The sequence below is a fragment of the Mycobacterium sp. IDUB_24 genome, assembly GCF_055419385.1.
On record NZ_JBVAXO010000003.1, the window covers coordinates 455,112 to 568,177 of the forward strand.

110 protein-coding genes, 2 tRNA genes and 1 pseudogene (2 of these 113 cut by a window edge) are annotated in these 113,066 nt (G+C 66.7%); 35 read left to right on the plus strand and 78 right to left on the minus strand.

Annotated features, from left to right (window positions below; all coding sequences use genetic code 11):
- Both ACZYZF_RS14620 and hemW read right to left on the minus strand, forming a co-directional pair.
- A protein-coding gene (locus ACZYZF_RS14620; protein ID WP_463836083.1) for a salicylate synthase crosses the window boundary here: on the minus strand, positions 1-597 show its 5' end (the start). It extends 801 nt beyond the left edge of the window; the window shows 597 of its 1,398 coding nt (coding positions 1-597); its start codon is at positions 595-597; its stop codon lies beyond the left edge, outside the window.
- 149 nt (positions 598-746) lie between these two features.
- On the minus strand, positions 747-1,919 hold the full coding sequence (hemW, locus tag ACZYZF_RS14625; RefSeq protein WP_463836084.1) for a radical SAM family heme chaperone HemW: 1,173 nt from the start codon (positions 1,917-1,919) through the stop codon (positions 747-749).
- Between the two features lie 93 nt (positions 1,920-2,012).
- On the opposite strand from hemW, the gene ACZYZF_RS14630 reads away from it, so the two are divergent.
- From ACZYZF_RS14630 to ACZYZF_RS14670, 9 genes are all read left to right on the plus strand, one after another.
- Positions 2,013-2,117: an Ms4527A family Cys-rich leader peptide gene (locus ACZYZF_RS14630; RefSeq protein ID WP_463836085.1), complete on the plus strand. Its 105-nt coding sequence runs from the start codon at positions 2,013-2,015 to the stop codon at positions 2,115-2,117.
- Between the two features lie 124 nt (positions 2,118-2,241).
- Positions 2,242-3,918: a nitrite/sulfite reductase gene (locus ACZYZF_RS14635; protein WP_463836086.1), complete on the plus strand. Its 1,677-nt coding sequence runs from the start codon at positions 2,242-2,244 to the stop codon at positions 3,916-3,918.
- On the plus strand, positions 3,915-4,616 hold the full coding sequence (locus tag ACZYZF_RS14640) for a phosphoadenylyl-sulfate reductase (RefSeq protein WP_463836088.1): 702 nt from the start codon (positions 3,915-3,917) through the stop codon (positions 4,614-4,616). The genes ACZYZF_RS14635 and ACZYZF_RS14640 overlap by 4 nt, the downstream gene beginning before the upstream one ends.
- A gap of 7 nt (positions 4,617-4,623) precedes the next feature.
- Positions 4,624-5,337, plus strand: a complete 714-nt coding sequence (locus ACZYZF_RS14645) for a sirohydrochlorin chelatase (RefSeq protein WP_463747632.1) — start codon at positions 4,624-4,626, stop codon at positions 5,335-5,337.
- A gap of 144 nt (positions 5,338-5,481) precedes the next feature.
- Positions 5,482-6,861, plus strand: a complete 1,380-nt coding sequence (locus ACZYZF_RS14650) for an MBL fold metallo-hydrolase (protein ID WP_463836089.1) — start codon at positions 5,482-5,484, stop codon at positions 6,859-6,861.
- 22 nt (positions 6,862-6,883) lie between these two features.
- On the plus strand, positions 6,884-8,095 hold the full coding sequence (locus ACZYZF_RS14655; protein WP_463836091.1) for an NAD(P)/FAD-dependent oxidoreductase: 1,212 nt from the start codon (positions 6,884-6,886) through the stop codon (positions 8,093-8,095).
- Positions 8,095-8,691, plus strand: a complete 597-nt coding sequence (locus ACZYZF_RS14660; RefSeq protein WP_463836092.1) for a rhodanese-like domain-containing protein — start codon at positions 8,095-8,097, stop codon at positions 8,689-8,691. Before ACZYZF_RS14655 ends, ACZYZF_RS14660 begins: the two co-directional genes overlap by 1 nt.
- Positions 8,688-9,548 carry a sulfite exporter TauE/SafE family protein gene (locus ACZYZF_RS14665; protein ID WP_463747628.1) on the plus strand — a complete coding sequence of 287 codons (861 nt, stop codon included), beginning with the start codon at positions 8,688-8,690 and terminating at the stop codon, positions 9,546-9,548. The genes ACZYZF_RS14660 and ACZYZF_RS14665 overlap by 4 nt, the downstream gene beginning before the upstream one ends.
- A 64-nt stretch (positions 9,549-9,612) precedes the next feature.
- Positions 9,613-9,873: a metal-sensitive transcriptional regulator gene (locus ACZYZF_RS14670; protein ID WP_463747627.1), complete on the plus strand. Its 261-nt coding sequence runs from the start codon at positions 9,613-9,615 to the stop codon at positions 9,871-9,873.
- 19 nt (positions 9,874-9,892) lie between these two features.
- On the opposite strand, the gene ACZYZF_RS14675 is transcribed toward ACZYZF_RS14670, so the two are convergent.
- The 6 genes from ACZYZF_RS14675 to ACZYZF_RS14700 all read right to left on the minus strand — a co-directional run bounded on the left by ACZYZF_RS14675 (position 9,893) and on the right by ACZYZF_RS14700 (position 14,292).
- Entirely contained in the window at positions 9,893-10,981 is a 1,089-nt protein-coding gene (locus tag ACZYZF_RS14675) for a sulfate/molybdate ABC transporter ATP-binding protein (RefSeq protein ID WP_463747626.1), read from the minus strand.
- A 22-nt stretch (positions 10,982-11,003) separates the two neighbouring features.
- Positions 11,004-11,825, minus strand: coding sequence for a sulfate ABC transporter permease subunit CysW (gene cysW, locus ACZYZF_RS14680; protein WP_463747625.1), 822 nt, complete (start codon positions 11,823-11,825; stop codon positions 11,004-11,006).
- Entirely contained in the window at positions 11,822-12,685 is an 864-nt protein-coding gene (gene cysT / locus ACZYZF_RS14685) for a sulfate ABC transporter permease subunit CysT (RefSeq protein ID WP_463747624.1), read from the minus strand. The genes cysW and cysT overlap by 4 nt, the downstream gene beginning before the upstream one ends.
- Positions 12,682-13,725, minus strand: coding sequence for a sulfate ABC transporter substrate-binding protein (locus tag ACZYZF_RS14690; protein WP_463836094.1), 1,044 nt, complete (start codon positions 13,723-13,725; stop codon positions 12,682-12,684). Before ACZYZF_RS14690 ends, cysT begins: the two co-directional genes overlap by 4 nt.
- A gap of 131 nt (positions 13,726-13,856) precedes the next feature.
- Entirely contained in the window at positions 13,857-13,949 is a 93-nt protein-coding gene (locus tag ACZYZF_RS14695) for an Ms4533A family Cys-rich leader peptide (RefSeq protein WP_463747623.1), read from the minus strand.
- Between the two features lie 139 nt (positions 13,950-14,088).
- A complete protein-coding gene (locus ACZYZF_RS14700; RefSeq protein WP_463747622.1) occupies positions 14,089-14,292 on the minus strand; it encodes a hypothetical protein in 204 nt (67 codons plus the stop codon).
- 116 nt (positions 14,293-14,408) lie between these two features.
- Here ACZYZF_RS14700 and ACZYZF_RS14705 point away from each other — a divergent pair, with 116 nt between their 5' ends.
- Both ACZYZF_RS14705 and ACZYZF_RS14710 read left to right on the plus strand, forming a co-directional pair.
- On the plus strand, positions 14,409-16,439 hold the full coding sequence (locus tag ACZYZF_RS14705; protein ID WP_463747621.1) for a glycoside hydrolase family 15 protein: 2,031 nt from the start codon (positions 14,409-14,411) through the stop codon (positions 16,437-16,439).
- A gap of 77 nt (positions 16,440-16,516) precedes the next feature.
- Complete coding sequence (locus ACZYZF_RS14710; RefSeq protein ID WP_463747620.1) at positions 16,517-16,798, plus strand: ANTAR domain-containing protein; 282 nt, start codon at positions 16,517-16,519, stop codon at positions 16,796-16,798.
- A gap of 181 nt (positions 16,799-16,979) precedes the next feature.
- Here the strand turns inward: ACZYZF_RS14710 and ACZYZF_RS14715 are convergent, their stop codons facing one another.
- The gene (locus ACZYZF_RS14715; protein WP_463836095.1) at positions 16,980-17,309 is read right to left on the minus strand and encodes a carboxymuconolactone decarboxylase family protein; all 330 of its coding nucleotides are present in this window, start codon (positions 17,307-17,309) and stop codon (positions 16,980-16,982) included.
- Between the two features lie 132 nt (positions 17,310-17,441).
- Between ACZYZF_RS14715 and ACZYZF_RS14720 the strand changes: the two genes are divergently transcribed.
- The gene (locus ACZYZF_RS14720) at positions 17,442-17,987 is read left to right on the plus strand and encodes a cupin domain-containing protein (RefSeq protein WP_463836097.1); all 546 of its coding nucleotides are present in this window, start codon (positions 17,442-17,444) and stop codon (positions 17,985-17,987) included.
- A gap of 8 nt (positions 17,988-17,995) precedes the next feature.
- On the opposite strand, the gene ACZYZF_RS14725 is transcribed toward ACZYZF_RS14720, so the two are convergent.
- Complete coding sequence (locus ACZYZF_RS14725) at positions 17,996-18,538, minus strand: class I SAM-dependent methyltransferase (protein WP_463747619.1); 543 nt, start codon at positions 18,536-18,538, stop codon at positions 17,996-17,998.
- Between the two features lie 54 nt (positions 18,539-18,592).
- Between ACZYZF_RS14725 and ACZYZF_RS14730 the strand changes: the two genes are divergently transcribed.
- On the plus strand, positions 18,593-19,507 hold the full coding sequence (locus tag ACZYZF_RS14730) for a zinc-binding dehydrogenase (RefSeq protein ID WP_463747618.1): 915 nt from the start codon (positions 18,593-18,595) through the stop codon (positions 19,505-19,507).
- A gap of 7 nt (positions 19,508-19,514) precedes the next feature.
- Here ACZYZF_RS14730 and ACZYZF_RS14735 read toward each other — a convergent pair whose 3' ends face one another.
- The 5 genes from ACZYZF_RS14735 to lepA form a co-directional block, all read right to left on the minus strand.
- A complete protein-coding gene (locus ACZYZF_RS14735; RefSeq protein ID WP_463836099.1) occupies positions 19,515-20,750 on the minus strand; it encodes an acyl-CoA dehydrogenase family protein in 1,236 nt (411 codons plus the stop codon).
- Positions 20,747-21,736 carry a GNAT family N-acetyltransferase gene (locus ACZYZF_RS14740; protein ID WP_463836101.1) on the minus strand — a complete coding sequence of 330 codons (990 nt, stop codon included), beginning with the start codon at positions 21,734-21,736 and terminating at the stop codon, positions 20,747-20,749. Before ACZYZF_RS14740 ends, ACZYZF_RS14735 begins: the two co-directional genes overlap by 4 nt.
- Positions 21,733-23,265, minus strand: a complete 1,533-nt coding sequence (locus ACZYZF_RS14745) for an APC family permease (RefSeq protein ID WP_463836103.1) — start codon at positions 23,263-23,265, stop codon at positions 21,733-21,735. Before ACZYZF_RS14745 ends, ACZYZF_RS14740 begins: the two co-directional genes overlap by 4 nt.
- Before the next feature lie 172 nt (positions 23,266-23,437).
- Entirely contained in the window at positions 23,438-24,742 is a 1,305-nt protein-coding gene (locus tag ACZYZF_RS14750; RefSeq protein WP_463836104.1) for an NtaA/DmoA family FMN-dependent monooxygenase, read from the minus strand.
- 101 nt (positions 24,743-24,843) lie between these two features.
- Entirely contained in the window at positions 24,844-26,718 is a 1,875-nt protein-coding gene (gene lepA, locus ACZYZF_RS14755; RefSeq protein ID WP_463836105.1) for a translation elongation factor 4, read from the minus strand.
- 67 nt (positions 26,719-26,785) lie between these two features.
- Between lepA and ACZYZF_RS14760 the strand changes: the two genes are divergently transcribed.
- The gene (locus ACZYZF_RS14760; RefSeq protein WP_463747612.1) at positions 26,786-27,433 is read left to right on the plus strand and encodes a type II toxin-antitoxin system PemK/MazF family toxin; all 648 of its coding nucleotides are present in this window, start codon (positions 26,786-26,788) and stop codon (positions 27,431-27,433) included.
- Here ACZYZF_RS14760 and ACZYZF_RS14765 read toward each other — a convergent pair.
- The 6 genes from ACZYZF_RS14765 to ACZYZF_RS14790 all read right to left on the minus strand — a co-directional run bounded on the left by ACZYZF_RS14765 (position 27,415) and on the right by ACZYZF_RS14790 (position 33,002).
- The gene (locus ACZYZF_RS14765; protein ID WP_463836106.1) at positions 27,415-28,209 is read right to left on the minus strand and encodes an ABC transporter ATP-binding protein; all 795 of its coding nucleotides are present in this window, start codon (positions 28,207-28,209) and stop codon (positions 27,415-27,417) included. The two genes, ACZYZF_RS14760 and ACZYZF_RS14765, sit on opposite strands and share 19 nt — an antisense overlap.
- Entirely contained in the window at positions 28,206-29,231 is a 1,026-nt protein-coding gene (locus ACZYZF_RS14770) for a FecCD family ABC transporter permease (protein ID WP_463836107.1), read from the minus strand. Before ACZYZF_RS14770 ends, ACZYZF_RS14765 begins: the two co-directional genes overlap by 4 nt.
- Positions 29,228-30,250, minus strand: a complete 1,023-nt coding sequence (locus ACZYZF_RS14775) for an ABC transporter substrate-binding protein (protein ID WP_463836108.1) — start codon at positions 30,248-30,250, stop codon at positions 29,228-29,230. Before ACZYZF_RS14775 ends, ACZYZF_RS14770 begins: the two co-directional genes overlap by 4 nt.
- Positions 30,247-31,290 carry an ABC transporter substrate-binding protein gene (locus ACZYZF_RS14780; protein ID WP_463836109.1) on the minus strand — a complete coding sequence of 348 codons (1,044 nt, stop codon included), beginning with the start codon at positions 31,288-31,290 and terminating at the stop codon, positions 30,247-30,249. The genes ACZYZF_RS14775 and ACZYZF_RS14780 overlap by 4 nt, the downstream gene beginning before the upstream one ends.
- Positions 31,291-31,749: 459 nt before the next feature.
- Positions 31,750-32,358 (minus strand): GNAT family N-acetyltransferase, encoded by a 609-nt coding sequence (locus ACZYZF_RS14785; protein WP_463836110.1) that lies wholly within the window; start codon positions 32,356-32,358, stop codon positions 31,750-31,752.
- Between the two features lie 212 nt (positions 32,359-32,570).
- Positions 32,571-33,002, minus strand: coding sequence for a CBS domain-containing protein (locus ACZYZF_RS14790; RefSeq protein ID WP_064930790.1), 432 nt, complete (start codon positions 33,000-33,002; stop codon positions 32,571-32,573).
- Between the two features lie 104 nt (positions 33,003-33,106).
- Between ACZYZF_RS14790 and ACZYZF_RS14795 the strand changes: the two genes are divergently transcribed.
- Entirely contained in the window at positions 33,107-33,967 is an 861-nt protein-coding gene (locus ACZYZF_RS14795) for a ribonuclease Z (RefSeq protein WP_463836111.1), read from the plus strand.
- On the opposite strand, the gene ACZYZF_RS14800 is transcribed toward ACZYZF_RS14795, so the two are convergent.
- Entirely contained in the window at positions 33,934-34,803 is an 870-nt protein-coding gene (locus ACZYZF_RS14800; RefSeq protein WP_463836112.1) for a TIGR03560 family F420-dependent LLM class oxidoreductase, read from the minus strand. The two genes, ACZYZF_RS14795 and ACZYZF_RS14800, sit on opposite strands and share 34 nt — an antisense overlap.
- Before the next feature lie 8 nt (positions 34,804-34,811).
- Positions 34,812-35,519 carry a hypothetical protein gene (locus ACZYZF_RS14805; protein ID WP_463836113.1) on the minus strand — a complete coding sequence of 236 codons (708 nt, stop codon included), beginning with the start codon at positions 35,517-35,519 and terminating at the stop codon, positions 34,812-34,814.
- A gap of 87 nt (positions 35,520-35,606) precedes the next feature.
- Between ACZYZF_RS14805 and ACZYZF_RS14810 the strand changes: the two genes are divergently transcribed.
- Positions 35,607-36,104 (plus strand): MarR family winged helix-turn-helix transcriptional regulator, encoded by a 498-nt coding sequence (locus ACZYZF_RS14810; protein ID WP_463836114.1) that lies wholly within the window; start codon positions 35,607-35,609, stop codon positions 36,102-36,104.
- Here the strand turns inward: ACZYZF_RS14810 and ACZYZF_RS14815 are convergent.
- From ACZYZF_RS14815 to ACZYZF_RS14825, 3 genes are read right to left on the minus strand one after another with little or no spacing between them, the layout of a single operon-like run.
- The gene (locus tag ACZYZF_RS14815; protein WP_463836115.1) at positions 36,088-36,927 is read right to left on the minus strand and encodes a transglutaminase family protein; all 840 of its coding nucleotides are present in this window, start codon (positions 36,925-36,927) and stop codon (positions 36,088-36,090) included. The genes ACZYZF_RS14810 and ACZYZF_RS14815 overlap by 17 nt on opposite strands.
- Positions 36,928-37,902, minus strand: a complete 975-nt coding sequence (locus ACZYZF_RS14820) for an alpha-E domain-containing protein (protein ID WP_463747601.1) — start codon at positions 37,900-37,902, stop codon at positions 36,928-36,930.
- Positions 37,903-37,922: 20 nt separating this feature from the next.
- The gene (locus ACZYZF_RS14825; RefSeq protein WP_463836116.1) at positions 37,923-39,584 is read right to left on the minus strand and encodes a circularly permuted type 2 ATP-grasp protein; all 1,662 of its coding nucleotides are present in this window, start codon (positions 39,582-39,584) and stop codon (positions 37,923-37,925) included.
- A 237-nt stretch (positions 39,585-39,821) separates the two neighbouring features.
- Between ACZYZF_RS14825 and rpsT the strand changes: the two genes are divergently transcribed.
- Positions 39,822-40,082 carry a 30S ribosomal protein S20 gene (gene rpsT / locus ACZYZF_RS14830; protein WP_463836117.1) on the plus strand — a complete coding sequence of 87 codons (261 nt, stop codon included), beginning with the start codon at positions 39,822-39,824 and terminating at the stop codon, positions 40,080-40,082.
- Positions 40,083-40,115: 33 nt separating this feature from the next.
- Here the strand turns inward: rpsT and holA are convergent, their stop codons facing one another.
- The 4 genes from holA to ACZYZF_RS14850 form a co-directional block, all read right to left on the minus strand.
- Positions 40,116-41,066, minus strand: a complete 951-nt coding sequence (gene holA / locus ACZYZF_RS14835) for a DNA polymerase III subunit delta (RefSeq protein WP_463747706.1) — start codon at positions 41,064-41,066, stop codon at positions 40,116-40,118.
- Positions 41,067-41,091: 25 nt separating this feature from the next.
- Positions 41,092-42,663, minus strand: a complete 1,572-nt coding sequence (locus ACZYZF_RS14840) for a ComEC/Rec2 family competence protein (RefSeq protein WP_463836118.1) — start codon at positions 42,661-42,663, stop codon at positions 41,092-41,094.
- On the minus strand, positions 42,644-43,495 hold the full coding sequence (locus tag ACZYZF_RS14845) for a helix-hairpin-helix domain-containing protein (RefSeq protein WP_463836119.1): 852 nt from the start codon (positions 43,493-43,495) through the stop codon (positions 42,644-42,646). The genes ACZYZF_RS14840 and ACZYZF_RS14845 overlap by 20 nt, the downstream gene beginning before the upstream one ends.
- A 98-nt stretch (positions 43,496-43,593) precedes the next feature.
- Positions 43,594-44,385, minus strand: coding sequence for an SPFH domain-containing protein (locus tag ACZYZF_RS14850; protein ID WP_463747596.1), 792 nt, complete (start codon positions 44,383-44,385; stop codon positions 43,594-43,596).
- A gap of 163 nt (positions 44,386-44,548) precedes the next feature.
- Here ACZYZF_RS14850 and ACZYZF_RS14855 point away from each other — a divergent pair, with 163 nt between their 5' ends.
- Positions 44,549-45,601 carry an NAD(P)H-dependent amine dehydrogenase family protein gene (locus ACZYZF_RS14855; protein WP_463836120.1) on the plus strand — a complete coding sequence of 351 codons (1,053 nt, stop codon included), beginning with the start codon at positions 44,549-44,551 and terminating at the stop codon, positions 45,599-45,601.
- Between the two features lie 110 nt (positions 45,602-45,711).
- Here ACZYZF_RS14855 and ACZYZF_RS14860 read toward each other — a convergent pair whose 3' ends face one another.
- The 8 genes from ACZYZF_RS14860 to ACZYZF_RS14895 form a co-directional block, all read right to left on the minus strand.
- A complete protein-coding gene (locus ACZYZF_RS14860) occupies positions 45,712-46,551 on the minus strand; it encodes a DegV family protein (RefSeq protein ID WP_463747594.1) in 840 nt (279 codons plus the stop codon).
- A gap of 2 nt (positions 46,552-46,553) precedes the next feature.
- Positions 46,554-47,318 (minus strand): diglucosylglycerate octanoyltransferase, encoded by a 765-nt coding sequence (gene octT / locus ACZYZF_RS14865; RefSeq protein WP_463836121.1) that lies wholly within the window; start codon positions 47,316-47,318, stop codon positions 46,554-46,556.
- Positions 47,308-48,000, minus strand: a complete 693-nt coding sequence (gene gpgP, locus ACZYZF_RS14870; protein ID WP_463836122.1) for a glucosyl-3-phosphoglycerate phosphatase — start codon at positions 47,998-48,000, stop codon at positions 47,308-47,310. The genes octT and gpgP overlap by 11 nt, the downstream gene beginning before the upstream one ends.
- Positions 48,001-48,007: 7 nt before the next feature.
- Positions 48,008-48,394, minus strand: a complete 387-nt coding sequence (rsfS, locus tag ACZYZF_RS14875; RefSeq protein WP_463747591.1) for a ribosome silencing factor — start codon at positions 48,392-48,394, stop codon at positions 48,008-48,010.
- Positions 48,391-49,038: a nicotinate-nucleotide adenylyltransferase gene (nadD, locus tag ACZYZF_RS14880; RefSeq protein ID WP_463747590.1), complete on the minus strand. Its 648-nt coding sequence runs from the start codon at positions 49,036-49,038 to the stop codon at positions 48,391-48,393. Before nadD ends, rsfS begins: the two co-directional genes overlap by 4 nt.
- Positions 49,039-49,110: 72 nt before the next feature.
- The gene (locus ACZYZF_RS14885; RefSeq protein WP_463836123.1) at positions 49,111-50,565 is read right to left on the minus strand and encodes a vWA domain-containing protein; all 1,455 of its coding nucleotides are present in this window, start codon (positions 50,563-50,565) and stop codon (positions 49,111-49,113) included.
- 13 nt (positions 50,566-50,578) lie between these two features.
- A complete protein-coding gene (locus ACZYZF_RS14890; protein ID WP_463836124.1) occupies positions 50,579-51,466 on the minus strand; it encodes an AAA family ATPase in 888 nt (295 codons plus the stop codon).
- A gap of 30 nt (positions 51,467-51,496) precedes the next feature.
- On the minus strand, positions 51,497-52,756 hold the full coding sequence (locus ACZYZF_RS14895; RefSeq protein WP_463747587.1) for a glutamate-5-semialdehyde dehydrogenase: 1,260 nt from the start codon (positions 52,754-52,756) through the stop codon (positions 51,497-51,499).
- Between the two features lie 85 nt (positions 52,757-52,841).
- On the opposite strand from ACZYZF_RS14895, the gene ACZYZF_RS14900 reads away from it, so the two are divergent.
- Both ACZYZF_RS14900 and ACZYZF_RS14905 read left to right on the plus strand, forming a co-directional pair.
- Positions 52,842-53,702: a PfkB family carbohydrate kinase gene (locus tag ACZYZF_RS14900; protein WP_463747586.1), complete on the plus strand. Its 861-nt coding sequence runs from the start codon at positions 52,842-52,844 to the stop codon at positions 53,700-53,702.
- Between the two features lie 44 nt (positions 53,703-53,746).
- Positions 53,747-54,571 carry an enoyl-CoA hydratase/isomerase family protein gene (locus ACZYZF_RS14905; protein WP_463836125.1) on the plus strand — a complete coding sequence of 275 codons (825 nt, stop codon included), beginning with the start codon at positions 53,747-53,749 and terminating at the stop codon, positions 54,569-54,571.
- Between the two features lie 29 nt (positions 54,572-54,600).
- Here ACZYZF_RS14905 and ACZYZF_RS14910 read toward each other — a convergent pair whose 3' ends face one another.
- Positions 54,601-57,300, minus strand: a complete 2,700-nt coding sequence (locus ACZYZF_RS14910; RefSeq protein WP_463836126.1) for a S15 peptidase family protein — start codon at positions 57,298-57,300, stop codon at positions 54,601-54,603.
- Between the two features lie 134 nt (positions 57,301-57,434).
- A complete protein-coding gene (locus ACZYZF_RS14915) occupies positions 57,435-59,477 on the minus strand; it encodes an NAD(+) synthase (RefSeq protein WP_463836127.1) in 2,043 nt (680 codons plus the stop codon).
- A gap of 57 nt (positions 59,478-59,534) precedes the next feature.
- Between ACZYZF_RS14915 and ACZYZF_RS14920 the strand changes: the two genes are divergently transcribed.
- Both ACZYZF_RS14920 and ACZYZF_RS14925 read left to right on the plus strand, forming a co-directional pair.
- Entirely contained in the window at positions 59,535-60,074 is a 540-nt protein-coding gene (locus tag ACZYZF_RS14920; protein ID WP_463836128.1) for a cysteine hydrolase family protein, read from the plus strand.
- Positions 60,075-60,096: 22 nt separating this feature from the next.
- On the plus strand, positions 60,097-60,939 hold the full coding sequence (locus ACZYZF_RS14925) for an NAD-dependent protein deacetylase (RefSeq protein WP_463836129.1): 843 nt from the start codon (positions 60,097-60,099) through the stop codon (positions 60,937-60,939).
- Here ACZYZF_RS14925 and ACZYZF_RS14930 read toward each other — a convergent pair.
- The gene (locus tag ACZYZF_RS14930) at positions 60,908-62,179 is read right to left on the minus strand and encodes a cytochrome P450 (protein WP_463747580.1); all 1,272 of its coding nucleotides are present in this window, start codon (positions 62,177-62,179) and stop codon (positions 60,908-60,910) included. The genes ACZYZF_RS14925 and ACZYZF_RS14930 overlap by 32 nt on opposite strands.
- A 66-nt stretch (positions 62,180-62,245) precedes the next feature.
- Here ACZYZF_RS14930 and ACZYZF_RS14935 point away from each other — a divergent pair, with 66 nt between their 5' ends.
- Positions 62,246-62,881, plus strand: a complete 636-nt coding sequence (locus ACZYZF_RS14935) for a TetR/AcrR family transcriptional regulator (RefSeq protein ID WP_463747579.1) — start codon at positions 62,246-62,248, stop codon at positions 62,879-62,881.
- Positions 62,882-63,340: 459 nt separating this feature from the next.
- Entirely contained in the window at positions 63,341-63,892 is a 552-nt protein-coding gene (locus ACZYZF_RS14940; protein ID WP_463747578.1) for a DUF5994 family protein, read from the plus strand.
- Positions 63,893-63,917: 25 nt separating this feature from the next.
- Here the strand turns inward: ACZYZF_RS14940 and proB are convergent, their stop codons facing one another.
- The 13 genes from proB to ACZYZF_RS15005 all read right to left on the minus strand — a co-directional run bounded on the left by proB (position 63,918) and on the right by ACZYZF_RS15005 (position 80,370).
- Positions 63,918-65,051, minus strand: a complete 1,134-nt coding sequence (gene proB, locus ACZYZF_RS14945; RefSeq protein ID WP_463836130.1) for a glutamate 5-kinase — start codon at positions 65,049-65,051, stop codon at positions 63,918-63,920.
- Positions 65,048-66,496, minus strand: a complete 1,449-nt coding sequence (gene obgE / locus ACZYZF_RS14950; RefSeq protein WP_463747576.1) for a GTPase ObgE — start codon at positions 66,494-66,496, stop codon at positions 65,048-65,050. Before obgE ends, proB begins: the two co-directional genes overlap by 4 nt.
- Before the next feature lie 90 nt (positions 66,497-66,586).
- Positions 66,587-66,853: a 50S ribosomal protein L27 gene (rpmA, locus tag ACZYZF_RS14955; RefSeq protein ID WP_463747575.1), complete on the minus strand. Its 267-nt coding sequence runs from the start codon at positions 66,851-66,853 to the stop codon at positions 66,587-66,589.
- A 15-nt stretch (positions 66,854-66,868) separates the two neighbouring features.
- The gene (gene rplU, locus ACZYZF_RS14960; protein WP_044522855.1) at positions 66,869-67,180 is read right to left on the minus strand and encodes a 50S ribosomal protein L21; all 312 of its coding nucleotides are present in this window, start codon (positions 67,178-67,180) and stop codon (positions 66,869-66,871) included.
- Between the two features lie 165 nt (positions 67,181-67,345).
- On the minus strand, positions 67,346-70,333 hold the full coding sequence (gene rne / locus ACZYZF_RS14965) for a ribonuclease E (RefSeq protein ID WP_463836131.1): 2,988 nt from the start codon (positions 70,331-70,333) through the stop codon (positions 67,346-67,348).
- Positions 70,334-70,621: 288 nt separating this feature from the next.
- A complete protein-coding gene (ndk, locus tag ACZYZF_RS14970) occupies positions 70,622-71,044 on the minus strand; it encodes a nucleoside-diphosphate kinase (protein WP_044522837.1) in 423 nt (140 codons plus the stop codon).
- An 85-nt stretch (positions 71,045-71,129) separates the two neighbouring features.
- Positions 71,130-71,468, minus strand: a complete 339-nt coding sequence (locus tag ACZYZF_RS14975) for a DUF4233 domain-containing protein (RefSeq protein ID WP_463747705.1) — start codon at positions 71,466-71,468, stop codon at positions 71,130-71,132.
- 77 nt (positions 71,469-71,545) lie between these two features.
- The gene (folC, locus tag ACZYZF_RS14980) at positions 71,546-73,066 is read right to left on the minus strand and encodes a bifunctional tetrahydrofolate synthase/dihydrofolate synthase (protein WP_463747573.1); all 1,521 of its coding nucleotides are present in this window, start codon (positions 73,064-73,066) and stop codon (positions 71,546-71,548) included.
- Complete coding sequence (locus ACZYZF_RS14985; RefSeq protein WP_463836132.1) at positions 72,981-75,632, minus strand: valine--tRNA ligase; 2,652 nt, start codon at positions 75,630-75,632, stop codon at positions 72,981-72,983. Before ACZYZF_RS14985 ends, folC begins: the two co-directional genes overlap by 86 nt.
- A gap of 99 nt (positions 75,633-75,731) precedes the next feature.
- Positions 75,732-76,349 carry a DUF937 domain-containing protein gene (locus ACZYZF_RS14990; RefSeq protein ID WP_463836133.1) on the minus strand — a complete coding sequence of 206 codons (618 nt, stop codon included), beginning with the start codon at positions 76,347-76,349 and terminating at the stop codon, positions 75,732-75,734.
- Positions 76,350-76,465: 116 nt separating this feature from the next.
- The gene (locus ACZYZF_RS14995; protein ID WP_463836134.1) at positions 76,466-77,716 is read right to left on the minus strand and encodes a saccharopine dehydrogenase family protein; all 1,251 of its coding nucleotides are present in this window, start codon (positions 77,714-77,716) and stop codon (positions 76,466-76,468) included.
- A gap of 10 nt (positions 77,717-77,726) precedes the next feature.
- Positions 77,727-79,694 carry a S9 family peptidase gene (locus tag ACZYZF_RS15000; protein ID WP_463836135.1) on the minus strand — a complete coding sequence of 656 codons (1,968 nt, stop codon included), beginning with the start codon at positions 79,692-79,694 and terminating at the stop codon, positions 77,727-77,729.
- Positions 79,695-79,758: 64 nt separating this feature from the next.
- Positions 79,759-80,370: a hypothetical protein gene (locus tag ACZYZF_RS15005; protein ID WP_463836136.1), complete on the minus strand. Its 612-nt coding sequence runs from the start codon at positions 80,368-80,370 to the stop codon at positions 79,759-79,761.
- A 133-nt stretch (positions 80,371-80,503) separates the two neighbouring features.
- Here ACZYZF_RS15005 and ACZYZF_RS15010 point away from each other — a divergent pair, with 133 nt between their 5' ends.
- Entirely contained in the window at positions 80,504-81,652 is a 1,149-nt protein-coding gene (locus tag ACZYZF_RS15010) for an FAD-dependent oxidoreductase (protein ID WP_463836137.1), read from the plus strand.
- Positions 81,653-81,654: 2 nt separating this feature from the next.
- Here the strand turns inward: ACZYZF_RS15010 and ACZYZF_RS15015 are convergent, their stop codons facing one another.
- The 6 genes and pseudogenes from ACZYZF_RS15015 to ACZYZF_RS15040 all read right to left on the minus strand — a co-directional run bounded on the left by ACZYZF_RS15015 (position 81,655) and on the right by ACZYZF_RS15040 (position 88,538).
- The gene (locus ACZYZF_RS15015; RefSeq protein ID WP_463747566.1) at positions 81,655-82,128 is read right to left on the minus strand and encodes a transglycosylase family protein; all 474 of its coding nucleotides are present in this window, start codon (positions 82,126-82,128) and stop codon (positions 81,655-81,657) included.
- A 246-nt stretch (positions 82,129-82,374) separates the two neighbouring features.
- Positions 82,375-82,608: pseudogene (locus ACZYZF_RS15020) on the minus strand (transglycosylase family protein); the annotation flags it as partial.
- A 1,141-nt stretch (positions 82,609-83,749) separates the two neighbouring features.
- Positions 83,750-84,313, minus strand: a complete 564-nt coding sequence (mobA, locus tag ACZYZF_RS15025) for a molybdenum cofactor guanylyltransferase (protein ID WP_463836138.1) — start codon at positions 84,311-84,313, stop codon at positions 83,750-83,752.
- A gap of 28 nt (positions 84,314-84,341) precedes the next feature.
- A complete protein-coding gene (locus ACZYZF_RS15030; RefSeq protein WP_463836139.1) occupies positions 84,342-85,424 on the minus strand; it encodes a 2-oxoacid:ferredoxin oxidoreductase subunit beta in 1,083 nt (360 codons plus the stop codon).
- Complete coding sequence (locus tag ACZYZF_RS15035) at positions 85,421-87,373, minus strand: 2-oxoacid:acceptor oxidoreductase subunit alpha (RefSeq protein WP_463836140.1); 1,953 nt, start codon at positions 87,371-87,373, stop codon at positions 85,421-85,423. The genes ACZYZF_RS15030 and ACZYZF_RS15035 overlap by 4 nt, the downstream gene beginning before the upstream one ends.
- Before the next feature lie 340 nt (positions 87,374-87,713).
- On the minus strand, positions 87,714-88,538 hold the full coding sequence (locus tag ACZYZF_RS15040; protein ID WP_463747704.1) for a PfkB family carbohydrate kinase: 825 nt from the start codon (positions 88,536-88,538) through the stop codon (positions 87,714-87,716).
- Positions 88,539-88,794: 256 nt separating this feature from the next.
- On the opposite strand from ACZYZF_RS15040, the gene ACZYZF_RS15045 reads away from it, so the two are divergent.
- Positions 88,795-88,980, plus strand: a complete 186-nt coding sequence (locus ACZYZF_RS15045) for a hypothetical protein (protein ID WP_463747562.1) — start codon at positions 88,795-88,797, stop codon at positions 88,978-88,980.
- Positions 88,981-89,031: 51 nt separating this feature from the next.
- Here ACZYZF_RS15045 and ACZYZF_RS15050 read toward each other — a convergent pair whose 3' ends face one another.
- Positions 89,032-89,985 carry a LysR family transcriptional regulator gene (locus ACZYZF_RS15050; protein ID WP_463747561.1) on the minus strand — a complete coding sequence of 318 codons (954 nt, stop codon included), beginning with the start codon at positions 89,983-89,985 and terminating at the stop codon, positions 89,032-89,034.
- A gap of 118 nt (positions 89,986-90,103) precedes the next feature.
- On the opposite strand from ACZYZF_RS15050, the gene ACZYZF_RS15055 reads away from it, so the two are divergent.
- Together ACZYZF_RS15055 and fdhD are read left to right on the plus strand one after the other, a co-directional pair.
- Entirely contained in the window at positions 90,104-92,416 is a 2,313-nt protein-coding gene (locus ACZYZF_RS15055) for an FdhF/YdeP family oxidoreductase (RefSeq protein WP_463836141.1), read from the plus strand.
- Entirely contained in the window at positions 92,416-93,240 is an 825-nt protein-coding gene (fdhD, locus tag ACZYZF_RS15060) for a formate dehydrogenase accessory sulfurtransferase FdhD (protein ID WP_463836142.1), read from the plus strand. The genes ACZYZF_RS15055 and fdhD overlap by 1 nt, the downstream gene beginning before the upstream one ends.
- Before the next feature lie 70 nt (positions 93,241-93,310).
- Here fdhD and clpX read toward each other — a convergent pair whose 3' ends face one another.
- The 5 genes from clpX to ACZYZF_RS15085 all read right to left on the minus strand — a co-directional run bounded on the left by clpX (position 93,311) and on the right by ACZYZF_RS15085 (position 97,906).
- The gene (gene clpX, locus ACZYZF_RS15065; RefSeq protein ID WP_463747558.1) at positions 93,311-94,591 is read right to left on the minus strand and encodes an ATP-dependent Clp protease ATP-binding subunit ClpX; all 1,281 of its coding nucleotides are present in this window, start codon (positions 94,589-94,591) and stop codon (positions 93,311-93,313) included.
- A gap of 407 nt (positions 94,592-94,998) precedes the next feature.
- Positions 94,999-95,643, minus strand: coding sequence for an ATP-dependent CLP protease proteolytic subunit ClpP2 (gene clpP2 / locus ACZYZF_RS15070; protein ID WP_166905455.1), 645 nt, complete (start codon positions 95,641-95,643; stop codon positions 94,999-95,001).
- Positions 95,640-96,242 (minus strand): ATP-dependent Clp protease proteolytic subunit, encoded by a 603-nt coding sequence (locus tag ACZYZF_RS15075; RefSeq protein WP_029109764.1) that lies wholly within the window; start codon positions 96,240-96,242, stop codon positions 95,640-95,642. The genes clpP2 and ACZYZF_RS15075 overlap by 4 nt, the downstream gene beginning before the upstream one ends.
- A 121-nt stretch (positions 96,243-96,363) precedes the next feature.
- On the minus strand, positions 96,364-97,791 hold the full coding sequence (gene tig / locus ACZYZF_RS15080; RefSeq protein WP_463747557.1) for a trigger factor: 1,428 nt from the start codon (positions 97,789-97,791) through the stop codon (positions 96,364-96,366).
- Positions 97,792-97,832: 41 nt separating this feature from the next.
- Positions 97,833-97,906 (minus strand) — tRNA-Pro (locus ACZYZF_RS15085).
- A 123-nt stretch (positions 97,907-98,029) separates the two neighbouring features.
- On the opposite strand from ACZYZF_RS15085, the gene ACZYZF_RS15090 reads away from it, so the two are divergent.
- A tRNA-Gly gene (locus ACZYZF_RS15090) sits at positions 98,030-98,103 on the plus strand.
- A 46-nt stretch (positions 98,104-98,149) separates the two neighbouring features.
- Here the strand turns inward: ACZYZF_RS15090 and ACZYZF_RS15095 are convergent.
- On the minus strand, positions 98,150-98,683 hold the full coding sequence (locus ACZYZF_RS15095; protein WP_463747556.1) for an MBOE_33420 family protein: 534 nt from the start codon (positions 98,681-98,683) through the stop codon (positions 98,150-98,152).
- On the minus strand, positions 98,676-98,822 hold the full coding sequence (locus tag ACZYZF_RS15100; protein WP_088304406.1) for a hypothetical protein: 147 nt from the start codon (positions 98,820-98,822) through the stop codon (positions 98,676-98,678). The genes ACZYZF_RS15095 and ACZYZF_RS15100 overlap by 8 nt, the downstream gene beginning before the upstream one ends.
- A 238-nt stretch (positions 98,823-99,060) precedes the next feature.
- Here ACZYZF_RS15100 and ACZYZF_RS15105 point away from each other — a divergent pair, with 238 nt between their 5' ends.
- The 3 genes from ACZYZF_RS15105 to ACZYZF_RS15115 all read left to right on the plus strand — a co-directional run bounded on the left by ACZYZF_RS15105 (position 99,061) and on the right by ACZYZF_RS15115 (position 101,832).
- Complete coding sequence (locus ACZYZF_RS15105; RefSeq protein WP_039380771.1) at positions 99,061-99,342, plus strand: GlsB/YeaQ/YmgE family stress response membrane protein; 282 nt, start codon at positions 99,061-99,063, stop codon at positions 99,340-99,342.
- A 429-nt stretch (positions 99,343-99,771) separates the two neighbouring features.
- Positions 99,772-100,953 (plus strand): serine hydrolase domain-containing protein, encoded by a 1,182-nt coding sequence (locus ACZYZF_RS15110; RefSeq protein ID WP_463747555.1) that lies wholly within the window; start codon positions 99,772-99,774, stop codon positions 100,951-100,953.
- A 51-nt stretch (positions 100,954-101,004) separates the two neighbouring features.
- Entirely contained in the window at positions 101,005-101,832 is an 828-nt protein-coding gene (locus tag ACZYZF_RS15115; RefSeq protein WP_463836143.1) for a DUF1542 domain-containing protein, read from the plus strand.
- A 25-nt stretch (positions 101,833-101,857) separates the two neighbouring features.
- Here ACZYZF_RS15115 and ACZYZF_RS15120 read toward each other — a convergent pair whose 3' ends face one another.
- The 7 genes from ACZYZF_RS15120 to ACZYZF_RS15150 form a co-directional block, all read right to left on the minus strand.
- Positions 101,858-103,543 carry a cation:proton antiporter gene (locus ACZYZF_RS15120; protein WP_463836144.1) on the minus strand — a complete coding sequence of 562 codons (1,686 nt, stop codon included), beginning with the start codon at positions 103,541-103,543 and terminating at the stop codon, positions 101,858-101,860.
- A 37-nt stretch (positions 103,544-103,580) separates the two neighbouring features.
- On the minus strand, positions 103,581-104,375 hold the full coding sequence (locus tag ACZYZF_RS15125; protein WP_463836145.1) for an Fpg/Nei family DNA glycosylase: 795 nt from the start codon (positions 104,373-104,375) through the stop codon (positions 103,581-103,583).
- A gap of 3 nt (positions 104,376-104,378) precedes the next feature.
- Positions 104,379-104,858 (minus strand): ribose-5-phosphate isomerase, encoded by a 480-nt coding sequence (locus ACZYZF_RS15130; RefSeq protein ID WP_463747551.1) that lies wholly within the window; start codon positions 104,856-104,858, stop codon positions 104,379-104,381.
- A 37-nt stretch (positions 104,859-104,895) separates the two neighbouring features.
- Positions 104,896-105,855 (minus strand): isopenicillin N synthase family dioxygenase, encoded by a 960-nt coding sequence (locus ACZYZF_RS15135; RefSeq protein ID WP_463836146.1) that lies wholly within the window; start codon positions 105,853-105,855, stop codon positions 104,896-104,898.
- Entirely contained in the window at positions 105,852-106,292 is a 441-nt protein-coding gene (locus ACZYZF_RS15140; RefSeq protein ID WP_055115642.1) for a nucleoside deaminase, read from the minus strand. Before ACZYZF_RS15140 ends, ACZYZF_RS15135 begins: the two co-directional genes overlap by 4 nt.
- Entirely contained in the window at positions 106,289-107,686 is a 1,398-nt protein-coding gene (locus ACZYZF_RS15145) for a purine-cytosine permease family protein (protein ID WP_463747549.1), read from the minus strand. The genes ACZYZF_RS15140 and ACZYZF_RS15145 overlap by 4 nt, the downstream gene beginning before the upstream one ends.
- Before the next feature lie 67 nt (positions 107,687-107,753).
- Complete coding sequence (locus ACZYZF_RS15150) at positions 107,754-108,398, minus strand: mycothiol-dependent nitroreductase Rv2466c family protein (protein ID WP_463747548.1); 645 nt, start codon at positions 108,396-108,398, stop codon at positions 107,754-107,756.
- A gap of 281 nt (positions 108,399-108,679) precedes the next feature.
- Between ACZYZF_RS15150 and ACZYZF_RS15155 the strand changes: the two genes are divergently transcribed.
- The 3 genes from ACZYZF_RS15155 to ACZYZF_RS15165 all read left to right on the plus strand — a co-directional run bounded on the left by ACZYZF_RS15155 (position 108,680) and on the right by ACZYZF_RS15165 (position 112,148).
- Positions 108,680-109,084: a DUF732 domain-containing protein gene (locus tag ACZYZF_RS15155; protein ID WP_463747547.1), complete on the plus strand. Its 405-nt coding sequence runs from the start codon at positions 108,680-108,682 to the stop codon at positions 109,082-109,084.
- Positions 109,085-109,122: 38 nt separating this feature from the next.
- The gene (gene pepN, locus ACZYZF_RS15160) at positions 109,123-111,714 is read left to right on the plus strand and encodes an aminopeptidase N (RefSeq protein ID WP_463836147.1); all 2,592 of its coding nucleotides are present in this window, start codon (positions 109,123-109,125) and stop codon (positions 111,712-111,714) included.
- Between the two features lie 92 nt (positions 111,715-111,806).
- Positions 111,807-112,148, plus strand: coding sequence for an HNH endonuclease (locus ACZYZF_RS15165; RefSeq protein WP_463747545.1), 342 nt, complete (start codon positions 111,807-111,809; stop codon positions 112,146-112,148).
- A gap of 77 nt (positions 112,149-112,225) precedes the next feature.
- On the opposite strand, the gene ACZYZF_RS15170 is transcribed toward ACZYZF_RS15165, so the two are convergent.
- The 3 genes in view from ACZYZF_RS15170 to ACZYZF_RS15180 are tightly spaced (at most 59 nt apart) and all read right to left on the minus strand, a layout consistent with a single transcriptional unit that may run on beyond the window.
- Entirely contained in the window at positions 112,226-112,696 is a 471-nt protein-coding gene (locus tag ACZYZF_RS15170) for a DUF5130 domain-containing protein (RefSeq protein WP_463836148.1), read from the minus strand.
- On the minus strand, positions 112,683-112,916 hold the full coding sequence (gene ctaJ / locus ACZYZF_RS15175) for an aa3-type cytochrome oxidase subunit CtaJ (RefSeq protein ID WP_463747543.1): 234 nt from the start codon (positions 112,914-112,916) through the stop codon (positions 112,683-112,685). The genes ACZYZF_RS15170 and ctaJ overlap by 14 nt, the downstream gene beginning before the upstream one ends.
- 59 nt (positions 112,917-112,975) lie before the next feature.
- A protein-coding gene (locus ACZYZF_RS15180) for an HNH endonuclease (RefSeq protein ID WP_463836149.1) crosses the window boundary here: on the minus strand, positions 112,976-113,066 show its 3' portion. It continues 554 nt past the right edge of the window; only the last 91 of its 645 coding nucleotides appear in the window; its start codon lies off the right edge, out of view; it ends in the stop codon at positions 112,976-112,978.

A 113,066-nucleotide genomic window follows, 5' to 3' on the forward strand; every position in this document is an offset into this window, starting at 1 on the left:
CACCCGGTCGCGATAGGCACTGCCGTCCTGCCGAATGTCAACTGCGCGAGGTTCGGCCGTGGACTCGAAGCCGTCGACGATCAATCGGCGCACGACATCGTGATCGCGCTCGCCGCCACCACGCACCGTTACCCGGTCAGCGGTGACCTCGATCTGTGTCCGCGGGGTGAAGACCCGCGCGAGCGGCGTCTTCGGCGCCAACTTGTCCTGGAGCCCGAACTTGAACGCACCGAATTCGAATGCGATCCAGCCGAATGCGGCATCGGCACTGGTTTCGGCATCGGCGAGCATCTGATCCACCGCGTCGCCGAGGACCGCCCCCGGCCTACCGGTCCACGACCGTCTGGCCACTACCGCACCGTCGCGGGTGAGTCTCAGTTCATCGCAGTCCAACTCGACACCGAACTGCGCTCCGGAAGCCAGGATCCATCGGTTTCCTCGCTCGTACACCACGTAATCACTGCCGTCGCCGGACAGCACGCGAGCGATCTCGGCGACCAAATCGGCTGGGCCGGTCGCGTTGTCACCCGTGGGCAGCTCGAACGAGACGAGCGCCGCCGAGGCAGTGCAGTCAGCTTGGTCGTTCCTGGTGAGCATTCGGCAAACAGTAGCCCGATGATTTCCATTGCACAGACCTACGTACCTGCCACGTATTTACCATGGGATCAAAATCTTCCGCACAGATTCCACACATGCGAACACAGCCAGTTCACAGGTATTTCACGAGAGTCCAGCGGTTACGTTTCCTACCCGAGCAGGTCGCGGACGACTCCGTCGGCGAGCAGGCGACCACGGTCGGTGAGCACCAGGGCATCTTGGTTGCGCAGGAGAAGCCCTTCACCACAAAGAGTTTCGGCCCGATCGAGTTCTTCTGCGCCGAGCAGTGCGACCGGCAGGCCGGCGCGCACCCTGACCCGCAACATCACTTCCTCCACATGCCGGTCGCGGTCATCAAGCTCCTCGAAATCCGCGATCGGTAAACGTTCTTCAGCCAGAGCCTGGGCATAAGCATTGGGATGCTTGACGTTCCACCAACGAGTGGCGCCCAAGAAGCCGTGCGCTCCCGGACCGGCGCCCCACCACTCGCCACCGTCCCAGTAGCCGAGGTTGTGCCGGCACTCCCCGCCGCCGGTGCTCCAGTTCGACACCTCATACCAGTGCAGCCCCGCCGCCGACAGCCGGCTGTCGAGCAGTTCGTAGCGCTTCGCGAGCACGTCGTCGTCGGGCCGGCTGATCTCACCGCGGCGCACCCGGCGAGCCAGGGCCGTGCCGTCCTCGACGATCAGCGAGTACGCGGATACGTGGTCGACGCCGGCGCCCAGCGCGACATCGATCGAGCGCCGCAGATCATCATCGGTCTCCCCCGGCGTGCCGTAGATCAGATCAATGCTGACGTGCTCGAACCCCGCAGCCCTGGCCTCCAGCGCCGCAGCAGGCGCGCGTCCTGGGGAGTGTGTGCGGTCCAGGACCGCCAGCACCTGCGGCGCCGCCGACTGCATACCGAGAGAGATTCGGGTGTAGCCGGCCTCACGTAGCGTCGCGAACATCTCGGGTGAGGTGGATTCCGGATTGGCCTCGGTGGTCACCTCGGCGCCGGCGGCCAGTTCGAAGTTGTCGCGAACGGCGCCCAGCACCGCAGCCAGGCCTGGCCCGCCGAGCAGCGAGGGCGTGCCGCCACCGACGAACACCGTCTGCACCGGCACGGAACCGACTGTCGCGGCAGCCAGGGCCAGCTCGACGCGCAGTGCGGCCAGCCAGCCGTCGGGATTGGCACCCCCCAACTCGCCGGGCGTATAGGTGTTGAAGTCGCAATATCCGCACCGGGTCGCACAGAACGGCACGTGGATATAGATGCCGAATGCGCGCCCGGGCACGCGGGCCAGCCGGGGTTGGCCAACGGGCGCGGTGCGGGTGCTCATGGTTCTATTTTCCCAGACTGTCCAGCGACGACTTTTGCTCACCCTGAACGCAAATATGGCCCGGTTAGGGCAGGTGGCGACAATCGTGGCAGAATGGCACGCGTGACTGCCGCCCACAACAGCACCACCCGCATTGCGCTGGTGGCTCGTCGGCATGTCGATTTCAAGCGCGTATGTAGCTGTTGCTGTCTGCCCTAATCATGCGTTGATTTCGGACCCCGCCCGCCCCATAGTTTCAGCTGGCACCGGATCTGCGCCGCCGGACAGCCACCGGTGACGTGCGCGGTCTACATGCCAGCTCCTTTCTCCGAGGAGCACAACAGTGACAACCCCCGAGGCCCCTGCCAAGGCCAAGCGCCCCCGCGACGAAGGCCAGTGGGCGCTGGGCAGCCGCGACCCACTCAACCACAACGAGCAGTTCAAGCAGGAAGACGACGCACTCAACGTGCGCGACCGCATCCTCAATGTGTACTCGCGGGACGGCTTTGCGAGCATCGCCAAGGACGACCTGCGTGGCCGGTTCCGGTGGATGGGCCTGTACACCCAGCGCACCGAGGGCTACGACGGCACCTTCACCGGTGACGACAACGCCGACCTGCTCGAGGCCGAGTACTTCATGATGCGGGTGCGCACCGACGGCAAGGCGATGTCGGCTCAGGCCATCCGCACCCTCGGCCAGATCTCGATCGACTTCGCCCGCGACAGCGCCGACATCACCGACCGGGAGAACCTGCAGTACCACTGGCTGCGCATCGAGGACATCCCCGAGGTCTGGCGCCGCTTGGACGAGGTCGGCCTGCAGACCATGGAGGCGTGCGGCGATTGCCCCCGCGGCATGCTCGGGTCCCCGTTGGCCGGCGATTCGCTGGCCGAGGTGCTGGACCCGACGCCCGCGCTCAAGGAGATCGAACAGCGCTACATCGGCAATCCGGAGTTCTCCAACCTGCCCCGCAAGTTCAAGACCGCCGTCTCCGGCCTGCAGGACGTGGCCCACGAGATCAATGACGTGTCGTTCATCGGGGTCAACCACCCCGAGCACGGTCCCGGCCTGGATCTGTGGGTCGGCGGCGGCCTGTCGACCAACCCGATGCTGGCGCAGCGGGTCGGCGTGTGGGTGCCGCTAGAGGAAGTCGCCGAAGTCTGGGCCGGCGTCGTCGGGATCTTCCGCGACTACGGGTACCGCCGGCTGCGGTCGAAGGCGCGGCTCAAGTTCCTGATCAAGGACTGGGGCACCGAAAAATTCAGGGAGATTCTCGAACAGGAATACCTGAAGCGCCCCCTCATCGACGGACCCGCCCCCGAACAGGTCCCGCACACCGTCGACCACGTCGGCGTGCAGAAGATCCGTAACGGCCTCAACGCCGTCGGCGTCTCCGCCATCGCCGGCCGGGTGTCGGGCACCATCCTGACCAAAGTCGCCGATCTGATGGAAGCGGCCGGTGCAGACCGCGCCCGCCTGACCGCGTATCAGAAGCTGATCATCCTCGATGTGCCCGACGAAAAGCTCGATGCCCTGCGCATCGGACTGGACGCGCTGGGACTGCAGTCGCAGCCGTCGCACTGGCGTCAGAACCTGATGGCCTGCACCGGCATCGAGTACTGCAAGCTGAGCTTCGCCGACACCCGCGGACGGGCGCAGACCCTGGTGCCGGAGCTGGAGGCGCGGCTGGGCGACCTCAACGCCGAGCTCGACGTGCCGGTCACCGTGAACATCAACGGCTGCCCCAACTCCTGCGCCCGCATCCAGGTCGCCGACATCGGTTTCAAGGGACAGATGGTGGACGACGGCAACGGCCCCGAGGAAGGCTTCCAGGTCCACCTGGGCGGCAGCCTCGGCCTGGACAGCGGGTTCGGCCGCAAGCTGCGTCAACACAAGGTGCTGGCCAGCGAGCTCGGCGACTACATCGAGCGGATCGTGCGCAATTTCGTGAAACAACGCGAGGCCGGCGAGCGTTTCGCCCAGTGGGCCGTACGGGCCGACGAGGACGACTTGAGGTGACCACATTGACTGAGGCGGAACTGATCGATCTCGCTGAGCGCGGTGCGGCCGAGCTGGCCGATGCCGGCGCGGAGGAGTTGCTGCGCTGGACCGACAAGCATTTCGGCGGCAAGTATGTCGTGGCGTCGAACATGCAGGACGCCGTTCTGGTCGAGATGGCGGCCAAGGTGCGCCCCGGTGTCGATGTGCTGTTCCTGGACACCGGATACCACTTCGCCGAGACCATCGGCACCCGTGACGCTGTCGAGCAGGTGTACGGCGTCAACGTGGTGAACGTCCACCCGGAGAAGACCGTCGCCCAGCAGAACCAACTGCACGGCAAGGACCTGTTCGCCCGCGACGCCGCGGCATGCTGCCGCATGCGCAAGGTGGAGCCGCTGGGCAAGGCCCTGGCCGGCTACACCGCCTGGGTTACCGGCATCCGCCGCGTGGAGGCACCGACCCGCGCCAACGCCCCGCTGATCAGCTGGGATGCCGCCTTCGGCCTGGTCAAGATCAACCCGATCGCGGCCTGGTCCGACGAGGAGATGCAGGCGTATATCGACGCCAACGACATCCTTGTCAATCCCCTTGTCTACGAAGGCTATCCGTCCATCGGATGCGCGCCGTGCACCGCCAAACCCGAGGCCGGCGCCGATCCGCGCAGCGGCCGGTGGGCCGGCCAGTCCAAGACGGAGTGCGGGCTGCACGCCTCGTGAGGCATTCATGACACTCGTTCTCACCGCACACGGCAGCGCAGATCCGCGTTCGTCGGCGAACGCACACGCCATCGGCGGGCATCTGCGCCGCCTGCTGCCCGACACCGAGGTGCGGGTCGCGTTCTGTGAACAGAACGCACCCAACCTCACCGAGGTGCTGCCCGATGTCGAGCCCGGAGCCGTGGTGGTGCCGCTGCTACTGGGCAGCGCTTATCACGCCCGGATCGACATTCCCGAGCTGATCGCCAACTCCGGCGCCGTGGTGACCCAGGCCGACGTGCTCGGCGACGATCCCCGGCTGCTGCAGGTGGTGCGGGAGCGGCTGACCGCGGTGGGAGTGTCTCGATTCGACGCCGACCTCGGCGTGGTCCTGGTCGGCGTCGGCTCATCGCATCCGGCCGCCAATGCCCGTACGGCCGCCCTGGCCGGCGCATTGGCCGAGGGCACCCGCTGGGCCGGCACCGAGGTGGCGTTCGCCACAGGGCAGACCCCATCCCTGCCGGAGTCCGTCGACCGCTTGCGCCGCCGCGGCGCACGGCGCCTGGTGATCGCCCCCTGGTTCCTGGCACACGGCCGTATCACTGATCGGGTCGCTGAATTTGCCTGCGCCACAGGGATTCCGATGGCCGAACCACTCGGTCCGCACCGCTTGGTGGCGGCCACGGTGCTGGATCGCTACGAAGAGGCGCTGGCTGCGCGCAGCGCCGGCTTCGCCGCCTGACCCGCTCCGCCCCGAATACGATCGCGCCCCCGGATACCCACCGGGGGCGCATTCGTCGGCTTGACTCCTATACCCCAAGGGGTATATTTGGCCTTATTGGTATACCCCCCTAGGTATACAGGCCGCCCACTGAGGAGTCGAACAATGAAGTTCATCCAGTACTACCTGGACTGTCTGTCCCACGCGTCGTACCTGATCGGCGATGAATCCACGGGCCGCGCCGTCGTCGTGGACCCCCAGCGCGACGTCTCTGAATACGTCGCCGATGCCGAGAAGCTGGGCATGCAGATCACCCACGTCATCGAGACCCACTTTCACGCCGACTTCCTGTCCGGCCATCTCGAGCTGGCAAAGGCCACCGGTGCCACGATCGTGTACTCCTCGGTCGCCAAGCCGGAGTTCGATCACATGGGAGTCGAAGACGGCCAACGCATTTCACTCGGAGAGGTGGTGCTGGAGTTCCGTCACACCCCTGGCCACACCCCGGAATCGATGAGCATCGTGGTCTACGAGCGCGCCGATGACACCGTGCCCTACGGTGTTCTGACCGGCGACACCCTGTTCATCGGTGATGTCGGCCGACCGGATCTGCTGGCCTCGATCGGCTTCACCCGCGAGGAACTGGCCGACAAGCTCTACCACTCGCTGCACGAGAAGCTGTTACCGCTGCCCGATGCCACCCGGGTCTTCCCGGCGCACGGCGCGGGTTCGGCCTGCGGCAAGAACCTGTCCACCGAGCTGTCGTCCACCATGGGTGAGCAGAAGCAGACCAACTACGCGCTGCGCGCGGCGGACAAGCAGTCGTTCGTCGAACTGGTCACCGCGGGCCAGCCGCCCGCCCCGGGCTACTTCGTCTACGACGCGATCCTCAACCGCAAGGACCGCGCGTTGCTGGACGAGGAGGCGACGCCGGAGGCGCTCGACTACCGACAGGCCACCGACGCCGTGGCCGGCGGGGCCATGTTGATCGACGGCCGCAGCCCCGAGGACTTCGCGCTGGGCCACGTGCGCAACGCGATCAACATCGGCCTGGCGGGGCGCTACGCCGAATTCGCCGGCTCGGTGGTCAAGCCCGACGCCGACATCGTGCTGGTCACCGACCCGGGCGAGGAGCGCGAAGGCAAGAATCGGCTGGCCCGCATCGGATTCGACCGGGTGCTGGGTTACCTCGACCATCCGGAGCGGACGATGTTCGAGCACTCCGATGACGTGACCATCGCCTCACGGTTGACTGCCACCGCCTTCGATGATCGCGCCGCCACCGTCGAAAACCTGCAGATCGTCGACGTGCGCAATCCCGGCGAGACCGAGGCGGGCACGATCCCCGGCGCGGTCAACATTCCGGTGGGTCAGCTGCCCGACCGGACCGGCGAATTGGATCCCACCCGCCCGACCGTGGTCTACTGCGCCGGCGGCTACCGCTCATCGGTGGCGGCCAGCCTGCTGCGCCAGCGCGGCTTCGCCGATGTCAGCGACATCCTGGGTGGCTACGGCGCCTGGGCGGACAGCACCCAAACCGTCTGAGAGACAGGAGAACACAACAAGTATGTCCACCCCGCTCAAGCACGAGGTCCTGATCATCGGCGGCGGCACGGCCGGGATCACCGTGGCGGCCCGGTTGCTGCGCAAGCACCACACCGACGTCGCGATCATCGAACCGTCCGACAAGCACTACTACCAGCCCTTGTGGACACTGGTGGGCGGTGGGCAGGCGACCGCCGCCGAAACCGAGCGCGCCGAAGCGTCGGTGATGCCGCGCGGCGCGACCTGGATCAAGAGTGCGGTGACGTCGATCGACCCGGACGCCAACGCGGTGACGTGTGCCGATGGCACGACCTACTCCTACGACGTCCTGGTGGTCGCGCCGGGTATCCAGCTCGACTGGGAACGCACCGAGGGCCTGGCCGACACCCTCGGCAAGGACGGCGTCTCGTCGAACTATCTCTTCGATCTCGCCCCGCGCACATGGGAATTCATCCGCAACACCCAGTCCGGCACCGCAGTGTTCACCATGCCGTCCGGGCCGATCAAGTGCGCCGGCGCACCCCAGAAGATCGCCTACCTGGCCTGCGATCACTGGCGGCGCCAGGGTGTGCTCGACAACATCGACGTGCACCTGGTGGTCCCGACGCCACGGATCTTCGGCATCCCCGCGATCGCCGACAACCTGGACAAGGTCATCGCCGACTACGGCATCACGCTGCACACCGGAAGTGAAGTGCGGTCCATCGATTCGGCGGCCCGCAAGGTGACCATGACCAATCTCGCGGCCGGTACCGAGACCACGCTGCCCTACGACGTGCTGCACGTGGTCCCCCATCAGTCGGCACCCGACTGGATCAAGACCAGCCCGCTGTCCACGAGCCATGTCGGCGGGGACGCCAATGGTTATGTCGACATCGACAAGCACACGATGCAGCACGTGCGCTACCCGAACGTGTTCGCACTCGGCGACGCGGGATCGTCCCCCAACTCGAAAACCGGTGCGGCCATTCGCAAGCAGGCGCCCGCAGTCGTCGAGAACATCGGCGCGGTGCTGAGTGGGCGCCCGCTGTCCGGGTCCTACGACGGCTATGCGTCCTGCCCGATCGTCACCTCCTCACGCGAGATGCTGCTGGCCGAGTTCGACTACGACTTCACCCTCAAACCGTCCTTCCCCCTACTCGATCCGGTCGCGCCGCACCGGCCCTACTGGTTCCTCAAGAAGTACGGGCTGCCCGCCATGTACTGGAATCTGATGTTGAAAGGTCTGGCCTGATGTCCACCTCGTCGTTCATCGACGCCGCGGAACTGAACGTGCTCAAACAGGCCGGTGCCGGCCCGCGGCTCATCGACGTCCGTACCCCCGGCGAATTCGAAACCGCCCATATCCCGGGCGCTTACAACGTGCCGCTGGACCTGCTGCAGGAACATCGGGACGAGATCGCCCAACACCTCGACGAGGATGTCGTGTTGATCTGTCGCTCCGGTCAACGGGCGGGCACCGCCGGCCAGACCCTGCGCGACGCCGGCCTGCCGAACGTCTCGATCCTCGACGGCGGCATGACCGCCTGGCAGGAAAAGGGATTCGGCGTGCGTCGTGGCGCACAGCGCTGGGACCTGGAACGCCAAGTTCGGCTGGTCGCCGGGTCGATCGTGCTCAGCAGTGTCCTCGGCAGCATCGCGGCCCCCAAGCTGAAATGGGTCGCCGCGGCGATCGGCGCCGGATTGACGACAGCGGCGCTGACGAACACCTGCGCGATGGGCATGATGCTGGCGAAACTGCCCTACAACCGGGGCACATCCTGTGACACCGACAGCGTTGTCGCGCAGTTGATCGGCTCCAAACAGGCACATTCGGGCGCGTTGGCATGATCGCCCTGGCTGTCGCGCTGGCCGTGCTGGTCGGGGTGTCACTCGGACTCCTCGGCGGGGGTGGCTCGATCCTGACCGTTCCGCTGCTGGCCTACGTTGCCGGCATGGAGACCAAGCAGGCGATCGCCACCTCGCTTGTGGTGGTCGGGGTCACCAGCGCGGTCAGCACACTGTCACATGCCCGGGCGGGCCGGGTGCAATGGCGCAGCGGCCTGCTGTTCGGCGCGGCCGGTATGGCCGGGGCCTACCTGGGTGGGCTGCTGAGTTACGTCATCCCCGGGTCGGTACTGCTGATCGCCTTCACGGTGGTGATGATCGCCACGGGCATCGCAATGATCAGGGGCCGCAAGGCATGCGATCCGACGACGCGGACGATGCCGGTCGCCAAGGTCCTGCCGATGGGACTTGGGGTCGGGGTGGTGACCGGAGCAGTCGGAGCCGGGGGCGGATTCCTGGTGGTGCCCGCCCTGGCCCTGCTGGGCAGTCTGCCCATGCCCGTCGCGGTGGGAACCTCGCTGCTGGTGATCACGATGAACTCGGCCGCAGGTCTGGCCGGACATCTGAGCACCGTGCCGATCGACTGGAAGATCGCAGGCGCAGTCACCGCCGCAGCGGTACTGGGCAGTCTGCTGGGCACCCGCTTGACCGCGCACGTCGACCCCGGCGCGGTGCGCCGGGCCTTCGGCTGGTTCGTGTTGCTCATGGCGTCGCTGATCCTCGGCCAGGAAGTCCACCCGGCCATCGGGCTCACCGCGGCCGGCCTGACGGTACTTGCCGGCCTCGGCAACCTCAGCTGCGCCCGCCTCGGATGGTGTCCGCTGCGATGGCTTTTCGGCCCACCCGCCGCGGCAACATGACCACACGTACATACCCCCGCGGGTATGATCGAAACCAACCAACCCAACCCTCAAGGGGGACAACATGATCTGCGACGAAGAATCGATCGCTGCCATCCTCAACCGGCTGCGGCGCGCACAAGGACAGCTCTCGGGCGTCATCGCCATGATCGAGCAGGGCCGCGACTGCAAAGATGTCGTGACCCAGCTCGCCGCGGTGTCGCGCGCACTGGACCGCGCCGGATTCAAGATCGTCGCCACCAGTCTGCGCGAATGCCTGGCCGGCAACAGTGACGAAACCCTGGACGTCGCCGAGTTGGAGAAACTGTTCCTGACCCTGGCCTGACCGGACCGGCCTGACCGTCTCAGCTGACGGTCAGCGCCTCGTCCTCGTCATTGCTCTTCTCGGACTTCTTCGCGGATGAATCCTTGCCGCTCACCGGAATCTGCACTCCCCCGGCGATCTGAGGAACGCGGGTCGCCCGGACATAGACCGTGTCACCCTCGCGCAGTCCCAGCGCTTCGGCGTCACCGCGGGTGATCTGCGCGGTGAACGGGACATGTGTTGCGGCACCGGTCAGTTCGACCCGAACCTCGAAGCCCAGCATCACGATCCGGTCGATGGTCGCCCGCAGCACCCCGGTGGCCTCGGCCGTGCCATCGCCGGCAGCGACGGCCAGCTCGGGATTGCGTCCGACCCGAATATCATGCGGACGCACCAGAATTCCGTTGAGCTCGGAGACCGCACCCAGGAACGACATCACGAATGCGTTGGCGGGCTCGTCGTACACCTCGGTCGGCGAGCCGACCTGCTCGATGCGCCCCTTGTTCAGCACCGCGATCCGGTCCGCCACATCCAGCGCCTCGGCCTGATCGTGCGTCACCAGCACCGTGGTGACGTGTACCTCGTCGTGCAGGCGGCGCAGCCAGGTGCGCAGATCGTCACGCACTTTGGCATCCAACGCCCCGAACGGTTCGTCGAGCAGCAGCACCTGCGGGTCCACGGCCAGTGCCCGCGCCAGTGCCATCCGCTGGCGCTGACCGCCGGAGAGCTGGTTGGGATAGCGGGTCTGAAAACCGGCCAGCCCCACCACTTCCAGCAGGTTGTCGACCTTCTCCTTGACCTCGGCCTTGGGACGCTTACGGATCTTGAGGCCGAATGCCACGTTGTCGCGGACCGTCAGGTGTTTGAACGCGGCATAGTGCTGGAACACGAATCCGATGTCACGCCGCTGCGGCGGTATTCCGGTGACATCACGGCCGTTGATGGTGATGGTCCCGGTGTCGGGCTGATCCAGGCCCGCGATGGCGCGCAGCAGGGTGGACTTGCCCGAGCCGCTCGGGCCCAGCAGTGCGGTCAACGAACCGGACGGCACTTCGAAGTCGATGTTGTCGAGCGCCGCAAAATCGCCGTAGCGCTTGTTGGCGCCCCGAACCACGATCGCGTCGGTCATAGCTCTTGTCTCCTTCTCGGGCCTACTGCGCGGCCTTGGTTCGGCGTCGGTCGAGGATCACCTGGACGACCAGGACGATCACGGCCACCGCCATGAGCAAAGTCGAGATGGCGTACGCCCCGTACACCGAATCCGCGGTGCCGCGGTTGTAGCGGTCGGCCACCAGCAGGGTCAGTGTCTGGGAGGTGCCCGGCAGATTCGAGGACACCATGATCACCGCACCGAACTCCCCCAGAGTGCGCGCGATGGTCAGCACGATGCCGTAGGTCAGGCCCCACCGGATGGACGGCAGGGTGATGCGCCAGAAGGTCTGCCACCAGGTCGATCCCAGTGTCGCGGCAGCTTCCTCCTGGTCGGTGCCGATCTCGTGCAACACCGGTTCGACCTCCCGGATCACGAACGGGACGGTGACGAAGATGCTGGCCAGCACGATGCCCGGGAGCCCGAAGATGATCTTCAGCCCCAGATCGTTCTCGACGAAGCCCAACAATCCCGCCGAGCCCCACAGCAGGATCAGCGCGACACCCACCACCACCGGCGACACCGCGAACGGAAGGTCGATCACGGCCTGCAGGGCGCTCTTGCCCCGAAACCGATTGCGCGCCAGGACCAGCGCAGTGGGAACGCCGAACAGCACGTTCAGCGGCACCACGATGGCAACAACCAACAGCGACAGATTCAGGGCCGAGATCGCCGCCGGAGTACCCACCGATGCGAAGAACGCCCCGACACCGGGACCGAAGGTACGCCACAAGATCAGCCCGACCGGGACCACCACCAGCACCGCCACATAGGCCAGCGCCAGAAAGCGCAGCAGGTAGCGCACCCGCGGTGAGAGCGTCATGCCGAAAGCTCCTCACGCTTGGCTGCCCGCGAACCAACGGCACGCAGCACGAACAGCACCAGGAACGAGATCACCAGCAGCACAATGGAGATCGCCGCGGCACCGGTTCGGTCGTCGTTCTCGATCAGGGTCCGGATCCACTGTGAGGACACCTCGGTCTCTCCGGGAACCGCACCACCGATCAGCACCACCGAACCGAACTCGCCGATCGCCCGGGAGAACGCCAGCCCGGCGCCGGACAGCAGCGCGGGCAACAACGCCGGCAGGATCACCTTCACGAAGATGACCCGGTTGCTGGCCCCCAGCGAGGCGGCTGCCTCCTCCGTCTCCTGGTCGAGCTCGAGCAGCACCGGCTGCACCGAACGCACCACGAACGGCAGCGTGACGAACAGCAGTGCGATGCCGACACCCCATTTGGTGTGCTGCAGGTGCAGGCCGACCGGACTGGCCGGGCCGTACAGCGCCAGCATCACCAGGCTCGCCACGATCGTCGGCAAGGCAAACGGAAGGTCGATCACGGCGTCGACCAGTCGCTTACCCGGGAAGTCGTCGCGGGTCAGCACCCAGGCCACCACCAGGCCGAAGAAAAGATTCACCACCGTCACGCCGGCCGAGATGGTCAGCGTCACCCGGAACGATTCCAGCGCCGCGTTGGAGGTGATGGCCAGCCAGAAGGCGTCCCACCCGCCGCCCGCCGCCTGCCACAGGATCGCCGCCAACGGCAGCAGCACGATGACGCTCAGCCAGATCGAAGCCGCGCCCACGCGCAGCGAGGTACTCCCGTAGCGGCCGGGCCGCGCGCCGGGCGTGGGATCCCCCGGCGCGGGCACAACCGAATCGGTCTGGACTGCAGAGGTCATCCAGTCGCCTGCTTGTAGATCTTGGTGATGGAGCCGTTGTCTTTGTCGAACAACGCCGGGTCCACCTCTTTCCATCCGCCGAGATCAGCGATCGTCCAGAGCTTCTCCGGCGCCGGGAAATCCTTGGCGAAGTCCGCCGCCACCGCCGGATCGACCGGACGGAATCCGGCCTCGCCCCACAACTTCTGCCCCTCTGCGGTGAACAGGAAGTTCTGCAGTGCCTTCGCCTTGTCAGCGTGGGCGCTTGTCTTGACGACCGCCACCGGGTTCTCGATCTTGAAGGTCTGCGGCGGGTTCACGTGCTCGACGTCCTTGCCCTGCCGCTCGACGTTGATCGCCTCGTTCTCGTAGCTGATCAGGACGTCGCCGGTGCCCTGCAGGAACACATCGGTGGCTTCCCGGCCCGAACCCGGCCGGGTTTTGACGTGCTCGGTCACCAACTTGTTTACGAAGTCGAGACCGGCCGCAGAGTCCTTGCCGCCGTTGCTCTTTGCCGCATACGGGGCCAGCAGGTTCCACTTGGCCGAACCCGAACTCAGCGGGCTCGGGGTGACCACCTCGAGCCCGGGCTGCAGCAGGTCATCCCAGTCTTTGATGCCCTTGGGGTTACCCTTGCGCACCACCAATGACACCACAGAACCGAACGGGATGCCCTTCGTGTTGCCTGCGCTCCAATCGTCGGCCACCTTGTCGGCCTTGACCAACCGGGCCACATCGGGTTCGACCGAGAAGTTGACGATGTCGGCCGGCTTGCCGTCGGCCACGGCCCGGGACTGGTCGCCCGATGCGCCGTACGACGTCCGCACCGCAACGCCCTTGCCTTCCTCGCTGGCGGCGAACGCCGGGATGATCTTGCTCCAGCCCGGTTCGGGCACTGCATAGGCGACGAGCGTCAGCGTGGTGTCGGCATCCGCAGCGCCCTGATCACCGCCGGCGACATCGCTGGTGCCGCCGCCGCAACCGACGGCCAGCACGCCGGTGGTGGCCAGGACGGTGGCAGTACGCCAGAACCTACTGAGATGGGGCTTGTTAACGGACACGGAGGACCTTTCTTGAGGACAGCGGACATTACGAGGTCCGTCGTGCGGAAAGGCTGGGGAGGCGAGGGAGGCAAGAGAAGAGCATCCGGGCACAGAACCGCCACCGACACCAAACCGCGGACGGGTTGGAGTCAGCGACAACAGGCGACGTCAGCAACAGCGCATGAACCCACGGCAATGAGAGCCAGGACATGGCTCTCGATCTTGCCGGACGCTGAATGCATGGCGCGAAGAATAACAGAATTCCGATGTCGCGCCCGTCGAGCGATCAGGCGCGGAGTCAGCGGGTCAGCAGCCACATCACGATGACCAGGACAACCAGCAGAACCAAGATCAAGGTGACACGTGAGCGCGGCATACCGTTCATTCGGATTCCACCTCTGCCGCAGAGTCGTGGCGCAGCCGGTGCAACCCGGTGATTCCCCAGCCCAGCGCGCCGTCGAGCACCAATGCGCTGCCGTAGGCCAATGCCAGCACCACCGGCATCACCACCGCGGTCTGCACGACGAACGGGAGCCCGGTGAGCCACAGTTCGACGCCGTCCCACCAGTTCAGGATTGCCGCCATGGGGCAAGCCTAGGCGATCGCCGAAGGTGTCTGTGAGTTCATCCCGTCGCACCCGTAACGTCCGACACACGTGTCTTGGGTAGACGGCACCTGTATCCGCAGATGATGATGTCCGCATGGTTCTGCAACACACCGAGCCCACGGATGTCGTCGCGGCACTCGACAAGACTCCTGATACGCCGAAGGCACCCGAGTCGCCGCTGACGGCGACAGCCCCGGTTCCGTACTCGTCGGGCGCGTCGCTGCGGAACCCGTTCCCGCCGATCGCCGACTATGGCTTCCTGTCCGACTGCGAGAACACCTGCCTGATCTCCTCGGCCGGGTCGGTGGAGTGGCTGTGCGTCCCCCGGCCCGACTCCCCCAGCGTGTTCGGCGCGATCCTGGACCGCAACGCCGGCCACTTCCGGCTCGGTCCCTACGGCGTCACGGTTCCGTCGGCGCGGCGCTATCTGCCGGGCAGCCTGATCCTGGAGACCACCTGGCAGACCCACACCGGCTGGCTGATCGTGCGCGACGCATTGGTGATGGGTCCCTGGCATGACCTCGACACCCGGTCCCGCACCCACCGGCGCACCCCGATGGACTGGGACGCAGAGCACATCCTGCTGCGCACCGTGCGCTGTGTCAGCGGCACCGTGGAACTGGTGATGAACTGCGAGCCGGCCTTCGACTACCACCGGGTCAGCGCGTCGTGGGAGTACTCCGGCCCCGCCTATGGTGAGGCCATCGCCCGCGCCAGCCGCAACCCCGATTCGCACCCCACCCTGCGGCTCACCACCAACCTCCGGATCGGCATCGAGGGTCGTGAGGCGCGCGCCCGCACCCGCCTGACCGAGGGCGACAACGTGTTCGTCGCGCTCAGCTGGTCCAAGCACCCGGCCCCGCAGACCTACGAAGAGGCCGCCGAGAAGATGTGGAAGACCAGCGAGTCGTGGCGTCAGTGGATCAACATCGGCGACTTCCCGGATCACCCGTGGCGGTCGTACCTGCAACGCAGTGCGCTGACCCTCAAGGGCCTGACCTACTCGCCGACCGGTGCCCTGCTGGCCGCGCCCACCACATCACTGCCGGAAACTCCTCAGGGCGAACGTAACTGGGACTACCGCTACTCGTGGATTCGCGACTCCACGTTTGCACTGTGGGGCCTGTACACACTCGGGCTGGACCGGGAGGCTGACGACTTCTTCTCGTTCATCGCAGACGTCTCGGGTGCCAACAACGGGGAACGCCACCCGCTGCAGGTGATGTACGGCGTCGGCGGTGAACGCAGCCTCGTCGAAGAAGAACTGCACCACCTGTCGGGCTATGACAACGCCCGGCCGGTACGGATCGGCAACGGTGCCTACAACCAGATGCAGCACGACATCTGGGGCACGATGCTCGATTCGGTGTACCTGCACGCGAAGTCGCGCGAGCAGATTCCCGAGGCGCTGTGGCCGGTGCTGAAGAATCAGGTCGAGGAAGCCATCAAGCACTGGAAGGAACCCGACCGCGGGATCTGGGAGGTGCGCGGCGAACCGCAACACTTCACCTCCAGCAAGATCATGTGCTGGGTGGCGCTGGATCGTGGATCGAAACTGGCCGAACTGCAGGGCGAGAAGAGTTATGCGCAGCAGTGGCGCGCGACCGCCGAGGAGATCAAGGCCGATATCCTGGCCCGCGGCGTCGATTCCCGCGGTGTGCTGACCCAGCGCTACGGCGACGACGCGCTGGACGCATCGCTGCTACTGGCGGTGTTGACGCGGTTCCTGCCCTCAGACGACCCGCGGGTGCGGGCCACGGTGCTGGCGATCGCCGACGAGCTCACCGAGAACGGGCTGGTCCTGCGCTACCGGGTCGAGGAGACCGACGACGGCCTGTCCGGTGAAGAGGGCACCTTCACCATCTGTTCGTTCTGGCTGGTTTCCGCGCTCGTCGAGATCGGTGAGGTGAGCCGGGCCAAGCATCTGCTGGAACGGTTGCTCTCGTTCGCCAGCCCCCTGCACCTGTACGCCGAGGAGATCGAGCCGCGCACCGGCCGTCACCTGGGCAACTTCCCGCAGGCCTTCACCCACCTGGCCCTCATCAACGCCGTGGTGCACGTCATCCGCGCCGAGGAGGAGTCCGACAGTTCCGGGGTGTTCCAGCCCGCCAACGCGCCGATGTAGGGGTTGGCCACTGCGCGGACACAATCACCATGCGCCGATCTCTGTGATGGGCGGTGCCGGCGGAGCATCATCTGGTCATGAGCTACAACCGCCTCCGTGCAGATGACACCTCACGCATCAAGATCGACGTGGCGATCGGTGTTCTGGTCGCCCTGCGCGGTTGCGCGCCCGATCAGGCCTTCGCCGAACTGGTGCGGGTGGTCCAGCGCACCGGTATCGGAATCGGCAGCATCGCAAGGGCATTGGTCGACCTCGCCGGCGGCAGTTCCGGGACCTCGGCCGAGTACGCCGAGGCGTTCAACGCCTGGGGTGAGTTGCTCGCACAGGCCCGCCGCATTCCTGCCAACGCCACGCCGTAGCGGGCGTCGAGCACGCTACGCGTGAGTAACGCCGTGGCGATTCTCGGCGCGGATCTCCGCCACAGCGTTACCCACGTGAACACCAAAGAGTAAGTGCCGCATCGAGATTGCACTGAGGTATAGAAACTGCGCCGATGTTGTCGCTGGCATCAGTTTCGATGAGAACAGGGTCCGAGGACGCTCACTCGGCCTCGGCGATGCTCTTCATGGCCTTCCAGCCATACGTAACGGCACCGCCGGCGCGTAGTGCGGCCGCGACCATCACGGCCTCGGCAACGTCGGACTTGGACGCGCCGGCCTGGACAGCTCGTTTCGCATGATCGGCGATGCAGTAGGGGCACTGGGTGGTCACCGCGACCCCCACCGCGATGAGCTCGCGGGTAGCGAGGTCGAGGTTGCCGGAGTTCTTGCTGAAAACCGCCTTGTCGAAACCGAAGAAGGCCGAGACCATCTCGGGAGCCGACTCCCGCAGGTCGGTCATGAACTGCACGTCCTCGTCGTGCGAATGCATCGCTACACCTTTCTCATCCATCGAGCGCTTCCGAACTTGACGCTCGATACCCTACAGGGGTATCCATGATAATGCCCGACCATACCCCTGGGCGTATCGAATCACTTGTCGCACGCACGAGCCCGGCCCGGTATGACCAGCGGCGTGCAACATGCTGAAAAGGAATGGAAGCTCATGAGTGCTGAATCGAATGCAAACAGCGATGCAACCGCGTTTTCGCCAGGAGCGGCGCAGGCCATCAAAAATGTCGTGAGATTTCACGAATTGCAGCCCAGTTCGGCCCCCAGCTCAGGTGAGAACACCAAACCAATCTCGCTGTACAAATACACCGACAAGGCGCGGTCCGATTTCATGAAGGGGGCACCGGCGGCTGTCGCAAGTGGGGAGTTACGGCTGACGACGGGTGTGGGCGGTCCGGGCGAAGGCGCCCCACTCCACGATCACACCGCAGAGGAACTGATGTTCATTGCCAGCGGATCCTGGGTTGTCTTCTTCGATGAAGCAGAAGAGCAAAAGGTGTTCCTTGAGCCGATGGACGCCATCCTGGTCCCAGCGAATGTTGTGCGTGGATGGCGGAATGTCGGACAGGACACGGGCTGTTTTCTGAACATTTCCGGCATCCACGACGAAATGCTGCCTGCCTCTTCATCACCGACAGGTGCCACGTCGAGTAACTGACCGCCGGATCAGCGGGACCGGGCCAGCAGCCAGGCTTCGCCGTCGCCCTCCCCCGACGCGATCAGCTCCAACTCCGCGAACGCCGCAACCAGTTCGCCCGGTGCGACCCGGAACCGACCGGGCGCCGCACCAACCTCGCTGAGCGCACTGATCGCCAACAAACCACCTGGCGCCAGGCGCCCGATGAGTGCGCGGTCCAGTCTGCGGTCGCGAAAGCGGTGGCACAGAATGACGTCGACCAGTGGGCCGGGTGGCAACCCGCCATCGAGGTCGACGACATCGAAACGGCAGTCCTCGGTAACCGCGCATTGATCGGCGAGGGCCTTGGCTCGGCCGATCGCCACGGCAGAGACGTCGACACCCCGCACCTGTAGTCCGCGCTGAGCCAGCCACACCGCAGCCCGACCCGATCCGCACGCGACGTCGAGCGCCGAACCGGTCACCGGAAACCGGTCGGTGTGGCCGACGAAGGCCCGCGGCGGGGCCGGCACGTCATCCGCCTCCCGGTCGGTATACGCCGCGTCCCAGCGCACGCGGTCCTTCTCGCTCACGTCGGCCACCCTAAGGGAGGGAATAGCGGATGGGGGTTCGGGGTTAGCCCCTTCATGCGAGCCCTCGTCTACGACCCGCACGCTCCCGCAAATCTCCGGTTCGACGACGTGGCCGAACCTTCGGTCACCGCATCGCAGGCGCTGATCGACGTGCATGCGATCGCGCTGAACTTCGGCGAGGTGCATTTCATCGATCAGATGCGCCGCCCTGGTGAGGTGCCGGGGTGGGACAGCGCGGGCATCGTGGCCAGGGCCGCGGCGGACGGGACGGGCCCCGTCGTCGGCACGCGCGTGGTGGCCTTCAGCGGAGAAGCCGGTTGGGCCGAGCGACGCGCGGTGTCGACCGACAATCTGGCCGAGCTTCCCGAATTCGTCGAGTTCGAGGAAGCCGCCGCGCTTCCGGTAGCGGGCGTGACGGCGCTGCAGGCGCTACGCGCCCTCGGCCCGGTCGTGGGTCGCCGGGTCCTCATCACGGGTGCCTCCGGAGGTGTCGGGCGGTTCGCGGTGCAACTGGCCGCGCGGGCCGGCGCGCATGTGGTGGCCGCGGTCGGCAGCGCGCCGCGCGGTGAGGGCCTGGAGGAGTTGGGCGCAGCCGAAGTCGTCGTCGGGCTCGACGGAGTGACCGAGCCGGTGTTCGGCGTGCTCGACAATGTCGGGGGGAAACTCTTGGCGCAGGCCTTCAGCCTGGTGTCCGACGGCGGGTCGGTGCAGTCGATCGGGATGGCGTCCAACGAGCCGACCACCATCGACTTCGAGGCCGAGCGGCGCCGCGGAAACCGGAAACGGTTGGAGCCGTTCACCGTTCGGGCACCGTTCCAGGCCGACCTGGAATACCTGCTGAGGCTGGTGGCCGACGGCGAACTCGACCCCCAGATCGGCCTGCGCGACACGTGGGGCAATATCGCTGCGGCCGCGCAGGCCCTGCTCGACCGCAAGGTCGCGGGCAAGGCGGTGCTGCAGGTCGACTGACGACCCCTCAGTTGCCCTGGCCGCCGCGGCCCCGGCTCACCAGATCGGCCACCGGGTCCTTGCCGTTGACGAACCAGTCCCCCAGGATCCTCGCCTTGTAGACCACGGGATTGTGCGACGCCAAGGTACGGGCATTGCGCCAATGTCGGTCCAGGCCGAGCTCTTCGGACACACCAGAAGCCCCGAGCGCGTCGAATACCTTGGTGGTGGACCGCAGCGCCGCTCCGATGATTGTCAGTTGCGCGCGCGCCACCGCAACCTCGGCGTCGATCAACAGCTCCCGGGCATGGTCGTCACTGCCGGCCAGCCGGCCCGCGACGATCCGATCGAGGGCGCGCGCACTCAACCCCAGAGCCGCTTCGGCACCGAACGCCTCGGCCGAGATCTCCCCTATCACCTGCAACAGTTGAGCGTCGTCGGCCGGCACCGCGGCAAGTCCCTGCGGGTAGTTGCGGGTACGTTGCCGCAGCGCGGCCGTCCCATCACGGTGCACGGCCCGGGTGATTCCGGTCAGCACGGCCAGCATCGCGATCTGATAGAAGTGGGCCTGATAGGTGAACCGCTCGGCGGCGGGAAACACGTTGCCCGGCTCGGCGCGCGCGGCGTCGTAGTGCGCGGAGCCGCTCGCGGTCGTGCGCTGCCCGAACCCCCGCCAGTCGTCGGTCAGTGTCACGCCCGGGTCCTCGGCACGCACCAACGCCGTCCACAGTTCGCCGTCGTCACCGCGACCCAGTACATCCAGCCAGTCGGCGTAAAGGCTGCCTGTCGCATAGTATTTCGCACCCGAGACCAGCCAGTGGCCCTCCTGTGCGGTGACCGTGGTGGCCAGATTGGCCAGCGTGACGTTGTTCGCCTCAGTCCAGCCGCCTCCGACGAACTCGCCCGCCAGAAACCGCTTGATCCAGGTGTTGTTGTCCTCGGTGGCCGGGGCATTGAGCCGGTCCTCGACGAAAGCCAGGTGGTTGCGCCAGATGTGGGCGACGTTCGCGTCGGCCTCCCCCAGCTCGGCGACCAACAGGAAGGTCTGTTCCAACGAGGCACCGAAACCGCCTTGTTCCGCGGGGATCCGCAGGGTGCCGAACCCAGCGTCAGCGAGCCAGCGCACCTGTTCGTGAGGGAACACCCGATCGTGCTCGCGGGCCACATTGCCTTCCGCGATCCGCTCGAAGATCGGCCGGAACACCGACTGCAGCTCGGCGTCGTATCCGGACGGTCGCTTGAGATACGTACCTGTCCTGCTCATTCGATGCTCCCGTCGTTGTCGATGCGATATGCGTACTGGTCCCGAACCGCCAGGTACCCCAGTCGGTGGTAGAGCTCGTGCGCCCTGCTGGCGTTGTCGATATCGGTGCCCAGCGACGCGGCGGTGAACCCGCGTCTCAGCGCGGCCAGCCAGACCTTGCGCAGCAGCAGTTCCCCGGTCCCACGTGTTCTCAGGTCGCGGCGCACGCCGATGTAGTCGGTGTGCGCGCTGCGTTCCTCGTCGGCACCGATGCCCGTGGTGTGGGTGGATCCCAGTACATAACCGACCACCACATCGCTGTCGTCGATGGCGGCGACGCTGAAGTCCGGGTTGAATGCCCGGCTGCGCAGGTGATGCTCCCACCGCTGCGGGGTTTTCGACATGTTCCCGAAGTGCTCACTGAAGGTGTCGAACTGCAGTCGCCGGACCTGCTCGGCGAATCCGCGCGAGATCACCTCGGGCCAGGACACAATCGACAGGCCGTCGACGTGCGCAGCTGCCAGCGCGGCGCGATCCTCGGCGAGCAACGACTTACGGGTCGCGACGAACTGCCGCTCCTGACGCGCGCCGCGACGTACCAGCGCCTCGATCGCCGCCGGCTGATCGGCCCCGATGTACACCCGCAGATAGGCGCCGGGGGTAGTGAGCCGGTGGAACCGGTCGACAGTGTCGCCGACGACCGCGTCGACCGCCGCGCGCGCGACCGACGGGCCGAATACGAAGTGTCCCAACACCTCCGGCTCGACATTGTCGGGCTGGTGCAGCGCCGCGTACCCGAGCACCTCTGCCGACCCGCCGCGCAGAACCACTGCCGACCCGGGATACACGCCGTCGAACTGCTCGGCGACGTCACGCGAATCGGCGGCGAACAGGCGACCCGCCAGCCCTGGAGTGACGGCAAGGAAATCCGCGATCAGTGGATAGTCATGTGTGGTGGCCGGCTCCACCGTCCAGCCGGTGGCTGTCCGATGGTCGGTGAGGGTCATTTGCGTTCCTCGTCGGTCGGCGCCGTCTGCGCCTGCTCGAGTACCGCGCCGATGCCCTCGTCGGCCAGCCGCTGCTGCTCGCCCTCGGACAGGGTCTGGATGCTGCCGATCCGATTGGCCACCTCCGGGTTGGTCCGCTTCAGGTACCAGTACCAGGACAGACCGGCCAGCAGGATGGCCCCGAACACGAAAGGCAGGATGTTGAACGGGAACTCGGGCACCGGATAGAAGTTGCTGACAATCACGTATCCCAGGCCGATGGTGGCCGCGATCGAGACCGCGAGCCGTGCCGGGGTCAGGGCGCCGATCTTGCGCAGCCAGATCGGTGTCGCGATCACCACCAGCAGATAGCTCACCAGAAAGCCCCAGTTGGCCACGTAACCTCCGTAGACGTCGAACACCAGGCGGCCGGCGGAGCTGAAGGTGGCCACGATCGAAAACGCCAGGGCCAGGATCCCGACGAACACCACACCGGCCCACGGCGTCTTGTAGGTGGGGTGCACCTTGCTGAAGACCTGCGGCAACGCGCCCTCGTGGGCGAAGGTGAACAACGATCGTGCCGCGGCGGTGGTGACCGCGGTGACGAACACGATGAAGGCGATCGCCACGGTGCCGCTGACGATCTGGTTCACCCAGTCCACCCCGACACTGGTCGCCAGCTGCGGCAGCACCGCCTTGTCACCGTCGATCTCGCCGAAGTGCAGGATCTGCGGGTAGGTCGCGAAGATGTAGAGCGCACCGATCAGGAGGACCACGCGCAGAAGAGATCTGGCGATGTTACGGTGCGGGTCCTTGGCTTCGGCCCCGAGCGAGGCCACGCTCTCGAACCCGGCATAGGAGCCCACCGCCGTGACCGCGGCGATGAACGTCGCGCTGGATCCGAGGTGCGCTGGATTCCACTGCTCCCAGTCGATGCGGAAGCCGTAGCCGACGTAGGAAGCCACGATGATCAGCAGGATCGACGCGATGGCCAGCAGTTCAAAGGCCAGTTCGTATTTGGCGGCCAGCGAGACCCCGCGGTAGGGCAGGTACACCGCCACGCCGACCACCACGATCACCAGCAGCAGCCGGAACCACACTGCTTGTGATCCGAGGCCGATCGACTCCAGGAACGCATCGAGGTACAACACGCCGCCGAGGGTGCCGGTGGTGGCGAAACCGATGTAGCCGAACAGCAGGCTGAACCCGGCGGCGAACGCGAAGCCGGGCCCGAGCCCGTTTCCCGTGTAGGTGCCCAGCGATCCGGAGGACACCGTGCGTTTGGCCTGGAAGCTGATCGTGATGGCCACCAGCACCACGATGGACAGCCCGATCACCGCTGCCCACGCCGCGCCTTTACCTGCGGCGACGAACAACGAGAACGGCACCACGGCCAGGGCCACGCTGGGCGCCGCAGCGGCCAGGCCCTGGGCGAACACGCCCCACGCGCCGAGTGCCCCGGCTTCCAGGCCGGTCGATTCCGCGGCGATCAGCGTGCGGCCCCCGGCCCCCACCGTCGGGGGCGCCTTCGGGTCTTCTGTAGTGGTCACGGCAATGTCCCTTTCTGACCGCGACGCCACCCGTTCGCGAACCGGCACGGATGGTAAGTCGGTATGTGTTGTCACACTGCCGCAATCGTTTTCGCGGCGTCAGCTATGGAATCGACGGGATTCTATTGCGAGTGACGGGAATTCCCGCGAAATGCGTCGCGTCGGGTTCCGGTTACAACGGCTGGCGGCGCGGGATATCAAGCCCCAGATGGGCTCTCAAGGTCGTGCCGGCATATTCGTGGCGGAACAGTCCACGCTTGCGAAGCACCGGCACCACCTGCTCGACGAAAAGTTCGTGCTGGCCGGGTAACCCGGAATCGCGCAGCACGAACCCGTCGGCGGCGCCGGTGGTAAACCACTGTTCGAACTCATCGGCGATCTGCTCAGGAGTGCCTACCACCGATGCGCCCCAACCGTTCACCGTGCGGTAGAGAAACTCTCGCACCGTGGGATCTCCGTCGGTGGCCAGCAGCCGGTAACCGGCCAGCGCGGTCTGATGGGTCTCGGTGTGCGCCGGGAATGCCGATTCCGGAACCGGACCGTCCAGATCCGCACCGGTGACGTCGACATCGACTTCCAGCAGCCAGCCGGCCTGGTACTCGGGGCTGAAGTACTCGTACTCCAGCTGTTCCGCGCGGCGGGCCTCCGCTTCGGTGGAGCCGACGACGTACCGCAGCGACGGCGTGATCAGCGGCGGTCTGGCCCGGCCCAGCCGGCGCGACTCCTCGTGGATCTGGGTGTAGAACTCGCGCGCCCGCGCCCGGTTGCCGTGACTGGTGAAGATCACCTCGGCGTGCCGCGCGGCGAAACCCCGCCCGGTTTCCGAGGATCCGGCCTGGAAGATGACCGGCTGCCCTTGTGCCGACCGAGCCGAACCCAACGGGCCGGCCACGTCGAAGTAGCGCCCATGGTGATCCGTCGGTCGAATTCTGTTGATGTCGTTGAAGATTCCTGCAGCGCGGTCTTCGACGACGGTGTCCTCGCCCCAGCCGTCCCACAGCTTGCGCACCACGGCAAGCGCTTCCTCGGCGATGCGGTAGCGCTCGTCGTGGGCCACCACGCCGCGGGCGCTGAAATTGTCGGCCGCGGCCTGCGCGAAGCTGGTGACCAGATTCCAGCCGGCCCGGCCACCACTGAGGTGGTCGAGCGAAAGCAGCTGGCGGGCCAGATGATAGGGATGCGCCAGGGTGGCTGAGCCGGTGACCACCAACCCGATCCGGTCGGTGACCGAGGACAGCGCCGCCGTCGCGGTGAGGGGTTCGAAGTCCTCGGTTATCTTGTACGCCCAGGTCGCGGGCGGGCCGTAGTTCAGTCCGTCGGCGAAGAACAGGGCGTCGAAGGTGCCGGCCTCGGCGGTCTGTGCATAGCCGATCAGATGACGGCGGACCCCGGCGGGGCTGTTGTCGATGTCGGGATGCCGCCAGGGCCCGGCCGACCGGGTGTTGCCGAAAGCGAGCAGGTGCAGTTCTCTGGGCACTGCGCCGACGCTACGGTCGCGGTTGCCCCGAGCCGAGAGTTGCGCTCAGCGCGAAGCAATCCCGGCCAGGGCCTCAGCTCCCTCGGCGAGCAGCCGGCCAGTTACTTCTTGGGCTTGTCGGTCGCGGCGTCGGTGGACAGCGCCGCGACGAACGCCTCCTGGGGAACCTCCACGCGACCGATGGTCTTCATGCGCTTCTTGCCCTCTTTCTGCTTCTCCAGCAGCTTGCGCTTACGGGTGATGTCACCGCCGTAGCACTTGGACAACACGTCCTTGCGGATCGCCCGGATATTCTCGCGGGCAATGATTTTCGACCCGACTGCGGCCTGCACCGGCACCTCGAACTGCTGGCGCGGGATGAGCTCCTTGAGCTTGGTGGTCATCTTGTTGCCGTAAGCCGCGGCCGAATCCTTGTGCACGATGGCGCTGAATGCGTCCACGGCCTCACCCTGCAGCAGGATGTCGACCTTGACCAGATCGGCCAACTGCTCGCCGGCCTCCTCGTAATCGAGGCTGGCATAGCCACGGGTGCGGGATTTCAGCGAGTCGAAGAAGTCGAAGATGATCTCGCCCAGTGGCATGGTGTAGCGCAGCTCGACCCGCTCGGGTGACAGGTAGTCCATGCCGCCAAGTTCGCCGCGCCGGGACTGGCACAGCTCCATGATGGTGCCGATGAACTCGCTGGGCGCGATGACGGTGGTCTTGACCACCGGCTCGTAGACTTCGCGGACCTTGCCTTCGGGCCAGTCCGACGGATTGGTCACCACTATTTCCGACCCGTCGTCTTTGATGACCCGGTACACCACGTTGGGCGCGGTCGAGATCAGGTCGAGGTTGAACTCGCGTTCCAGGCGCTCGCGGGTGATCTCCATGTGCAGCAACCCGAGGAACCCGCAGCGGAACCCGAAGCCCAACGCCACCGACGTCTCCGGCTCATAGGTCAGCGCAGCATCGTTGAGCTGCAACTTGTCGAGCGCCTCGCGCAGTACCGGATAGTCCGAGCCGTCCACCGGGTAGAGCCCCGAATAGACCATCGGCCGGGGCTCCCGGTAACCGGTCAGCGCCTCGGTGGCACCCTTGCGCGCCGTCGTCACTGTGTCGCCGACCTTGGACTGACGAACGTCCTTCACACCCGTGATGAGATAGCCGACTTCTCCGACGCCGAGACCGTCGCTGGCCTTCGGTTCGGGAGACACGATGCCGACCTCGAGCAGTTCGTGGGTGGCGCCGGTGGACATCATCGCGATCTTCTCGCGAGGGTTGAGCTTGCCGTCCACCACGCGCACATAGGTCACCACGCCGCGGTAGATGTCGTAGACGGAGTCGAAGATCATCGCCCGCGCGGGCGCGTCCGCGTCGCCGACGGGCGCGGGGATCAGCCGAACCACCTCGTCGAGCAGTTCGCGGACCCCCTCACCGGTCTTGCCGGACACCCGCAGCACGTCGGACGGTTCACACCCGATGATGTGGGCGATCTCACCCGCGTAGCGGTCCGGGTCGGCGGCGGGAAGATCGATCTTGTTGAGCACCGGGATGATCGTCAGGTCCCGGTCCAGCGCCAGGTACAAGTTGGCCAGAGTCTGCGCTTCGATGCCCTGCGCCGCGTCGACCAGCAGCACCGCGCCCTCGCAGGCCTCCAGCGCACGCGACACCTCATAGGTGAAGTCGACGTGGCCAGGCGTGTCGATCAGGTGCAGTACGAAGTCCTCGCCGTTGACACTCCACGGCAACCGCACGTTCTGGGCCTTGATGGTGATGCCGCGTTCGCGCTCGATGTCCATCCGGTCCAGGTACTGGGCCCGCATATCCCGGTCCGCGACCACGCCGGTGATGCCCAGCATCCGGTCGGCCAGCGTCGATTTGCCGTGGTCGATGTGGGCGATGATGCAGAAGTTCCTGATCTGCGCCGGCGCAGTGAACGTCTTGTCGGCGAAGCTGCTGATGGGAATCTCCTGGTGAGCGTGGGTGTCCAGCACGTGCTGTGCTCCCTAAGGGTATCGAGCAAGGACCGTCGCGACACAATCGCCGGGGGGCCACTCGCATATGCTCGACACCATGGCGTCGCAGTGGAAGGCGTTCCAACAGGTTGTCAGGGGCGTCGTAGGTGGCGCCGAGAACCTGGTGTTCAACGAGGCACCCAAGTTCGTACGCCAGCTTCAGACCACGGACAACGTGCCGCGGACAGTTCAGCAAGGTATCCAACAGGGGCTTCAGCAGGGCCTCCGGCTGGGCCTGGGCGTGCTCGCCGGCGCTGCCGCTCCGCCGCCCCAGGCGATCACCGCCGGCCGCCCGGTATCGAAGAACAGCGTGCCCACCGCGCATCGGGCCCGCAAAGTCGTCTACGCCCCGGACCTGGACGGGCAGGCCGATCCCGGCGAGGTCGTCTGGACCTGGGTGGTCTACGAGGACGATCCGACCCAGGGCAAAGACCGTCCGGTCCTGGTGGTGGGTCGTGATCAGCACACCCTGCTCGGGTTGATGCTGTCGAGTCAGGACTACCACCGCGACGATCCGGACTGGATCGGCATCGGCACCGGCACCTGGGACTACGACGGCCGGCCCAGTTGGGTCAGGCTGGACCGGGTGCTCGACGTTCCCGAGGAAGGCATCCGCCGCGAGGGCGCGATCCTGGACCGTGGGCGGTTCGAAGCGGTGGCGATCCGCCTGCGCGCTCAGTACTCCTGGAGCTGACCGGCCGCGCCGCGCGTCGGGCGGCCGTGTTCGAACCGGACATACGGTCCGGCGTCGTCGACGCTGATCCGGCACCGGACCCCGTACACGTCGGCCACCAGATCTTCGGTCAGCACGTCGGCCGGGCTGCCGGTGGCCACCACGGTGCCCGCCGACAGCATCACCACGTGGTCGCAGAACATCGCCGCGAGGTTGAGGTCGTGCAGAGCCACCACGCTGGTGACGTCGAGCGTGCGAATCAGCGCCAGGATCTCCAACTGATGGGCGATGTCGAGGTGATTGGTCGGCTCGTCGAGCAGAAACTCACTGGGTTTCTGCGCCAGCGCCCGGGCGATCTGCACACGCTGACGCTCGCCGCCCGAGAGAGTGTGCCACAGGCGGTCGGCCATGCCGTCGAGACCGGTGGCCGCCAACGCGGCGGCCACCGCGGTCGTGTCGTCGCCACCACCGCCGAATTCCGAACTGTGCGGGATCCGCCCCAGCCGAACCACGTCGCGCACCGCGATGTCCAGATCGGTGTCGGCGTGCTGCCCGACCATCGCCACCCGGCGCGCCACCGCTCGCCGCGACATCGTGTGCAGCTCGCGACCGTCGAGCAGGACAGTCCCGGAATCGGGACGGTCGATCCCGGCCAACAGTCGCAGCAGTGATGACTTGCCGGATCCGTTGGGGCCCAGCAATCCGACGGTGCTTCCCGGAACCGGGTCGACCGTGACACCATCGAGCACGACCCGCCCCGAACGGGTCCAGCACACCCCGACCGCTTGCAAGGTCACCGACGCATCCCCCTGCGCCGCAACAAGATCAACGCGAATGCGGGGACGCCGAGCAGTGCCGTGACCACCCCGGTGGGCAATTCCTGTGGGGCGAAGATCGTCCGGGCCAGGGTGTCCACCCACACCATGAAGACAGCGCCCAGAATCACCGCCGTCGGCAACAGACGCCGATGACCGGGCCCTACGACAAAGCGCGCGGCGTGCGGCAGGACCAGCCCGACGAACCCGATGGCCCCGGCCGCACTGACCAGCGCGGCCGTCACCAATGCGGTCATCACCAGCAGCACGACGCGGGCCCGGGTCACCGCGACCCCCAGCGTGGCGGCCGTGTCCTGCCCGAATGCGAAGGCGTCGAGGGTGCGCCCATACGCCAGGCACACCGCCAGCCCGACGCCGACCACGACGGAGCAGGTGAGAACGTCGGACCAGGACACCCCAGCCAGTGAACCCAACAGCCAGAACAGCACTCCCCTGGTCTGTTCGGCGTCGGCCGAGGACAACACGATGAAGGATGTCAGGGCCGAGAACAGCTGGGTGCCGGCCACTCCGGCCAGCACCACCCGATCGGTCCCGCCGCCGGCGGCATAGGCGAGCACCAGCACCACGGCGAACGACAGCACCGCACCGGCGAAGGCGCCGCCGGACAACGTCAACGTGCCCGCGCCGACGCCGAGTACCGCGACCAGTACGGCACCGGTGGAGGCACCCGACGAGACCCCCAGCACGAACGGGTCGGCCAGCGGATTGCGCAGCAGCGACTGCAATACCGCCCCACACAGCGCCAGACCGGCCCCACAGATTGCCGCCAGAACCACCCGCGGCAGTCGCAGTTGCCAGACGATGCTGTCCTGCAGCCGGGTCACGCCCGAAGGGCCCGCGCCGAGCCGATCGCCGATGATGCGATACACGTCCGCCACCGACAGCGCGGCGGGCCCGATGGTGATGGCCACCGCGGCAGAGAACACCAGCAGGACGAGCCCGGCGGCCCACAATCCGCCGAGCCAGCCGGTGCGTAAACTCACCGCGGCCTGCCGAACCCGAGTTCGGCCAGGCCTTTCGCCACCTTCTCGACGCCGTCCACCGTGCGGATCGACGGGTTGAGATCGGCCCCGTTCACCACGATGTAGCGGCGGTGCCGAACGGCGGTCAGGCCCCGGGTGAGCGGATTCGATTCCAGGAACTCGATTTTGGTCCCCAGTGCGTCACCTTCGATCGTGCGGCGACTCAGATCGCCCAGCACCAGCACGTCCGGGTCGCGGTCGGCCACACTCTCCCAACTCACCTGCGGCCATTCTTCGGTGGTGTCGGCGAACACGTTGCGCGCACCGACAGTCCCGGCGATCACTCCGGATGATCCACAGCAGCCGGCGAAGTAGGGCGCCCGCACATCGGAGAACCAGAACGCCATGCCGACGCCGGTCGGGGCCGCGGCGACGGTGTCCATCCGCCGGCGCAGCTGTGCGATGAGCCGATCGCCGCGTTCAGCGACATCGAATATTGTTGCGAGGTGCCGAATTTCGGTGTAGACGGCATCCATGCTGAACGGGGCGCTGCGCGCGCCGTCACCGTTGACCGAGGTCTTGCCTTCGCAGTCGCTCGGGGCCAGATAGGTCGGCACGCCCAGCTGGGCGAACTGGTCACGGTCGGCGACACCGCCGGGCCCCAGGGTGCCGCCGAAAGACGCCGACACAAAATCAGGCTCGGTGTCGAGCACCGTCTCCAGCGACGGCTTGTTCACCGCCAGCCGTGGCACCCGGGCATTCTCGGCCTCGAGGCCGGCGCGGACCGGGTCTGTCCACGTTGCGGTGCCGACCATGCGGTCCGCCAAGCCCAGCGAGAGCAGAATCTCGGTGGAGCCCTGGTTCAGCGAGACAGCCCGCTGCGGAGGTGCATCGATCACCACCTGCCTGCCGCAATTCTGCACGGTCAGCGGATATCCGGGTGCGGCGGCAGTGCCCGCGGCCGGACCGGCAGCCTGGGCGCACCCCACCGGCAGCAGCACACTGACCACGGCCACGACCAGCCGGACCGCAACCTTCATCGGGCCAGCCCGAATGCCTTGAAACCGGCGGCGAGTTTCTCCAGCGCATCGATCTCACGGATTCCGGGGTCGAGTTCGGACCCGGACAGTACGACGTAGCGCTTGTGGCGCACCGCGGTCATGTTCCTGGTCACTGGATTCGATTCCAGGAACGTCACTTTCGCGTCCAGCGCATCCCCGTCGACGCGCCTGCGATCGAGGTCGGCCAGCACCAGCACGTCAGGGTCGCGGTCGGCCAGCACCTCCCAGCTGACCTCTGGCCAGTCCGCACGGGTATCGGCGAAGACATTGGTGACGCCGAGTTCGGTGGCGTACAGCCCGGGTGCCGAGCAGCAGCCGGCCAGATACGGCGTCCGTAGCCCAGAGAACCAGAACGCGACGGTGGTATCCGGCTCGGTGATCGACGCAGTTCGGTCCAGCCGCCGGGTGAGGCGGGCAATCAGGTCCTGGCCGCGCTGTTGCACGTCGAAGATCTGCGCCAACTCGTCGATCTCCCGGAACAGTGTGTCGAGGGCCAGCGGTTCGGTGCGGGTGACTGTCTCACCGTCGACTGTCGCCCCGACGCAGACCGACGGCGACTGATAAGTCGGGATTCCCAGCTGGGTGAACCGCCTGCGGTCGGCGACCACCGCAGGCGTGAACGTGTGAGCGCTGGCCGAGGTCACCAGGTCCGGTTCGGCGTCGAGCACCGTCTCCAGTCCCGGGTCGTTGTCCGCGAGCCGAGGCACGGTGGCATTGTCGGCAGCGAGTTCGGGCAGCACCGGATCAAACCAGGTCGAACTGCCGACCATCCGATCGGCGAGACCCAGTGCCAGCATGATTTCGGTCGAGGCCTGGTACAGCGACACCGCTCGCTGCGGCGGCCCGTCGAAAGTGACGCTCACCCCGCAGTTCTCGATGGTGAGCGGATAACTGGTGGGACCGGCCCCGGCGACCTCCCGGTCCAGCTCCCGGGGCGCGGCGGGCTCTCGATGCCCGCAGGCCACGGTGACCGACAAGGTGACAGACAACAGGAACAGCAGTACGGCGGATACACGCACGCCCAGGACTTCCTTCGATGCAGGGCTCGGTCGCGGAGCCGTCGACAGTCATTCCCGGCCACAGGTAATCGGACTCGAGGCGGTGCCTCATACCGTTGCGCGTCAGTTCCGGCTTTTCACCGGATTCCCCTGTTGGTCGGCCTCCGCACTGTAACAGCCACGATGTTGCTCGATTGCCCGCGCGCGACGAGCAAGCCGATGCATTGAACCGGCGTCAGGGGGCACTCCAGGGCCATGACTGCGCTCCCACCCGATCCGGATCCTGCCGAGACCCCCGATCTCTAGCAAACCTGGGGCTGGGCGAACCCGCGCCGCGGCCCAGGAACAAGTACAGTCCGACTTCGGTGGCCGCGATCATCGGGGTGGTGCTGCTCATCGCGGTGTTCGTCGCGGTCGGCGTGTTGCTGATCATGAAGATGTCCGGCGTTTTCGATTAGCGCGGCTGCCGGTCGATTTGCCTTACCGCGCCCGGCGCCACATCGCTGTCATGACCGGCCCGCTGTCGGGCAGCGCGATCTCCCCGGTGACCTCGAACCCGAAACGCAGGTAGTACGGGACGTTGTCGGGGTTGCTCGATTCCAGATACGCCGGAGCGTGTTCGGCGTCGACCCGGTCCAGCCGGGACTGCATGAGGGCGTGCCCGAAACCGCCACCGCGCACGGTCGGATCGCTACCGATCACCGCCAGATACCAGTGCGGCTCCTCGGGATGGTGCTTCTTCATGAGCTCGACAACCTGTTGGCCACGTCGCATGTCGCGGCCGAAGGCCAGCACCATCGTGGGCAGCATGCGCAGTTCTTCGCCCGGGGTCTGCTTCCATCGGCCCGGGCCGTCCCAGAGCGCTGCCCCGCCGATCTCACCGTGGCGGATGGCCACTTCGGCACCACCGCCGGCGAGGAAATGGTGGCGTGTGATCGCTGCGAACAGTCGAGGCAGCCCCTTGATGCGACGGGTGTCGTCGGCCAGGATCCACGACATCACCGGGTCGTGGTGGAAGGCTCGGCCCAGCACGGCCGCGAGCTGGCTGACGTCGGACTTGTTCGGCGGGCGGACAGCGATGGTGGCCACCAACCCACCATCGCACACGTTCACGCACTGCGCCGTACCCGCCGCCTCCTGGGACAGACCAGCCCGAAGGCCGACGGTAGTGCAGGGTTTCCCGGTGATGTCCGGCACGGCCGGTAGGCACAGCGCATGACGACAGCGCTGAATGCCGTTGCCCAGCAAGGTATTCACCGACCGCCGCGGCCTGTCGCGGCGCATTCGATTCCTACGCCCGGTCAGCGGCCCTGGGTGATGTAGGCCTGCAACTGTTCCTGCTCGGCCTCGAGTTCTTCCATGCGGGTCTTGACGATGTCCCCGATGCTGACGATTCCGGCCAGCCTGCCGCGGTCGAGCACCGGAATGTGACGCACCCGGTTCTCGGTCATCAAGGCGCTGAGGTGATCGACGGTGTCGCGTGGCGTGCAGGTCGCCACCACCGTGGTCATGATCTCCGATACCGGCTGCGCTAACAGGCTGCTGCCACGTTCGTGCAGTTTGCGCACCACATCGCGTTCCGACACGATGCCGGCCAAACCGTCCGGCCCCATCACGACCATGGCACCGATGTTCAGCTCGGTCAGCCCCGCCAGGAGCTCGGTCACCGTGGTCTCGGGCGAAATCGTCACCACCGCCGTGCCCTTGTTTTTCAGCACGTCCGCGATTCGCATCGGCAGCCTCCGATCGTGATCCACCTCACACCAGGCTAGGTCGATGGTCGTCAGGAAGAAAGAAGCCACGCCTGTTCGGGCCGGAACGGAGTAGGAATGGGGCCATGATCGAGGTCACGCTGCTCGGCACCGGTAGCCCGATTCCCGATCCGGAGCGAGCCGGGCCGTCAACCCTGGTGCGCGCCGGCGGCCAGAGTTTTCTGATCGACTGCGGGCGCGGCGTGCTGCAGCGCCTGGCGGCCGCCGGGTCAGGCGCCAACCAGCTCAGCGCGCTGCTGCTGACTCACCTGCACAGCGATCACATCACCGACCTCGGCGACGTGATCATCACCCGCTGGGTGAGTACGTTCACACCAGACGCTCCGCCCCTGCCGATCATCGGGCCGCCGGGCACCGCCGAGGTGGTCGAGGCGACACTGCGGGCCTTCGGACATGACATCGGCTACCGCATCGCCCATCATGCGGATCTGACAGCTTCGCCGCCGGTGGAGGTGCATGAGCACGCCGCGGGCGCGGTGTGGGACCTCGACGGGGTACGCATCCAGGCCGCACCCACCGATCACCGGCCGGTGACACCGACCATCGGGTTCCGGGTCGAGCATGCCGGAGCGTCGGTTGTGTTGGCCGGCGACACCGTGCCGTGCGAGAGCCTCGATACCCTGGCCGCCGGCGCGGGGGCCCTGGTGCACACCGTGATCCGCAAAGACCTCGTGAATCAACTTCCGATGCAACGGATCCGTGACATCTGCGACTACCACTCCTCGGTGGAAGAGGCTGCCGCCACCGCCACCCGAGCAGGGGTGGGCATCCTGATCCTGACCCACTATGTGCCGGCCATCGCTCCGGGCACCGAGGACGACTGGCGCGCGCTGGCGGCCACTGAATTCGACCGACAGATCGAACTGGGCGACGATCTGCACCGCGTCCAGGTTCACCCCGGAGTCTGTACCAAGCCGCGCAGCTGATCGGCGGCGTGCGCAATGCAATTGAGATCGGTGTCGGTCAGCGGCCGGCCGCGGGCGATCACCACAACGTGCTGGACGCCCAGGCCGGCCAGTACGTGGCAGCGCTCGGCGAGCGCGTCGGACGGCTCACCGTCACGGAGCGCCGTGGTCACCGTGCGCTCGATCTCGTCGGGTCGCCGTCCGACATCGGCGCAGTGCCTATCGAGAACGTCGAGCTGTCTCCGGATCGCGGCGCCACCGTCTGGGACGTCGAACAGGTTGCACGCATCGCCATATTGCGCCACCAGCCGCAGTGTGCGTCGCTCGCCGGTACCGCCGATCAGCACGGGAGGATGGGGCGCGGTCACGGGTGGCGGAACGTTGATCGGCTGCTGCGCGGTCAGATACTCACCGCGGTAACTCGTTTGGTCACCGCGCCGCATCTGCCGGGCCAGTCGCAACAGCTCGGCCGTCCGCTCGAACCGTTCCGCGGTGTCCGGTAGGAACAATCCCATCGCGGTCGCCTCAGCCGCGTTGTACCCGGCGCCGAGACCCAGCCACGCCCGCCCCTGCGAGAGCACGTCGAGCGTCGTCACCGCCTTGATCAGCAGCGCGGGCGCCCGGAAGGTCGCTGCCGTAACCAACGTGCCCAGTCGGATGCGTCGCGTCGCCGCGGCCAGGTAACCGAGCACGGTGTAAGCCTCGAGCATCGGCTCGTCCATCCGGCAGGAGGGATCGGCCTGTATGAGGTGGTCGGCCACCCACAGGGTGTCGACGGCGGTGCCATCGAGGAACGCCGCCAGATCGGCGAGCCGGTCGTGAATCGCTTCCGGCCACGAGTAGTTCGTGACACTCACGCTGATCTTCATGCGTGCCGCAACTCGGCCCGACGCTTCGGCAGGAGCACACCGGCGACGATGAGCCAGGTGAGACCCGTGAACCGGGCGACCGGCAGGATCACGGCCGCTTCGGGCCAGATGAGCACCAGCGTCGCCAACTCGGCCAGCACCGCGATGGCCAGGCCGGTCCAGGCCAACGCCCGAGGCAAGAGTCCGAGGACGAGGCTGGGCACCGCGATCCCGGCGAGCAGCAGACCGAGCGCCACGATGTGCCCGACCCCGCCGGTGAGGAAGACCAGGTAGTACAGCGCGCGGATCAGGCCGTCGTCGACGACGACCTCGGACCGGGACATCGTCCAGCAGATCAGCCCCGCCAGTGCGAGGGTGCCGGAGGCGAGAATCCCGCCCGCCAGTGCGATCGTCGCGCCCGGCGCCGTCACGCCCAGTTGCCGCAGGCGTGTACTTGCGGTGGCGGCGTAGATCGCCAGCGGTACCGACGCCGCGAACGTGCCCACCGCGGTGGCCTGCACCGCCGCGTGGTGATCGCGGACATATCGAAGGACGTCTGCGCCCGCGCCGTACGGCAGCGGCATCACCCCGCCGAGCGCGACGCCGACACCCAACCCGACCAGTATCAGCGCGAGCGAGACCGCCGCCACCGGAGCGAGAGGCGGTCCGCCTTGTCGGCCGGGAGGTCGTGTGGCCCGAATTCGATCTGCTGTTGAATCGTTCATGACTTGAACGATATGCCCGTGGGCGCGTTGCGGCAACAGGCTGAACGTTTTCGGTTGTGAACCATTTAGTGCTGATACGGTTTCGGCATGGAACCTGGTCCGTCGGATACCGTGGCATTCCTGCTGGCACAACTCGGCCACCGCGCGGCGGCCCTGTTCGCCGAACAGATGGCGACACTCGAGCTCACTCCGCCGCACGCCGGCATCCTGCGCGCCATCGGCGGCCAGCCGGGACTCAGCCAGCAATCCCTCAGCACCCAGCTGGGCCTGCTACCGAGCCGGGTGGTGAGTTACGTCGACGACCTCGAGGACCGCGGCTACGTGGAACGGCGCCGCAATCCCGACGATCGCCGGCTGCACGCGCTGTTTCTCAGCTCCGCGGGAAAGAAGACGCTGCGCCGCATCGGAGAGCTCGCGCGCCGGCACGACGAGCGCATGACGGCCGGCCTCGATCCGGCACAACGAGACAAGCTCCACGAGCTGTTGCAGACGCTGGCCGTTCAACACGAGCTGACCCCGCACGTGCACCCAGGGTTCCGCAACCTGGGCCGCGCGGGTGCCGGCCCGGTCAAGCCAGCCGGGTGACCTCCACGACCACGTCGAGATCCGTCGACCCCTCACCCGAATAGATTCCCTTGAGCGGGGCCACATCCGAGTAATCCCGACCCACGCCGACACTGACGTACTGCTCATTGATCTCGGAGTCATTGGTCGGGTCGTAGTGCCACCAGCCTCCGGTCCACGCCTGGATCCAGGCGTGGCTTTGGCCGTCGATGGTGTCCCCCACCTCCGCCTCACCATTGGGATGCAGATAGCCCGACACGTACCGGGCCGGAATTCCCATGGACCGCAACATGATCAACGACAGGTGGGCGAAGTCCTGACACACGCCTTTACCCTCGCGCAAAGCATCCACGCCCGAAGAGTGCACCCCGGTGGTACCCGGCACATAGTCGAGTTGACTGCGCACCCACTGCGCCACCGCCCCGACCGCATCGAACGGATCATGATCTTTGGCGATCCGCTGTCCCACGCGGGTGATCCGCTGGCTGTGCGGTGTGTAATGGGTCGGGCTGAGCACCTCGTCGAACCGGTCGATCACCGCCTCGGTACCCAGATCATCCCACCCGACGAGCTCCTCGGGTTTCTCCGCGACATCGGTCTCGACCACCGAGGAGCCCGAGACCTCCAACTCGGTGTGGGGAGCATGCAGATCGAAGGCTGTCACCGCCGTACCCCAGTAATCGACATATCGATAGGACCTGGTGGCCGGGATGGTCTCGACGCGGTTCAGTATCACGTTCTGACGCGAATCCGACCGCGGCGTCAATCGGGCCTCGTTGAAGGACGCCGTCACCGCCGACCGGTAGGCATATCCAGTCGAATGCACTACGCGCAACCGCCACATCTAGACCTCGCCCTCCTCGATCACAACCACATCACCATGTCCGGCGTCGGTCCACGCCACCCACGGTGCGGAGTGGAAGTACTGCAGCGCCAACGCTTCTCCGACATCGCGGCAGGTCTTCTGCAACCCGGCCAGCCGGGCATCCAGAGATTCGAGCAATGCGCCCGGCTGCAGGAACTCGAGCTCACTGCGCGCCCGGCCCAGGAGCCGCTGCGCCTCGGCGGTGGCCCCCAGCCGGCTGTGCGGGCGATTGAGCAATTCGTCGAGGCTGTGTTCGGCCAACCGCAGCGAATAGAAGATCGACCGGGGGAACAGCCGGTCAAGCAGCATGAACTCGACCACGCGACCGGCATCGAGCACACCGCGGTAAGTGCGCAGGTACGTGTCGTGGGCACCGGCCGAGCGCAGCAACGTGACCCACGCCGGCGACGACCCGCTGTCCCCAACCCGCGACAGCAGCAGCCGCACCGTCATATCGACTCGCTCGATCGCGCGGCCCAACAACATGAACCGGTAACCGTCGTCGCGGCTCAACGTCGAATCGGCCAGCCCCGCGAACATCGCCGCGCGCCCCTCGACATAGGACAGAAACTCGTGCGGGCCCAGGCGTTTGGCCGCGCGCTCCCGCTCGGCGAGCGCGTTGTAAGTCGTGTTGAGGCACTCCCAGATCTCGGTCGAGGTGACCTCGCGGGCACCGCGGGCGTTCTCGCGTGCCGCCGAGATCGCATCCACGATCGAGTTGCCGTTGCTGTCGCGGCTGAAGGCCACGATGTCGGTCAACGACCACATGTCCAGGCGCTGGGTCGGCGGCTCCATGCCGAGCACCCTCAGCAGCGTCCGTGAGGCGATGTCCGGGTCGACACTGGAGTCCTCCAACAGCTGATGAACCGTGACATCGAGGATGCGTGCGGTGTCGTCGGCCCGTTCCACATAGCGTCCGATCCAATACAACGACTCGGCATTGCGCGCCAGCATCTACCGCACCCCCTCTGCTACTACTGCTGTTGTTGTTGGGACGTCGAACCGTCAGGCGCGCCATCAGTTTTGGGCCCATTGGCAGTTTCGGGCAGCGACCGCACCACCTCGGCCGCAGCGAGCTCGCGATCTGCCGCCGACGTCCGCGACGCCAGCACCCAGGTGTCCTTCGACCCGCCTCCCTGACTGGAATTGACCACCAGAGACCCCTCCGGGAGCGCCACCCGGCTCAGCCCGCCGGGCAGCACCCAGACGTCGTTGCCGTCGTTGACCGCGAACGGGCGCAGGTCCACGTGACGAGGCGCCAGCTTGTCGCCGATCTGGGTGGGCACCGTGGACAGCTGCATCACCGGCTGGGCGATCCAGCCGCGCGGGTCGTTGCGGATCTTCCTCGCAGCCGCGGCGAGCTCCTTCTCGGAGGCGTCCGGGCCGAACACGATGCCGTACCCACCCGAACCCTCCACCGGCTTGATCACCAGTTCATCGATCCGGTCGAGCACCTCCTCCCGTTCGGCGTCCAACCAACAGCGGTAGGTGTCGACGTTGGCCAGCAGCGGCTTCTCACCGAGGTAGTACTCGATGATCGTCGGGACATAGGTGTAGACGAGCTTGTCGTCGCCGACCCCGTTGCCCACCGCACTGGAGATCACGACGTTGCCGGCCCGGGCCGCGTTGAGCAGGCCGGCCACCCCGAGCACCGAGTCGGGCCGGAACTGCATGGGGTCCAGGAACGCATCGTCGATGCGGCGGTAGATGACGTCGACCTGGCGCTCGCCCTCGGTGGTGCGCATGTAGACGGCGTTGTCGCGGCAGAACAGATCGCGGCCCTCGACCAACTCGACCCCCATCTGCCGAGCCAGCAGCGAGTGCTCGAAGTAGGCCGAGTTGTAGACGCCGGGCGTGAGCACCACGACGGTGGGGTCGGCGACGTTGGTGGGTGCGGCGTTGCGCAGTGCCCGCAGCAGGTGCGAGGAGTAGTCACCGACCGCGCGCACCCGGTGAGTGGCGAACAGATTGGGGAAGACGCGCGCCATGGTGCGCCGGTTCTCCATCACATAGGACACTCCCGACGGCGACCGCAGATTGTCCTCGAGCACCCGGAAGACACCCTTGTCGTCGCGGATCAGATCGATGCCCGCGACGTGGATACGCACCCCGTTGGGCGGGACGATGCCCGCGGCTTCACGGTGGAAGTGCTCGCACGAGGTGACCAGCCGACGCGGGATCACCCCGTCACGCAGGATCTCCTGCTCGCCGTAGATGTCGTCGAGATACATCTCCAGCGCCTTGACCCGCTGGATGATGCCGCGTTCCAGCCGGGACCATTCGGCCGCCGAGATCACCCGCGGCACCAGGTCGAGCGGGAACGGCCGCTCCTGGCCGGACAGCGAGAATGTGATGCCCTGATCGATGAACGCCCGGCCCAGTGCGTCCGAGCGCGACCGCAACTCGGAGGCGTCCGACGGAGCAAGCTCGGCGAAGATCCCCTTGTACGGTCCGCGGACGTTGCCAGAGCCGTCGAACATCTCGTCGAAGGCCTCGGAGTATCGGCCCAGCCGGTCGTAGCCGTCGAAGACGCCCCGATGTTTGACACGTCGCGCCGCGGCGCGCTGTCCGGGCGGGCGCGACGCGTTCGACCCTGCCCCCGGTGTACGGACTGCTCTCAGGCTCACCCCTGTCATGCTGCCGCACCTGACGCTGTTTCGCCGGGTCAACGGCTCAGCCCGTTTCGGCAGGCCAAAGGGCGGTTGAGGTGGTATTAGGGCGGTAAATTCGGGCGTCGGCGGCCGGCGTTCCGGCTGCGCCGCTTTGGGAGTTCGGACGCCTCGCTGGTACCCTGAACAGTCGCTGCCCGCAGTGCGGGTGTGCGCACCCAGACTTCGGTAACCCCAGCTAGAGAACTACGAAGGAATTTTTACGTGGCCAACATCAAGTCGCAGGAAAAGCGCATCCTCACCAACGAGCGTCGTCGGCTGCGTAACCAGTCGGTGAAGTCGTCGCTGCGTACGGCTGTGCGCGGCTTCCGCGAGGCCGTCGAGGCGGGCGAGAAGGACAAGGCTGCCGAGTTGCTGGTGGCGACCAGCCGTCAGCTCGACAAGGCCGCCAGCAAGGGTGTCATCCACGCCAACCAGGCCGCCAACAAGAAGTCGGCCCTGGCCGTGGCGCTCAACAAGCTCTGATCCTTCCGGGCTTACCCGAACGATATCGCCGGTTCACCGGGTGGCGAGTTCCGCCACCCGGCGTACCGCTGTCTCGAGGGCGTAGTCGGCATCTGCCGCTGCGCCCTTTACGTCTGCATTGAGCGCGGCTACCACCCGCATCGCCTCGGCCACGGAGTCGCGTGACCATCTGCGCGACTGCTTCTGCGCCTTCTGCACCCGCCAGGGCGGCATCCCCAGCTCACCGGCCAGCCGGTACGGATCCCCGGAGAGCGGGCCCACCCGGGCGATCGTGTGCACCGCCTCGGCCAGCGCATCGGCCAACACCACCTGGGGTTCACCGGCCAGCATCGCCCATCGCAAGGCCTCGGCAGCCCCGGCCACATCACCGGTGACAGCCTTGTCTGCGATGTCGAAGCCCTTCACCTCCGCCTTGCCACTGTGATAGCGGCGCACCGCTACGGCGTCGACCTGGCCGGCGGTGTCGGCCACCAGCTGTGAGCACACCGCGGCGAGCTCACGGATGTTCGATCCGACCGCGTCGAGCACCGCGGTGACCGTGTCGTCGGAGACCTTGACCCGCAACTGGCGGAACTCGGCACGTACGAAATCCGCACGCTCCGCCGGTTTGGCGATACGCGCACACGGATGCACCTGTGCCCCAAGCTTTTTCAATTGATCAGCCAGCGCCTTGGCCCGCCCGCCGCCGGAGTGGATGACGATCAGAACGGTGCCGGGTGGCAGATCGGCTGCGGCCGAGGCGATCAGGGCCACGGCATCCTTACCGGCCTCGGCGGCGGCCTCCAGCACCACCAGGCGCTCTTCGGCAAACAGCGACGGGCTCAGCAGCTCGGCGAGCTCGCTGGTGCTGACCTCACCGGCCCGCATCCGGTCCACCGGAACGTCATCGGATCCGGCCTGCCGGCGCAACGCCCGCAGCACCGCCCCCACTGCTCGTTCGACCAGCAGTTCCTCATCGCCCAGAACCAGGTGCAGGCCGTCGATCTGTTGACTCACACCGATGATCGTGTCACGACGGCCCGACAGCCCCGACCACCTGGCCCGCCAGCGCCCAGGCCAGCAGGCCGAACACCACCACGGCCAGTCCGCGCCGCAGCCAGCGCAGCCGCCACAGCACCGCGAGCGCCACACCTCCGAGTGCTACCGACACCACGCCGGCCAGCCCCGAGGGTGACGGCAGAGCGGCCCCCGGTAGCGCCGAAGCCCATCGGGCCACCGACAGCAGCCACCAAAGCTCCGGTCCGGTGAACCGGATCAGTAGTTGGGCTCCGCCCGGCCAGACCACCGAGCACACGGCCGCCGCGGAACCGAGGACCGTGATCGGCGGAATCACCCCGGCCACTGCGAGGTTGGCGGCGACGGCCACCAGGCTGACGGTCCCCGAGATCCCGGCCACCAGTGGGGCAGTGACCAACTGGGCGACCACCGCGACGCTGACCGCTGCCGCCACCGGGCGCGGCCAGCCACGAGCCTCCAGCCGGCCCGACCACACCGGGGCGAGGACGACGATGCCCGCCGTCGCACACACCGACAACGCGAACCCCACATCGACCGCGAGTTCGGGGGCCGCGATCATCAGCGCGATCACGCTGGCGGCCAGCGCGGGCACCGCCTGCCGACGCCGATGGGTCAACACCGCGAGCAGGGTCACCGCACCCATCACGGCTGCCCGCAGCACACTGGCCGACGGCTGCACGACGATGACGAGGCCGACCAGCCCGGCGCCGGCGAGCAACACGGCCGCTCTCGGCCCGACCAGCGCCGCGCTGAGCAACAGCGCGCCGCACACGATGGTCACGTTGGCGCCCGACACCGCGGTCAGATGCGTCAGACCCGACGTGCGGAACTGCGCGGTGGTCGTGCCGGTGACCATCGAGGTATCGCCCAGCACCAAGGCCGGCAGCATGGCGGCCTGATCGGCGGGCAACACTGTCCGTGCCGCCTCCGCGAAGCCCACACGTATCCGCTGGGCGATGCGCTGTACCGCAGAGGCCTCCCCCAACGACGGCTGTCCCGACGCCGCCAGCACGGCCACACTCAGGTCCCTGCGGCCCGGGCGCCCCACGGAGGCCCGAAATGTCGCCGGTTGCCCCGGACCTACCTCGCCGAACCCCGGCGGCGCGAACACCAGGACTCGGCCTGACATCGGGGCCTGATCGACCCGGCGCAACGCGGCCCGGAACATCACCCGACCGCCCTGGATCGCCCGCGGCGTCTCGGTGGGAACGACCTCAACCGTCGCGGTTCCGCCGTAGAGACGGCCGACCGGATGATGTTCGACCTGGTGCACGCGCAGTCCGACAGCGACGGTGAATCCAGCCGCGACGGCCGCCACCGCCACAACGGCAGCGGTGACGTCCGTACCGTCGCTGTCTCCCCACCGTCCGGCCAGCCAAGTCAGCCCCACGGCGGCCAGGCCCACCACCACGGCCGCGCCCGGATGCCAGACGACTGCGGCCGCCGACACCGACCACGCGGTCAGGGCGGACGGGACCAGGCGCAGATCCAGTGGCTGCCCCGCGGCCCACCCGTCGCCGGTCTGCCCGTCCCCGCCGGGGGCATCACGCCCGGACCAGCTCACGCAGTTTCTCCAGCCGTGCCGGACCGATGCCGTCGACGTCACCGAGTTGATCGACACTGTCGAACCGACCGTGGGCGGCACGCCAAGCCACGATCGCCTCAGCGGTCACCGGGCCGACACCGGGCAGCGTGTCGAGGTCCTCGACGGTCGCCGTATTGAGGTCCACCGGCTCCGCCGACGCGCCGGCCTTGGCTTTCGGAGCCCCCTTTTGCGACGCACCAGGTTGTGCCGAACCCGGGGCATCGCCGGCGACCGAACTGCCCATGGTCGTCGGTTGCCCCGGCGGCCCGTCGATACCGACCACGATCTGTTCACCGTCGCCGACCCGGCGAGCCATGTTCAACCCGATCAGGTCGGCACCGTCCAGTGGTCCACCGGCCGCTTCCAGCGCATCGGCGATCCTCGCTCCGGACTGCAACGTCACCAGCCCCGGCTTGTGCACCAGGCCGACCACGCTGACCACCACCGGCCCTGCCGGGGCGTTCGCGTCCGGTGTCGGACCTGCCGACGAAACCATTTGCACCGGTGGCAAATTCGCCGAGGCGACCGGCGGTGCTTGCTGCCGGATCAGGGTGAAAACGGTGACCAGGATCGCGAGGACCCCGGTACCGGCCAGGACCAGGGCACCGGCGCGGCCCGGGTCGGCGCGCACCCTGGTCAGCCAGCCCGGGCCGTCCCCCTGGGCGGTATCGGGCAGCCATCTCGACAGCGCGCTCTCCGACGCGGTGTCCTGATCGTCGCCGCCGCCTTCCTCGGTGTCGGCATCATCCCCGCCGCCCGGACGGCCCCCACCCAGACGACGGAGCCGCTCCACCGACAATTCGGTTCCCATGCTCGCGACGGTAAGCGCGGGCCACGACGATTCCGGGCGCCCTGGCCTACGGCACCGGCCGGCTGTGGATGAATCTCGCGTTGTGGATTACCACGTGGTCATCCCGCGGCACCGGTGGAGGGCTGTTGGGGCGTGGCCCGTTCCAGGTATCGCAGCAGTTCCACCGGGAACGGCAGGACCACGGTGGAATTCTTCTCCGCGGCCACTTCGACGACGGTCTCCAGCAGCCGCAACTGCAGGGCCGCCGGGTCGGCCGACATCACATCGGCCGCCGCGGCGAGTTTTTCGGACGCCTGCAGCTCGCCGTCGGCGGTGATCACGCGGGCCCGCCGCTCCCGCTCGGCCTCGGCCTGACGCGCGATGGACCGCTTCATCGAATCCGGTAGGACGACGTCTTTGATCTCTACCCGGTCGATGTGTATCCCCCAGCCCACCGCAGGGTTGTCGATGAGCAGTTCGAGGCCCTGGTTGAGCCGCTCCCGGTTGGACAGCAGGTCGTCCAGATTGCTCTTGCCGATGATCGACCGGAGCGAGGTCTGCGCCACCTGACCGATCGCCGACATGTAGTCCTGCACGTCGACGACGGCCCGCACCGGATCGAGCACGTTGAAGTAGATGACCGCATCGACCCGCACGGTGACGTTGTCGCGGGTGATGCCGTCCTGTGCGGGCACGGGCATCGTGATGATCTGCATGTTGACCTTCTGCAACCGGTCCGCGACGGGAATGAGCATCGTCAGCCCGGGTTGCCTGACGTTGTCGCGGACCCGGCCGAACCGGAACACCACACCCCGTTCGTACTGCCTGACCACGCGGATGTTGCTCAAGCCGAGCCACACCAGGGCAATGGCGCCGGCCCCCGCCGATGCGAGCGCGTAGAGCATGTCCATGATCTGACCTCGATTCATGGCTTTGCGAGGCGAACGCGCCCCACAGTTCGATTGTGCGACGCCGGTGGGTCTCCCGCCAGGAGGGACGGATGCGCCTACCGCGGGTGAACAAGTCCCCGATAGTGTCTAGAGTCCGGCGCAGGGCTCAGCGAGGGAGACGATCATGACCGCAGCGGGTAAGCCGATTCGGGTCATCCAATGGACCACCGGCAACATCGGACGACGCTCGCTGCACGCGATCATCGGCCGCGACGACATGGAACTGGTCGGCGTGTACGCCTACGGCGCCGACAAGGTCGGTGTCGATGCCGCCGAGTTGGCCGGCTGGCCCGAGCCGACCGGCATCAAGGCCACCAACTCCATCGACGATCTGATCGCGCTCAAACCCGATGCCTGCTGCTACAACCCGATCTGGCCCAGCGTCGACGAACTGGTCCGCCTACTGGAGGCCGGGATCAACGTGTGTTCCAGTGCCGCCTGGATCACCGGTGGCAAGCAGTCCCCCGAAGACCTGGAGCGAATCCAGAAGGCTTGCCAGACAGGTAATTCCACGATCTTCGGCAGCGGAGCCCACCCCGGCCTGACCAACATGATGGGCATGGTGCTGTCCAGCGCCTGCGAGAGCGTCGACGAGATCCGGATCACCGAGTCCGTCGACTGCGGGGTCTATGAATCAGCCGGAACCATGGCCGCGATGGGATTCGCACAAGATCCCGAGACGCCGGGGCTGGCCGAGCGTGTGCGTCTGGAGAGCGAGGTGTTCGCCGAGTCGGCGGCCATGATGGCCGACGCCATCGGCGCCAAGCTCGACCGGATGACGTTCGACGTCGAATTCACCGCGGCCACCGATGATTCCGACCTCGGGTTCATGCAGATCCCCAAGGGCACGGTGGCCAGCGTGTTCGGCTACCACCGCGGCTGGGTGGGCGACAAGAACGTCGTCAGCGTCGGATTCAACTGGATCATGGGCAATCACGTCACCCCGCCGAAGCCCGTCGCGCACGGTCACGTGATCCAGGTCTTCGGCGTCCCCAACATGCGCACCGTCGTGTACTGCCTGCCGTCGAAGGACTGGAGCGAGGTCAGCCTCAACGGTCTCGGCATGATCTACACCGCGCTGCCCGTCACCAATGCAGTGCCCGCCGTGGTGGCCGCCGCACCCGGCATCCTCACACTCAAGGACCTGCCGCCGGTCACCGGCCGGTTCGGCGGCTAGCTCGGGGCGCGTCGCCGCTGCCGCTGTTTGCGCCGTTTTCCACCTGAGGGTTGTGCGCGCCGCCGATCGACAGCCGTGAGGTAGAAACCGGCGCCGGCAAGCGGCCCCAGCTAGGCGTCCTCCACGGTGATGCAGGCGCCGACCGCGCCGCCACCGACATGAACGGCCAGCACCGGACCCATACCGGTCACCGACAGGGACCGCAGGTTCGGTAGCCGGTCGGTGAGTGCCGCCGCGATCTCCTCGGCGCCGTCCGGATTGTCGACGTGGTGCACAACCACCCGCACCGCGCGGTCCCCTGCGGCGTCGGCGATCTGATCGACAAGTGCCGCATGTGCTTTCGATATCGTCCGGATGCGTTGTGAGAGCACCAGCCGGCCGTCCACATCGAGGCGTAGCAGTGGTTTGAGTGACAATGCGGTGCCCAACCACGACGCTGCCGCACCGATCCGGCCACTGCGCCGCAGGTTGTCGAGGCGGTGTACGACGATGAACGCCTGCCCGCGCGGTATCGCGGCACGAGCCGCCGCCTCGACTGCGTCGAGTGTTCCTCCGCCACGGGCTGATTCGGCGGCGGCGAGGGCGACGAAACCCACCCCCATCGCTGCCGCACGGGAGTTCACCACTCGTACTGCCTGCCCGATTTCACGAGCTACCGCCGCTGCCGTGCTGTATGTGCTCGACAGCGCAGCCGAAATATGGACTGCGACAACACCGTCGCCGTCACTGTCGGCCAGCGCCTGCCGATAGGTGTCGGCGAGATCGGCCGGGGCGGCCCCGGAGGTGGTGACCCTGGCCCGGTCATGAATGTCTGACGGCATCGGGTCGACACCATCGCGCAGGTCGATGCCCTCGTCGAGGATGTGCAAGGGCACCTGGCGAATACCCCACTTCTCACACAACTCGGGCCGCAACCGCGACGTGGAGTCGGTGACCACCATGACCGCCATCGTCAGTCGGTGGGATCCATTTGTGGCACACCGGCATCGGCCAGGCCCTTGAGCATCAGCTCGGCGACCGACCGGTGGGCTTCGAAATTCCAATGGATGCCGTCAGGGTTGCCCCGCCCGTTGAGCACCTCGTCGGCCACCGCGGCCTTGAGGTCCACCAACGCCACGTCATGCTCGGCCGCCCAGTCCGTGATCGCCCTGACCGTGGGCTCACGACCGTGATGGGCCTTGCCGTAGGTGTCGGCGATGTGCACCGACGGCAGCGAGGCCACCACCGGAATGCCCGGCCGGTTGAAATCGATGGCGTTGCGCGTCAGCTCGAGGTACTCGACCGTCACATGCGGTGGCAGCGCCGCGCGGGCGATCGGCGACAACCGCGGCTGAACCCAGCCGTAGCCGTCACGCGCCCAGCGCCGCAGCCAGGCCGGACGCACATAGCGGATCAGTTCGCGCAACGCCGTCGGCAACGGCGAGGGCAGCGAATCCATGCCGCTGGTGGCGAAGACCACCGCGCCGGCGCGCGGCAATGCCGCCCACGCCCGCGGATCCTGGGTCGAGGCCCACCAGACGTCGCGGCAGGTCCAGCCGATCCGGCCGATGAGTTCCACGTCCCAGCCCAACTGCTCGGCCACGATGTTGGGCCAGATCCGCGGATCGTCGGATGGCAGCCCACCCGTCGGGCCGAAATAGGACAGGGAGTCGCAGAACACCAGTAGGACCGGACGGTCGCGATGCGAGGACTCGGACGACACGTGATCAGAGGACATCGTTGGCCACCTGCGCCGAGGCATTCCACACATCCAGCCGCCATTTGATGACGTCGAACGCGGCTCCATCCGCCGCGGAATCGTCCGCATGTCCCGACAGCTGAACCCAACTGGCGTTCCCCATGCCGCCGAGCACCGGCCAGTTGTCCACCGGCAGGCCGAGCAGGCCGGCAGTCAGGGCCGCGATCAGCCCGCCGTGGGCGACCAGCACGACGGGGCGGTCCGCACTTCCCCCGGCTTGATCCAGGCCCCAATCAGATTGTCCGGCAACAAGTTCAGCGACAACCGGAACACTACGGGCGGCCACGTCGACGCGGCTCTCACCACCGTGCGGTGCCCACCGTGCGTCCTCGCGCCACGCCGCGCGGGCGCCCGGGGCAGCCGCGTCCACCTCCTGGTGCGTCAAACCCTGCCAGTCGCCCAGATGCGTCTCACGCAACCGCTCGTCCACGGCCACCGCGATCCCGGCGCGGTCGCCGAGGGCCAACGCGGTGTCCAGGGCGCGCTTGAGATCCGAGGACACGATGATCAAAGGTTGGCGCTTGGCCAGTACCTCGGCGGCGGCAGCCGCCTGGTCGCGGCCCAGATCGGACAACTCGGTGTCGAGCTGGCCCTGCATCCGGCTGCCGGCGTTGTACTCGGTCTGCCCGTGACGCAAGAGCACCAGCCGACGGACCCTCATCGCGCCCTCATTCTGCCAACTCCGGGTCCACCGGCCCACCGAGCTCGACCGGAACCGTCGGGCAGTCACGCCACAGCCGTTCCAGGGCGTAGAACTCCCGCTCGTCCTGATGCTGGATGTGCACGACGATGTCCACGTAATCGAGCAGCGTCCAGCGCCCCTCGCGGGTACCTTCGCGGCGCGCGGGCTTGTAGCCGGCCAGCCGCATCTTGTCCTCGACCTCGTCGACGATCGCGTTGACCTGACGCTCGTTGGAGGCCGATGCGATCACAAAGCAGTCGGTGATCACCAGTTGGCCCGACACATCGATGACCACCACATCGTCGGCCAACTTGGCCGCGGCGGCCTGGGCGGCCACCGTCGCCATCGCGACGGCCTCTTCGGTAGCGCTCATCGAACCGGCTCCATGATGTATTCACCCTTCCCGTCTGCGGAATACAACCCGCGTTTGGCCACGTACTGCACCACGCCATCGGGTACCAGGTACCAGATCGGCCGGCCTTCGGAGGCCCGCCTACGGCAGTCGCTGGACGAGATCGCCAGCGCGGGCACCTCGACCAATGTCAACGTGTCAGGCGGCAGTTCACGCAGCGCCGCCTCGATGTGTTCACCGTCCAGCTCATAGCCTGGCCGGCTCACGCCGACGAACCTCGCCATGGAGAACAGGTCCTCCCAGTTCTGCCAGGACAGGATCGAGGCCAGGGCATCGGCTCCGGTGATGAAGTACAGGTCGGTATCGGCATTGAGATCACGCAGATCTCGCAAGGTGTCCTTGGTATAGGTCGCCCCGCCCCGGTCGATGTCGACCCGGCTGACCGAGAACCTCGGGTTGGACGCGGTGGCGATCACCGTCATCAGGTACCGGTCCTCGGGCGCGCTGACCCGCCGGTCGTGTTTCTGCCAGGGCTGACCGGTCGGGACGAACACCACCTCGTCGAGCTCGAACAGGTCGGCCACCTCACTGGCAGCGACCAGGTGCCCGTTGTGGATGGGATCGAACGTCCCACCCATCACACCCAGCCTGCGCCGTCTTGCCACAAAGAGGCAGCTTACGGGAGCGCTTACGAGCGTCGGCACCCGTGCGAAAGCTCCGGCCCGGTTGCGCGGCGCTCAGACCGGCAGCAACCCGTCGATCACCCCGGCCAGCTGCTTGGCCGAGCGGCACTCGTGCATCGGGATGGTTTCGAGGTATTTGGGGACTGCAGAATCCCCGCTGCCCCACAAGTGCCTGGGCTCCGGGTTGAGCCAGTGCGCGTGCCGGCTGGCCGACACCATGTGGGCGAGCAGCGCCGTCTCGGGGTTGCGGTAGTTGTTGCGGCCGTCGCCCAACACCAGCAGCGAGCTGCGCGGGGACAACACGTTGGGGTACTTGTCCAGGAAGGACACGAACGCGTGTCCGTAGTCGGAGTGCCCGTCACGGGTGTAGACGCCGGCCTCGCGGGTGATGCGCTGCACCGCGACCGCCAGATCGGCCTCCGGACCGAACATGTCGGTGACCTCGTCGGTGGTGTCGATGAAGGCGAAGACCCGAACCCGGGAGAACTGCTGACGCAGTGCCGAGACCAGCATCAGGGTGAAGTGGCTGAACCCGGCCACCGATCCCGACACATCGCAGAGCACCACGAGTTCCGGACGGGCCGGATGCGGCTTCTTGAGGACGACGTCGATGGGCACACCGCCGGTGGACATCGACTTGCGCAACGTCTTACGAAGGTCGATCTCCCCGGACCGGGACCGCCGGCGCCGGGCCGCCAGCCGCGTGGCCAGCGTGCGCGCCAGCGGCTGCACGGTCTTGCGCATCTGGCGGAGCTGCTCGCCGGAGGCCCGCAGGAATTCGACGTTCTCGGCCAGCTGCGGCACCCCGTACATCTGCACGTGGTCGCGGCCCAACTGCTCGGCGGTGCGCCGCTTGGTCTCGGACTCGACCATCTTGCGCAGTTGGGCGATGCGCTGGGCGGCCAGCGCCTTGGCGATCTCCTCCTGGGTGGGCGTGGGTTCGTCGCCGTAGGGGGCGAGAAGCCCGGCCAGCAGCCGGCCCTCCAGATCGTCGAGGCTCATGGACTTGAGGGCCTGATACGACGAGTACGACGGGCCACGGCTGGAGTTGTAGCGGCCATAGGCCTCGACGATCCGCGCGATCATCGCCGCCATCCGGTCGTCGAGGTTGGCCAGATCCTCGTTGTCGGCCAGCATCTGCACCAACGCCTCGCGCATCGCCTCGATGTCCTCGGGCGGCAGTTGGGGCCGGTCCTCATCCCCGCTGTCGTCTCCGTCCTCATCCGAGAGCACGGTGCGTGCGCCCAGGGCAGCCGGGAAGAACAGGTCGAACATCGCGTCGTAGGTCTCACGGTGGTCGGGGCGCCGCAACACTGCGCACGCGATGCCCTCGCGCAGCGTTTCACGATCGCCCAACCCCAGCACGGTGATCACCCTGCCTGCGTCCACGGTTTCCGACGGACCGACCGAGATACCTTGCCCGCGAAGGGCTTCGACGAACTCGACGAGATGCCCCGGCAGGCCGTGGGGGGCCAGCGGCTGGGGCGGTCGAACCCGGCGGGGCACCATCAGTTCAACCCCATCAGTTCAGCTTCAGTTCGCCGGCCGCCTTGACCTGGTCTGACTGGTGTTTGAGCACCACACCGAGGGTGGCGGCGATCATCTCGTCGTCGATGGTGTCCAGGCCGAGAGCCAGGACGGTGCGGCCCCAGTCGATGGTCTCGGCGACCGACGGCACCTTCTTGAGCTGCATACCGCGCATCACCCCGATGATCCGTACCAGCTCGGTCGCGATGCGCTCGGGCAGTTCGGGCACCCGCGACAGCAGGATGCGGCGCTCCAGATCCGGGTCCGGAAAGTCGATGTGCAGGAACAGGCAACGACGCTTGAGCGCCTCGGAGAGCTCACGGGTGGCGTTGGAGGTGAGCAGCACGAACGGCGGCCGCTCGGCGATGATCGTGCCGAGTTCCGGGACGGTGACCGCGAAATCGGAGAGCACCTCCAACAGAAGGCCCTCGATCTCGATGTCAGCCTTGTCCGTCTCGTCGATCAGGAGCACGGTCGGATCGGTGCGCTTGATCGCGGTCAGCAGCGGACGGGTCAGCAGGAACTCCTCGCTGAAGACGTCCATCTTGGTCTGGTCCCAGTCACCGCCATTCGAGTTCTGCCCGGCCTGGATCCGCAGGATCTGCTTGGCGTGGTTCCACTCGTAGAGCGCGCGGGCCTCGTCGACGCCCTCGTAGCACTGCAACCGGACGAGTTCGGAGCCGGTGGTCGCGGCCACCGCACGGGCCAGCTCGGTCTTGCCGACACCCGCGGGCCCTTCGACGAGCAACGGCTTGCCCAGCCGGTCGGCGAGGAAAACCGCTGTCGCGGTGGCGGTGTCGGGCAGGTAGCCGGTCTCCGCCAGTCGGCGTGCGACATCGTCGATGTCGGTGAACAACGGAGCGGGGCGAGCGGGCACGCTCATGTGGTCTCCTGGTCTGTATCTGGTCGGCAGCTAGGCCGGGCGGGTCTGACCGTCTCCCCACACGATCCATTTGGTCGAGGTCAGTTCGGGCAGGCCCATCGGTCCGCGGGCATGCAGCTTCTGGGTGGAGATGCCGATCTCTGCGCCGAAACCGAACTGCTCTCCGTCGGTGAACGCGGTGGACGCGTTGACCATCACGGCGGCAGCATCCACCTGTTCGGTGAAGCGCTGGGCCGCAGCAAGATCAGTTGTCACGATGGCCTCGGTGTGACCGGTGCCGTATTCGTTGATGTGGGCGATCGCGGCGTCGAGCCCGTCGACCACTGCGACGGCGATGTCCATCGAGAGGAACTCGGTGTGCAGCTCTTCGTCGGTGGGGTCGGCGTGCACGGTCACCCCGGCCTCACGCAGCGCAGCGGTCAGCCGGGGCAGCGCGGTGGCCTCAAGCGTGCGGTCCACCAGCAGGGTCTCGGCGGCATTGCAGACGCTGGGGCGCCGCGTCTTGGAGTTCAGCAGGATCTTCTCGGCCCGGTCGATGTCGGCCGAGGAATGAACGTAGACATGGCAATTGCCGACACCGGTCTCGATGGTGGGGACCTGTGCGTCGCGCACCACGGCCTCGATCAGCCCGGCTCCCCCGCGCGGGATCACCACGTCGACCAGGCCGCGGGCCTGGATCAGGTGGGTGACACTGGCGCGGTCGTGACTGGGCAGCAACTGCACCGCGTCGGTCGGCAGCCCCACCGACTCCAGCGCCGATCGCAGGGCGGTCACCAACGCCTGATTGGACCGGGCCGCCGATGAGCTGCCACGCAGCAGGGCGGCGTTGCCGGACTTCAGGGTGAGACCGAACGCGTCCACCGTGACGTTGGGGCGGCCCTCGTAGACCATGCCGACCACGCCCAGCGGCACCCGCTGCTGACGCAGCTGCAATCCGTTGGCCAGGGTGCGCCCCTGCAGCACCTCGCCGACGGGATCGGGCAACCCGGCGACCTGGCGCAGTCCGGCCGCGATGCCGTCGACTCGCTGCGGGTTGAGCGCCAGGCGGTCCAGCATCGCCTCGGGGGTTCCGGCCTCGCGGGCCGCATCGACATCGGCAGCGTTGGCTGCCAGGACCTCGTGGACGTGGGCCAGCACGCTGTCGGCAGCGGCATGCAGCGCGCGGTTCTTGATCTCGGCGCTCAGGGTGCCCAGGGTGCGGGCAGCGACGCGGGCCCGACGGGCCGCCTCGTGCACCTGCTCGCGCAGGTCTGCTTGCGGCACCGCCGGCGACTGGGTCTGAACGCTCATCTAGCCAGCGTATCGAACCTGTTTGACGCCCTTCGACAGGTGTCAGGCGCCCTAGGACAAGCACGCCGGGCTAGCCTTTTCGTTTATGGCCGCTGCGCGGGTTTGCGTCGTCGGGAGCATCAACGCCGACCTCACCTTCACCGTCGGAGCCTTGCCGCGCCCGGGACAGACGGTGCTCGCGTCGTCGCTGGCGTCCGCGCCCGGCGGCAAGGGCGGCAACCAGGCGGTGGCGGCCGCGCGGGCCGGGGCCGAGGTCGCACTGGTGGCCGCGGTGGGTGACGATGCCGCCGCGACAAACCTGCGGGAGCATCTCCGGGCCAATGGGGTCGCGACCGATTCCGTGACGTGCGTGCCGGGCCCGAGTGGATCGGCCGCGATCCTGGTCGACACAGTCGGCGAGAACTGCATCGTGGTCGCACCCGGCGCCAACGCCCGCCTCGAGGTGGACTCCGCCGCGGCGCGCACGGCCATCGTCTGGAGCGAGGTCGTGTTGATCCAGTTGGAGATCCCGGTGGCGACGGCGGTCGCGGCCGCCCGGCTGGCCAAGGCTGCCGGGGCGGCGGTGATGCTCAACGCCTCACCGGGAGGTACCGCCGCCCATCAGCTGCTGGCCTTGTCGGAGCTGGTCGACGTCGTGGTGGTGAACGAGACCGAGGCAGCCGAGTGGCATTGGCCGGTGCGGCATCTGGTGATCACCCGGGGAGCACGAGGGGCCAGTTACGTGGGCACCGACGAACGCTTCGACGTGCCGGCCCCCGCGGTGCGGGCGCTGGACACCGCCGGCGCCGGCGACGTGTTCGCCGGGGTGTTGGCCGCCGGCTGGACCGCCGGCCACGAGTCGGCACTGCGGCGCGCATGCGCGGCCGGAGCGTTGGCCACCCTGGTGCGCGGGGCCGGTGACTGCGCGCCGTCGGCTGCCGACATCGATGCCGTCCTGACGCACTGAGACGGCCAACTGGAGCCGATACCGTTGTCGTTATAGTCGCCGACATGACTCAGGGAAATACTCCGCGACCCCCAGAAGGCGACTGGCTCGGCACGCCATATCTCAAGTTCGACCGGCAGGGGCCGTTCGGTGTGGTCACCCTGGACCGGCCCGAGGCTCGCAACGCGATGACGCCGGCCATGTACTTCGGCATCCGGTATGCAGTCACCCACGTCGAGACGGACCCCGATCTGGCCGGGCTGCTGATCACCGGCACCGGGGACGTGTTCGCGCCCGGCGGTGACCTCGGCGGCGGCAACGGCGTCGACGACTGGATGAGCTTCGGTGCGGCCCTGTCGATGGACGTCACTCCGTTCGAAACGCTGCGCCAATCCGTCAAGCCGGTGGTGAGCGCGGTCAACGGGCTGTGTCAGGGCGGTGGGCTGCAGATTGCGATCTGCAGTGACATGGCGGTGGTCAGCGACCGCTCCACATTCCGGGTGCCCGAGTTGTACCGCGGCATCGCCGACACCTACTACAGCCAGATGCTGGCCCGCCTGATCGGCCCGGTCCGCACCCGCGACCTGATGTTCACCGGCCGCACGCTCAGCGCGCAGGAGGCCGTCGACTGGGGAATGGTCGCCCGGGTGGTGCCGCACGACGAATTGTCCGACGCCGCAACCGAAGTGCTCGCCCAGTGTTGCCGGACTGCGCCCCGGGCGCGCGGGGTGGTCAAGTCCAGTCTGGACAGCTACATGGGCCTCTACGACCGGATCGGTATGAAGGCCAGCTACAGCGGCGACGAGGCCGCTGAGGGTTTCCGCGCTTTCAAAGCGCGACGCTCACCGGAGTGGGTCCACCCGGACCTGCGCGTCGAGGGCCGCATCTAGGCATAGCGAAAGATGCGGCCCTCGCACCGCTACACGCTGACCAGGTCTTCCCGGGCATCTGTCGCGAGCTGCGCATCGGCTCCGGGTCCGGCGGTAGGCAGGGACACCTCGACGCCGGAGATGTTGATGGCGCCGAACTCGGTGAAGTTCAGGAACGGTGTGGCCGAAGTGGTGATCTGCACCGTGGCCGTGTGCCCTGGCTCGAGCGTGTAGGCCACCGCTTCCATCGGAATGGTGACGGTGTGCTCCTTGCCGTCGAGCGTGACCGGGATCGGGGTGACCACATTGCCGATCACCTGCCCCGTCTGATCGTCGACGATCTGGGCGTAGACGTGGCGGCTGGTGCCGATGCCGGAGTACGTCATCGTCAGCTCGGGCGCACCGACCACCTGAGTGGCAGTGCCCGACGGCGCGGTCACCTTGACGTTCACCGCATTGGTGGCCTTGGTACCGTCCCCGAGCCCGAACGGAATCCCTGCAGCGCCCGGTCCGGAACCGCCGAGGATCGGGACGATCCCCAGCAGCCCGCCGCTACCCGACGCGGTGACGGGAGTCCCCGTGAAATTCGGGTCGGTCGGCAGGAGATCGGACGTGTAGTGGTCACCGTTCTGATCGATCCACTGGAACTTCGGGAGACCGTCGTCCACATCTTCGCCCTTGTGCTTGACGTAGGTGTCCAGCCAGCTCAGTGTCGCGGTCTGGACCATCTCGTCGCTGTCACCTGGCGGGGTCTCGCAGTTGCCGTGGCCTCCGCAGAACCACACCATCTTCACCGGCACGCCGTTGGCGTCGAGGATCTGCGCGTTGTCGATGGCCTGCTGCAGCGGGAACAACACGTCGACAGTGCCCTGGATGATCAGCGTCGGAGCCGTGACCTTGTTGACCAGGGAGGTAGGGCCGCTGCTGGCCAGCAGCGCTTGCTGCTCGGGGGTGAGAACACCCAGCAGTGCACCGGTGAAGATGCCGCCGTAGAGCTGGCTGTTGATGTTCGCCCCCGAGGTCACCAGGGACAGCAACAGCAGCGCGGCATACGACGTCTTGAACGCCTCGTTGGGATAGAGGGAACTGTTCAGCGAGTTCCACGAGATCGTCGGGACGATGGCGTCGACCCGGTTGTCGGTACCTGCGGTCACCCATTGGATGCCGCCGCCGTACGACGGGCCCACCATGCCCATGCGCGGATCGTTCGCGCCGTCGAGCAACGTCCCGGGCGCCTTGGCGACGTAGTCGATCAACGCCGAAACATCGCGACCCTCGAAGAACGGGCTGTCCAGCTGCAGGATTCCGCCCGAGTCGTGCTCGCCGCGCGAATCCCAGGTGACGACGTTGTAGCCGGCGTCACGGAACGTGCCGACGCCGGTGGCGCCGCCGGTGTACGGGTTCGTGTCACCCGCACTGGACAGGCCCGCGCCGCTGAAAATGGTCGGCGCCGTATCCCCTTCCGCAAGGCCCGATGCCGGGAAGTAGTTCATGCTGATCTGCGTACCGTCGAACGACGTCACCTTGACCGTGTACGCCACCGGGGTGCCGGCCGGTGCCAGTTCGCCGACGTCGACATTGACATCCACCATCTCCGACTTACCGATGAGCGGCGCCAACAGGTCATTCACGACCGGCACCTGATGGACGATCACGAGCACCTGCGGCACGAACATGCCCACGATCGGGATCTGTTGCAGCGCAGCGTCGAACGCCGTGGTTTCGGCGACCAGGACGGTGAACTTCTCCGTGCCGCCGCTGTCCACGACGGTCGCGTAGGGCAGGAACGTGAAGGTCCCGTGGGCCGAGTCGAGCCGGACCTTGCCACCTCCACTCGGATCGCCGATCACGGTGTAGGTGAGCGGCAGACCGCTCGAACTGGTGGCCCCGGTGGTGCCGTGGATGATGCCGTCCGTGATGCCGACCGCGGGATTCGCCGTGATGCCACCGGTGGCGCTGACGGACGGTGCGACGGCGGAGGCGGAGAACTCCCGGCGTGCGGCCGCCAGCAGAACCCACCCGGCCGGGGAGTCGGCCGGTGGTGCGGTCGGCGAGTTTCCGGCCAGCGTCGCGGCGATGTCGTTGACCACGGTGGCGATCAGGCCCCGTACGGGAGCCACGGCCGCTGTCGACGGCGGTGCGGCCGCGGCCGTCGCCGTGACCGCCGGGGACGCCGCGGATTCGTCGGCCACGCCGATGTCGGTGGTCTCGAGCGTGGGCTCGTCAGCGGTCACGCCCGTCGTCGGCGCCCGGTGGTGATCCCGCGGGGGCCGGGGCAGGTTCGGCTTGACGAACGACAGGCCCAGCACCGGCGCTTCGCCGGGGACGGTGGCCTTGGGCTTTTCGACCGTCGAGAAGCCCTGTCCTGCGTCGCTGCCGCCATGACGGTTGAGCCCGGCCTCGACCTTGGCCTGTGCCGCCGACAGCCGGTCGGTGATCGATTGCACGACATCGGACTTCGGCGTCGTCGAACTCACGTGGTGGCGGCCCGACTCGCCGAGCTTTTCGGTCCGGCTCTTGATCGCCGCGCGCACCGTCGCCTGCCGCGACGAGCGGGCGCTCCGCCGGTCCTTGGCGGGACCCTTCTTGGCTGCCGGGGCCGACGAGGATTCGGACGACGTGTCGCCGCCCCCTGGCGACGCCGAGGCCACCGGAACACCCAGGACTTGCCCACCCAGAACCAGGGCTGACCCGACACCGAGCGCAACCGCCAATCCGCCTACCCGACCGACGTACTTTGCAGCACCCAACCCGACCTCCTCGACCGACGCTCGGCGATACCGAACTGTGACCCGACGCACATTAGCGTGTCGGTGTGGTCCAGAAGGTTAGCTTGTCAATTTTTTGCGTCGTCAATTGGAATCGGCCGCAAGGCGACGCAAAACTACTGCTCGGGCACGCTCCGCTCGATCTCGTCGAGCCAGATCCGCGCCGACATGTCCGATGGCGCCCGCCAGTCCCCACGCGGCGAGAGAGCACCGCCGTGCGACACCTTGGGGCCGTTCGGCAGCGCAGAACGCTTGAACTGTGAGAACGAGAAGAACCGCTGCGCGAAGACCTGGAGCCAGTGCCGGATCTCGCCGAGCGAATACGCCGGGCGCTTGTCCTCGGGGAACCCAGCGGGCCAGTCGCCGCGGGCCGCGTCATGCCAGGCATGCCACGCCAGAAACGCCACCTTGGACGGGCGGAACCCGTAGCGCAGCACCTGGAACAGCGAAAAGTCCTGCAGCGCATACGGACCGACCTTGGCCTCGCTGCTCTGGATCTCCTCGTCCTCACCGGTGGGCACCAGTTCGGGGGTGATCTCGGTGTCGAGCACCGACTGCAACACCTCGTTGACCTCGCCGCCGAACTCACCCGATGAGATGACCCACCGGATCAGATGCTGAATCAGGGTTTTCGGCACTCCGCCATTGACGTTGTAGTGCGACATCTGGTCGCCCACGCCGTAGGTCGACCAACCCAGCGCCAGCTCGGACAGATCACCGGTGCCGAGCACGATGCCGCCGCGCTGATTGGCCAGCCGGAACAGGTAATCGGTGCGCAGGCCGGCCTGGACGTTCTCGAACGTGACGTCGTAGACCTTCTCACCGCGACCGAATGGATGGTCCATCTCGGTCAGCATCAGCTCGGCGGTCTGCTTGATGTCGATCTCTTCGAACGTCACACCGAGGGCACGGCTCAACCCGATGGCGTTGTTCTTGGTGCGTTCACCGGTGGCGAAACCGGGAAGCGTGAACGCGAGAATGTCGCTGCGCGGGCGGTTCTCCCGATCCATCGCCCGCGCCGCCACGATCAGGGCGTGAGTGGAATCCAGGCCACCGGACACCCCGATCACCACCTTGGGGTAGTTCAGCGCCCGCAACCGCTGTTCCAGCCCGGAGACCTGGATGTTGTAGGCCTCATAGCAATCCTGTTGTAGGCGCGCAGGATCCGCCGGCACAAACGGGAACCGCTCGATCTCGCGCAGCAGTCCGATGTCACCGGTCGGCGGGTCGAGCTGGAACTCGACACGGCGGAACGAATCCACTTGGGCGCCATGGTGTCCGGCATTGTCGTCGAACGTACCCATCCGCAGCCGCTCGGAACGCAGCAACTCCAGATCCACATCGGCCACCGAGCGTCGTTCCCCGCGCGGGAAGCGCTCACTCTCGGCGAGCAGCAGCCCGTTCTCCCAGATCATGGTCTGGCCGTCCCAGGCCAGGTCGGTGGTCGACTCCCCCTCTCCGGCAGCGGCATAGATGTATGCGGCCAGACAGCGCGACGAAGCCGACCGAGCCAGCAGACACCGATCGTCGGCGCGGCCGACGGTGATCGGACTGCCCGAAAGGTTGGCCAATACCGTCGCCCCCGCCAGCGCGGCCTGCGCACTGGGCGGCACCGGCACGAACATGTCCTCGCAGATCTCGACGTGCAGGACCAGTCCGGGAAGGTCGGATGCCACGAACAGCAGGTCGGGCCCGAACGGCACCTCGGCGCCGGCCACCCGGATGGTGCCGCGCACATCGGCACCGGTTGCCATCTGCCTGCGCTCGTAGAACTCCCGGTACGTCGGCAGGTAGGACTTGGGGGCCACACCGAGCACCGCGCCGCGGTGGATGACAACCGCGGTGTTGTAGATGCGGTGCCGGTACCGCAGCGGCGCACCGACGACCAGCACCGGCGTCAACACCACCGAGGCCGCGACGATTTCGATGAGCGCCTGCTCCACCGACTCCAACAGGGTGTCCTGCAGCAGGATGTCGTCGATCGAGTAGCCCGACAGTGTCAGCTCGGGGAATACCGCCACCGCCACCCCGTCGTCATGGCAGTCCTGTGCCAACCGGAGCACCGATTCGGCGTTGGCCGGCGGATCCGCCAGCGCCGTGTGGTGGGTGCAGGCGGCAACCCGCGCGAAACCGTGGTGGTAAGCGCTGTAGAAGTCCATCGCGCCCATTGTCACCCGAAAAGTGTCAAGATCGAGTTACTGGGTACCAAATGACGCATGAGCGATACCGCGCTGGTGGTTGTGGACATGCTCAACCACTACCGGCACGAAGATGCCGAACTGCTGGCACCCAACGTGGCGACGATCGTCGATCCTCTGGTGGGACTGGTCAAAACAGCCCATGAGCGCAACGATGTCGACGTCATCTACGTCAATGACAACTATGGCGATTTCACCGCGCAGTTCAGTGACATCGTCGCCGCGGCCCTCGCCGGTGAACGCCCTGATCTCGTGCGCCCGATCGTCCCCTCGGATGGCTGTCTGCTGCTGACCAAGGTGCGCCACAGCGTCTTCTATGCGACTGCATTGGATTACCTGCTGAGCCGGTTGGGCAGCCGGCGGGTGGTGCTGGCAGGCCAGGTCACCGAGCAGTGCATCCTCTACAGCGCGCTGGATGCCTACGTGCGGCATTTCGATGTGGTGATCCCGGCGGATGCGGTCGCGCACATTGATGCCGGCCTGGGCGATGCCGCGCTGGAGATGATGCGCCGCAACATGAGCGCAGAGGTGATGCCTGCTGCCAAGTGCCTCGGGTGAGCGGCGGCCTACCCTGGGGTTCGTGGATGCCCCCGAACTCGTCGCCCTGCTACAGGGACGTCGCGTCGCGGTACTCACCGGCGCCGGGATGTCCACCGATTCGGGCATCCCCGATTACCGCGGCCCGGATTCCCCGCCGAGCAATCCGATGACGATCCGGCAGTTCACCGCCGATCCGGTGTTCCGCCAGCGTTACTGGGCCCGCAATCACGTGGGCTGGCGCCACATGGACGACACCCTGCCCAATGCCGGGCACCGCGCCCTCGCCGCGCTGGAGTCGGCCGGGGTGGTCACCGGCCTGATCACCCAGAACGTGGATCTCCTGCACAGCAAGGCCGGCAGCCGATCGGTGGTCAACCTGCACGGCACCTACGCGCAGGTGATCTGCCTGGATTGTGGGGCGACAATGGCCCGGGACGAGCTGGCCGCTGCACTGGAGGCGGCGAATCCCGGCTTCCTCGAACACGCCGAGTCGGTCGGTGGCATCGCGGTGGCACCCGATGCCGACGCCGTGGTCAGCGAGACAGACTCCTTCATCATCGTGAACTGCCCGGTATGCGCCGGCATGCTCAAACCCGACATCGTCTACTTCGGCGAGAACGTTCCCAAACCCCGTGTCGATCAGGCGTATTCGATGATCGACGAAGCCGACGCACTGTTGGTGGCAGGGTCCTCGCTGACGGTGTACTCCGGTTACCGGTTCGTCCGGCACGCGGCCGCACACGGCATCCCGGTGGGGATCATCAACCGCGGGCCCACGCGCGGCGACGACCTGGCCACCGTCAAGGTCGAGGCGGGATGTTCGGAGATGCTGGTCCTGCTGGTCGGTGAGCTCAGGAGAACGTGCACGGCATCGACCGGATAGCGTGCACGAAATTGCCCTCGAGATAGGCCGGTTCGCCGGCGGCGATGTCGGGCAGCTGCTGCAGCAGCTCACCGAAGATGGCCCGAAGTTGCGTCCGGGCAACATGCGCGCCCAGGCAGAAGTGCCGCCCGCCGCCACCGAACCCCAGGTGCGGGTTGGGCTTTCGGCTCAGGTCAAAAGCCTCGGGCCGGTCGAACACGTCGGTGTCCCAGTTGCCCGAGGCATAGAACATCACCACCTTGTCCCCCGCCGCGATCTGCTGCCCACCCAGTTCGACATCGACCGCGGCGGTGCGGCGGAACGTCATCACCGGGGTGGCCCACCGGACGAACTCCTCCACCGCGCCGCCGATCCGATCATCGAAATCGGCCATCAGCCACGCCCGTTGGCCAGGGTGGTCGGTGAGAGCCTTGAGTGCGTGGCTGGTGGCCTGCCGGGTGGTGTCGTTGCCCGCCACCGCCAGCAGGACAAAGAATGCCGCCACCTCGGCATCGGCGAGCCGATCACCATCGACCTCCGCGTGGACCAGCGCGCTGAACAGATCGTCGCCCGGATTGTCCCGGCGCTGCGCGGCAAGCGCATTCGCCACGTGGTGCAGGTACATCTGGCTTTGCAGCACCACCTCCAACGGGTTGCGCCCGGCCAGATACACCGGGTCGGACCAGGACACGAGGGCGTCGGCAGCATGCGCCACCTGCTGGCGTTCGGATTCGGGAATCCCGACCATGTCCGACAACGTGCGGATGGGCAGTTCCTTGGCGCACTGCTCGACGAAATCCACCCCGCTGCCGGCGGCCCTGAGCTCGGCCACGATCTGACGGGCGTTGTCCTGGATGGAGGTTTCGATGCGGGCCACCTGCCGAGGGGTGAATGCCGAATGGACGAGTTTGCGAATCAACGTGTGCCGCGGCGCATCCATCGCCAGGAAGGACTGCGACGCCTCCAGCAGCTCCTCGGGCACCGTGTCGAACAGCACGCCCTTGCCGGACAGGAACGTCTCACTGTCCCGGCTGACGGTGAGAATGTCGGCGTGGCGGGTGAGCGCCCAGAAGCCGGGATCCTCGGGATCGGGAACGAGCGTCTCCTCGACCGGCCGGTGCCAGCTGACCGGCCGGCGGGCCCGCAACTGCGCGAAGGACTTCTCGCGCTCGCCGGCAGAGGTGGACCAGAAGGCCTTCGACGAGATGTCGATCGGGTCATACGGACGCGACGACTTCGTTGTGATCGGCGACACAGTCATGTCGCCGACAGTAAGTCTAGACACTATGTCTAGTCAAGGTGTGGCCGAAGCCGATACTCTGGGCCCATGCCATCGGTAACGCGAAAACCGCAGGCCAACCGGGAGGAACGCCGCGAGCGGATCGAACGGCAACTGCTCGACGCGACCGACCGGCTGATGGCCGACGGCACCAGTTTCACCGAGCTCAGCGTGGACAAACTGGCCACCGAGGCCGGGATTTCGCGGGCCAGCTTCTACATCTACTTCGAGGACAAGGGCCACCTGCTGCGCCGCCTGGCCACCCAGGTGTTCGGTGACCTCAGCGACGCCGCCCAGCAATGGTGGGGTGTCGCGTCCCGGCGCGACCCTGCCGACGTCCACGCCGCCATGTCCGGCATCATCGCCAGCTACCGTCGGCACCAACCGGTGCTGATGGCACTCAATGAGATGTCGGGCTATGACCCACTCGTCGGGCAGACCTACGGAGAGCTGCTGACCGGGATCGCCGACCAACTCGCCAGGGTGATCGAGGACGGCCAGGCCGGCGGGTCGATCAGACCGCGACTGCCTGCTGCCACCACCGCGAGCACCTTGACCTGGATGGTCGAGCGGACCTGCCATCAGAATCTGCCTTCACACCCGAGCACCTACGACGCCGAGCTGGCCGACACGCTTACCGAAATCATCTGGGGCGCCCTCTACTTGGAGCCCCCAACGCCGTAGCAGTCAAAACTATTGCTGCACAAGGGCATTCCACATCGATGAGCCGCGCGATCGGCAGACTGTGCGCGGTCATTGACAGCGCCGGTCAACCAGCGTCTACTGGACGTAGCGGTACAGATGAGGTCGGACAATGAATGTCCAAAAAACAGGTAACGTGGCGTCCGTTTCGGCTGCCCCAGGTGCGGGGTCGTGGCGTCCATGATGGTGCTGCTCGCGGCGATGTTGCACAGCCTGACAGCCGGAGAGCCTCCGGCCAGCCGAGCCGCCGACGGTCGACGGGTGACCGACATAATTCGCCGCAGAGCGCGATTTGCGGACTGTTCTCGCGACAACCGACTGGCACACCAGCAGCGGTGCGATAACCGCAAGGAACACCAAGAGCATTGACAACGCCAACTATGGCGTGTCATCGCTGAATTGCAGGGTAGGGCCGATTCCGGCCGAGACGGGAGCGTCGCCATGACGCCACAACAGTCACGCAAGAACGATCAGAACTCCACCGTGCCAGCGCACACACCGCGACTGCGGTTGAAGTCGAAGGGACCCCAAAGCGGATATGTCGACGGTGCATGGTGGCCGCACACCGATGACCTCACCGCCGAACTGCCCGACCTACTGGCGGTGCTCTCGGTCCGGCTGGGCCGCATCGACCGGGTGTTGTATCACCTGAAGGCATGGGCCCGAGCGCCACGAAAGTTCCTCACCGGAGGACACGCGGTACGCCTGGACGGGTACCGGCTTCAACCCACCAACACCATTGAAGTTCTCGGCCTCGACGGCAATCGGCTGACCCTGTTGGTGATCCCGCCGCACACCAACCCCGACGATGCCCACTCCTCGATGATGACCGCGGCTGAACCGGACAACGCCGCCAGCGTTGATGGACTGCTCATGACCAGTGAGCGCGACCGGGCATGGCAGACGCAGACGTCCATCGCTCGAGAACGCTGGGAATCTGACGGCGGAGCCATGGCATCGCGTGCGCCGGTCCTGGGAGCATTGCTCGGCTAGCGGGTCGGTCATTTTTGGAAATCGCTCAGGTGGCGACCAGATCGTCGGCATGGACCGCGGGCCGACGCAGCTCAGCGGGCAGATCGGGCGTCGAGCGGCCGATGATCGCAGCCAGCTCCGAGGCTTCATAGGCCACCACACCACGCGCCACGGTCGCCCCGTCGAGCGCTCTCAGGTCCACCACATCACCACCGTGGAAGTGCCCCGTGACCGCCGTGATCCCGGCAGGCAGCAGCGAGCGCCGCTGCTTGACGACCGCGCGCACCGCACCGTCGTCGAGGGTCAGCGCCCCATGCGATTCCGCGGCGTGGCGCACCCAGAACCGCCGCGCCGACATCCGCTCGGGACGCGGCGCGAACACGGTGCCGACCGAGGCGTCGCTGAGTGCCGCACCGGCATCCGCGGCGGCGGCCAACAGCACCGGCACCCCGGCATCGGCGGCCAACAGCGCCGAGGACAGCTTCGAGGCCATGCCGCCGGTACCCAGGTTGCTGCCGCCGCCGGCCACCACCCCGTCGAGATCCCCCTGCGCGCCAACCTCAGAAATGAAGCGCGCCGGGTTGTCCGGGGACGCTTTCCGTGGATCACCGTCATACAGGCCGTCGATGTCGGACAGCAGGATCAGCGCGTCGGCACCGACCAGCTGGGCCACCAGCGCCGAAAGCCGGTCGTTGTCACCGAACCTGATCTCATTGGTGGCCACCGTGTCGTTCTCGTTGACGATCGCAACCGCATGGAGGGCACGCAGCCGATCCAGGGTGCGCTGAGCGTTGTTGTGCTGCACCCGCATCGCAATGTCCTGAGCGGTCAGCAGTACCTGCCCCACCGTACGGTTGTAGACGGCGAAGGCCGAACTCCAGGCGTTGACCAGGGCTACCTGCCCGACGCTGGCCGCCGCCTGCTTGGTGGCCAGATCGGTTGGGCGCTTGGACAACCCGAGCGGCTCGATTCCGGCGGCGATGGCACCCGAGGACACGATCACCAGATCAGAGCCGGCGCGCATCCGGCCTTCGATGGCCTCGACCAAGACCGCGAGCTGGCCGGCGTCGAACACCCCGGACGAAGTGGTCAGCGCGGTGGTGCCGATCTTGACGACGACCCGGCGTGCGGTCCGGACCGCGTCCCGATGTACCGAGGGCGCCGAGCCTGCACTCGTCACTCGTCGTCACTCCCGGGCTGGCGCCGTTCGCGCCGCGCCACCTTACGTTCGGCAGCACCGATCCGGTCGGTCTGCTCAAGCCGGATGTCGGTACCACGCCCGGTGAGCGGCATGTCGACACCGGCAGGGGTCTGCGGTTCCCAGTCGAAGGTCATATCGCCGATGGTCACAGCGCAACCGGGCTTGGCGCCCTTCTTCCACAGCGCGTCCTCGACGCCCAACCGTGCCAACCGGTCACCGAGGTACCCGACGGCCTCGTCGTTGTCGAAGTTGGTCTGGGCGATCCAGCGCTCGGGACGGGTACCGCGCACCAAAAATCCACCGTGCCCGTCCGATTCCACGGTGAAGCCGCTCTCGTCGACCGCGATCGGACGGATCACCGGACGCCTGGGCACCACCTCGGGTTGCGCATCGCGATACGCCTTCACCATCTCCCACAATGCAAAGATCAACGGCCGCAAACCATCGCGGTTGACTGTCGAGATCTCGTACACCGGCCAGCCGAACTGCGACTGCACCTCTTCACGCACAAAGTCGGCCAACTCGCGGGCATCGGGAACGTCGATCTTGTTGAGCACCACCGCACGGGGCCGCGATGCCAGGTCGCCCAGGGTCGAATCGCCTTGCAACGTCGGGGTGTACGCCGCGAGTTCGGCCTCCAGCGCTTCGATGTCGGAGATCGGGTCACGCCCGGGTTCCAGGGTGGCGCAGTCGACGACGTGCACGAGCACCGCGCAGCGCTCAAGGTGGCGCAGGAATTCCAGGCCGAGGCCACGGCCCTCGGACGCGCCCGGGATCAGACCCGGAACATCGGCGACGGTAAAGGTGTTGTCCCCGGCCGACACCACGCCCAGGTTGGGCGCCAGTGTGGTGAACGGGTAGTCGGCGATCTTGGGCTTGGCCGCCGAAATGGTCGACACCAGAGACGATTTGCCTGCCGAGGGGAAGCCGATCAGGCCGACATCGGCGACGGTCTTGAGCTCGAGGGTGAGGTCACGGGTCTGGCCCTTCTCACCGAGCAGCGCGAAGCCGGGTGCCTTGCGGGCCCGGGAAGCGAGTGCGGCGTTACCGAGGCCACCGCGACCACCGGCCGCGGCCTCGAAACGGGTACCGGCACCGACCAGATCGGCCAGCATGCGGCCGTTCTCATCGAGCACCACGGTGCCGTCCGGCACTCGGACCATCAGATCGTCGCCGGTAGCACCGTCACGGTTGCTGCCTGCGCCCGGTTTACCCGAGGGCGCGACGACATGGGGATGAAAGTGGAAGTCCAGCAGGGTGTGAACCTGGGGATCCACGACGAGCACGATGCTGCCGCCGCGACCACCATTGCCACCGTCAGGACCGCCGAGGGGTTTGAATTTCTCGCGGTGCACCGACGCGCAGCCGTGGCCGCCGTTGCCTGCGCTCGCATGGATCACGACGCGGTCGACAAACCGGGGCATCGGACATCCTCTCCGTCGAATGTGAAGCTATTGCGATAGTCCTATCGAGAACTCGCAGCTGCTTCACATTCGCGGAGAATCCTCGGAGTCTCAGGCCTCCGGGCGCGGCACGGGAACAATGTTCACGTGCTTGCGGCCACGCTTGGAACCGAACTCCACGGAGCCCGGGGACAGCGCGAACAGCGTGTCATCGCCACCACGACCGACGTTGACGCCGGGGTGGAAGTGAGTGCCGCGCTGGCGGACGAGGATCTCGCCGGCCTTGACGACCTGACCGCCGAACCGCTTCACGCCGAGCCGCTGTGCTGCGGAATCGCGACCGTTACGAGAGCTGGAAGCGCCCTTCTTGTGTGCCATTAGTACGCTCCCTCGTTACTTGATGCCGGTGACCTTGAGCACGGTCAGCTGCTGACGGTGCCCCTGGCGCTTGTGGTAGCCGGTCTTGTTCTTGAACTTGTGGATGCGGATCTTGGGACCCTTGGTGTGCTCCAGCACCTCGCCGGTCACGGCGACCTTGGCCAGGTCATCAGACTTGCTGGTGACCTTGGCACCGTCGACCACCAGCGCGACGGGCAGTGATACCGACGCGCCAGGCTCGGAGTCGAGCTTCTCAACCTTCACCACGTCACCGACGGCAACCTTGTACTGCTTGCCGCCGGTCTTGACGATTGCGTATGTCGCCATCGTGTCCTCTGCTCTGCTGCTCTCTGCGGGCGCGCGCTACCGGTCGGTGCGTGCGCGGGTCTTGGGTGGCGGGATGCCCCGCCGTCACCGGCCTGCGACTACCGCAGGCACTGGAGACAACTGGTCAAGGGTACTTGACCAGCGGGTAGAGGGTCAAACCGCCCTCTACTCGTGGGCGGGCGGCCCCGCGGGCCTGGCTGCGGCACGTCGACGAGTGCGGCCGCGGCTCGGTGGCACCTTCACCACCACGGGCTCCGGTGCCTGGTAGACGTCCTCTTCGGGCTCATCGGAGTCCTCGAACTCGTCGTCCTCGTCCTCCGAGTCGTCCTCGTCTTCGTCATCCGAGTCCTCTTCGTCGTCGACGAGGTCCTCTTCGTCGTCGTCGAGGTCCTCATCGTCGAGGTCGATCTCGTCTTCGTCCTCGTCCGGTTCCTCGGACTCGTCGGCGTCCTGCGTGTCGAACTCGCCGTCGGGAGATTCGTCGGTCACGTCCGGGTGTTCGGACGTCGCCTGCTCGTCGCCGTCGTGGCCCTCGTCGCCCTCGCCGTCATGCGTCGCGGCGGCGTGCTCGTCGAAGCCCTCGTGGCCCTCATGACCTTCGTCGTCTTCGGGGCGACCGTTCGCCGCAGCCATGGCCTTGAACATCGGGTGTTCGCCGGCCGGGTGGTCGGGCACCTTGACGACCGGCACCTCTTCGGGCTCCGGACGGGCATTGGCCCGCTTGCCGCGCTTACTCCGGCGGCCACCGCCACCGCCACCGGCGGATTCGGTCTTGCGGCCGGCGTTCGATGGTGAGGCCGTGTCGATCGGGTCACCGTGCAGCACGATGCCGCGGCCTGCGCAGTGCGGGCAGGACGTCGAGAACGCCTCGATCAGACCCGTACCCAACCGCTTTCGGGTCAGCTGCACCAGGCCCAGCGAAGTCACCTCGGACACCTGATGGCGCGTGCGATCACGGCCCAGTGCCTCGGTCAGCCTGCGGAGCACCAGATCCCGGTTCGATTCGAGGACCATGTCGATGAAGTCGATGACCACGATGCCGCCGATGTCGCGCAGCCGCAGTTGCCGCACGATCTCCTCGGCAGCTTCCAGGTTGTTGCGGGTGACGGTCTGCTCGAGGTTGCCGCCGGCACCGGTGAACTTGCCGGTGTTGACATCGACGACGGTCATCGCCTCGGTGCGGTCGATGACCAGCGTGCCACCCGAGGGCAGCCACACCTTGCGATCCAATGCCTTGGCCAACTGCTCGTCGATGCGGTGCACGGCGAATACGTCGGGAGCCTCGGCACCACCGGCAGGTTCGTACTTCGTGAGCCGGCCCATCAGGTCGGGGGCGACGGTGTTCACGTACTTGTTGATCGTGTCCCAGGCCTCGTCACCGGAGACGATCAGGCCGGAGAAATCCTCGTTGAACAGGTCACGGATGACCTTGACCAGAACATCGGGCTCTTCGTAGAGCGCAACGGCCGCGCCGGCCTTCTTGCCGGTGACCTCGACGGACTTGGCCTCGATCTCGGTCCAGCGCTGCTGTAGCCGCTCGACGTCGGAGCGGATGTCCTCTTCTTTGACGCCCTCCGACGCGGTGCGGATGATCACGCCCGCATTGGCAGGAACGACCTCTTTGAGGATCTCCTTGAGCCGCTGGCGTTCGGTGTCAGGCAGCTTGCGGCTGATGCCGGTGGAGGAGGCACCCGGCACGTAGACCAGGTAACGCCCGGCCAGCGACACCTGCGTGGTGAGCCGGGCGCCCTTGTGCCCCACGGGATCCTTGCTGACCTGGACGACGACGTAGTCGCCCGGCTTGAGGGCCTGCTCGATCTTGCGTTGGGCGCCGCCGAGTCCGGCAGCCTCCCAGTTCACCTCACCGGCGTAGAGCACACCGTTGCGGCCGCGGCCGATGTCGACGAAGGCGGCCTCCATCGAGGGCAGCACGTTCTGCACGATGCCGAGGTAGATGTTGCCGACCAGCGACGTCTGGGCCGCCGAGGTCACGAAGTGCTCGACGACGACGCCGTCTTCCAGCACCGCGATCTGCGTGTAGCGGGCGCCTTCGTGCGGCGGTTCGGTGCGGACCTTGTCGCGCACGATCATCGTCCGCTCGACGGCCTCACGCCGGGCCAGGAACTCGGCCTCGCTCAGGATCGGGGGACGACGCCGGCCGGCGTCGCGGCCATCGCGGCGGCGCTGACGCTTGGCCTCGAGTCGGGTCGATCCGCTGATCCCCTGGATCTCCGAGTCATCGCTGCTCTTGCCCGACCGCTCGGGCCGGGGTGCACGCTCGTGCACGACAGTGTTGGGCGGGTCATCCGGCGAGGTCGCGTCGTCGTTGTCACCAGAGCCGGACTTGCGACGCCGACGACGACGCCGACGACGGCTGTTTCCATCGCCGCCCGTGGTGTCCTCGTCGTTGCTGTCGTCCGACTCATCGGAGTCGTCATCGGAATCCTGGTCGCCGGAGTCGCTCTGATCATCGGCGTTGTCGATGTCGGAATCCGGGCCGTCCCCGTTCTCATCGCTCTGCTCGCCGCGGCCCCGACCGCGGCCCCGACGGCCCCGACGGCGTCGACGCGCGGCGGGGCGATCCGCCTGCTCGTCGTCGATATCGGAGTCGGTGTCGGCATCGCTGCCGTCATCGCCGTCATCGTCCTCGTCGTCGTCTTCTTGGACACGCACCGGCACGAAGCTGACGGGCTGCGGCGCGACGAACAGCGGCAGGTAATCGGCCCGCTCGGAGTGAGCTTCCCGGACCGAGGGGATGTTCGCGGTCTCCAGGATCAAGCGCGACTCAGGTTCATCGCCCACCAGGACGGCGTCGGCCTCGGCCGCCAGCTGGGTTTCGGCCGCCGGGGCTTCAGGTGAGGTCTCGATCACGGCGACACTGACGGCCTCGACCTGGACCGGTTCCGCCTGCTCAACGGGCGCCGGCTCGGCTGCTTCGAGGGCGAGTGCGTCACGCACCCGCTCGGCGTCAACCTTGTCGATCGTGGAATGCGCACTGCGCTGGCGCCCGTCGAACTCAGCCAGGGCGTCGAGCACCCGCCTGCTCGTGGTGCCGAGCACCCGAGCCAGGGAGTGGACTCTCAGCCGCTCGGGCAGTCCCTCCTGCTGCGGAGTCTGGGTTGATAGGTCGTCATTCTGGGCATCTTCGGCCACGAATTCTCCTCAAGCCCCCGGGCGCGTCGTAACGACGCGGCCACGCGAGGGCTTCCGCTATTGGCCCGGGACACTTTCCCCGGGCTTGTTGTGGTCTCGCTCCGGGCGGTTCGCTACCGAACCCACCCGGTGCCTGGCTGAATGATGGCTGGACGGCCCGCGCCGCACCGGATTGCGGTGGTCGCGCTCGTCGAAGTCTTCATTCGGGTGTCCAGCCTCGGTTGAGGCCGGCTACCCGCAACCAGTATCCCACATCACTGACGCGGTACAGACCAGACTGCGAGAAGGTTATCCAGCAGAGGCTTCGCCAGGGAACCAAAGGGCGATCTCACGGGCCGCCGACTCCGGCGAATCCGATCCGTGCACGAGGTTGTCCTGGGTCACAAGCGCCAGGTCACCGCGGATGGTGCCGGGCACAGCCTTCTCCACCGGGTCGGTGCCACCGGCGATCTGACGGAACGCCGCGATAGCGCGCGGTCCCTCCACGATGGCGGCGACGACGGGTCCGGAGGTGATGAACTCCAGCAGCGAGTCGAAGAACGGCTTGCCGTCGTGCTCGGCGTAATGCTGCTTGGCCAGCTCGACGCTGACGTTCTTCAGTTCGAGCGCCGCCAGGGTCAGACCCTTGCGCTCGATCCGGCCGAGGATCTCTCCGACCAGGTGGCGCTGCACGCCGTCGGGCTTGATCAACACAAGGGTCTGCTCAGTCACGAGCAGTGAGCGTACCGGTCGGTAACCGGGCCGCGCCATCGCGGGCCCCCGACGCAGTCCGCCCTGTGGCCCCGCTACCGCACGGCTATTCGCTGGGCGGTTGCTGACCGGGCAACAGGCCACGATCCTGCCTGCGTTTGACCTCACTGCGCAGGTACACGATCAGCAGCCACACCACGGCGAAGATCACGCCGATGAACCCGATCGCGCCATGGACCAGCGCACCGGCGATCACGACCAGCTGGATACCCAGGTTCGCCCAGATGGCCCAGGGCCGGCCCTGGATCCCCGACATCAGGATCAAGACGACGGCCAGGCCGACCACGAATCCGCCCGACGTCCAAGTAAGCCCTACGCCACTGACACCGACCACCGGTAGTGCCAGCAATACGACGATCGCTTCCAGGATCAGCGTCCCGGCCATCACCCCGCGAAAGCTCTTCCAGGGGTCCGGCGGTGCCGGCCTTTCGCTCGGCGTGTTGTCACCAGGGGTCTGATCGGTCACTGCGGGTCCCGTCCGAACAGGGTCCGGGCCACGCCGGCGGTCACCACCGAACCGGTGATCACCATGCCCGCCCCGGACAGTCCTTCGTCTTCCCCGGATTCTTCGACCAGGGCGGTTGCGGTTTCGATGGCATCCGGCAGCGTCGTGGCGGTGATCACCCGATCCTGACCGAAACGCTCCTCCGCCAGCGATGCCAACGACTCGACATCCATCGCCCGTGGTGAACCGTTGTGGGTGACCACGATCTGGTCGAACACGGGCTCCAGTGCGTTCAGGATGCCTGCGGCGTCCTTGTCCCCCATCACCGATACCACCCCGACCAGGAAGCGGAAGTCGAACTCCTGCTGCAGGGTCTGCGCCAATGCCGCGGCACCGGCGGGATTGTGTGCCGCATCGATGAAAACCGTTGGCGCACTTCGCATCCGCTCCATACGGCCGGGGCTCTCCACCGCCGCGAAGCCGGCCCGGACGGCGTCCACGTCGAGTTGGCGGTCCGCGCCGGCGCCGAAGAACGCCTCGACCGCGGCCAGTGCGAGCACGGCGTTGTGGGCCTGATGCTCACCGTGCAGCGGCAGGAAGATCTCGGAATACACCCCGCCCAGGCCCTGCAGCTCCAGCACCTGGCCGCCGATGGCGACCTGCCTGGACAGCACCGCGAATTCGGAGTCCTCGCGAGCGACGGCCGCGTCGGCGCGCACCGTCTCTTCGAGCAGAACCTCCATGGCCTCGGGAACCTGCTTGGCGATGACCGCAACCGTGTCGGTCGGCACCAGTGCGTCGGGTTGCCGGGTGATGATGCCGGCCTTCTCCCCCGCGATCGCGGTGATCGTGTCACCCAGATAGTCGGTGTGGTCGATGCCGATCGGGGTGATCACCGCGACCGGGGCGTTGACGACGTTGGTGGCATCCCACCGTCCGCCCATGCCGACCTCGATCACGGCGACATCGACCGGCGCGTCGGCGAAGGCCGCGAACGCCATCGCGGTCAGGACTTCGAACTTGCTCATTTTCGGGCCATCGGCAGCTTCGGACTGCTGGTCCACCAGTTCCACGAACGGCTCAATCTCACGGTACGTCTCGACGTATTGCGCTGGGCTGATGGGCTTTCCGTCGATCGAGATGCGCTCGACCGCGGATTGCAGGTGCGGGCTGGTGGTCCGTCCGGTACGCCGGTGCAGGGCGATCAGCAACGCGTCGATGAGGCGTGCCACCGACGTCTTGCCGTTGGTCCCCGTGACATGGATCGACGGGTAGGCCCGCTGCGGTGAGCCCAGCAGCTCCAGCAGGGCGGCGATACGCGCCGTGCTGGGGTCCAGCTTGGTCTCGGGCCAGCGCTGATCGAGCAGGTGCTCGACCTGCAGGAGCGCGGCGATCTCATCCGGTGTTGGAATCGGGTCTGTCACCTGGATTCTCGGTTCTTCGCGCAGGCGCTCATCGCAGCGCCGCCAGGCGGGCGGTGATCCGCTCGACCTCTTCGCCGGCCAGCTGCTGACGGCCCCGAATCTTGTCGACAACATTCTCCGGCGCCTTGGACAGGAATGCCTCGTTGCCGAGTTTGGCCGTGGTGGTGGCCAGTTCCTTCTGCGCGGCGGCCAGATCCTTTTCCAGCCGGCGTCGCTCGGCCGCGACATCGACGGTGCCCGAGGTGTCCACCTCGACGAGCACCGTGGCCTGCGTCAGACGCACCTCGACCGAGGCCGAAGGCGTGAACCCGTCCGCGGCATCGGTCAGCCAGGCAAGGGCCGTGACGGCGGGCAGTTGCTCGGTCAGGCCGGCCTCACTGATCGCCGACAGCCGCGCCGGAACGCGCTGCCGGTCGGCCAGCCCCTGATCGCTACGGAAGCGACGCACCTCGGTGATCAGCTTCTGCATGTCGGCAATGTGTTGTGTCGCAAGCGGATCGAGGGTCATTCCGGAAGCCTGCGGCCACTGCGCGATGACGATCGACTCGCCGTCGGTGAGCGTCTTCCACAACGTCTCGGTGACGAACGGCATGACGGGATGCAACAGCTTGAGCAGCGCGTCGAGCACGGCGGCCAGAACCGCAGTCGTATGAGTGACGCCCTCGTTCAGCTGGACCTTGGCGAGCTCGACATACCAGTCACAGAACTCATCCCAGGCGAAGTGGTACAGCGATTCACAGGCCCGGCTGAACTCATAGCTGTCGAGTGCGGCATCCACCTCGGCACGGACCTCTTCGAGCCGGCCCAGGATCCAGCGGTCGGCGTCGGTCAGCTCGGCGATCCCGGGCAGCGGAGCGGAAGCCGCCCCGTTCATCAGCGCGAAGCGGGTCGCGTTGAACAGCTTGGTCGCGAAATTACGCGAGGCCCTGGCGTGGTCCTCACCGATGGACAGATCACCGCCGGGGCTGGCACCGCGGGCCAGGGTGAACCGCAGGGCGTCGGCCCCGAACTTCTCCACCCAATCCAGCGGGTCGATGCCGTTGCCGCGCGACTTGCTCATCTTGCGGCCGAACTCGTCGCGGATCAGGCCGTGCAGGAAGACGTTCTCGAACGGCACCTGCGCCCCCCGGGCACCATCGAAGGTGATCGCCGGGTCATCGCCCACGAAGGTGCCGAACATCATCATCCGGGCCACCCAGAAGAACAGGATGTCGTAGCCGGTGACCAGCACCGAGGTGGGATAGAACTTGGCCAGATCGGGCGTGTGGTCGGGCCAGCCCATGGTGGAGAACGGCCACAGTGCCGAGGAGAACCAGGTGTCGAGCACGTCGGGGTCTTGCTCCCAGCCCGCCGGCGGGGCCTCGTCGGGGCCCACGCACACGGTCTCGCCGTTGGGGCCGTGCCAGATCGGGATGCGGTGGCCCCACCACAGCTGCCGGGAAATACACCAGTCGTGCATGTTGTCCACCCAGGCGAACCAGCGCGGCTCCAGGCTCGGCGGGTGAATCACGGTGTCGCCGTTGCGCACCGCGTCACCGGCCGCCTTGGCCAGGCCGTCCACCTTGACCCACCACTGCAGCGACAGCCGGGGCTCGATGGGCTCGCCGCTGCGCTCGGAGTGCCCGACGCTGTGCAGGTAGGGCCGCTTCTCGGCGACGATCCGGCCCTGGTCGGCCAGTGCCTCGCGCACCTTGACGCGCGCCTCGAACCGGTCCATGCCGTCGAATTGCGTTCCGGTGTCGGCGATCCGGCCCTTCGTATCCATGATCGTCGGCATCGGCAGCTGATGGCGCAACCCGATCTCGAAGTCGTTGGGATCGTGCGCGGGGGTGACTTTGACTGCGCCGGTACCGAATTCGGGGTCGACGTGGGTGTCGGCCACAATGATCATCTCGTGTTCGACGAACGGGTGCGGCAGGGTCTTGCCGACCAGGTGGCGGTACCGCTCGTCGTCAGGGTGCACCGCGATCGCCGTGTCACCGAGCATGGTCTCGACCCGGGTGGTCGCCACGATGATGTGGGGCTCGTCGTCGTTCATCGAGCCGTAGCGGAACGAGACCAACTCACCCTCGACGTCTTCGTACTTGACCTCGAGGTCGCTGATCGCGGTCTCCAGCACGGGTGACCAGTTGACCAGGCGCTCGGCCTGATAGATCAGCCCGGCATCGAATAGCCGCTTGAAGATGGTGCGCACGGCACGCGACAGGCCCTCGTCCATGGTGAAGCGGTCGCGGCTCCAGTCCACGCCGTCACCGAGGCGGCGCATCTGCCCGCCGATGGTGCCGCCGGATTCGCGCTTCCAGTCCCAGACCTTCTCGACGAACAGCTCGCGGCCGAAGTCTTCCTTGGTCTTGCCGTCGACGGCGAGCTGCTTTTCCACCACCGTCTGGGTGGCGATGCCGGCGTGATCCATGCCGGGCAGCCACAACACCTCGAAACCCTGCATGCGCTTGCGGCGCGTCAGCGCATCCATCAGCGTGTGGTCGAGCGCGTGGCCCATGTGCAGGCTGCCGGTCACGTTGGGCGGCGGCAGCACGATCGAGTAGGGCGGCTTTTCGCTGGCCGGATCGGCGGTGAAGTATCCGGCATCGACCCAGCCCTGGTAGAGGTCAGCTTCTACCGCGCCCGGATCCCAGGATTTGGGGAGGGCATCGGCACGATTGTCAGGGGTGGGGGTCACCGAGCCATTCTAAGAAGGACGGGGCCGAATACGCGAAAGCCCCCGATGCCCGGTGCGTTCGCTGGGCGTCGGAGGCTCTGGCGCTGGGTGGTGGTACGTCTACTTCTTACCGCCGAGCAGGCCGCCGAGGATCTCGCCGATGGCATTGCCCTGGCCGCCACCGCCGCCGAGCACACTGCCCAGGATGCTGCCCAGCGGGTTGTTGGCGGCAGCGCCGCCACCGGTCGCGCCGCCCAGGATGCTGCCGAGGATGTCGCCGAGCCCGCCGCCGCCGGAAGCCTGCGGGGCCGCTTCAGCCGGCGCGGCATTCTTCTGCGCGAACTGCTTGCCGATGTAGGCGAGGACGATCGGCGCCAGGATCGGCAGCAGCTTCTTGATCAGATCACCGCCGCCGGCACCGGTGCCGGCCAACGCCGATGCGACCTGGTTGCTGTCGTTGCCGCCGAAGATCTTCGAAACGATCTGGTTGCCCTCGTTGGCGTCGACCTGGTCGACACTGACTCCACCGTCGAGCAGGCCGCTGGCGCCCTGCGCCGAGACTGCGGACTCGAGGTCACTCGAATCGATGTTGTCTGCTTGTACGTTCTCTGCCACACCGCCGACCAGGGCCGGAACCAGGGTCTTGATGGCGGCGCTCACCTCGCCTTCATCTGCGCCGAGCTTGCTGGCAATATCCGCCACGGGGATCTGCGCGAAGAGATCGTCGAGACCGGCCATTTTTCTATCCCACCTTCGTTGCTGGCGTACTGGAAGTCGTCGCAACCGACACTAGTCGAATGTGATCTTGGCCCACAGGTGTTCGACCCAGGCTGATCCATTCATGTTGAGCCGGCTCAGCTCAGGGCGGTGGTTTCCAGCGACACCCCGGCCGTCGGTAATCGGGTGAGCAGGACGTCCCCCATCGCGGCCACCGGTGTCAGCACACCGCGCCGTTCCGAGAGCGCATCACGGTCGGTGGCCAGCGCGAGCCCGCACTCGCCGAGCAACACCGCGGTCGACTTGTATCCGGGGTCGCCTTGCTGCGCCATGCTTGTCACGTACCGGGCGCCACTTGTGGTCGTGGTGTAGGTCTCGACGCGGTAGTGGCCCTGCTCGCGGGCCCGCTCGCTGGGACCTGTTCCCGGCTTGGGAACCAATCGCTCGACCAGGCCGCTGGGCAGTCGGTTGAAGTAGCGGCCGCCCATCCCCAAGGTGAGGGCGTTGGCTCCGGTGACCACGGCTGCGACCACCGGCGCGGCGAATGAACGGCCCACACTCATCTGTTCGGCATACTCGAACCGGCGCCCGTAGGCGTAGTCCAGCAATGCGTTGCTGCGCCGCACAATTCGAGTGTTCGGCGCAGCCATGGCAAATGCACCGGTCCAGTAGCCGGCGAGCTCGGGAGCGATCTCACCGCCGCGGTGCCACCGCACGTCGGGTTGAGCACCGAGTTCGGGCTCCGCGCCACGGTCGGGGCTGAGTGTGTACGGATCGTTCATCAGCGCTCTGGCCTCCGGATCGGAGGACAGCGTGTCGAGCAGTTCCAGCATCGAAGCCACGGTGCCGCCCGACACGCCGCCGGCGAAACTGCGCACCACCAGGTTTGTGTCGCCGAGTTCGCCCGCGCCGTCCGCGAGGGCCCGCTGATACAGCGCGTACACCGTGAGATCGGATGGCACTGAATCGAATCCGCACGAATGAACGATCCGCGCGCCGGTGTCGACCGCCTGCTTGTGATGCAGGTCGATGCTGTCGCGGATGAATGTCGTCTCACCGGTGAGATCGGCGTAGTCGGTGCCGGCGGCAGCGCAGGCCGCGACCAACGGCATTCCGTAGCGCGCGTAAGGACCGACCGCGGTCACCACAACCTGGGTACGCGCGGCCATCGCGTCGAGGGAGGCTTGCGCCGTCGCGTCGGCGGTCACCAACGGCCACGATTGCGCGTCGGGCCCCAGACCGTCGCGGATGGCCCGCAATCTTTCCTCGGACCGGCCGGCCAAGGCGATCCGGGCCGCTCCCCCGGCCCTGGCGAGGTATTCAGCGGTCAGTTTTCCGGCAAATCCTGTGGCGCCATACAGCACCAGGTCGAACTCACGCTGTGTCACGATCTCGACGCTACCCGAGCAGTTCGGGCAGCTGCATCGGTTCGCCGCGCAGCTGCTCCCCCAGGAATGCGCTCACCACCTGGTACCAGATCTTGGCGTGCTGCGGGGCCAGCACCCAGTGGTTCTCGGTCGGGTAGTAGAGGAACCGGTGCCGGCTTTCACCGTTCTCGTCGGCAGGCAGCCCCGAAAACGTGAGCAGCTCGTACCACAGCCGCAACGCCTCACCGATCGGTACGCGATAGTCCTTGTCGCCGTGGATCACCAGCATCGGCGTGGTGATCTCACCGACGAACAGGTGCGGCGAATTGTGCTGGGCCATCTCGGGAGTCATTTCCCGGGCCCACCAGTAGGCACCGTCGGTGGTGGGTCCGAACTGGTCCAGAGCCCACAGGCTGGCATGTGTGACGATCGCGTCGAACCGGTCGGTGTGCCCGGCGATCCAGTTGGCCATGTAGCCGCCGAAGGACCCGCCCATCGCGGCGGTGCGTGAGGCATCGACGCGCGGATGTGCGCACGCGGCATCCGTGGCGGCCATCAGGTCGGTGTAGGGCTCGGCGCCCCAGGCGCCCCAGCCGCGGGAGATGAAGTCCTGGCCGTAGCCGGTGGACAGCCCCGGGTCCGGCATCAGCACCGCATAGCCCAGTGCGGTGAGTAGCCACGGGTTCCACCGCCAGTGCCAGCAGTTCCAACTGCCCAGCGGACCGCCGTGAATCCAGAGGACCAGCGGGGCAGGCTCGTCCCCCGCGGGCAGCGTGAGCCAGGACCGGATCGGTGTGCCGTCGTCCGCGGTCGCGGTGACCTCGGTCAGCGTGCCCGGCAGTTCGGGTGCGTCGTGGCACGGGATCTCGGTGACAGTGCCGTCCGCGTCGATCCGCACCGGGTGCGCCGGCACGGCATACGAGCTGCGCAGGGCATAGATCACTCCGCCGGGTGCGGGTCGTACGTCGGTGTAGGTGAAATCGTCGTGGGTCAGTCGCGTCACCGTCCCCGATAAGGGATCGACGGAGAAAATCGGCCCGCGTCCGCCGTCGTCGGCCGTCACGATCAGCGCAGACGAGTCCGCCGTCCATGTCACCGACGACGGCCAGCGATCCCAGGCCGCTGTCAGCTCCACCGGCTCGTCACCGAATCGCATGCAACACAGCGTGATCCGCGGTGGCGAGGTGGGAGTGGAATGGGTTTCCCGGGTGAAGGCCAAAGCGCTGCCATCCGGTGCGATCGCGGGGCGTTCCAGGTCGGCCCCGGGTTCTTCGGCGATGATGGTGCGTTCGCCGGTGACCCGGTCGATACGCACCAGGACCACCCGTAGGGCCGTGCCAGGGCCCGGCGCCTGCCAGGACGTCACCACGAATCCGCCATCGGCGCTGAGATCGAAGGTCGTCTCCCGCAACGCCGCGCCCGGGTCGGCGGTCAGATCCCGCTGCCCGTCGGCGTCGAAGAGGTGGGGTTGGTCCGGGCCGAGATCGTGATCCCAGTGCCGCACCGGATAGCCGGTGTGCAGGATTGCCGACACTTTGTTGTCCTTGCGCGCCTCGCGTCGGGCCTTGTCGTCGTCGACGCCGGTCGACGACGGCAGCAGAGGCGCGGTCACCACCGTGGCGTCGGCAGCCCGGGCGCTCGCCGCACCGTTGACACCACCGGGCATGGCCACGAATTCGGACGCCTCGCCGCCCACCCGGGGTAGACGCCACAACGCGGCGGGCGGTTTGTCCTCATCGTCGCCTGGGCGCGCCGCGATGAACAGCAGGTCCCCCTCGGCGGTGAACGCCGGCGCGGACTCCCCCTTCACGCCATGGGTCAACCGGCGCGGCGGTTCCACGCCGGTGGGATCCAATTCCCATATTGCGCTGAGGAATTCGGTGCCCTTGTCGTTGAGCGCGCTGACCGTGGTGACCAGTCGGGAGCCATCAGGTGACACCGCAAGCCCTGAGATCCGGGGCAACGCAAGGTAGCTGTCGAGATCGTCGAACACCGTCATGGCTCCCCACCGTAACGGCGCGGCCCGCACCGGAGTCCGGTACGGGCCGCGGGATGCGCGTCGGTCAGACCACCTCGGTGACCTTTCCGGTGACGTCCGCCCGCACCTGCTTGCTGCTGCGCTCGCCCTGGACGTTGATGAAGATGATCACGTTCTCATCGAACGGCATGTTGCGCTTGATGCTCACCGTCTGGACCTTGCCGTCCTTGACCTCACTGGCTGCCACTGCGCCGTCGATCGCCGCGGCGATCGCGCTGGAGGGCACGTCGGCGGTGGCGAAGAGATTCTGCTGCAGAGCCTCGGTGTCCTCGTCGTAGTCGATGGGACGCGACGGTCCTACCGCCCCGGATGTGTAGCTCCACTGGTTCAGTTCGGTCGGCGCGTTCGGATCGACCGCCTCGACGCTCAGCACCCCTGGCGCGATATTGATCTCGACGACCTGCATCGGGTTGGCGCCGACTTTTTCGCCGATCGCCGCATAGGCGTTGTCGATACCCTCCGCGGTGAACAGGTTGCCCGAGACTGCTTCAGTGATCTTCTCGGTCCCCGAGGAGACCACCTTTTCGGCGGCCCCGGCGGCCGCGTCCCTTAGTTCGGTGGCCTTTGAGCAACCGCTCAATGCGGAGACGGCAACAGCCGCGGCGCTCAGGGCGATACCGAAGCGGGTGAGTTTCATCAGACCTCTCATTCATCTCATCCCAGCGAGTCCGGCCGGGAAACCTGTACACACACTGTGCGGACGCTGGAAGGCTACCGATCCCAACTTTGCCCGTGGCGGCCCCCCGAAACCATCGGGCTAGATTTGACCGATGGCAGCGTCCGTCCTCGTCGTCGGTGCGGGTATCACCGGCTTGGCCACCGCAGTCGCATTGCAGCGGCAGGGGTTTGAGGTGTGCGTGGCAGAAGCGCGCGGCGATGTCACGCCCGGTGCGGGAATCAGCCTCTGGCCCAACGCGTTGGCCGCGCTCGACGAGATCGGCCTCGGCGACCAGGTGCGCGCTGCAGGCGGCCGGGTCACCGCAGGGACACTGCGCCGGCCCGACGGCTCCTGGCTTCGCCGACCGGCGGCGCAACGGTTCACCCGGGCGCTGGGCGAACCGCTGGTGGTGATCAGGCGCGCGACGCTGACCGAGGTCCTAACCCGAGCGCTGGCTCCGGGGACCGTCCACTGCGAGCTCGCCGCCGAGGGCCTCGAGGTCGACGCCTCCGGCGTACGCGTCACGTTCTCCGACGGCTCGGTTCGCGAGGCGGCGGGCGTAGTCGGCGCGGACGGCGTCGACTCCGTGGTGGCCCGCCACCTGAACGGGCCGCTGCCCCGCCGCTACGCCGGCTACACCGCCTGGCGCGCGGTGGCCGCCTGCCCGCTCGATCCCGAACTGTCGGGCGAAACGCACGGCTCCGGGTTGCTGGTCGGGCATGTGCCGCTGGGCGCCGAGCACACGTACTGGTTCGCCACCCAGCGCGCACCCCACGGCCACGCGGCCTCCGATGGAGAGTTGGCCCACCTGAGAAGGACCTTCACGTCGTGGGCGGAGCCGCTCCCGACACTGCTCGCCACGACCGATCCCGATCAGGTACTGCGCAACGATCTCTACGACCGGGCCCCCGCCCGCTGCTGGGCCCGGGGGCCGGTGGTGATCGCCGGGGACGCCGCTCATCCGATGCGCCCGCATCTCGGCCAGGGCGGCTGCCAGGGGCTGGAGGATGCCGCCACACTGGCCGGCCTCGCGGTTCGGGAGCCGGATCTGCCGACTGCCTTCGCCCGATTCGCGGCCCTGCGCCGGAAGCGGGCCATGGCGATCGTGCGCGAGTCACAGTTCATCGGCCGGGTGGTGAACCTGCGTCCGGAGGTACTCAGCGCCGCGGCCACGCGGGCGTCCGTGTTGGTACCCGAGTTCGTATTGACACGGCACCTGGCCTCGATCGCAGCGCGCGGGGCCTTCACCCCGGTGCGCTGAGGTCAGTGCGGAACGCCGAAGGCACCCAGCGGGTCGAGGAAGGTCGTGCAGATCCGGCGTAGATCGAAGATGCCCAGCACGGCACCCGGGCGCACCGTCTGGCAGCCCGTCGGGGCGGTCGGTGCCGCCCAGGCTGTCGGCATCCCACCGCGGGCGCCGCATTTCGGCCAGGCCCCGATGCCCTGGGTGGCCAGGACGTTCTCGGCGACCCTTATCTGCTCCTCGCGGGGGGCGAAGGCAGGCGATCCGATCCCGCCGTTCGAAGCCCAGGTGGCGGGCTTGAACTGAAGACCGCCGTAGTGACCGTTGCCGGTATCGGTCGACCAGTTGCCGCCCGACTCACAGTCGGCGATCGCATCCCAGTTCACCGTGTCGGCACCGGCGGTCGCCGTGCCCGTGAACAGTGGCATGAGCATGACGCCCGCCGACGCTGCGGTTATCCAGAAAACCCTGGTAAATGCCCTTCGTATGGTCATCTCACGGCCCTTCCCCGACCTTTGACACCAGGACCGCTGCAGATGCCGATCACGTTCGTGCAACTGTGCGGTCACTAATGGGTTCGTGTGACAAACGTCACGCGTTACAGAGGAGGCTGAAGTTTTTTACGAGGTTGCCGGGGCTGGAGTAACCGGAGAGCCGTCTGATGAAACAGAAGCGGTGCCGGGCTACTGCCCGGCACCGCCTCATATCAAGTATTTTTTTGTCGTGCTGGTGGCGCTGTATTAGCCGCGCTTGCCGCACACCGGCCACGCGCCGATGCCCTGGCTGTGCAGCACGTTCTCAGCGACGCGGATCTGCTCCGAGCGCGAGGCCTGATGCGGCGAACCGGAGCCGCCGTTGGCACGCCACGTGCCCATGTTGAACTGCAGGCCACCGTAGTAACCGTTACCGGTGTTGATCGCCCAGTTGCCACCCGACTCGCAGGCAGCGACGGCGTCCCAGTTAACGCTGTCCGCATTGGCGGTGCCGGCACCCAGTGCCACGGGAGCCACAGCGAGTGCTCCAGCAATGATGCCCAGGCCAAACGTCTTGCGGATGTTCTTCACTTCATTCCTCTCGCCAAGCGCGCGCCATCGACACCCGCCTAGGCGGGTGCGGCAGCCTGAATCCAGGCCGGAGGGGTTGGTTCGCGCCGTCTCGGTCAGGCACGAAAGGGAGGGCCACAGTGCCCGGCCCGGGATCAGACCCAGGCCCCCGCATCGGGCGTAATCGCCACCGCGGCCCCACTCACACGCAGGTTCTTGGTGTTGAAATTATTTGCTCCGTGTCGGAGACGCTTTGGACCGTACAAAGGTCTCGAAGAGAAGTCATCTCGATGTAGAAGCGATCGCGGAAAGATCACGGACAGATAACGGGACGACCAACGAATCGTTTACGCAGGTCAGCGCAGCGCTATCGCCGTTACCGTTTCGTGATCGGCGCAAACAAAACGTGAGCGAGATCACCCAATTATTGTGAACTGGCCCACTTGAATCAGTTGCAGCAAAACCACCGCGTATGGCCGTAGGGAACAGAAAGCGCAGGTAGATGCCACCGACGAGTGTCATCAAGCGTCACATCGCGCGAATTCGTTCGCTGCAGCACTCCCCGGTCCCAAAGTCGGCCCTGGCGCCAAACACACTGGAACACAGCACATATCACGCGCACAGCCAGTCCCGACCGAAGCCGGCCCGCACTCCACCCGACACCTCGGAGCACGGGCGCAACGACTGAACCCGTTGTGTCACAGACCTTTACGAGACACCGCCAGAAGCGTCAGCCTCCCTGGACAACACGGCCGCTCGGCGCGCGATCCCCCGATCGCCGCCAAAGCGCACGGTCAGAGTTGTCTTGTGCAGAATCAGGCACGCTCAGAGCAGTCGCCAGCGAATACCGCGCCTCATTCACACACCGCCTGCGACAGCGAATAATCCTGAGCCCCAGCAGCTTTCACAAATCACCGCGACAGCCTGGACGGTGACGTTTCCCGAATTCACCCGCCTTACACAGCTCCGAATATCGAGGAAATATCGGCCAATTATTTCGAAACGATAAATTGCGCCCAGTTTCCGTGCGAATTCGTAATTTGCTGTACCCGCTTCGACCGAATTGCTCCGCTCAGGGCAGATCAGCCACGCTGTTGACATTGGTCAGTGCTCGCTGCGGTGACATCACGATCCGCTGGGTGTCGACGGACTCGGCCAGCGCGCGCATGCTGCGCCGTCCGTCGTGCACCAAGACGGCGATCTGGTCGGCGAGCGCGCTGCGGTAGACCCCCGCCAGGTAGTGAGCCCTGCCGTCCCAGGGCAACACGATATCGGCGGGTATCCGATCAGCGGCGGCGGCCAGGACATCGATCAGCTCGGAATCCAGATACGGCATGTCGACCGCGCAGACGAATGCGCGATCCAGGCCGGCCTCGGCGACCGCCCGCAGCCCGCGACCCGTCGCCACCAGCGGTCCGACACCGCGCACCTCGTCGCGCAACACCTCGGCACTCAGTTCGGGCAGCGGCTGGCCGGGCGCCGCGATCACGAAAACCGGTGAACAGCGCCTGCTCACGGCGGCGACCACATGCTCGACCATCGTCGAACCGTCGAACGGCAGCGTCGCCTTGTCACGCCCCATACGGCGCGAAGCCCCGCCCGCCAGAACTACCGCGGCGAGCGGGGCTGTGCTCAAGTGCTGTTGGTCAGCGGGGTCGGTGCAACTACTCGACAGTCCAGGTGTCTTTGCCACGCAGCAAGGATTGCAGAGCCGCGGTGTCATGGGGCTTGGATTCGATGGCCGTGTTGACCTGCTGACGCGCGGCGTCGTCATACGTCGGCCGGCTGACCTTGCGGAAGATACCCATCACCATGTGATCGAGGTTCTGCTCGCTCAAGCGCGACAGTGCGAATGCGTAAGCGGGATCATCGATCTCGGCGTTGTGCACCACGATGTCGTCGGCGGCGACCTCGGCGGTCTTGGCAACCTCCAGGCCGTACCCGGACTTGACCACGCAGTACTCGCCATCGGCACCGAATGTGATCGGCTCACCGTGGCTCACGTTGATCAGCCGCTCCTCGGCGCCTTCCTTGCGCAGGGCGTCGAAGGATCCGTCGTTGAAGATCGGGCAATCCTGCATGATCTCCACCAGCGCGGCACCGCGGTGCTCGGCTGCGCCGCGCAGCACCTCGGACAGGCCCTTACGGTCGGAGTCCAGAGCGCGGCCGACGAACGTGGCCTCGGCGCCCAGAGCCAGCGACACCGGGTTGAACGGGTAGTCCAGCGAGCCCATCGGAGTCGACTTGGTGACCTTGCCGACCTCGGAGGTCGGCGAGTACTGGCCCTTGGTCAGGCCGTAGATCCGGTTGTTGAACAGCAGGATCGTGATGTTGATGTTGCGGCGGAGCGCGTGGATCAGGTGGTTACCACCGATCGACAGCGCATCACCGTCACCGGTGACGACCCACACCGACAGGTCCGGACGGGCCAGCGCCAGGCCGGTGGCGATAGTCGGGGCACGACCGTGGATCGAGTGGAAGCCGTAGGTCTCCAGGTAGTACGGGAACCGGCTGGAGCAGCCGATGCCGCTGATGAACGCGATGTTCTCGCGCTTGAGGCCCAACTCCGGCAGAAAGTTGCGGATGGTGTTGAGGATGACGTAGTCACCGCAACCCGGGCACCAGCGGACCTCCTGGTCGCTGGTGAAGTCCTTGCCCTTCTGCGGCTGGTCGGTGGTGGGCACCAGAGCGTTCTTGTTCAACGGGGCTTCGCTCAGCCCGAGATCGGCGCCGATCAGGTCAGTCATGCGTTCGCTCCCACAGCATTCGACTCAGTTGGTTCCTCGATGGTGGCCGCCGCCAACCTCGCGAACTTGGCCTTGTCCGCTTCCTTGTCGGCCAGTGTGCCGTCCAGGGCCGCGTCGATGATGCCTTCGACCTCGTCGGCGAGGAAGGCCATGCCTTCCACCTTCGTCACCGACTGGACGTCGACCAGGTACTTGCCGCGCAGCAGCAGGGCCAGTTGACCGAGGTTCATCTCCGGCACCACCACCTTCGGGTAGCGGCGCAGCACCTCCCCGAGATTGGCCGGGAAGGGATTCAGGTGGCGCAGATGGGCCTGGGCCACCTTGATGCCCTTGCGCCGGGCGCGTCTGCACGCCTCGCCGATGGGGCCATAGCTGCTACCCCACCCCAGCATCAGCAGTTCCGCGTCGCCGGTGGGGTCGTCGATCTCCAGATCGGGCACCGTGATGCCGGCGATCTTCTCCTGGCGCAACCGCACCATGAGGTCGTGGTTCTTGGGCTCGTAGGAGATGTTGCCCGAACCGTTGGCGGCCTCAAGGCCACCGATCCGGTGCTCCAGACCCGGGGTGCCGGGCACCGCGAACTGCCGGGCCAGGGTCTCGGGGTCGCGGGCGTACGGCGCAAACGGCTCGCCGGACTTGGCGAACTTGTGGTCGATCGGCGGATAGGTGCTGATGTCCGGAATCTGCCAGGGCTCAGAGCCGTTGGCGACTGCACCGTCGGACAGGATGATGACCGGGGTGTGGTAGTCGATCGCAATGCGCGAGGCCTCCACGGCGATGTCGAAGCAGTCCGACGGCGACTTCGGGGCCAGGATCGCGACCGGCGACTCACCGTTACGGCCGAACAGCGCCTGCAGCAGGTCGGCCTGCTCGGTCTTGGTCGGCAGGCCCGTCGACGGGCCACCGCGCTGCACATCGACGATGAGCAACGGCAGTTCGGTCATCACGGCCAGGCCGATCGCCTCGGACTTGAGCGAGACACCGGGGCCCGAGGTGCTGGTGACACCCAGTGCACCGCCGTAGGAGGCGCCGATGGCCGCACCGATACCGGCGATCTCGTCCTCGGCCTGGAAAGTCAGGACGTTGAAGTTCTTGTGCTTGGACAGCTCGTGGAGGATGTCCGAAGCCGGGGTGATCGGGTAGGTGCCGAGCACCACCTGGATCTCGGCCAGGTGTCCGGCGGCGACGATGCCGTAGGCCAGTGCGGTGTTGCCCGAGATCTGACGGTATTCACCGGACTTCAGCTTGGCCGGCGACACCTCGTAGGTGGTGGCGAACGCCTCGGTGGTCTCGCCGTAGTTCCAGCCGGCCTTCAGCGCGAGGACGTTGGCCTCCGCCACATCGGGCTTGCGGGAGAACTTCTCGCGGATGAACCCCTCGCTGTGCTCGAGCTCGCGGCCGTACATCCACGACAGCAAGCCGAGGGCGAACATGTTCTTGGCGCGCTGGCCATCCTTCTTGGTGGCGCCGATCGCCTCGACGGCACCCAGGGTCAGCGTCGTCATCGCGACGGACGTCACCACATAGTCGGACAACGTGTCATCCTCTAGCGGATTGCTGTCGTATCCGACCTTGGCGAGGTTGCGCTTGGTGAACTCATCGGAGTTGGCGATGATCAGGCCGCCGCGCGGCAGATCCGAGACGTTGGCCTTGAGCGCGGCGGGATTCATCGCCACGAGCACGTCGGGGCGGTCACCGGCGGTGAGGATGTCGTAGTCGGCGATCTGGATCTGGAACGACGACACACCGGGCAGAGTGCCCTGTGGCGCGCGGATCTCGGCCGGGTAATTCGGCTGGGTCGCCAGGTCGTTGCCGAACAGTGCAGCTTCAGAAGTGAAGCGGTCACCGGTCAGCTGCATACCGTCGCCGGAGTCGCCGGCGAAGCGGATGACGACCTTCTCCAGCTTCTGCCGCGGCGCGGCGCCATTGCCGTTGCCGTTCTCACCCACGGCTACCGCCTTTCACACTGCTTTGACCACGTCTTTCCGGGCCGCTGTCGCGTGACGCGCCGCCGGATCGAACGTCCACCGAATTTTGATGTCACTACCAGTACCGATTATTGCACTGCTCTTAGGCTGGGCTTCACCGCGTTGCGCCCCGACACGCGGGTGAGAACCTGACGAAGATGCAGTTCACCGACGTGAACAAGCCCCATTTGAGACAACACTGTGGTTTTCGTCACGTTTAGGAGAATGTCATTCTCTAAGGAAAAGGCTACCGGCCGGTAGCTCTCCGCTAGCACTGGCAAGCATAAACTTGACACCTGTCGAGTCTAACCCCGATGCGCACTCACTTCTGATCGGCCGTGCCGACATGCGCACGCTTGTCCAACTCCCGCGCCACGAGTGCGCTCGCCGCCTCCGCCGCGCGACGCGGATCATGGCCCGCCGCGCGGTGTGCCACATAGCAGGCGGTGAACATGTCCCCGGCCCCCGTAGTCTGGACATCCAGCACCCGCCAGGCAGCCGGTACGCGTTGCACGGCACCGTCGACATAGATGTCGCATCCCTCCGAGCCGTACGTCACCAGGATCTCCGAGACGCCGAGTCGTTCCGCGGCCGACGCGTCGAAAGCGCCGTCGGCGACGATCACCGCCTCGTCCTCGGCGAGTTTGAGGATGTCTACGTTGACCAGTAGGTCGGCGGGAAAGTGGCGATCCTCGACCAGCGGCCCCAATCGGTCGGCCCGCACGAGGCCCTGCCCGTCGTAGGCGACGCGGTGACCACGGGCCCTGAGCGCTGCCAGCGTCGCGGCCGGGAAATCGGTACGCAACAACGGAGCCAGGTGCACCCATGTTGTCGCCGGATCGGCCACCTCGATGTCCGCGGCCGTCCACACCGGGCCGATCGCCTGCACACCCATATGCCGGTGGTCGGTGTCGTCGTAATCGAGACTGAACGAACTCGTCGCCGCCGAGGGCAGGATCTGCACCAGCGGCCCGAACCGTGCGCGAAGCCCGTCGAACAGAACGTGATCGCGTTCAGCACCCATCGCGACGATCCGGCCAGGTCCGCCCGCCGCCTGCAGAGCCACCCCGGCGAACGACGCACAACCCCCCGGACTGGGCGGCGCCCCGTTGATGACGTCGATCGCAAGATTGCCGAGCACGGTCACCCCGGGGGCTAGGTCTCGTGGCATGGATGAAGTCTCCCGCTCAGCGCAGCCTCCATGCTCCCCGGCCCCGCCCGATCTCCGACCCGAAATCGAAATGTGACCCATGTCACAACGGCAGGTATGGAATGCCGGAAGCCGAATACGCATTGGAAATCACATAGGCAACCGATGTGACGATGAAGGGTATTGCGCAATGCACATGGATTCGAGGGTCCAGCGTCTCCTCTGTACGGCCGGATTTGCGGCGGTAGCAGCCATGGCCGTAGTTGGTCTGAAAACGGCCCAGGTCGGCACGACACCCGAGATGTCCGTCCCAGCAGCCGAACCCACCATGCACTTCGGCGAGACCGTGACCCAGTCCGTACCGCCATCGACGCCCGACACACCCGCTGCCACGCCACCGGTCAAGGCCGAGCCGGCCCCGACGGCCGAGCCCGGATAAACCTGACCGACCATGCCCTCGGTGGCAAGGGAGTACGCGGTCTCTGACGATCTACATAATTTCGGCGCTCGCCTGCCCCGTCTCGCCCCACCAGCGGTCGATGCGTGCGCCGACGTCCACATCGGCGGCCACCTCGACGAGCGCGGCGGCCACGATCGACGCAGGCGCACGGTCGAGCACCACCAGTCCGATCGTCGGGCGCGGACCGTGCTGCACCATGGGCCTCGCAGTAAAGCCCGACGGCACCCCGAGCTGTGGCAGCCATGCGGTGGATGCGATGGTCGCGCGCGGCGAGTTCGTCAGGTGCGCATACAGCGCATCGACCGAGTCCGCCTCCACCACAGGGCGATAGCGCACCCCTTCAGCGGCCATGTTGGCATCGAGGATGCGCCGGTTACGCATCGTGGTGTTCAGCACGCAGAGTTCGAGCCCGGCCGCATCCGACCACGCGACCTCTCGGCGGCGCATCAGTGCATGGTCGGCCGGCGCCACCAGGACATAGCGCTCCCGGTACATCTCCACCGACCTGGTTCCGGGCGGAGCTTCGTCATCGAGATAGGTCAACCCGGCGTCGATCTCGAAATCAGCGAGCCGCCGGGCTATCTCGCGTGATGACAATGCCTCGATACGCACCGACGCCGCGGGATTGCGGCGCAGGAATTCGGTGGTGATGAACGGGCCGGTGGGCACCGCTGTGGGTATTGCACCGATCCGGGCGGTGACAGTCAACCGGCCCCGCATGCGGTCGATATCGGCGAGCATGTCATCGCGTTCCGCAACGATCCGCTGGGCCCAGCTCACGACGCGCTGACCTTCTTCGGTAAATCCTTCGAAGCGATGGCCCCGCTGCACGATGACGATGCCCAACTCGCGCTCCAACCGGCGGATAGCCACCGACAGGGTCGGTTGACTCACGTGGCATCGCGTGGCTGCCCGGCCGAAGTGCCGCTCGGTCGCGAGTGCCAGCAGATAGTCGAGCTGCTGAAGTAGCACGTCACTTGCCATCGTCTCCCCCGCATCCGCCCAGTTCGATAGAAAGCATCTATCACTGCATGTGAAATATCGAATGTGGCCACCCGCCAAGCGGGGCCTCCCCCGGTTTTTCGGGGACTAGATTGGGTTCATGACCAGCGCCAAGGACATCAATGCCGATTACGACGAGCGCGCCGCGTTGATCACCGAACCCAAAGACGAGGCCGCCGGGGTCAAGGCCGTCATGGTGTCCATGCAGCGCGGGTTCGAGCAGATGGGGCCGCTGCGGACCGCTGCCGCGCTGGCCCGACTCAACCAGCGACACGGCTTCGACTGCCCGGGCTGCGCCTGGCCCGAGGAGCACGGTGGCCGCAAACTCGCCGAGTTCTGCGAGAACGGCGCCAAAGCCGTCGCCGAAGAAGCCACCAAACGTGTGGTGACACCCGAGTTCTTCGCGCGCCACAGCGTCGCCGAACTCGATTCCAAGCCCGAATACTGGCTGTCTCAACAGGGTCGGCTCACCCATCCGATGGTGTTGGCGCCGGACGAGGACCACTATCGGCCGATTTCCTGGGACGCCGCCTACCGGTTGATCGCCGAGCACCTCAATGCGCTGGCCTCCCCCGACGAGGCCCTCTTCTATACGTCCGGGCGCACCAGCAACGAAGCCGCGTTCCTCTATCAACTGCTGGTCAGAAGTTACGGCACCAACAACCTGCCGGACTGCTCCAACATGTGTCACGAGTCCTCGGGTGCCGCGCTGACCGAGTCGATCGGTATCGGGAAGGGCTCGGTCACCGTCGAGGATGTGACCGAGGCGGACCTGATCCTGATCGCCGGGCAGAATCCCGGCACCAACCATCCCCGCATGCTTTCGGTACTGGAGAAGGCGAAAGCCAAGGGCGCCAAGATTATTGCGGTCAACCCGCTGCCCGAGGCCGGCCTGATCCGGTTCAAGGATCCGCAGAAGGTAAACGGTGTCGTCGGGCACGGCGTCCCGATCGCGGACGAGTTCGTGCAGATCCGCATCGGTGGGGACATGGCGCTGTTCGCCGGGCTGGGCCGGTTGCTGCTGGAGGCCGACGAAGGGGCTGGAGCCGTGGCGCCCGTCTTGGACCACGAGTTCATCGCCGAGCACTGCGCCGGGTACGACGAGTACGCCACCCAGACCCGCGGCGTCGACCTCGACACCGTGACCGAAGCCAGCGGCGTGGACCGTGCTCAGCTGCAGCGAGTCGCCGACCTGCTGGCTGCCTCCCAGCGCACCGTCGTGTGTTGGGCCATGGGACTCACCCAGCATCATCATGCGGTGGCGACCATCGGCGAGGCCACCAACCTGCTGCTGCTGCGCGGCATGATCGGCAAGCCCGGTGCCGGGGTATGCCCGGTGCGCGGCCACTCCAATGTGCAGGGCGACCGGACCATGGGCATCTGGGAGAAGATGCCCGACGCATTCCTGGATGCGCTCGACAAGCGATTCGGTATCACCAGCCCGCGCAGGCACGGCTACGACACCGTCGACGCCATTCGTGCCATGCGCGACGGCCGGGCCAGTGTGTTCATCGGGATGGGCGGCAACTTCGTGTCGGCCACCCCCGACACCGAGGTCACCGAGCGCGCGCTGCGCAGTTGCGCGCTGACCGTTCAGATTTCGACAAAGCTCAACCGCAGTCACCTGGTGCACGGTCGGACCGCACTGATTCTGCCGACCCTCGGCCGCACCGACCGCGACATCGTCGACGGACACAAGCAGCAGGTGTCGGTCGAGGATTCGATGTCGATGGTGCACCTGTCGCGCGGCAGCCTGCACCCGCCCAGCGATCAGCTGCGCAGCGAGGTCGGCATCGTCTGCGAACTCGCCCGCGCCCTGCTGGGCCCGGACCATCCGGTGCCGTGGGAAACCTTCGCCGGCGACTACGACACCGTGCGCGACGCGATCGCCGCCGTGGTCCCCGGCTGCGCTGATTACAACACCAAGGTGCGCCGGCCCGACGGGTTCCAGCTCCCCCACCCGCCACGGGATTCCCGCGAATTCCCCACCACCACAGGCAAAGCCAACTTTGCAGTCAACCCCCTGCAGTGGGTGCCGGTGCCCGAGGGACGGCTCGTGCTGCAGACCCTGCGCAGCCACGATCAGTACAACACCACGATCTACGGCCTTGACGATCGCTACCGCGGTGTCAAGGGCGGACGGCGGGTGGTGTTCGTCAACCCCGTCGACATCGAGCGGTTGGGGTTCCAGGCAGGTGATCGCGTGGACCTGGTATCGGAATTCAGCGGCCAGGAACGCCGCGCCGACGACTTCCTGCTGGTGCCCTACTCCACGCCGGCAGGCAACGCCGCGGCGTACTACCCCGAGACCAATCCGCTGGTGCCGCTGGACCATACGGCCGCGAAGTCCAATACGCCGGTGTCCAAAGCTGTCGTCATCCGGTTGCAGCGTCGCGGAACGGAAGCCCCCTGATGGGACGGGTGACCGCCCGCCGTCGCGCCCACCACGTCACCGGTGGGACGGCCGAGGCGCGGCCGGAAACCCTGGTGGTCGAGGAACCTCTGGAGATCCGGGTCGATGGCACACCCATCACCGTCACCATGCGCACCCCGGGCGCCGATGTCGAGTTGACGCAAGGGTTTCTGCTGACGGAGGGGCTGATCCGCCGGCGCGAGGATCTGGTGTCGGTGCGCTACTGCCGGGGCGCCGACGAAGACGGGGTCAACACCTACAACGTGTTGGACGCGACCTTGGCCCCGGATGTTCCCAAGCCTGAGGTTGACGTGACCCGCAACTTCTACACCACCTCGTCATGCGGGGTGTGCGGCAAGGCGTCGCTTGACGCGGTGCGATTGAGCAGCAAGCACTGCCCGGGCGATGACCCGTCCACGGTTCCCGCTGCGGTGCTCTCGGCGATGCCCGCGAAGCTGCGCGATGCCCAGAAGGTCTTCGCCAGCACCGGCGGCCTCCACGCGGCGGCGCTGTTCACCGTCGACGGCACCATGCTCGTCGTCCGCGAGGACATCGGCAGGCACAACGCCGTCGACAAGGTGATCGGCTGGGCACTGGAACACAAGAGGATTCCGTCAACTGCCACCGTGCTTCTGGTCAGCGGCCGGGCGTCGTTCGAGCTCACCCAGAAGGCCGTGATGGCGGGCATCCCGATCCTGGCGGCCGTCTCGGCGCCGTCCTCACTGGCCGTCGACCTGGCCAGCCAATCGGGGCTGACCCTGGTGGCGTTCCTGCGGGGCGACTCGATGAACGTCTACACCCGCCCCGATCGGGTCACCCGCTAACGCCGAGCAGACACAAAACTGCCCCTTTTCGAGTGAAAAGGGGCAGTTTTGCGTCTGTTCGCGAGAGGACTCAGGCGGTCTTGTCGCGGCGCTCCGAACGCGGCGGCTTACGCGGCACGATGGTCGGCAGCACGTTGTCCTCGACGGTCTCCTTGGTGACGACCACCTTGGCGACGTCGTCGCGGCTGGGGATGTCGTACATCACCGGCAGCAGGACTTCCTCCATGATGGCGCGCAACCCGCGGGCTCCGGTGCCACGGTGGATGGCCTGATCGGCGATGGACTCGAGTGCATCCTCGGTGAATTCCAGCTCCACGCCGTCCATCTCGAACAGCCGGACGTACTGCTTCACCAGAGCGTTCTTCGGCTCGGAGAGGATCTTGACCAAGGACTCCTTGTCCAGGTTGGTCACCGACGCCACGACCGGCAGGCGCCCGATGAACTCCGGGATCAGACCGAACTTGATCAGATCCTCGGGCATCACCTCGGCGAAGTGATCCTGGGTGTCGATCTCGGCCTTGGACCGCACCTCGGCGCCGAAGCCCAGTCCGCGCTTGCCGACCCGGTCCGAGACGATCTTCTCCAGGCCTGCGAACGCGCCGGCCACGATGAACAGCACGTTCGTGGTGTCGATCTGGATGAATTCCTGGTGTGGGTGCTTGCGGCCACCCTGCGGCGGGACCGACGCCTGGGTGCCTTCCAGGATCTTCAGCAGCGCCTGCTGCACGCCCTCACCGGAGACATCACGGGTGATCGACGGGTTCTCGCTCTTGCGGGCGATCTTGTCGACCTCGTCGATGTAGATGATGCCGGTCTCGGCGCGCTTGACGTCGTAGTCGGCGGCCTGAATCAGCTTGAGCAGAATGTTCTCGACGTCCTCGCCCACATAGCCGGCCTCGGTCAGCGCCGTCGCATCCGCTATTGCAAACGGGACATTCAGCATCTTGGCCAGCGTCTGGGCCAGGTAGGTCTTGCCGCAGCCGGTGGGGCCCAGCATCAGGATGTTGGACTTGGTCAGCTCAACCGGTTCGGACCGGGAATCGCGGGCCTTCTCCTGAGCCTGGATGCGCTTGTAATGGTTGTAGACCGCCACGGCCAGCGTCCGCTTCGCGGTGTCCTGCCCGATGACATAGCCCTCGAGGAAATCCCGGATCTCCGCGGGTTTGGGCAGCTCGTCGAGCTTGACGTCGTCAGCGTCGGCGAGTTCCTCCTCGATGATCTCGTTGCACAGATCGATGCACTCATCGCAGATGTACACGCCGGGACCAGCAATGAGCTTCTTGACTTGCTTTTGGCTCTTGCCGCAGAACGAGCACTTCAGCAGGTCACCGCCGTCTCCGATGCGCGCCATATGGGGAGGTCCTACTTCCTGTTCGCAGGTCGGTCGTTACGCCACTTGCTCGGTTACCTCGGGCGTAAACCCGACGCTACCCGTTCGTTCCGTCGCGGTGCGACCGATAAGGCCGAATCGCTCCGGTGGTATTTGTTCACGTGCAGGAGAACATATCTCTCCTGGCGGCTTGTCACCTGTCGGCGCGCTGACCGTGTCCTTGGCGTGTCGTTGGGCAACGCGGACGAATAGCCGTGACACGTGGTCCGTACGCGGCATTTACCGTGGTCGACGATACCGACGCCGTCCAAGGCCCGGCGCGCATGCAGGTCAGCGGGATTTCCAGGTCGTCCCTCGACGACGCACGCCCCGCACCGGGAGTGACCGGGCAGGGCGTGTGTCATCGGGCTGGAACCGCCGTCGTGCCGCTAGGCCTGAGCGGACAGCTTGCGGTACTCGAGGACCGTGTCGATGATCCCGTATTCCTTGGCCTGCTCCGCGGTGAGGATCTTGTCCCGGTCGGTGTCCTTGCGGACCTGCTCCGGATCCTTTCCGGTGTGGCGGGCCAGCGTGGTCTCCATCAGGGTGCGCATCCGCTCGATCTCGGCGGCCTGGATCTCCAGATCGGAGAACTGGCCCTGGATCACGCCGCCCAGCGAAGGCTGATGGATCAACACCCGGGCGTTGGGCAGGGCCAGACGCTTACCGGGCGTACCGGCCGCCAGAAGCACCGCGGCGGCCGAGGCGGCCTGCCCGAGGCACACGGTCTGGATGTCGGCGCGCACGTACTGCATGGTGTCGTAGATCGCCATCAACGAGGTGAACGAGCCACCGGGCGAGTTGATGTACATGGTGATGTCACGGTCGGGATCCAGCGACTCCAGCACGAGCAGCTGGGCCATGATGTCGTTGGCCGACGCGTCGTCCACCTGCACGCCGAGGAAGATGATGCGTTCCTCGAACAGCTTGTTGTACGGGTTGGATTCCTTGACGCCGAAGCTGCTGTGCTCGATGAACGACGGCAGGATGTAGCGGGCCTGCGGCTGAAGCCGGGGATCAGTATGGTCGGTCATTTGTCTAGTCCTGCTCCCGGTCCGGTGCCGTTGACGTTGGCGCTGGTGATGATGTGGTCGACGAACCCATACTCCAGGGCTTCGGGCGCAGTGAACCAGCGGTCGCGGTCGGAGTCGGCCTCGATGCGCTCCATCGTCTGTCCGGTGAACTCGGCGTTGAGCCGGAACATTTCCTTCTTGATGACCGCAAACTGCTCGGCCTGGATCGCGATGTCCGCGGCGCTACCGGTGACACCACCCAATGGCTGATGCATCAGGATCCGGGCGTGCGGCAGGGCGTAACGCTTGCCCTTGGTGCCGGCGGCCAGCAGGAATTCACCCATCGAAGCCGCCATGCCCATCGCGTAGGTGGCGATGTCGCACGGCGCCAGGACCATCGTGTCGTAGATGGCCATGCCGGCGCTGATCGAGCCGCCGGGCGAGTTGATGTACAGGTGGATGTCCTTGGTGGGATCCTCCGCCGACAGCAACAGGATCTGCGCGCACAGCTTGTTGGCGATGTCGTCGTCCACTTGCGACCCCAGGAAGATGATCCGCTCGGCAAGCAAGCGCTCATAGACGGAGTCGACGAGGCTGAACCCGCTCCCGTTCGAACGCATGTCAGTCACGACTGGATACCTGCTTTCTTCTACGTCTTCGGTAAACGCATTGGCACTACGACGACACTAACGAAACTGCGGCCCCACGCACTCCCGTACGGGGGCGCGTTCGCTCACAGCGTCACTCGGCGGCGTCGGTGGCCTTTTCGTCGGCGGCCTTTTCGTCGGACTCCTCGGCAGACGCGTCATCGGCAGGCGCGTCGTCGGCACCCTCGCCCTGCGCCGCCTCAGCCGGTCCGAAGAACTCCGTCGTATCGATCACGGTGCCGTCGGTGTCGGTGACGGTGGCGGCGTGCACGACAGCGGCGATCGTCAGCCCGCGGCGCACGTCGGCGAACATGGCCGGCAGCTGGTTGTTCTGCTGCAGGATCTGGATCAGCTGCTGGGGCTCGATGCCGTACTGACGCGACATCAGCACCAGACGCTCGGTGAGATCGTTCTGGCCGACCTGGATGTCGAGCTTGTCGGCGACGGCATCCATCAACAGCTGCGTCTTGACGGCCTTCTCGGCATTCGACTTGTTGTCGGCGTCGAATTCCTCACGGCTGCTGCCCTGTTCGGTCAGCTGCTCGGCGAACTTGTCTTCGTCGTGCTCGAGACCGTGGATCGCGTTGTGCAGGGCGTCGTCGATCTGGGCCTGAACGATCTTCTCCGGCAACGGAACCTCGGTCTGCTCCAGCAGCGTCTCGATGGCCTTGTCGCGGATCTGCTCGGCCTGCTGCACGCTCTTGACCCGGCGAACCTGGTCGGTGAGGCTCTCCTTGAGCTCGCCGATGGTGTCGAATTCGCTTGCCAGCTGGGCGAAGTCGTCGTCGGCCTCGGGCAGCTCGCGCTCCTTGACCGACTTCACGGTCACCGTCACCTCGGCGTCCTTGCCGGCAAACTCACCGGCGGCCAGCTTCGTGGTGAAGACCTTGGACTCGCCGGCCTTCAGACCGGTGATCGCATCGTCGAGGCCCTCGATCAGCTGACCGGAACCGACCTCGTGCGACAGGCCTTCGGTGGCGGCCTCGGGCACCTCGGTGCCGTCGACGGTGGCCGACAGGTCGATCGAGACGAAATCGCCTTCGGCGGCACCGCGGTCGACGCCGGTCAGGGTGCCGAAGCGGGCACGCAGCGACTGCAGCTCGGCGTCGACGGCCTCATCGTCGACCTCGATCGGATCGACGGTGATCTTGAGTGAGTCGAACTCGGGCAGGGTGATCTCGGGACGCACGTCGACCTCGGCGGTGAACGCCAGCTCCTGGCCGTCCTCCAGCTTGGTCACCTCGATCTCGGGCTGACCCAGCGGCTTGACGTCGGAGGCCGTGACGGCCTCGCTGTAGCGGCTCGGCAGCGCGTCGTTGACGACCTGCTCCAGCACCGCACCGCGACCGACACGGGCTTCCAACAACTTGCGCGGGGCCTTGCCCGGACGGAAACCGGGCAGGCGGACCTGCTGGGCCAGCGCCTTGAAAGCGCGGTCGAAATCGGGCTCAAGCTCGGTGAAGGGCACCTCCACGTTGATGCGAACCCGGGTGGGGCTCAACTGCTCGACTGTGCTCTTCACTCTTCCTGCTCCTAGATAGTTCTTTCGCACTGGCGGGTGAGTCGGGGTGACAGGATTTGAACCTGCGGCCTTCCGCTCCCAAAGCGGATGCGCTACCAAGCTGCGCTACACCCCGTGGTGGTCGATCCGCTGCGGCAAAACCCACGAACGGACCACGCGAGATACTACGTGCTCACGGCACGGAGCATTCAATTGGCTTTGATCGGGGGCACACCGGTACAGTGCTGATGCTGCACATGCGGGCGTAGCTCAATGGTAGAGCCCTAGTCTTCCAAACTAGCTACGCGGGTTCGATTCCCGTCGCCCGCTCCACATGAACCGCCCCGCTGGGGCGGTTTTTTGTTTGCCTACCCCCGAATCACTGCGCCGGCCCAGGTGGTGGATCTATGGGAATCAGCGTTATCGGCAGCCAGTGGGTGCCTGGTCCCTCACCTGGGCACCCGACCCCTTCGGTGACCAGGGTGCGCTCTCCGAAGAAGCTGCCGTCGGCGTTCGGGATCCAGTAATCCGAGCGCCGGGCCTGCACTGCGCTGCTCGGGTCACTGCGATCGCAGAAGTAGGGATACTCGCCGCTCGTATCCCAACGTCCGCCGTTCCATCGGTACTCATATGCCACGGGAGCGCCTGGGTTGCGAGCGTGATCGCCCGTGTTGTCCATGCGCGCAACGCATCCATCCGCGGCACAGCTGGTGGTGAATTCGACAGGCACCGTAATCGGATTCATCGGTGTCGGCATTCCGTTGAACGTCTGCTTCGAGAAGTCGATGTACAGGTTGTAGTGCCCGTACAGCGGCGGCGGTTCGACTCGATCCGCATGAGCGACCGGAGACCCGATCGATACGGTCCCCGCAGCGAACGCACCGACGAGGGCGCTTCTCACGGCACTAGTCATCTTTGTCGTCATCACGGTGCGCAGCCTCGATCACTTCGGGTGGCACGGGCTTGGCGAGCCAGGCACGAATCCGCAACAACCCACCGGCAACGGCTCCGATGGCGAACACCGCGGCAAGCACCCAGAGCGCAACGGACACGAGGCCGATTATCGCGCGGTCATAGCGGTCTAAGTGCGGTTTCGAGCCCGGCAATCGGCCATCGCGGACATGTCGGCGCTGCTCGCTCATGCGGCCGGGCCGGGGAGCGATTTACCGACGAGTAGGCGGCTGCTGGGTATCGACTACATCTCGGCGCGGGCGGACAGGCCAAATTCGGAGGAGAGTGGTGTACATCACACCGACGAAAAGGAAGTCGGCTTGAACGAAAGGCAGCGAGATGATCGGAGCAATTATCAGCGCAATCGTCGTCGGCGCGATTATCGGCGTTCTTGCGCGACTCATCATGCCCGGTAGGCAGAACTTGAGCACACTCATGACTGTCCTGCTCGGGATCGCCGGTGCCCTGCTCGGCTCCTGGATCACTTCCGCATTCGGATACAGCAACGCGAACGGCGGGTTCCAGATCATCCCGTTCGTCGTTGGCGTCGTGGTGGCGATCGTGCTGATCGCGGTCTACACCGGCCTTTCGGGCCGACGCGGCACGCCCGTCGGTCACTAGGCAGGGAACCTGAGCTCCGCCGATCGTGTCCCTCGGTCGGCGGAGCCGCCTTTGCGTCATGGTCATCGGGCGCGGGACAAGTTCACCCCGGCCTGGCCCGCCGATTTCTACCGGATGGTCGTTGCCAGGTCGGCGGCACGACCCTGAGGTAGGAAACGACGCGCGCCCGGCCATAGGCACGACCCTGGCACAGAAAACGGTGGCCAAAGCACTCAGAGCGGCGTCTGATCGACAACTGCAGGACACTCCCGATCATCACGGCCCCGTCTCGAATGGTTTTCGATCCGTACTTCGGGGGTGCTTCGCGGTTGCGGCCCACCTACCGTGAGTAACGGGTGGGTTTGACTGACCGATCTTGAAGATGACATGGCCGCGCGCTGAGCAGGTTCTCGCACCGCTGCCGTAAAGCCCCACCTGTGCAGGAGTCGCATGCCCGTACTGACCGCCATCGCAGGCACGTGCGCACCGGAATTCGCCCGAGTGCGCGACGCCTTCGCGGACAACTTCGCCCACCACAATGAGGTCGGCGCCGCTGTCGCGGTCTGGGTCGAGGGCGATCTGGTGGTCAACCTATGGGGTGGATCGGCCGACGCGGCAGGCACCCGACCGTGGCAGCAGGACACCCTGGCCAGCGTGTACTCCGGTTCCAAGGGCCTGGCAAGCACGTGCATCCATCTGTTGGCCGATCGCGGTGAGATCGACCTGGATGCGCCGGTGGCCCGATATTGGCCCGAGTTCGGCCAGGCCGGAAAGCAGAACATCACCATTGCGATGGTGCTCGGTCACCGCTCTGGTGTGATCGGCCCGCGCGAGCCGATGGGCTGGCAGCAGGTGACCGACTGGGACGCGGTATGCACCCGGATCGCCGCCGCAACACCGTGGTGGCCGCCCGGCAGCGCCCAGGGCTACCAGGTCGTGACGTTCGGCTTCATCCTCGGCGAGGTGGTGCGCCGGGTCACCGGCCGCACCATCGGCCAGTATCTGCGCACCGAGATCGCCGAACCGCTGGGCGCGGACATCCACATCGGCCTACCCGCCTGGGACCATCACCGGTGCGCGGAGATGGTGAACAAACCCTCCGTGCGCAGCCTGCTGGCCGACAACCACGTCAACCAACCGCCGGCCTCCCTCGACGACCATCCGATGGCCGGCTGGGCGGTGTCGATGGACTTCGTGCCCGATGACGAGTTGGGTGTGCAGGCCCTGGACGCCTGGCGCGCGGCTGAGTTTCCGAGCACCAACGGGCACGTCTCGGCACTCGGCATGGCTACCTTCTACAACGCGCTGGCCCAGGAGAAGCTGCTCACCCGCGAGCACATGGAGCGGTGCCGGGTCTCCCAGGGCGGATTCGACGTCGACGTGGTGCTGGGCGCGCGGGTGGCCGATCACGGCTGGGGCTTGGGCTACATGCTCAACCAGCGCGGTGTGTCCGGGCCGAACACCGGCATCTTCGGCCACGGCGGGTCGGGTGGCTCGTTCGCCTTCGTCGATCTGGAGCACCGAATCGGCTACGCGTACGTGATGAACTATTTCGACGCCACCAAGTGCAATGCCGATCCGCGCACGGTCGCGCTGTCCAACGAGGTGTACTCCGCTCTCGGCGTAATTTGAGTTCGCTTCGCGAACCCGGAAGCGCCGTTTCCCGTCGGTACGCTGGACGCCATGAACAGCGTTTTGCTGGTACTCATCGTCCTGGTCATCGCCGCGATCGCCTTCGCTGTGTACAGCTCGTCGCAGGCCAACGGCCGCCGATCCGCGGAGTCGCTGGCCGACGCCAAGGCTGACGCGCGCCGGCTGATCGAGCGTCTCGGCGGGCAGGTGCTCAACCTCACCGGCTCGGACGATGCGTCCAAGCAGGCGCTGGCCGACGCCTCCGAGCGCTACACCGCGGCGTCCTCACAGATCGATCAGGCCACCACGGCCAAGCAGGCCGCGCTGGCCAAGGAGAGCGCCATCGAGGGGCTCTATTACGTGCGCGCGGCCCGCACCGCGATGGGCATGGATCCGGGTCCCGAGTTGGAGTCGCTGAGCGGCCAGCGCTCGGCCGGCGAGGTCACCGAAGACCGTCGGATCGCCTTCGAGGGCCGCGAGATCGAGGCCTCCCCCACCCCGTCGCAGCGCACTCCGAACTACTACCCCGGCGGACGGGTGGCCGGTCGCCCGGTGCCCGCCGGTTGGTACTCCGAACCGTGGTGGAAGCCGGCCCTGGTGGCCGGCGCCTGGGGTCTGGGCTCGGTACTGCTGTTCGACGCGATGTTCTCGGGCATGCACGGAGTCGGCTACGGCGCACAGGGTTTCGAAAACGGTTACGGCGACGGCTATTCCGACGGTCTCGCCGCGGGCCAGGACGCCGGTGGCTTCGACGGTGGCGACACCGGCGCTGCCGACGGCGGCGGTGACTGGGGCGGCACGGATGCCAGCGGCTGGGATGGCGGCGGCTTCGACGGTGGTGGCTTCGGCGACTTCGGTGGTGATTTCGGGGGCTTCTGACCCCTGCCGAGCAGACGCTCGGGCTTTAGAGGCGGCTCTCCAGACGCGACGACACACCGGCCTCCTGCAGATCCAGACGCTCCAGCATGGCGCGTACCGCCTCGTCTTCGATCCGGCCTTCGTCACGCTCGGCGATGAGTGCCCCGCGTTGGGCCGCAAGCACATTGCGGTAAAGGCCCGAGAACACCGTGGCCCGTTTGGTGAGCGCCTCGGGATCGGGCATTTCGTCGGCGTCCTGTGAATGCCGGGCGATCACCGCGCGAATCTCGGTCACCACACGAGGATCCAAGCCGTCGGGAGGATCTGCCTCGAACGCGTCGAGAACCTCGTCGGCCGCTTCGTGCACCACTCGCTCGGCCTTGAGTTCTTCTTCGCGGTCGGCGGCGTGGTCGTCGCAGAACCGGGACAGATTCAGCCGGCGGATCAGCAGCGGCAGGGTCCAGCCCTGGATCAGCAGGGTGCCCACGCTCACCACGAAGGCGATGGCCTGGATGGTGGCGCGTTCCGGGAACGGTTCGCCGGAAGCGGTGGTGGCCGGGATCGCGGCCGCCGCTGCCAATGTCACCACTCCGCGCATCCCTGTCCAGGACACGACGAGATTCTCTCGCCAACTCAACGAGCGACGGTCGATCAGAGTGCGCCAGTGCGCCTTGGGCTTTCGTATGCGCCGGCTGAGCACACCTCCGGCGCCGTCGGGAACCGGCGCGCTGAACTTGCTCTCCACGTGCCGGGACAGCTTGTTGCGGCCGAACATCAGGAACACCGACAGCGGGCGGATGAACAGCACGATCACCAACACGATCGCCGAGGCGATGGCGACTTCGGCCAGCGACTCGTGGGCTTCGTTCAGATGTTCCAGTACGAAGCGCAGATGCAGTCCGATGTAGGCGAACACGAATGCCTCAAGCAGAACGTCCAACGAGCTCCATACGTACCGTTCCTGCAGCCGCGTCTGGTATCCCGCACCCATCGCGCCGTTGCCGACCACGAAACCGGCGACCACCACTGCCAGCACGCCCGAGGCGTGCAACTCCTCGGCGGTGATGAACGCCGCGAACGGGACCACCAGTCCCTGCACCGTCTCCAGGCCCGGGTTGTCCAGGTGCTTGCGAATCCACAGCGTCACATAACCCAGCAGTGCCCCGACCAGTGGACCGATGGTGGCGCTGTAGCCGAACAGCAGGAGGGGGTTCTCGATGAAGGTGTGGCTACCCGCCACCTGTGCCACCGCGATGGAGAACAGCGTCAGCGCGGCCGCGTCGTTGATCAGGCTCTCGCCGGTGAGGATCGCCATCACCCGTTTGGGCAGCCCGAGCTTGCGGCCCACCGCGACGGCGGTGACCGCGTCGGGCGGTGCGACGATCGCGCCCAGCACCAGGGCCAGCCCGAAGGTCAACGGCACGAGCACCAGCCACGACGACACCGCTGCCACCGCGAAAGCCGTCACCACGACCAGGCCTACGCCAAGTCCCAGGATCGGACGGATGTTGCGGAAGAACGTCGGGAAGGAGAAGTTCAGCGCCGCCGAGTACAGCAGCGGCGGCAGCACCACCGTCAACAGAATGTGCGAATCGAGTTCAGGCGGTTCGAACCCGGGAAGGAACGAGACCGCGCTACCGATCACCACGATGATCAGGGCGGGTTCCATCCCGCGTCGATGTGCGATTGCTGTGACGAGAATGGCTCCGACGACGACGAGGATCAATTCCACTCCGAGATTGTCCCGTGTCCACGCCGAGGCCGCGCACTCACACCTGGCAGGTCGGGCACCAGAACAGGTTGCGTGCCTCCAATTCGGCGGTGCGCACAGGGGTTCCACACACCCGGCAGGCCTCCCCCGCGCGCCGATACACGTAGGTGCGGGGCCGGCCGGGACCGTAGGCCGGCGCCCCGTGATCGTGCTCGGGGCGGACGACGACGATCTTGCCCCGACGTACGCCGACCTTCATCAGCTCGACGAGATCGGTCCACATGTCGCTGAATTCGGTCTGCCCCAGGTGGGTGCCGGGCCGGTAGGGATCGATGTGGTGACGGAACAGCAGCTCGCTGCGGTATACGTTGCCGACGCCGGCGATTACCGACTGGTCCATCAGCAGCGCGCCGATTGTTCTACGCGACTTGCTGATTCGCGCCCAGGCCAACGCGGGGTCGGCATCCTTGCGCAGTGGGTCGGGACCGAGACGGCCTACCACGTCGGCGATCTCGGGCTCGGCGATCACCTCACACACGGTCGGCCCGCGCAGGTCGGTGCCGTAACCGGCACCCACGATCCGCATCCGCACCTGACCGACCGGCAACCCCAGCGGGACGGGAGCTTCGGTGAACGTCCCGTACAGGCCGAGGTGAATGTGCACCACCCGGCCACCGTCGTAGTGGTGGAACAGGTGTTTGCCCCAGGCGTCGGCCTGTTTGAACACCTGGCCGTTGACCGCGGCCGCACCGTCGGCGAACCGCCCCTGCGGGCTGGACACCACCACTGGTGCCCGGCCGAACCGCTTCTGGTGCAGCCGGGCCAGCCGGTGCAGGGTGTGCCCTTCGGGCATGGGTCAGGCAGGCGCGCCGGGAACCGGCGGGGCTACGTGGTCCTTCTCGTACTCGGCGAGGATGTCGATGCGGCGCTGGTGCCGCTCGGCCTCCGACCACGGCGTCGACAGGAACGCGTCGACGATGGCCAGTGCCTCCTCCTCGGTGTGCATGCGTCCGCCCAGGCCCATCAGCTGCGCGTTGTTGTGCTCGCGGGCCAGCTTGGCGGTCTCGACGCTCCAGGTCAGGGCACAGCGGGCGCCGGGCACTTTGTTCGCGGCGATCTGCTCACCGTTGCCCGAACCGCCCAACACGATGCCGAGGCTGTCCGGGTCCGCGACTGTCTTGACCGCCGCGTCGATGCAGAACGCCGGGTAGTCGTCATCGGCGTCGTAGGCGTAGGCACCGCAGTCGATCGGCTCGTGGCCGGTCTTCTTGAGGTGCTCGATGATGGTCTGCTTGAACTCGAATCCGGCGTGGTCGGCACCGATGTAGACGCGCATGCCGGTCATTCTCTCAGACGACGCGACCCGCCCCGAGCTACCCGATGGTGATGGCGTCGAGGCGTTCCTTGATGAACGCCGATGACGTCACCGGTTCCAAGCCCGCGACCTTGCCGATGGGTGCCTCCAGCGGGGTGACGAGTGCGTCGTGGTTGGCCTCGTAGAAGTAGATCAACGAGACCAGGTCTTCTTCGGGGGCGTGCGGCTGCGGCGGCAGCACGCGGTGCCGGCCCGAGGGCCAACGCCGGCCGCTCCAGTACTCCAGCAGGTCGCCGATGTTGACCGTGAGAGATCCTGGTTCCCACGGCGCGTCCTCCCAGCCCTCCTGCTCCGAGTAGACCTGCAACCCGCCCGCACCCGGCTCGCGGTCCAGGACCGTCACGGTGCCGAAGTCGGTGTGCGGACCGATGCGGAACTGGCCCGCCTCCGGCTCACCCACCACGCTGACCGGCGGATAGTGATTGATGTTCATGGTCCACGTCGGCCGGTCTGCCAGCGCGACAAAGGGATTGACCGCCAGTCCGAGGGCGTGGGCGAACAGCGCCAGCAGGTCGTCAGAGACCTTCCGCATGGCGGCGGTGTACTCGTCCACCAACGACTGCAGCGCGGGAACCTCGGCCGGCCACACGTTGGGGGCGAACCAGATGCGGTCGACGTCGATGTCGCCGGTCGCGGTCTCGGCGCCCAGGCTGTAGCTCTCCTTGAGATCAGGTGGGGTCTCGGTGCCCTCGGCGTAGCCATTGGCCTCGGCTCCCGGCCCGATCCAGCCGTGACCGCCGACCGGCACCGAGTAGCGCTCCTTGACCTCGTGGGACAGCGCGAAGAACTCCCGACTGGCCGCGCGGACCTTGACCGCCAGGTCGGTGTCGACACCGTGGCCGGTGACGACGATGAACCCAGCACGCTGCAGCCCGGCGTCGACCTCGGCGGCGACCGCGTCGGCCTCGGCCCCACCGGCGTACCAGCGGGACATGTCCACAGTTGCGATGGCGCTCATTCGCCGATGTCCTCCGCCCACAGATCCGGCCGCTCGGCGATGAAGTCCTCCATCATTGCCACGCAGCGTTCGTCGTCGAGCAGGGTAACCGCCACTCCGTGCTCGGCCAGCCAGTCATGACCACCGGTGAAGGTTCGGCTCTCCCCGATCACCAAGGCGCCGATGTTGAACTGACGCACCAGCCCGCTGCAGTACCAGCACGGCGAGAGCGTCGTCACCATGATCGTCGACCGGTAGCCGCGCTGACGCCCGGCAGCCCGGAAGGCGTCGGTCTCGGCGTGGATCGACGGGTCGTCGTTTTGCACCCGCCGGTTGTGCCCGGCACCCAGTAGGGTGCCGTCCGAACCGAACAGTGCGGCGCCGATCGGAATACCGCCTTCGGCCAACCCTTTTCGCGCTTCCTCGACGGCGACGTCGAGCATCTGTTCCGGGGTCATGCCGGCACCTTTCGTTCCGCGGTCAGCTTGGATCGGCACAACACCAGGTAGCCGGCACCGGCAATGAGGAACCCGACGAAGAACGTGATGTCGCCCAACTGCGGCAACTCACGCGCGATGTAGCCAACGAACTTCGTCTGGTTGCCGAACAGCGTCACCGACACCACGAGGCCGAGCAGGAACGACGCCAGGCCGGGCCAGTTGGTATAGGACCGGTCGTAGAGGAACTGCGCGACGGGTGCGTCGCCGCGGAGATATTCGTCGGCGAACACCACGCCGAGCCACGGCCCGATCCAGTACGCGATGATCAGCAGGAAAGCCTCGTAACTCGCCGCGGCGTCGGCCAGCGCCCACCGGGCGATGAGAAATCCGACGACCCCGAAGAACGCGGTCGCCAGTGCCCTTGCGATGTGGTGCGGCAGCTTGATCCCGATGGTCACGAAAGCCATTGCGCCCGAATAGATGTTGATTGCGTTGGCGGCGACGGCCCCGATCGCGATCGCGAGCAGGGTCAGGCTCGCCAGCCACGGGGCCAGCTCCGAAGTGAATGCAGTGGTGGGATTGTCCGAGACCGCCGGGCCGATGGTCACCGAGGCCGCACCCACCGTCTGCAACAGCATGCAGGACACGAACAGCCCTGCGGCAGCGAAGAATCCGGTGCGCGGGCCGGCCGCTGACCGCGGCAGGTACCGGGTGTAGTCAGCCGCGTACGGCGCCCAGCCCGCGACGTAGCCGAACGCGGTACCCACGGTGAGCAGAAAACCACCCATACCGCCGACACCGCCGGTGACCGCCGGAGCGCCCAGATCGGCCTTGCTCAGGATCACCACCGAGGTGATCGCGAAGATCACCGCGAGGACCGGGAACGCCCACCGCTCGAAAGCCTGCACCAGGTTGTGCCCGAATACCGCCAGCGTGGTCTGCACCACGACGACGAACACCAGGGCCAGCACCGGTGCGACACCGAACAGGGTAGAGAGTGCGAACGCGCCGCTGACGCTGTTGGTGGCGAACCAGCCGATGCCGGCGGTCACCGTCATCAACAGTGAGGGCACGGCGTTGCCCTTGAAGCCGAACGCCAGCCGGCCCAACACCATCTGCGGCACTCCGTGCAGTGGCCCGCGCTTGGACAGGAAGTAATGCGCGAGCGCGCCGAGACCGGTACCGAGCGCCAGGCCTGCCACCGCCTGCCAGAAGGTCATTCCGTAGACGGAGACCGCCAGCACGCCCAGGAAGATCGTGGCGAATTCCAGGTTCGGCGAGGTCCAGGTCCAGAACAACTGGCTGGGCTTGCCGTGCCGGTCGGCCTCGGCGATGTGCTCGTTACCTCCCGGCTCGACAGCGGCGATCCTGTCGCGGTAGGAACCGTCGGTACTGGGCTCGGCCGCTGTCATCCGTACACCGTGGCGTGAGCCGCGGTGTTACGCAACCGGAATCGCGATTTTTGCCGGGGTTCAGCCCTCAGTCGAACTGCGGAGCCTCCGTGCGGGAGCGCTTGAGCTCCCAGAAATGCGGGTAGGACGCGAATATCACCGACGCGTCCCAGAGCTTGCCGGCCTCTTCGCCACGGGGGATCTTCGAGAGCACCGGACCGAAGAACGCAACGCCGTTGACGTGGATGGTCGGGGTGCCCACATCGTCACCGACGGCGTCCATACCGGCGTGGTGGCTCTTGCGCAGGGCCTCGTCGTACTTGTCGGTGGTGGCCGCCTCGGCCAGTTCGGCGGGCAGGCCGACCTCGTCGAGGGCCTGCGCGATGACGGTGTCGAGGTCCTTGTTGTCCTGGTTGTGAATCCGGAAGCCCATCGCGGTGTAGAGCGGACCGAGGATCTCCGGGCCCTTGAGCTGCTCGGCGGCGATGGCGACCCGGACCGGGCCCCACGCCTTCTTCATCAATTCCTGATAGTTCTCGGGCAGATCGCGGCCCTCGTTGAGCACGGCGAGGCTCATGACGTGGAACTGGACGTCGACATCACGGACCTTCTCGACTTCGAGGATCCAGCGCGAGGTGATCCAGCACCATGGGCACAGCGGGTCGAACCAGAAGCCGGCCACGTCCTTTTGGTCTGCGGCCTTCTGATCGTTGGGTTGATCCTTGGGAGCCATCTACGCGTTCCTCTCGACGTGGTTCAGGGCACATGTGCGTTCAGCACAACTGTGCACCCCTGTCGACATGTTCCCGACGCGAGTAACTATCCGGGTACCTTTTGCGACAACAATGATGGCTGGCATGTCGACATGCATGCTGAAGTCACGGCAGCAGCACAGGAAACGCATAGTGCGCGAACCTTTACCGAAACGTGGTGTTCCTGTGACCCTGGTAAACCACTGTTGCCCAAGTAAGCAGAGCGACGTAAGGGTTCTGCGTGATAGCTGAGGAGCTTAATATGGCCGCTCGTGCCCTCCTGTCGACCGCAGGTGCAGTCGCCGCCGTCCTCGCGTTTGCAGCACCTGCGCAAGCCGATCCCGTCCCGGCCCCGGCCGATCCGAACGACAGCTCGTTCCTGAACGCGCTGAACAACGCCGGAGTGGGCTACGGAGACCCCAACACCGCCGTCCAGATGGGCCAGGACGTGTGTCCGATGCTGGTCGAGCCGGGCAAGGACTTCGCCTCGGTGGCCTCCGAGATGCGCGGCGACGGCGGCATGTCCCCCCAGATGGCGTCGTTCTTCACCGGCATCGCCATCCAGATGTACTGCCCGCAGATGATGTCCTCGATCAGCGACGGTTCGATCCTGAACAACCTGGGTGCGCTGAACGGACTCGCCGGGATCGCCGGCTTCCCCCAGTAGGCCGAGTCCAGCAGACGTCCAGCCACTAAGTTGGACGGGTGGCACTTCCCAATCTCACCCGCGAACAGGCCATCGAGCGCGCCGCTCTGGTCACCGTCGACAACTACCGCGTCATCCTCGACCTCACCGACGGCAACGGCAACCCCGGCGAACGCACCTTCCGGTCCACCACGACTGTGACGTTCGACGCCCTCGCCGGCGCCGACACCTTCATCGACCTGGCGGCCGATACCGTCCGCAGCGCGACGCTCAACGGTGTCGCACTGGACGTATCCGGCTATGACGAATCCGCCGGCATCGTGCTGACCGGCCTGGCCGAACACAACACCCTGGTGGTCGATGCCGACTGCCTGTACTCCAACACCGGCGAGGGCCTGCACCGCTTCGTCGACCCGGTCGACAACGAGGTGTACCTCTACTCGCAGTTCGAGACCGCCGACGCCAAGCGGATGTTCGCCTGCTTCGACCAGCCCGACCTCAAGGCCACCTTCGACGTCCAGGTCACCGCACCCTCGCACTGGCAGGTGATCTCCAACGGAGCCACCACCACCGCCGAGCCCAACGGCTCGGGCACCGTGCACACCTTCGCCACCACCCCGAAGATGAGCACCTACCTCGCGGCACTGATCGCCGGGCCGTACGCGGTGTGGCGCGACTCGTACTCCGATTCCCACGGCGAGATCCCACTGGGCATCTTCTGCCGGGCCTCACTGGCCGAGTTCATGGACGCCGAGCGGCTTTTCACCGAGACCAAGCAGGGTTTTGGCTTCTACCACAAGAACTTCGGCACGCCGTACGCCTTCGGCAAGTACGACCAGCTGTTCGTGCCCGAGTTCAACGCGGGCGCCATGGAGAACGCCGGCGCGGTGACGTTCCTGGAGGACTACGTTTTCCGGTCCAAGGTGACCCGGGCCTCCTACGAGCGCCGCGCCGAGACCGTGCTGCACGAGATGGCCCACATGTGGTTCGGCGACCTGGTCACCATGCAGTGGTGGGATGACCTGTGGCTCAACGAGTCCTTCGCCACGTTCGCATCGGTCCTGTGCCAGGCCGAGGCCACCGAATACGACACCGCGTGGACCACTTTCGCCAATGTGGAGAAGTCCTGGGCGTACCGCCAGGATCAGCTCCCCTCGACCCATCCGGTCGCCGCCGACATCCCGGACCTGGCCGCCGTAGAGGTCAACTTCGACGGCATCACCTACGCCAAGGGCGCCTCGGTGCTCAAGCAGCTGGTGGCCTACGTCGGGCTCGAAGAGTTCCTCTCCGGGCTGCGGGACTACTTCCGCGACCACGCCTTCGCCAACGCTACCTTCGGCGATCTGCTGGGCGCGCTGGAGAAGTCCTCCGGGCGCAACCTGTCGGGCTGGGGCCAACAATGGCTCAAGACAACGGGTTTGAACACGCTGCGGGCTGATTTCGACGTGGATGATTCGGGTGCGTTCACCCGGTTCGCCATCGCGCAGTCGGGTGCGGCACCCGGCGCCGGGGAGACCCGGGTGCACCGCCTGGCCGTCGGTATCTACGACGACGACCCGGCCGGCTCCGGCAAGCTCGTCCGGGTGCACCGCGAGGAGCTCGACGTCGAAGGTCCGGTAACGGACGTTCCTGCCCTGGTCGGTGTTTCGCGCGGGAAGCTGATCCTGGTCAACGATGACGACCTGACCTACTGCTCGCTGCGGCTGGACCCGGCCTCGCTGTCGACCGTGCTGTCTCGGATCGCCGACATCGCCGATCCGCTCCCCCGGACGCTGGCCTGGTCGGCGGCCTGGGAGATGACGCGCGAGGCCGAGATGAAGGCTCGCGACTTCGTCGCCCTGGTGATGAGCGGCATCCATGCCGAATCCGAGGTCGGTGTCGCGCAGCGGCTGCTGATGCAGGCCCAGACCGCGCTCGGTTCCTACGCCGATCCCGCCTGGGCCACCGAAATCGGCTGGCCGGCATTCGGCGATGCGCTGCTCGATCGCGCGCGCGAGTCCGCCCCCGGTTCGGATCACCAGCTCGCCTTCGTGAACGCGCTGTGCACGTCGGTGCTGGCGCCGAACCACGTCGCCGTGCTGTCGACGCTGCTCGACAACGAACCGGCCGACGTGAACATGCCCGGCCTGGTGATCGACACCGACCTGCGCTGGCGGATCGTCACCGCACTCGCCCGCAATGGACAGGTCGACGCCGACGGACCCGAGACGCCGTTCATCGACGCCGAGGCCGAGGCCGACCCGACCGCGGCCGGCAAGCGTCACGCCGCAGCGGCGTCGGCGGCCCGCCCACAGGACGAGGTGAAGTCCGCGGCGTGGGAACAGGTCATCGAGGACGACACCATGGCCAACATCACCACGCGCGCGATCGTCGGTGGTTTCGTGCAGCCCGGTCAAGCCGAGTTGTTGGCTCCGTTCACCACTCGCTACTTCGCCGCGATCTCCGGGGTGTGGGAGCGGCGGTCCAGCGAGGTGGCGCAGACCGTGGTGATCGGGCTGTACCCGTCGTGGGACATCAGCCGTAACGGGCTCGACGCGGCGGACGCTTTCCTGTCCGATCCGGAGGTGCCGCCTGCGCTGCGCCGCCTGGTGATCGAGGGGCGTGCCGGCGTGGAGCGTTCCCTGCGCGCCCGCGCCTTCGACGCCGGGTAGGCCCCCGTTGCACCGCGAGCGTGCGGGTCTGCGTCCCGACACGCCGTGCCAGAGCCGCATTCTGCGCACGCTCGCGGTCATACGCTGTGCCCATGGCGGTCAGTCGAACCCGCGCGGCACGGGCTGCCCGCAAGCGCAAGCGGCGAATGGACCTCGTGGTCCACGACCTCACCGATGAGCAGTGGGACGCCATCAAGGCGGCATGGGGTGGGTGCGCTTACTGCGGAGGCAGCGGCGGCCCGTTTCAGAAGGACTGCGTGATGGCGATCTCGCGCGGCGGGCGCTACACCGTGGACAACGTGGTACCCGCGTGCGCATCGTGCAATGCCAGCAAGTGCAACTTCGAGGTCAGCACCTGGATGCGGCGCAAGCGGCTCGACGAGCGCGAGTTCCTGACCCGCTTCGTCGAGATCCGCCAGGAACTGACGGGTTAGCAGACCGCGAAACGCAGCGAGCGTGCGTGCTTGTCAGCAGACAAACACGCACGCTCGCTGTGCGTAGATAGAGCGGATCAGGCGGGGGCAACGCCGGCCGACAGCACGCGCACCGCGCTGATCAGACCGTCGATCAAGTTGCCTTCCTTGAAGGAAGCAGCAGCCGCCGAGACGCCCAGCGGGGCAGCCTCTTCGATGCCACGGCCCTTGACGTCGGCGCCGTAGACCACCTCGATCGCGTGCTGGTCGGGTGAGACCGCGAGCAGTACCGCGTTGTCGGGGGTAGGCACCTTGGCCAGGATCTCGCGTGCCGCGGCGGCGGTGTCCGCGCCGAGGTCGCCGATGTAGATCGCGAACCGGGCCTTCGCCGCGCGCGAGCCGTACTTCAGCGCGTCGTCGAGGACGACCAGGTCCATGGTCGGGAACGGGTAGTGCACTGACAGCTCACCGGGCTCGGTGACTCCCGAGATCCGACCGCTGTAGGTCAGGGCATAGCCGTAGGGCAGGTCCAGGTCCTGCGTGGCAGTCGCCAGTTCACCACTTGCCACTTGCGCCGCCTCCGATCGTCACGCCGTGTGAATCATGCCCGCCGTGCCCGTGATCCTGCGGCTCCTCGGCAGCCCACAGAATGGGCTCGTGGGTCCACGGCTCGGACATCTTGTAGGTAGTCGGGTGCGGTCCCCTGCGGGTCAAGAAGATCAACGCCAGGACCACGAACAACAACAGCGGAACCCCTCCGAGGAGGGAATGGGTAAGTGCTGTGCTCACGGGCAAACCGTATCAGCCCCGATGTGCCGGCGCGTCGAGAGTGCCCAGCGAGTCGGGCATCATGCCGCACCCTCGCCGAGATAGCGCACCCACGCCGGGTCGAGCTCCTTGATCGTCGACAGCAACCGCCAGTGCTCACCCTTCGGCGGC

Excerpts from the sequence above, each read along its gene's own strand:
- hemW (WP_463836084.1), bottom strand. The coding sequence starts at position 1,919 with ATGAGCACCCGCACCGCGCCCGTTGGCCAACCCCGGCTGGCCCGCGTG.
- ACZYZF_RS14630 (WP_463836085.1), top strand. The coding sequence starts at position 2,013 with ATGGCACGCGTGACTGCCGCCCACAACAGCACCACCCGCATTGCGCTG.
- ACZYZF_RS14645 (WP_463747632.1), top strand. The coding sequence starts at position 4,624 with ATGACACTCGTTCTCACCGCACACGGCAGCGCAGATCCGCGTTCGTCG.
- ACZYZF_RS14650 (WP_463836089.1), top strand. The coding sequence starts at position 5,482 with ATGAAGTTCATCCAGTACTACCTGGACTGTCTGTCCCACGCGTCGTAC.
- ACZYZF_RS14655 (WP_463836091.1), top strand. The coding sequence starts at position 6,884 with ATGTCCACCCCGCTCAAGCACGAGGTCCTGATCATCGGCGGCGGCACG.
- ACZYZF_RS14660 (WP_463836092.1), top strand. The coding sequence starts at position 8,095 with ATGTCCACCTCGTCGTTCATCGACGCCGCGGAACTGAACGTGCTCAAA.
- ACZYZF_RS14665 (WP_463747628.1), top strand. The coding sequence starts at position 8,688 with ATGATCGCCCTGGCTGTCGCGCTGGCCGTGCTGGTCGGGGTGTCACTC.
- ACZYZF_RS14670 (WP_463747627.1), top strand. The coding sequence starts at position 9,613 with ATGATCTGCGACGAAGAATCGATCGCTGCCATCCTCAACCGGCTGCGG.
- ACZYZF_RS14675 (WP_463747626.1), bottom strand. The coding sequence starts at position 10,981 with ATGACCGACGCGATCGTGGTTCGGGGCGCCAACAAGCGCTACGGCGAT.
- cysW (WP_463747625.1), bottom strand. The coding sequence starts at position 11,825 with ATGACGCTCTCACCGCGGGTGCGCTACCTGCTGCGCTTTCTGGCGCTG.
- cysT (WP_463747624.1), bottom strand. The coding sequence starts at position 12,685 with ATGACCTCTGCAGTCCAGACCGATTCGGTTGTGCCCGCGCCGGGGGAT.
- ACZYZF_RS14695 (WP_463747623.1), bottom strand. The coding sequence starts at position 13,949 with ATGCATTCAGCGTCCGGCAAGATCGAGAGCCATGTCCTGGCTCTCATT.
- ACZYZF_RS14700 (WP_463747622.1), bottom strand. The coding sequence starts at position 14,292 with ATGGCGGCAATCCTGAACTGGTGGGACGGCGTCGAACTGTGGCTCACC.
- ACZYZF_RS14705 (WP_463747621.1), top strand. The coding sequence starts at position 14,409 with ATGGTTCTGCAACACACCGAGCCCACGGATGTCGTCGCGGCACTCGAC.
- ACZYZF_RS14710 (WP_463747620.1), top strand. The coding sequence starts at position 16,517 with ATGAGCTACAACCGCCTCCGTGCAGATGACACCTCACGCATCAAGATC.
- ACZYZF_RS14715 (WP_463836095.1), bottom strand. The coding sequence starts at position 17,309 with ATGCATTCGCACGACGAGGACGTGCAGTTCATGACCGACCTGCGGGAG.
- ACZYZF_RS14720 (WP_463836097.1), top strand. The coding sequence starts at position 17,442 with ATGACCAGCGGCGTGCAACATGCTGAAAAGGAATGGAAGCTCATGAGT.
- ACZYZF_RS14730 (WP_463747618.1), top strand. The coding sequence starts at position 18,593 with ATGCGAGCCCTCGTCTACGACCCGCACGCTCCCGCAAATCTCCGGTTC.
- ACZYZF_RS14735 (WP_463836099.1), bottom strand. The coding sequence starts at position 20,750 with ATGAGCAGGACAGGTACGTATCTCAAGCGACCGTCCGGATACGACGCC.
- ACZYZF_RS14740 (WP_463836101.1), bottom strand. The coding sequence starts at position 21,736 with ATGACCCTCACCGACCATCGGACAGCCACCGGCTGGACGGTGGAGCCG.
- ACZYZF_RS14760 (WP_463747612.1), top strand. The coding sequence starts at position 26,786 with ATGCTCGACACCATGGCGTCGCAGTGGAAGGCGTTCCAACAGGTTGTC.
- ACZYZF_RS14775 (WP_463836108.1), bottom strand. The coding sequence starts at position 30,250 with ATGAAGGTTGCGGTCCGGCTGGTCGTGGCCGTGGTCAGTGTGCTGCTG.
- ACZYZF_RS14790 (WP_064930790.1), bottom strand. The coding sequence starts at position 33,002 with ATGCGAATCGCGGACGTGCTGAAAAACAAGGGCACGGCGGTGGTGACG.
- ACZYZF_RS14795 (WP_463836111.1), top strand. The coding sequence starts at position 33,107 with ATGATCGAGGTCACGCTGCTCGGCACCGGTAGCCCGATTCCCGATCCG.
- ACZYZF_RS14805 (WP_463836113.1), bottom strand. The coding sequence starts at position 35,519 with ATGAACGATTCAACAGCAGATCGAATTCGGGCCACACGACCTCCCGGC.
- ACZYZF_RS14810 (WP_463836114.1), top strand. The coding sequence starts at position 35,607 with ATGGAACCTGGTCCGTCGGATACCGTGGCATTCCTGCTGGCACAACTC.
- ACZYZF_RS14815 (WP_463836115.1), bottom strand. The coding sequence starts at position 36,927 with ATGTGGCGGTTGCGCGTAGTGCATTCGACTGGATATGCCTACCGGTCG.
- ACZYZF_RS14820 (WP_463747601.1), bottom strand. The coding sequence starts at position 37,902 with ATGCTGGCGCGCAATGCCGAGTCGTTGTATTGGATCGGACGCTATGTG.
- ACZYZF_RS14825 (WP_463836116.1), bottom strand. The coding sequence starts at position 39,584 with ATGACAGGGGTGAGCCTGAGAGCAGTCCGTACACCGGGGGCAGGGTCG.
- ACZYZF_RS14845 (WP_463836119.1), bottom strand. The coding sequence starts at position 43,495 with ATGGGAACCGAATTGTCGGTGGAGCGGCTCCGTCGTCTGGGTGGGGGC.
- ACZYZF_RS14850 (WP_463747596.1), bottom strand. The coding sequence starts at position 44,385 with ATGGACATGCTCTACGCGCTCGCATCGGCGGGGGCCGGCGCCATTGCC.
- ACZYZF_RS14855 (WP_463836120.1), top strand. The coding sequence starts at position 44,549 with ATGACCGCAGCGGGTAAGCCGATTCGGGTCATCCAATGGACCACCGGC.
- ACZYZF_RS14860 (WP_463747594.1), bottom strand. The coding sequence starts at position 46,551 with ATGGCGGTCATGGTGGTCACCGACTCCACGTCGCGGTTGCGGCCCGAG.
- octT (WP_463836121.1), bottom strand. The coding sequence starts at position 47,318 with ATGTCCTCTGATCACGTGTCGTCCGAGTCCTCGCATCGCGACCGTCCG.
- gpgP (WP_463836122.1), bottom strand. The coding sequence starts at position 48,000 with ATGAGGGTCCGTCGGCTGGTGCTCTTGCGTCACGGGCAGACCGAGTAC.
- rsfS (WP_463747591.1), bottom strand. The coding sequence starts at position 48,394 with ATGAGCGCTACCGAAGAGGCCGTCGCGATGGCGACGGTGGCCGCCCAG.
- ACZYZF_RS14885 (WP_463836123.1), bottom strand. The coding sequence starts at position 50,565 with ATGGTGCCCCGCCGGGTTCGACCGCCCCAGCCGCTGGCCCCCCACGGC.
- ACZYZF_RS14890 (WP_463836124.1), bottom strand. The coding sequence starts at position 51,466 with ATGAGCGTGCCCGCTCGCCCCGCTCCGTTGTTCACCGACATCGACGAT.
- ACZYZF_RS14895 (WP_463747587.1), bottom strand. The coding sequence starts at position 52,756 with ATGAGCGTTCAGACCCAGTCGCCGGCGGTGCCGCAAGCAGACCTGCGC.
- ACZYZF_RS14900 (WP_463747586.1), top strand. The coding sequence starts at position 52,842 with ATGGCCGCTGCGCGGGTTTGCGTCGTCGGGAGCATCAACGCCGACCTC.
- ACZYZF_RS14905 (WP_463836125.1), top strand. The coding sequence starts at position 53,747 with ATGACTCAGGGAAATACTCCGCGACCCCCAGAAGGCGACTGGCTCGGC.
- ACZYZF_RS14915 (WP_463836127.1), bottom strand. The coding sequence starts at position 59,477 with ATGGACTTCTACAGCGCTTACCACCACGGTTTCGCGCGGGTTGCCGCC.
- ACZYZF_RS14920 (WP_463836128.1), top strand. The coding sequence starts at position 59,535 with ATGAGCGATACCGCGCTGGTGGTTGTGGACATGCTCAACCACTACCGG.
- ACZYZF_RS14930 (WP_463747580.1), bottom strand. The coding sequence starts at position 62,179 with ATGACTGTGTCGCCGATCACAACGAAGTCGTCGCGTCCGTATGACCCG.
- ACZYZF_RS14935 (WP_463747579.1), top strand. The coding sequence starts at position 62,246 with ATGCCATCGGTAACGCGAAAACCGCAGGCCAACCGGGAGGAACGCCGC.
- ACZYZF_RS14940 (WP_463747578.1), top strand. The coding sequence starts at position 63,341 with ATGACGCCACAACAGTCACGCAAGAACGATCAGAACTCCACCGTGCCA.
- obgE (WP_463747576.1), bottom strand. The coding sequence starts at position 66,496 with ATGCCCCGGTTTGTCGACCGCGTCGTGATCCATGCGAGCGCAGGCAAC.
- rpmA (WP_463747575.1), bottom strand. The coding sequence starts at position 66,853 with ATGGCACACAAGAAGGGCGCTTCCAGCTCTCGTAACGGTCGCGATTCC.
- rplU (WP_044522855.1), bottom strand. The coding sequence starts at position 67,180 with ATGGCGACATACGCAATCGTCAAGACCGGCGGCAAGCAGTACAAGGTT.
- ACZYZF_RS14975 (WP_463747705.1), bottom strand. The coding sequence starts at position 71,468 with ATGGCCGGGACGCTGATCCTGGAAGCGATCGTCGTATTGCTGGCACTA.
- folC (WP_463747573.1), bottom strand. The coding sequence starts at position 73,066 with ATGTTGTCGACAAGATTCGGGGCCGTCAGCAGCTGGCCGGCGAAGAGG.
- ACZYZF_RS14990 (WP_463836133.1), bottom strand. The coding sequence starts at position 76,349 with ATGGCCGGTCTCGACGATCTCTTCGCGCAGATCCCCGTGGCGGATATT.
- ACZYZF_RS15000 (WP_463836135.1), bottom strand. The coding sequence starts at position 79,694 with ATGACGGTGTTCGACGATCTCGACAGCTACCTTGCGTTGCCCCGGATC.
- ACZYZF_RS15005 (WP_463836136.1), bottom strand. The coding sequence starts at position 80,370 with ATGAAACTCACCCGCTTCGGTATCGCCCTGAGCGCCGCGGCTGTTGCC.
- ACZYZF_RS15010 (WP_463836137.1), top strand. The coding sequence starts at position 80,504 with ATGGCAGCGTCCGTCCTCGTCGTCGGTGCGGGTATCACCGGCTTGGCC.
- ACZYZF_RS15015 (WP_463747566.1), bottom strand. The coding sequence starts at position 82,128 with ATGACCATACGAAGGGCATTTACCAGGGTTTTCTGGATAACCGCAGCG.
- ACZYZF_RS15030 (WP_463836139.1), bottom strand. The coding sequence starts at position 85,424 with ATGACTGACCTGATCGGCGCCGATCTCGGGCTGAGCGAAGCCCCGTTG.
- ACZYZF_RS15045 (WP_463747562.1), top strand. The coding sequence starts at position 88,795 with ATGGCCGTAGTTGGTCTGAAAACGGCCCAGGTCGGCACGACACCCGAG.
- ACZYZF_RS15050 (WP_463747561.1), bottom strand. The coding sequence starts at position 89,985 with ATGGCAAGTGACGTGCTACTTCAGCAGCTCGACTATCTGCTGGCACTC.
- ACZYZF_RS15055 (WP_463836141.1), top strand. The coding sequence starts at position 90,104 with ATGACCAGCGCCAAGGACATCAATGCCGATTACGACGAGCGCGCCGCG.
- fdhD (WP_463836142.1), top strand. The coding sequence starts at position 92,416 with ATGGGACGGGTGACCGCCCGCCGTCGCGCCCACCACGTCACCGGTGGG.
- clpX (WP_463747558.1), bottom strand. The coding sequence starts at position 94,591 with ATGGCGCGCATCGGAGACGGCGGTGACCTGCTGAAGTGCTCGTTCTGC.
- clpP2 (WP_166905455.1), bottom strand. The coding sequence starts at position 95,643 with ATGACCGACCATACTGATCCCCGGCTTCAGCCGCAGGCCCGCTACATC.
- ACZYZF_RS15075 (WP_029109764.1), bottom strand. The coding sequence starts at position 96,242 with ATGCGTTCGAACGGGAGCGGGTTCAGCCTCGTCGACTCCGTCTATGAG.
- ACZYZF_RS15095 (WP_463747556.1), bottom strand. The coding sequence starts at position 98,683 with ATGACTAGTGCCGTGAGAAGCGCCCTCGTCGGTGCGTTCGCTGCGGGG.
- ACZYZF_RS15105 (WP_039380771.1), top strand. The coding sequence starts at position 99,061 with ATGATCGGAGCAATTATCAGCGCAATCGTCGTCGGCGCGATTATCGGC.
- ACZYZF_RS15110 (WP_463747555.1), top strand. The coding sequence starts at position 99,772 with ATGCCCGTACTGACCGCCATCGCAGGCACGTGCGCACCGGAATTCGCC.
- ACZYZF_RS15115 (WP_463836143.1), top strand. The coding sequence starts at position 101,005 with ATGAACAGCGTTTTGCTGGTACTCATCGTCCTGGTCATCGCCGCGATC.
- ACZYZF_RS15125 (WP_463836145.1), bottom strand. The coding sequence starts at position 104,375 with ATGCCCGAAGGGCACACCCTGCACCGGCTGGCCCGGCTGCACCAGAAG.
- ACZYZF_RS15130 (WP_463747551.1), bottom strand. The coding sequence starts at position 104,858 with ATGCGCGTCTACATCGGTGCCGACCACGCCGGATTCGAGTTCAAGCAG.
- ACZYZF_RS15135 (WP_463836146.1), bottom strand. The coding sequence starts at position 105,855 with ATGAGCGCCATCGCAACTGTGGACATGTCCCGCTGGTACGCCGGTGGG.
- ACZYZF_RS15140 (WP_055115642.1), bottom strand. The coding sequence starts at position 106,292 with ATGACCCCGGAACAGATGCTCGACGTCGCCGTCGAGGAAGCGCGAAAA.
- ACZYZF_RS15145 (WP_463747549.1), bottom strand. The coding sequence starts at position 107,686 with ATGACAGCGGCCGAGCCCAGTACCGACGGTTCCTACCGCGACAGGATC.
- ACZYZF_RS15150 (WP_463747548.1), bottom strand. The coding sequence starts at position 108,398 with ATGGCTCCCAAGGATCAACCCAACGATCAGAAGGCCGCAGACCAAAAG.
- ACZYZF_RS15155 (WP_463747547.1), top strand. The coding sequence starts at position 108,680 with ATGGCCGCTCGTGCCCTCCTGTCGACCGCAGGTGCAGTCGCCGCCGTC.
- ACZYZF_RS15165 (WP_463747545.1), top strand. The coding sequence starts at position 111,807 with ATGGCGGTCAGTCGAACCCGCGCGGCACGGGCTGCCCGCAAGCGCAAG.